Raw genomic sequence first — 115,343 nt, 5'->3', positions numbered from 1 at the left:
AACCGTTGAATCGGCGATCGCCATGGAGGCCTTGGTCCACCAGTACTTTGGCGGTGCCACCACCATCGGCGCCGTTGCCAACCGGATCACTGAACTGGTGTTGGCCAGCCAACCTGAACTGCTGGTTGAACAGCACGATATCGAGCCGGGGCGCTTGCTGCAGATGCTGGCGCTTGCCGCCCAAAGCACGGTGCTCAGTTCGTTGGAAGAGGAACACCCTAGCCAACGGTCGATGCTGATCCTGACCGTCGCCAACCACTTTGCTTGCAAGCAATACCACCCTGAACTGGAGCCGCCACTGCAAGCGCTGCAGCAACAGATCCAAACCCTGCATCAGCATTGGCAAAACCTGCTGACCCAGCGCCGCGCCAGTCAGCGCAATATGGGCCGCTAACCGCCACAGATGCCAGAAACCCAAACGCCCCAGTCGAGCCATGCTCGCTGGGGCGTTTTGCTATCTGCTGTTCAAGCTAGCTCAAGCGTCGGAGATCTTCCGATTGATGCTGGCGTACGCCATCTTGGTCAGATAGTCATTCAGCTGATGACTGGCGGCGATCGCTGCCGCTTTGTTGCCGGAAGCCACCTGACGCAGGTTTTGCGCATGCAGATGTGCCGCTTGCTGCAGATCGGCAACACCGTCTTTGTAGGCAAACCAAAAACGGCGCGACAAGCCCTGCAGTGGCGCCATCGCCAACTGCACAAATTCGTTGCCAGCCACTCGCACCAGATCGGTATGAATCTGCTTTAAACGCTCGGCGTAGGCACGCTCATCACCACGCTTGGCACAAGCTTCCAGTTCATCCGCCAGCTGCAACATATTGCGCTTTTCGCGTTCATCGGCACGTTCGGTGGCAAACCCAAGACACAACGCCTCAACTTCGCGGCGCACCTCTAAGATCTTCAGCTGGGTTTCCAACGCAATCACTGGGATCTGAATGCCGCGTCGCGGGTGGATCTCCACCATCCGCTCGTAGGACAAACGCTGCAACGCCTCACGCACTGGGGTGCGCCCCAAGCCGAGGTTTTCCGCCAACTGCTTCTCGCTGACCATCGATCCCGGCTTCAGCTCACGGAAGATGATCATCTGCTCCAGCACATCATAGGCCTGCTCAGATTTGTTGATGGATTCTTGGTTCACCATAGGGTGCCTCTTGCCAAACGGCGCCATAACGCCGGCCGATTAAATAAAACTGAAAATAGAGTACAAGTGTATATCAAACCACATCAACTGATATATCAGAATGCACACTTGTAAATAGATCATCCCAAACCTGACTGCTCAAAACTTCACCAAGCAATCTGTTCAGTCAGCTTAAATCTACCACATTATGAGTAAATAAAGATTCATATTATTGTTTTTAGTGACTTTTTTCATAAAACCGCAGCCACCAGTGAATTCAGTCGCAAACGGTCGAAATTGCGATCGTGATCGCAGCCACTAATCAACCACAGGAATACTATTAATACACATCTGATATATCAGCTTTCAAAGAGTGCAATGCAAAACTGGAAAATCGAATCCAAAACCGCTGAGCAAGGCCACCAGCTGCCTGTTTTAGCTCACGTTGATGTCCTGGTTGTCGGCGGCGGTTCCGCTGGCGTGGCTGCCGCGACCACCTGTGGCCGCCAAGGTCTGAAAACCATGCTGATCGAAAAGTACGGTTTCTGTGGTGGCGCTGCGGTAGCGGGTCTGTCCGGCACCATCTGCGGTCTATACACCGCCACCGACGAAGGCGAGCCACAGCAAGTGGTATTCGGCTTTGCCGAAGAGTTCCGTCAGGCGCTGCTACAGCGCGGCGGTCTGACCGAGCCACAGCGCTACGGTAAAACCTACACCGTGACCCACGATCCCCTGATGTGGCGTGAAGCCGCCGATGACTTCCTGCTGGAAGCCGGCGTTGAAGTGCTGTACCACACCGCGGTAACCGGCGTGGTAATGGACGGCGACAACTACCAAGGCGTAGTGCTGGAATCCAATGCCGGTCGCAGCGTGGTGATGGCCAAGCGCATCATCGACGCCTCTGGCGATGCCGCGGTAGTGGCTCGCGCCGGTGGCGAATACTTCTTTGGTGACAACGGCGTTATCCAAAACCCAACCATGTTCTTCCGCTTAGGCGGCGTCGACATGGACAAATACCTCGAGTTCTACGGCGAAGACACCATCTGTCCAACCAAAGTGACCGAGAAAATTCTGGAGCTGAACGCCAGCGGCGAATACCAACTGCCACGTCACAAGATCTGGATCTTCCCAACCACTCGTCCAAACGAACTGATGGTTAACGCCACCCGTTTGGCTGGCCAAGACGGCCGCGTACTGAACGTGATCGATCCAGTCGACTTCACCGAAGCGGAAGTGTTTGGTCGCAAGCAGGTACGTGAATACGCCCGCTTCCTAACCCACTTCGTACCAGGCTGTGAAAACGGCTATGTAGTTGATACCTCAGTTGAAGTTGGTATTCGCCAGACCCGTTCTATCGAAGGCGTTAGCAAGCTGAGCAACGATGACGTAGTCAACTGCCGCAAAGATGAAGACGGTATCTGCCGCAGCCCATGGCCGATCGAGCTGCACTCTGGCACCAAGCCAAAGCTGCACTGGCTGATGAACGATTGGTACGACGTGCCTTACAACACCCTGATCCCACGCATCGGCGACAACATCATCGTTGCTGGCCGCTGTTTGTCTGCCGAGCACGAAGCGCTGGCTTCCGCCCGCGTAACCGCACAGACCTTCGAATATGGCCACGCCGCTGGCGCCGCCTGTGTGTTGTCACTGAAACATGATAAGCCACTGCGCGAGCTGCAAGGCCGCGAAGTGCGCGCACAAATGAATCTGGGCGACAGCCGCCTGTAACCTTTTTTGCCAGTCGCACGGCGACTGGCGCTTTTGACAATAGCGAGATAATCCCATGCCTATTGAAAGCAAAATCAAACGCATTGAACTGTACGCGGTAGCCGACCGCCACGCTGATACCCTGCCTTGGGCTTACGACCAAGAGCCACTGGTACACACCAACAACATCGTTCGCATCATCACTGAAGATGGTCTGGAAGGCGTTGGCGCGACCATCAGCTACACCGAAAACGATTTCGATAAGTGCATCGTTGAAGCGATGCGCATCATCGCTCCAGGCATGATCGGCAAAAACGCGATCAACACCGGCGAAATCAACGCGTGGTTGGCGAACCGTTGTACTTGGGGCGGCCTGCCAGCCAAATCCCCATTCGACATCGCTTGTTGGGATATCAAAGGTAAGAAAGCGGGCATGCCGCTGTACCAGATGTTGGGCGGTTGCCGCGACAAGATGCTGTCTTACGCGTCCACCCCATTCTTCGAAACCGTGGAAGAGTACTTCCCGTTCATCGACGACTGTATCGACCACGGCTTCAAAGCGATCAAACTGCACTGCGCTTGCTTGTTCTCTCGCGACGTTGAGCTGGTGAAAGCTATTCAAGCTCGCTACGGCAACACCGGCATCGCCTTTATGCTGGACACCGCCCAGTACTACAACCAGCAAGAAGCGCTGAAGATGGCCAAGCTGCTGGAAGAGTACGAGTGGATGTGGTTCGAAGCGCCAGTATCAGACTACGACTTCAAGAGCTACAAGCGTCTGGTACGCGAGACCAACCTGGAGATCTCCAGCCACGGTAACTGCCTGCTGACTCTGCCAGAAGTGGCTTACGCGCTGTCCAACGAAATGTGGTCTGACGTACGTCAAGACGCCACCGTATGTGGCGGTATCACCCCACTGGTGAAGTGTTTTGCGCTGGCGGAAGCCCACGGTAAACCACTGGAAGTTCAGAGCTGGGGCTACACCTTGACTCAAGCGGCCAACCTGCACGTGGCACTGGCTCACAACAACGGCAAGTACTTCGAGCAAGCGTACCCATACGAGAACTTCGAGCTGGGCTCTAAGAACGTTATCCGCACCAACAAAGACGGCTTCGTAACCGTACCAGACGCTCCTGGTCTGGGTGTGGAGATGGATTGGGATGTGGTTCGTAAAGAATCGATCCTGACCTACATCATCGAGTAATCCCTAACTCCCTAAACCCTAGCGACGTCATTGCTCCCCTCAATGGCGTCGCCTCAGGAATTCCAACATGCAAAAATCCAAGCTAGGCAACTTCGATGTTGCTGCCGTAGCGATCTCCATGGTCATTGTGGCAGCCATTTCGATCTACTTTCTGACCGACACCGCCGCCGCCATCGCCTTGGCTGGCAAAGTGTTTACTCTGGTTGCAAGCAACCTAGGTACCCCTATTTTGTGGTTCGGTTTTGCGATGGTGCTCATCGCCGCGTTCTTCGTCTTCTCTAAATACGGCAGCATCCGTATGGGCAAAGAACAACCTGAATTCTCCACCTTCTCTTACGTTACCATGATGGCGCTGGCTGGCGTTGGCTCCGGTACCGTGTACTGGGCCTTCCTGGAGTGGTCTTACTACGTAAAGACCCCGCCATTCGCCATCGAAGCGGGCTCCACCTTGGCGTATGAGTGGGCGGTAACCTACTCCATGCACCACTGGGGTCTGACCGCGTGGGCACTGTACTGCATTACCGCTATTCCAGTGATGTACGCCTTCTACGTGCGTAAGAACACCACCCTGAAAATCAGTGACGTGGTGAAGACCATGATCGACAACCCAACCGTGGGTAAGTTCGTTGGTCGTACTATCGAAATCATCTACCCAATCGCCATCGTATTCGGCCTGATCATCGTACTGGCTCTGGGCGTGCCAATCGCTTCTGCGGCAATGGCGCAGCTGATCGGCGTAGCGGACTCGCTGACCCTGAAACTGGTTATGCTGGGCGTGGTTGCGGCGCTGCTGATCCTGAGCTCGTTTGTAGGTCTGGAAAAGGGCATGCGTAACATCTCCTCCTACGGTACCTACTTCATCGTGGCGCTGGTGGTGTACATCCTGGTATTTGGCCCTACCCAATTCATTCTGGAAAACACCAGTTCCTCTCTGGCGCTGTGGGCTTCTAACTTCGTCAAGATGAGCATCTACACCGACGCCATCGACAAAGCCGGCTTCCCACAAAACTGGACCGCCTACTTCTGGGCCTACTGGATGATCTTCATTCCAATGATGTGCATCTTCGTAACCAAGATGTCCAAAGGCCGTACCATCCGTGAAGTAGTGGTATGTATGCTGGGCGGCGGTACCGCTGGCGTAGCAACCCTGTTCGCGGTAGTGGGTTCTTTCATGATGAAGACCCAGTTGGATGACAAAGTTGACATCAGTGGCATGGTAGCTAACGGTCAGGCCAGCTCCTCTATCGTTGAAGCGCTGCAAACCCTGCCGTTCTCCTCAGCGATTCTGGTGGTGTTTATCATCTCCACCTTCCTGCTGCTAGTAACCACTTTGGACGGCTCGGTATTTACCGTAGCTTGTCAGACTCAAAAAGAACTGGATCGTGAAAACGGCCCATCCACCATGCTGAAAGTGTTCTGGTGTCTGGTGATCATCGCCATTCCTACCGTATTTATCGTGGTTGATGCGCCTGTAGGCTCTATGCAGTCTGCGATCCTGATCTTCGCTCTGCCGCTGATGCTGCTGTGCTCCTTCATGATCTACAAAACCCTACGCAATATGCGTGAGGACTACGGTCACATGACCGCTGCTGAGATTGAAGCCAAGTACCAGTTAGCACCAGCACAGACCGTTACTGCGGTAAGTGCAGAAAAAGCCGCATAACGACTTCGTTAAAGGGTTTGAAGTAATAAGTCGTCAGCAGCGATGAGTTAACGATCAATCCCTATGGTCTAGCAATGCCAGTCAGCAATGACTGGCATTTTTTTGTTTTGGCTATCAAAGGAGTAGACTGGACTGAACCAATTTGGGAAAGGATCTCACCATGAGCAGTTACACCCCACCTAAGGTTTGGGTACACGATGCCGCCAATGGCGGTAAATGGGCCCACATCAATCGTCCGGTTTCCGGTGCCACTCACGATAAAGCGCTGCCGGTTGGCAAACATCCGCTGCAGCTGTATTCGCTCGGCACGCCCAATGGCCAGAAGGTCACCATCATGCTGGAAGAGTTGCTGGCCTTGGGTCACAGCGGCGCAGAGTACGATGCCTTTCTGATCAACATCGGCGAAGGCGACCAGTTTGGTTCTGGCTTTGTCGGCATCAACCCCAACTCGAAAATTCCGGCGTTGGTGGATTACAGCGGCGGCAAACCGGTACCGGTATTCGAGTCGGCATCAATTCTGGTGTATCTGGCGGAAAAGTTTGGCGAACTGCTGCCTACCGAAGCGATCCCACGGGCGCAAGCCTTTAACTGGCTGTTCTGGGTTCACGGTGCTGCGCCCTACCTTGGCGGCGGCTTCGGTCATTTCTACGCCTACGCCCCAGAGAAGTTCGAGTACCCGATTAACCGCTTCACCATGGAAGTCAAACGCCAACTCGACGTACTGGATAAACGCTTAGCCCATAATCGCTTCTTAGCCGGTGAGCACTACAGCATTGCCGACATCGCCACTTGGCCATGGTATGGCAATCTGGTGCTGAACAACGCCTATGAAGCGGCGGAGTTTCTGCAGGTGGCGGACTATCAACACGTTATCCGCTGGGCCAAAGAGATTGCCGAGCGACCGGCGGTGCAGCGCGGCCGCATCGTCAACAAAGCGATGGGCGATGGTCCGAAGGTGCTAAACCGCCACAGCGCCAGCGACATCGACGAGGCGCTCGCCGAGAGTTAAGCCCGCTAGAAACTAGGGCGTGTTGACATTTGGTGTTCAGAATTTGGCCGAGGATAGCGGCTGTCAATCGAGGATTGCGATTGAAGACATAGTGGCTCTACGTCGAAATCGTATGACGAAAAGTGACAGCCGCTAGTCCGGCCCTGCAGGGCGCCCAATAGTGACGATTGAACAGTCAAACCGACTTGCCAAGTGCAATCTATCGTCTGGAACAGACATTAATGGGCGCAAAAATATACGGCAAAGGTCAACACGCCCTAATCAGCCCAGTCACTGACTGGGCTTGTTGGTTTCTGGGTAGCTTATGGCTAGCAATCCGCACTACAAACGGCACTGAGCCTGACCATCCGGCACCAGATAGCCACTGTCCGCCAGCAGCCTATCCGCCGCCATCACGTAGTTTAGAAAATCACAGGCCAACTGCGGATGCGCCGAGCGTTTCAACACAATCCCTTGCTGCTCAATCGGTTGATGCCATTCATTGGGCACCAACCAATATTCCGAACTGGGAACCTTGGCCGCTTTTAGATGCGACAGCGCTACCAGACCGGCACTGGCATTACCGCTTTGGACATACTGATAGGCTTGCAAAATATTGGCACCGCGCACCAGTGGTGGTGACTTTGGCAATTGCAGATGCGCCAGTGTCTGTTGTGCTGCTAAGCCGTAGGGTGCCAGCCGAGGATTGGCGATCGACAACCGTGGTTGCCAATCCCGCAACAGTTGCTCACTAGCGGCTTGGCCCGGACTCCAAAATGCCAAAATGCCGGTGGCGTAAGTGAGTCGGCTGCCCGCTAAGCCTTGACCGCCCTGCTCGAGCAACTGCGGTCGTTCGACATCCGCCGACAGGAACAGATCGTACGGCGCACCATGCAAAATCTGGGTATACAGGGCACCACTGCCCCCCGCCGAAACGGTCACTTCAATGCCGGTTTGCTGTTGATAATCGGCGGCAATCTGATCCAGCGCATGCTTAAAATTGGCCGCAACCGCGACGCGCAATTGCGCCGCCTGGGCTGAGCAAGCGGAGATCAATAACACAGCAGTCAGTGCCAAACGCGGCAATCTGTTCATCAACGGTACTCGAGAGAAGAGAGAAATTTCAGTGTAAAGCGCTTTAGCAAGTGGCACTAGCGCCGAGGTCGCAAAAGCAAACGCCCGCATCTGTGCTTAACTGGATCTGACAGCGACAAGATAAAGGCCACCACCATGACCGAATGTTACCCGGAACGCCGCGACCAACAACGGCGCTCATTGCAAGAGCGCCGCGACCAGGTTCGATTTGCCGATGATGTTGGCGATCGTCGCCGCCAAACCCGACGGCAGATCGACCGCCAACCGCAAGATCACCACCGCCAATCCAGCGACGACGATAATTAGGGTTTCGGCAACAAGCTATTGACCGAGGGCAGGTAAACCTTGGCTCGCAGTCCGCCCTCAGGGCGATTATCGAAGGCCAAGCGCCCACCCAAACCATCAACAATGCGGCTGATGATCGCCAGCCCTAAGCCGGAGCCGCTGCCACCGCGGGCTTTGTCACCTTGGGTGAAGGGTTCAAACAACTGCTCGAGCTGATCCGGCGCAATCCCCGGGCCATTGTCCTCGACCATAAACCAGTGCCAATCCTCACTGTGACCGCAGCTTAACCGGATCCAGCCATGGCCGTAGCGCTGGGCATTTTCCAGCAAATTCGATAGCACCCGCTTCACCGCCACCGGTGGTAGCAAAGTAGCGCGGCCATCGTCCAGTTGCAGCTCAATGGTGGCATCACGCAACTGCTCTTGCTGGGCGGTCTCTTGCAGCAGTTCCGCTAGGGCCAACGGCTGCAGATCTTCCAACTGATGACCGCGGATAAAGGCGATGAACTGATCGATGATGGCGTTCATGTCATCGATATCCTGCTCGATACCGGCTTTAAGGAACTCATCTTTGCTGTCCATCATCTCCGCCGCCAAGCGGATCCGCGTTAATGGTGTGCGCAGATCATGCGACACCCCCGCCAACAGCACCTGCCGATCCGATTCCAATTTGGCCATCGACCGCGACATGTGGTTAAAGGCGGCGGTCACCTCTTCCACCTCGACCGAACCGGCCAACGGCAACGGCTTCGGGAAGTACCCCCGCGACACCGACAGCGCCGCGGTTTGCAATCGCTTCAGCGGCGCCGCCTGACGGCTGGCAAACCACCAGCCACCGAACACCGACAGCACCAAAATCGCGCACAGATAGATGGTCAGCGGCGACAGTGACGCTTCATCAAAATCGGTCAGCGGAATACGCAGCCACAATTGCGGCGCCTGCGGTGGCTGCACCCACACCTGATAGATCCCGCCGGTGCTTAAGCGCACTTCCGCCGGACCACCAAGGTATTGGCTCATCTGTTCGGAAAACAGAGTGTAATGAGTGGCTTGATCAAGCCCCTGCTGACGCGCTTCGGCAACGGTGAAGGCCTCCATATAGAGATCCCGTTCCAGCCGCGCTTGCAACGCCTCTAAAGTGGTGAGGTGGTTGATGTCGAGTTGCAGATCGCGAAAGGCGAAATCCACTTGCCGGGCCATCAATTCAATGATCTGCTGGGTGGTTGGTTTCACCACAAACACCGTCAGCGACCAGTAAGAGAGGATCATGCTGATCAGCAACAAACAACCGATCAGCAATACCGTTTGCCCGAAGTTCGTTCGCGGCAGCCGAGTCCAACGCATTAAGGGGCAACGCCATCCGGCACAAACACGTAGCCTAAGCCCCACACGGTTTGGATATAACGCGGGTTGGAGGGATCGTCCTCAATCATCCGTCGCAAGCGCGATACCTGCACGTCGATGGAACGTTCCAAGGCACTGTAATCGCGGCCACGGGCTTGGTTCATCAGTTTGTCGCGGCTCATCGGCTCGCGGGGATTGCTCACCAGCACCTTCAACACCGCGAATTCGCCGGAGGTTAATGCCAACGGCTTACCGGCTTTGGTCATCTCGCGGGTGGCCAAATTCAACACGTGCTCACCAAAGCTGACAGTGGATTCGGTCAGTGACGGCGCCCCGGGTAATTCCTGCGGGCGACGGCGCAATACCGCATTGATCCGCGACAGCAGTTCCCGTGGGTTAAACGGTTTTGGCATGTAATCGTCGGCACCGAGATCGAGGCCATAGATGCGATCCGCTTCGTCACCTTTGGCGGTAAGCATAATGATCGCGATCTGATTGTTTTTCTCGCGCAGACGGCGACAAATCGACAAGCCATCTTCACCGGGCAACATCAGATCCAGTACCAGCAGATGGAAGTTTTCCCGCTCCAATAAGCGATCCATCTGATCGGCATTGGCGGCAGTGCGCACTTGGAAGTTCTGTTCGACCAGATAACGCTCGAGCAAGCCGCGCAGGCGCACATCGTCATCAACAACCAGTACTTTGGTGGTTTCCTGTTCCATGAAGGTACCTTAAATTTCTAGCTCATCCGTGATAGTACCGCGTTGGCAGAAAACGCCGCAGCGATAGGGTGTTGCAAACTGTTTCTAGGTTATTTTTTAGCTTACATTGCGATCAATCGGCAAACGGTTTGTAGCTGATGCGATTGATGTAATAGGTTTGTGCGCCCGCTGGGGTGCGCACAATCACTTCATCATCGACCTCTTTGCCCAGCATCGCCCGCGCCAACGGCGAATCGATGCTGATCTTGCCCACGCCGATCTCAAACTCATCGGGGCCAACCAGTTGATAATGTTTGATCTCACCGGCTTCTGATTCCAGCTCCAACCAGGCGCCAAAGTAGGCTTTGCCCGCTTGCCGCGGATCCGGTTCCACCACCCGCAACACTTCCATACGTTTGCTTAAGAAGCGCACCCGACGGTCGATTTCACGCAGCCGCTTTTTGCCGTAGATGTACTCAGCGTTCTCGCTGCGGTCACCGAGTGCCGCCGCGTCGGAGACCGCTTGGGTGACCCGTGGTCGCTCCTCTTTCCAGAGAAATTTCAGCTCGGCTTCCAGCTTGTTCCAGCCGTCTTTGGTGATCAGATTTGCCCGTGACACTTAAGGTTTTCTTCCGTTGTTGCAATGCCTGCGACTATAGCAACTGTGTTATTGTCGCTGCCAGTCACGCCATCGGCAAATCAACGCAAAAACGACAGATTATGAGCCAAGCTAACTCTCGCCTCAGCCAGCAGATCGCCCAAGAGCTGCAGGTAAAACCACAGCAGATCAGTGCCACCATCGAGCTTATCGACGGCGGCGCCACGGTGCCGTTTATCGCCCGTTACCGTAAAGAGGCCACCGGCGGCCTTGATGATGGCCAACTGCGAACGCTAGAGCAGCGTTTAAGCTACCTGCGCGAGCTCAATCAGCGCCGTGACACCATCCTCAGCGCCATCAGCGAGCAAGGCAAATTGACCGAATCGCTGCGCCGCGCCATCGACGCCGCCGACAGCAAAACCGCCTTAGAAGATCTCTATCTGCCGTTTAAATCGAAACGCCGCACCAAAGGTCAGTTGGCGATTGAAGCCGGTCTTGAACCGTTCGCTCTCAACCTGCTGCGCCAGCCGCAAGCTATGACTCAAGCGGCGCAACACACCCGCAAGGGTTACGACAGCGCGGCGGCGGTCTTGGATGGCTGTCAGGCGATTTTGATTGAGCACATCGGCAATGATCCGGCCAATGTCGCGGCGATGCGCGAGGCGCTGATTGAGGGCTGGATTGCCAGCAAAGCCGGCCGTGGCAAGGCCGATGAGCACAGCAAGTTTCGCGATTACTACGATCATCAAGAACGCTACAACAAAGTGCCTTCGCATCGAGCGTTGGCGATGCTGCGCGGCAAGAATCAAGGCGAGTTATCGCTAGCGTTGCGACTGGAAGCGGAAGCGGTGCCACGGGGCGAACTCAGCGCTGCCGAACGCCTGCTGGCGCGCTTAGCCAAGGTCAAAACCGACGGCGGTGATGCCGATCTGTGGCTGCTGAATGTGGTGCAGCAGTGCTGGAAAACCAAACTCGGTGCCAGTTTAGAAAACGAGCTGTTAAGCGCGTTGCAGCGCCGCGCCGACGACGCGGCAATCAAGGTGTTTGGAGACAACCTGAGTGACTTGCTGTTGGCGGCTCCGGCGGGCGCTAAGGCAACCTTGGCGATCGATCCGGGTCAGCGCACCGGCTGTAAACTGGCGGCGCTGGATGGCACCGGTAAGCTACTGGATACCGCCACCATCTACCCGCATGCGCCGCAAAAACAGTGGTCGCAGGCATTGGCCACCTTGGCTACCTTGGTCAAGCGCCATCAGATTGAGCTGATCGCCATCGGCAACGGCACCGCCAGCCGCGAAACCGATCAGCTGGTGGCCGAGCTGATCGCCGGTCTTGAACGCAAACCGGCCAAAGTCGTGGTCTCGGAAGCGGGTGCCTCGGTTTACAGCGCCTCGGAATTGGCCGCCAATGAGTTCCCGCAGTTGGATGTGAGCCTGCGTGGTGCGGTCTCCATCGGCCGCCGCCTGCAAGATCCATTGGCGGAATTGGTGAAGATCGAACCGAAAGCGATCGGCGTTGGCCAGTACCAGCACGACGTTAACCAAAGCCAACTAGCGCAGCGCTTGGATGCGGTGGTCGAGGATTGCGTAAACCACGTCGGCGTCGATCTTAACTCCGCTTCGGCGGCACTGCTTAGCCGCGTTGCTGGGTTAACCCCGACTTTGGCCAACAACATCGTCAGCTACCGCGACAGCAATGGCCGCTTCGATAAACGCAGCGAACTGAAAAAGGTGCCGCGACTGGGACCAAAAGCGTTTGAGCAGTGCGCCGGCTTTTTGCGGATCAGCGGCGGCAGCGATCCGCTCGATGGCTCAGGGGTGCATCCGGAAGCCTACGGCGTGGTCAAGCAGATGGCGGCGAAAACCGGCCTAACCGCCAAAGCACTGATCGGCAACGACAGCGTGCTGAATCAGTTACGCGCTAGCGATTTTGTCGATGACCGCTTCGGCCTACCAACGGTCACCGACATCATCAGCGAACTGCACAAGCCGGGGCGCGATCCCCGCGGCGAGTTCGCTTCGGCCAAATTTGCCGAGGGGGTAACCAGCCTGAATGATCTGGTTGAGGGGATGATGCTGGAAGGGGTGGTCACCAACGTCACCCACTTCGGCGCCTTTGTTGATATCGGCGTAAAGCAGGATGGCTTGGTGCATATCTCAGCGCTGGCGGATCACTTCGTTGACGACCCACGCAAACTGGTGAAAACCGGCCAAGTGGTTAAGGTGCGAGTGACTGAGGTCGACTTGCCGCGCAAACGGATTGCGCTGTCGATGAAAAGCGGCGACGACCAGCGTCGCCAGCAGGCTCGCCCTGCCGCCCCGCAACCAACAGTACGATCGCAATCGCGCTCACAGAGCCAGCCCGCCGCAGGCAACAACGCCTTCGCCGATGCTTTTGCTAAAGCGAAAAAACGTTAAGTCCAGCTAAGCAGTTGTCGAGCCGGTGGCGGCTCGACACGGCGCCGATAAGCGCGAGCGATGATCTGGCCGAAGGCTTGATACTGGGCGTCGGTCAGCGCCAACACCGAGCTGGCCTCGGTTTGCTCGCTGCCACGGCGACGACGACCGGGACGATCAATAGTGGGGTTGGCTTCCGCCAGCAGCGACTTTAGCGACTGCCGTTGACGGCCCTTGTTCCGCTGAGATTCTGGTTCGGACTGCGATTGTGACTGACGCGCTGAAGTGCCTTTACGCTGCACCTTATCGCTGTGCTGACGTTCTGGATCGATGCCGCGCTCGGCCTGACTTTTGGCTAACGCTTCTGGCGCAGGCATCGCCGGTCGCAGCTGCTGCTCACGGGCAGCGCTGTCGGTGGCGGGATTGCTGGTGGCAATCGGAACCTGCGGAAAGTTGGAAACCAGAAACATAAATGCCGAGAGGCCAATTAAACCCATTGAAAGAATTGGTTAAATTGTACCACCTGCGCAAATAACAAGCAGTCAGAAGTTGCCGATAGCGGTTATCGGCGTTTACCCAGCACTGGCATAAAAATCGGACAACACCTCCAGCACCAAATCAGGGTGAGAGATAAACGGCGCGTGACCGGCTGGGGCAAAGATGTGCGAGCGTGAGTGTGGCGCCAATCGATCCACCACACCGATACTGGCTTTGGGCACCAAAGCATCATTGCGGCCATAGAGTCGCATCCATGGCGGGGTTATTTGCGACAGCTGCGAGCGCAGATCGACCTGCGTTAGTATCGTCAGCCCCCCAGCTAAAGCGGTCGCATCGGCACTCGGTTGCGACAGCATCGCCTGTTTAAGCAGACGAATATCGGCGCGATTACTGGCCGATCCCATCCCCTGTAACGCCAAGAAAGCCGCAATGGTTTTGTCGCTGTCGTTGGCCAACTGCGCGGCAAAATTAGCTAACACCGCAGGGGTAATCCCCGGCCAATTATCAGCGGCCTGAAACGCCGGTGAGCTGGCGATGGTCACTAGTGATGCCACCCGCTGCGGCGCTTGCAGGCTCATCTGCAACGCTAACAATCCCCCCAACGACCAGCCCAGCAGATGGCAACGCGCTGGCAACTGCTGCCAAAGATGCGCCGCCATCAAACTTAAGTCCGTGGGATCACTAAGCGTCTTGGCGCCACCAAAACCCGGCAAATTGGGGGTAACCACGGCAAAGCCCAACGCTTGCAACTGCGGGGTAAGTTGCTGCCACACAGCGCAGTTCATCCCCCAGCCGTGCAACAGCACCAAGGTGGGCTTCAAATCAGTAACAGGGGCAATCGACATGGCAGCAGCTTCCCACACAAACACAATCAAACAACGACTTCTTGGGGTAATACAGCAGCTACGCCAAGGATTAGATGCCAGTCTACCGAACCGATGTTTGCTGTGTCAGCAGCCACTTGCTCAGCAGCGGGGGCTCTGTGCAATCTGCTTAGCCGATGGCGATCCGGGCCCATTGTGCCTGTGCTGCACCGCGCCGTTGCCAAGCCACAGCCAGCTATCGCGCTGCGGCAAGTGCCTATCGCGGCAACGTTGGCGACCACTACAGGTTGCCGTTCACTATCAATCGCCCGCCGGACAGTTGGTCGCGCAGATGAAGATCCAACAACGATTCGCCGCGCTAACGCCGCTGTGTCAGCAGTTAGCCAAGCGGATGCAAACCCAGCCATTGCCACAGGTGTTGGTTCCCATCCCGATGGATCATCAGCGCCTGCGCCAACGCGGCAGCAATCACGCGTTGCGGATCGCCTTGGAGCTAGGACGGCAACTGCAACTGTCAGTACGACCAGAGCTGCTGATTAAAGTCGGCCATAGCGACACCCAGCACCTACTCAGTGGTCGCGAACGGCGAGCCAATCTGAAACGCGGTTTTGTCGCCCCAGCCCAACCAGCACAAGCTGGCATCGGCTTGGTCGATGACATTGTTACCACCGGCACCACCCTGGCCGTTGCCGCCAGCACGCTGCAGCGCCAAGGGCATCGGGTTAGCCACTATCTGGCGCTGGCAACGGCGATGAACTGAGCCATCAAAAGCAGCAATCGAATTGATCGTTTAGCGGTCAATTCGTGATCCGGTTATCATCGCTGCCCTGTCCATCCACGCCCGAACAGGGTTATCATGGATATTATCCGAGTCGATTACTCAGGTTTAAGAGAGCCGATATGATCACCATTACCGAAGCCGCTCAGGCGCATTTCGTAAAACTGCTGGCGCAGCAGCCTGAAGGCACCCACATCCGGGTGTTCGTTATCAATCCAGGCACCCCACAAGCCGAGTGCGGTGTGTCGTACTGCCCACCAGATTCGGTGGAAGAGGACGATACCGAACTGGAGTTCAACGGCTTTAACACCATGATCGACAGCAAGAGCGCGCCGTTCTTGGAAGAAGCCTTTATCGATTACGTAACGGACCAGTTGGGCAGCCAGCTGACTCTAAAAGCGCCCAACGCCAAAATGCGCAAAGTGGCCGACGATGCGCCACTGAAAGAGCGTGTTGAGTACGTAATTCAAGCCCAAGTGAACCCACAACTGGCCGGCCACGGCGGCTACATCAGCCTGATGGAATTGACCGACGATGGCATCGCGGTAATCCAGTTTGGCGGCGGCTGTAATGGCTGTTCAATGGTTGATGTGACCCTGAAAGATGGCATTGAAAAGCAGTTGCTGGAAGAGTTTGCTGGCGAACTGACTGCAGTGAAAGACATCACTGAGCACCAAGCGGGCGAGCACTCTTACTACTGAGTTTCGCTTAAGTAAAAAGGCCGCAGAATGCGGCCTTTTTAGTGCGCGGGTGCAGGTCAAACCCACCGTTGTTGACGCTGGCGCAGCCAATAATGGCCACCAAGGCTAACACTGCGCAGCAGCGCAAAGCCGCAGAACGCCAACCACAGACCGTGGTTGCCCCAGCCTTGGGTTAGCCACCACAAGCCAAAGAATCCCAGTGCCGACAACAGCATGCTATCGCGCATTGGCCGCCCTTTGGCGGCGCCAATATAAACCCCGTCAAACAAGAAACAGGTAAACGCCACCAGCGGATAAGCCACCAGCCAAGGCAGGTAGGTTTGTGCATTGCTGCGGACGCTGTCGATACTGGTTAGCAGGGCAATAATCTCGCTGCCGAGTAACCAGAAAACCGCTGCTGCCAGCAACGCCGCCGCCGCCGACCACAGCATCCCCAACCATACCGCCAATCGCAGCTGACGCTGATCTTTGCGCCCCAGAGCCTGTCCCACCTGCGCTTCCGCCGCATAAGCAAAACCATCAAGGCCGTAGGCGATCAGCAAAGTGAAGTTCATCAATACCGAGTTGGCCGCCACCACTGCATCGCCCATCCGCGCCCCTTGCGCAGTGACAAACGCAATGCACAACTGCAAACAGAGCGAACGCAGGAAAATGTCGCGATTAAGCGCAATTAAGCGGCCAACGCCATCGAAATTAAGCCACTTAAGCTGACGGTATTGCGGTGGAACCTGTCGCCAACTGAGCCACAGCGCCAGCAGCAATGCGCTGTAATCGGCCACTACTGTTGCCGCCGCAGCGCCAGTCACGCCCCAACCCAGTCCCAGAACAAACCACAGATCGAAACCGATATTAAAGCTGTTGGTCAGGATCAGCAGCCACATTGCCGCTTTGGCTTGATGACGCCCCAACAAAAAGCCCAACAACACTAAGTTCATCAGCGCCGCCGGCGCGCCCCAGATCCGCATCGACGCGTATTCCATGGCGTAATGCTGCACCTCACTGCTGCCGCCAATAACCTGGATCGCCGCAGTTAACAGCGGCTGCTGCAACAGCACCAGTATTCCACCCAGTAGCAACGCCAAGCACAGCCCCTGAAACAGCACTGCCAACTGCTTGGGCCACGACTGCTCACCAAAGCCCTGGGCCACCAATCCAGTAGTCGCCATTCGCAGGAAACCAGCCAGCCACAGAATTAGGGTTATAATCATCGCCCCAACAGCGACACCGCCCAGATAATAAGCCTCGGTTAAGTGGCCGATAACCGCGGTGTCCACTAACCCCAGCATTGGGGTAGTAATGTTTGACAGAATCATCGGCAGCGCCAACGCCAAATTGCGTTGATGCACCGACCACTGCCGCAAGGAAGCCCCAAGGGCATCTAGCGTCATAACAACGGATTTCCCCAACAATGAAACAAAACGCTTTACGCTGGCTGCTGCCATTAACTCTATGTGCCAGTGGCAGCGCGCAGGCGGTGGTGATCTTACAGTATCACCACGTCAGTGATAGCACCCCGAAAAGCACCTCGGTCACCCCGGCACAGTTTACCGAACAGATGCACTATCTGCGGGACCAGCAATTTCAGGTGCTACCGCTCGAACAAGCGCTGACGGCAATTAAAGCGAAACAACCGCTGCCTCCCAAAAGCGTGGTGATCACCTTTGATGACGGTTATAACGACGTCGCTGAACACGCTCATCCGCTGCTAAAACAGTTGGGTTATCCCTATACGGTGTTTGTTGAATTGAACGCGGTTGAGCACGGCTATGGCGATGCCATGAACTGGCAGACGCTGCAGCAGTTGGCCAGCGAGGGCGCCACCATCGCCAACCATACTGCCGATCACAGCCATTTAATTCGCAAGACAGACGGTGAAACCAGCGAACAATGGCGGGCTCGGATTAAAGCCAATATCGAACAAACCGAAGCGGCCATCGTCGCCAATATTGGCCACAACCTGAAGGCCTTGGCCTACCCTTACGGCGAATTCAACGGCGAGTTACAGCAACTGTTGACGGAGATGGGTTACAGCGGCATCGGCCAACACAGCGGCGCTGCTGGCCCGTATTCTGATTTCACCGCCATTCCACGTTTCCCGGTAGCGGCGGCTTACGCCGATATGAGCAGTCTGAAACTCAAGCTCAACAGCCGCAATATGCCGGTTGCGGCACTGCAAGGTGCGGAATCGCAACTGACCGAAACCAATCCACCGCTGTTGACCGTGACCCTAGACGGCAACGATCTGCGCCGTGAACAGCTGATGTGTTACATCCAAGGCCAAGGCGCCAAAGCGCCAACGTGGATAGACGCCGATACCTTTACCATTCAAGCGGATAAGCCAATGCCAGTTGGCCGTTCTCGCTATAACTGCACCGCCCCAAGTCGCAGCAGCAACAACTACTACTGGTTCTCGCAGCCGTGGGTAAAGCTTAAAGGCTAGTTGGTAGTTGTTAATTGGTAGTTGGTAGTTGGTAGTTGGTAGTTGGTAGTTGGTAGTTGGTAGTTGGTAGTTGGTAGTTGGTAGTTGGTCAGCGTTTTGACCTAACGCTAGCCAACCACCAACTGCTTTTAGCTTTTAGCTTTTAGCTTTTAGCTTTTAGCTTTTAGCCACTCACTGAAAACTAACAACTGAGAACGGCCAACTAAAAACTAATCGAAACTTGATTAACTCTGGTAATCGACGATTTTCGGCAGCTCCCGCTCGATTTGCGCCATTGACACCGTGCGCAGTTGGCCAGGGCCGAGATCTTGCGGCCGGAATATCGCCTCTAACTGCCCTTGCGGGTTGATCAGCACAATATCAGCACTGTGATCGACCAGATAGTCGCCACCGGTTGGGCTATCGACCAACGCATACACCAAACCAAGGCTTTGGGTGAATGGATACAGTTGGCTGTGCTCGCCGGTCACCCCTTTAAAGCTCGGCTCAAAGTGATAGATGTACTCATCCAAACGGTCAGGGGTATCACGCACCGGATCCGCCGACAGCATCACCACCTGCAGGTTGTCCATCGCCAACTTAGGATACAGTCGTGCTAAATCCGCCATGGTGGTCGGACAAATATCAGGGCAAGAGGTGTAACCGATAAACAGCAAGGTCCATTTGCCTTGCAATTGCGCTTGGCCAAACGGCTCACGCAGCTGATCTTGCAAGGTAACCTCTACCAGCGGTCGCGGCTGTTTTAACCACAGTGCCTCAACGCTGGGCCGTTGTTGCCCTAAAACCGCAATACCGATCCCGGCCAACAGCGCTATCAACGCCGCCGATACCAGCAACAAAGTGCGTAAATTCATCCCGCTTACTCCCTTAAAAAAATCCATAAATATTATTGGTATAGTGATCCACCAACAGCAGTACAAACAGCGCCAACAGGTGCCAAATCGACAGTAAAAACAGCTTAATTGGTGGGTATTGCTGCGGTTGAAACTTCAGTTGCCAGGCGCGATAGATAAACCAAGCCCCCAATCCAGTCGCCCCAAGCAGATACAGTGCGCCACTCATTCCCACCAACACCGGCAGCAAACAGGCAATGGCATACAACAGGCTGTACAACAGGATCTGAGTTTTGGTGTAGTCGTCGCCATGAGTCACCGGCAGCATCGGCAAACCCACTTTGGCGTAATCGGCCTTACGAGCGATCGCCAGCGCCCAAAAGTGCGGTGGCGTCCAGGCAAAGATGATGATCACCAGCAGCAAACCGTGGCCGTGAAATTCGCCCGTCACCGCCGTCCAACCAAGCAGTGGTGGCATCGCCCCAGCCAAGCCGCCAATAACGATATTTTGCGGCGTTGCCCGCTTCAGATAACCGGTATACACCACCGCATAGCCAAACAGTGACGCCAAGGTTAACCAAGCGGTAAGCGGGTTAACCAAGCCATAGAGCAGCACAAATCCGGTGACCGCAAGGATCAGTGCAAACGCCAGTGCCGAAGTGGCGCTTACACTGCCTTTGGGTAGCGGTCGGTTATGAGTACGCGCCATCTGTGTGTCGATACGGCGATCCAGCAGATGGTTAATTGCCGCCGCCGCCCCGGCCATCAAGCCGATACCACTCAATCCGGCCACCATCGGCAGCAGTGGGATCCAGCCCGGTGATGCCAGTGCCATCCCGACCAAGGCGGTAACCAGCATCAGCGCCACCACTTTAGGCTTGGTCATCTCAAGGTAGTCGCGCCACGGCCACCCCTGCGTCAGAGCTATTGCTTTATCCATGCTGTCCTCCTTGCCAGATCCGAACATTGCTGGCGACCACCGTCAGCAGTAACAACAGCGCCACGCCGTTGTGAGCCACCGCCACCGCCAATGGCAAGCCGGCCACCACATTGGCGATACCAAGGCCAATTTGTAACAGCAGCACCGCTCCCATCAGATGGCCATAGCGACCAAGACCGCTGCGGGCTAACCGCCACCACAACAACATCAATACCGCAGCGGTCACCATCGCCCACAGTCGATGGCCGATATGGATGGTCATCCGCGCCGGGTGATCCAGTACCCCAAACTCGTAGGTTTTTGCCGGCGGTTGCAGCGGCGTAAAGGCGGTTTTCGGCGCCAGCTTAGCCACCCAGTCGCCTTCGCAAATCGGTAATTGAGTACAAGCCAGTGAGGCGTAATTGGCCGAGGTCCAACCGCCAAGGGCGATCTGGGCTAACAGCACCAACAGCGCGGCGGCCGCTAATGGTTTAAGTGAACGAGGTTGACGGTTGCCGGCGGTGTCCGTCAGCGCAGACTGCGGCTGGCGCAGATACCACAACAGCAACAGCGAGGCGATGCTAAACCCGCCTAGCAGATGCGCCATCACAATCACCGGCATCAGATTTAAGGTCACCGTCCACATCCCCAGTGCCCCTTGAAACAGCACCAAGCCCAGCAACAGATAAGGTAAACGGCTATGACCACCAGCGCGCCAATGCAAACCGGCAATGGCGACGATCATCAGCCCCAGCAGCGCCGCTACATAACGATGGATCATCTCTGCCCACGCTTTGGCGGCCTCCACCGGACGCTCTGGAAAGCGCGCTTCAGCGGTGCTGATTTGCGCATCGTTAGGCACCAGCAGATAGCCGTAACAGCCGGGCCAATCTGGGCACCCAAGGCCAGCGTCAGTCAAACGGGTGTATGCCCCTAAGGCGATAACCACTAAGGAAAACAGCAGTGCTGATAAGGTCAGTGTTCGCATCCTTCCCCCTAGCCTATCCGCGACAACTTCAACAATTTGCGCAGATCTTTAAGCATCGCTTGGGTCTGTCCCGGCGGATAACCCAACACCCATTGACCGAGCGGATCGACCACCACCAACGCGTACGGAGCCAGTGGCGCTTGCAATGGCGCCGCGATCACCGGCACCAACCGCTCTGGCAGCAGCATTGGTGCCGCACTGTAGACAATAGGAACCACCCGCCGCTGTTCACGGCCGAGGGCAATATGCGCTTGGCTAAGCTGTTGCAATTGCTGCTGGCAGTCGGCAGCGCAATTGCTGGGAGCGTAAGTGATGATCTGCCATTGCTCGGCAAAGGGGTTGGGCTGATTGATCTGTTGATAGCTGAGTTCGCTAAGCAGTCGCCCTTGATTGGTGCTACCACCTTGATACCAGCCAAATTGCAGTACCGCTGCCGCCAATAACACCGGCAGCAGAAATAACCCAAGCATCAGCATCAATGTGCGTTTCGCGGTCGATGAGGACATAGCTACTCCTTGTCGTTGCCCAGGCGCAATCGCGCTTGAGGCCAATCACCGATACCGCTGGTGAGATTGTTATCGTTATTCGGCTACGAACTAACCGTCGCTACCGCTGTCTTTTGTTTGCGCCACAACACCAGCACGATAATCAACAGTGCCAGCGCCAATGAGAACCACTGCAGGGCATAGGCGCGATGCTTGTCTGCTCCCATATTGAGCGGTTGCCATGGTTTAACAAATCCGAGTTGTTGCGGCTGCTCTAACCACAGTAGCGCCGCCACGATCGGCTGTTGCCAATGTTGCTGCAGTTGCTGCCAATTGAGCGCTTGCACGCGAGTAATCGCGGCCCCAGCTGGGGTAACTAGCGCCTCTGGCAGTAACTGATCCGCAAGGCGGTTGACCCCAGGTTGCAGCAGTCGCCCTTGCAGTTGGCTCACCTTTGGCAGTGGCGGCAACGATGGCAAACTCTGGCGGTTACCTCCGGTTTCGACAAAGCCGAGATCCACCAATAGCCACGGCTGACTTGGGCTGATCTCCACCGGCACCAGCCAGCGGTAACCAATGGCGCCTTGCCAAACTTGGTTGTCTAACAGCAGGCCATATTGGCTTAGCCAGCGACCGGTGATCTGCAAGCCATAGCCGCGCAGATCGCCGCTGGGCAACGGCCATTGCAGTTGCTGTGCCGCGCGCTGTTGGTACTGCTGCGCCAGTTGCTGTTTTTCCGCCGCGCGATCCAGTTGCCACCAGCCCAACTTGATCAACAGCACCAGAGTCGCCACAGTAACCACTACAGCAAGCCCCTTTTTGCCTAACACGGATATACCATGACGCTGATTTTAAAGACGCTGTTGCTACTTCTGTTGTTGTACATCTTGGTCAACCTCGCCTTAGCTGGCATTGCCATGATCCGTGGCGGTCGCAGCATGAGTCATTACCTTGGCCGCCGAGTTGGGGTGTCAGCACTGGTGCTACTGATCGTGCTGATTGCCGCTGCCTTGGGCTATCTACCGCTTAACCCAAGGCCCTATTAATCACTGCGGCTGTTACAGCACGTACACGAACACAAACAGACACAACCACACCACATCGACAAAGTGCCAGTACCAGCTTGATGCCTGAAAGCCGAAGTGGTTAGCGGGAGTAAAGTGCCCTTTAGCAACTCGGAAAAACATCACGATCAACATGATGGTGCCCAAGGTGACGTGCAGACCGTGGAATCCAGTGAGCAGGAAGAAGGTGTTGCCATAGATCCCTGAGCTCAGCATCAGCCCCATCTCCCGATAGGCGTGGATATACTCCTCAACCTGCAACGTTAAAAACGCCAACCCTAGTAAAATGGTGATCCCCAGCCAAATGGTCAGCGGCTTGCGTTTGTCTTGCTCCAAGCTGGTGTGGGCGACATGCAAGGTGATCGATGAGATCACCAAGATGATGGTGTTATACAGCGGCAAACCGCCCCAGCCCATCGCCTCGGTGGTGGTGCCGCCTGGGGTACTCACCAGCGGCCATACCGCTTCAAAAGTTGGCCACAACACCTCGTGGGTCATGGCGTTATTGCCCGCGCCACCAAGCCATGGCACCGCCAGCATTCGGGCGTAAAACAGCGCGCCAAAAAAGGCGAAGAAGAACATCACCTCCGAGAAGATAAACCACGCCATCCCTTGCTTAAATGAGCGATCCATCTGCGCCGAATAGAGCCCCGACATCGACTCATCAATGACATTGCGGAACCAACCAACCAGCATGTACAACAGCAGCGCGATCCCCGCCAACAGCAGGTAACCGCTATAACCACCGCCATCCGGTAGACTGGCGACATAGTTGCCGGCCCCGACGGCGATCATTCCCAGCGCCACCGCGCCGACTATCGGCCACGGGCTTTGCGCCGGCACATAATATCGTTCAACTTTTTGACTCATGTTTGCTCTCCTTGAGCTTGCGCCAAAGCGCCAACGCTAACCCTGTTCGGCGACCACATCAGTGATGTTGTAGAGGGTGTACGACAACGTCAGTGTTTGAATCTCTTCTGGCAGTTCCGGATCAACAAAGAACACCAATCCCATCTCGGCGGTTTCGCCCGCCGGTAACGGTTGATGGTTGAAACAGAAGCATTCAATTTTGGAAAAATAGAGCGCCCCTTGGCCGGGACTCACCGATGGGATGGCTTGGCCAATGGTGTCGTTGCCAGACAAATTGGTGGCGCGAAACGCCACCTGAGTGGTCTTGCCCGGGTGCACCTGCATCCGCTGCACCACCGGTTCAAATTGCCATGGCATGTCATTACGGATGTGGGTGACAAACTCGACCGTCACCAACCGCTGTTCGTCCACCACCGCCGAGGCGCTGACCGCTTCGCTGTTGGTTTTGCCGTTGATGCCGGTAATCTCGCAAAACACGTCATACAGCGGCACCAAGGCAAAGCCAAAGCCAAACATCCCCAGCACGATCAGCAACAGGGTTATCAACAGCTTCTGGTTGGCCGCCATCATTAACGCACCACCGGTGGCGTATCAAAGGTGTGCAACGGCGCGGGTGAGGGCACCGTCCATTCGAGCCCCTCGGCACCATCCCAGACCTTGGCTGGCGCTTCTTGACCACCACGGACGCACTTGATCACCAGAGCAAGGAAGATCAGTTGCGATAAGCCAAAGGCAAAGCCACCGATAGAAACCACTTGGTTGATGTCGGCAAACTGCAGCGCGTAGTCAGGGATCCGCCGTGGCATCCCCGCCAGCCCCAAAAAGTGCATTGGGAAGAACAGCACATTGACCGAAACCAACGAGCACCAGAAGTGCCACTTGGCTAGGGTTTCGCTGTACATATGACCGGTCCATTTCGGTAGCCAGTAATAGGCCGCCGCCATGATTGAGAACACCGCCCCCGTCACCAGCACATAGTGAAAGTGCGCCACCACAAAGTAGGTGTCGTGATACTGGAAATCGACTGGGGTTATCGCCAACATCAAGCCCGACAATCCGCCAATGGTGAACAGCACAATAAAAGCCAAGGCAAACATCATCGGCGCTTCAAAGCTGATGGCACCACGCCACATGGTGGCGACCCAGTTGAACACCTTGACCCCGGTCGGCACCGAGATCAGCATGGTGCAGTACATAAAGAACAGTTCAGCAGCGACCGGCATCCCGGTAGTGAACATGTGGTGCGCCCAAACGATAAAGGACAACCCAGCAATGGAAGCGGTGGCGTACACCATCGAGGCGTAACCAAACAGCGGTTTGCGGCTAAAAGCGGGCACAATCGCCGAGATAATGCCAAACGCCGGCAAGATCATGATGTACACCTCGGGGTGGCCGAAGAACCAGAAAATATGCTGGAACATCACCGGATCGCCGCCGCCCATGGCATCAAAAAAGCTGGTGCCGAAATACTTATCGGTCAACACCATGGTAACTACCCCAGCCAGCACCGGCATCACCGCAATCAACAAGAACGCGGTGATCAGCCAAGTCCAAACAAACAGCGGCAGCTTCATCCAAGTCATGCCCGGCGCACGCAAATTGACGATGGTTACGATGACGTTGATCGCGCCCATGATTGAACTGATCCCCATGATGTGGACCGAGAACACAAACAGCGCAGTGGAATCACCGCTGTAGGTGGTGGACAGCGGCGCGTAGAAGGTCCAACCAAAGGCGGGACCACCACCTTCCATAAACAGGCTGCCGAGCAACATCGCAAAGGCAAACGGTAGGATCCAAAAGCTCCAGTTGTTCATCCGTGGCAGCGCCATATCCGGGGCACCGATCATCAGCGGGATCATCCAGTTGGCCAAGCCGGTAAAGGCGGGCATTACCGCCCCGAATACCATGATCAAGCCATGCACCGTGGTCATCTGATTGAAGAAATGGGGATCAACCAACTGTAAACCGGGTTGGAACAGCTCAGCGCGAATGACCATCGCCATCGCCCCGCCCACCAAGAACATAATGAAACTGAACCACAAATAGAGGCTACCAATCTCTTTGTGGTTGGTAGTCAGCAGCCAGCGCATAATGCCGCTAGGCTGGGCATGGTGATGGTCGTCGTGGCTGTGCTCGCCAGCATCAGGGCCATCAACCAGCGGTTCCGCCAACTCCATCTTGGCGTCATTTACGACATCGCTCATTGCTGGCCTCCTTGCATCCATTGGTTCACTTCACTGGTTTGGATCACTTCTCCGGTGTTGTTGCTCCAAGCGTTGCGCTGGTAAGTCACCACTGCCGCCAACTCTTTTAAGGTCAACTGACTGCCAAAGGCCTGCATCGCGGTGCCGCTTTTGCCATTGACGACGATGTCGATATGGCTGCCGATGTCGCCAGTGGCGATGGCGCTGCCGCTGATGGCCGGGAATACACCAGCTAAGCCCATGCCATTGGGCTGGTGACAGGCGGCACAGCGGGCGATGTAGATCGACTCGCCAAGGGCCATCGATTCATCCATGGTTAACTGCTGCGCCAATGACGCCTGCTCCGCTGCCGCGGCGGCGTTGGCCGCTTGCTGCTGCTGTGCCAACCATTGGTCAAATTCCGCTTCCGGCAGCACTTCCACCACCACCGGCATGTAGCCGTGGTCTTTGCCACACAATTCGGCGCACTGGCCGCGGTAAGTGCCGGGATCATTTACTTTGGTCCAGGCTTCGTTGATAAATCCGGGGTTGGCGTCTTTTTTGACCGCAAAAGCCGGTACCCACCAGCTGTGGATCACGTCATCCGAGGTCATCAAAAAACGTACTTTACGGTTGGCCGGGATCACCAATGGTTTGTCCACCTCTAACAGGTAGTTGTCACCCTTGGCTTGTTGATTTTCGATCTGCGCTTTTGGGGTCGACAATAAGCTGAAAAATCCCACATCGTGACCGAAGTATTGGTAGTGCCATTTCCACTGCGAGCCGGTCACCAAGATGGTCAGATCGGCATCCGATGGGTCCTCCATCTCAATTAGGGTGCTGGTGGCAGGTACCGCCATGCCGATCAGAATCAGAAACGGGATCACCGTCCAGATAATTTCGACCTTGGTGCTTTCATGGAAATTCGCGGGGGTAACCCCTTTGGATTTGCGATGGTAGATCAGCGAATAGAGCATCACCCCAAACACCACCAACGCGATCACACAACAGATATAAAAGATGGTCATATGCAGGCCAAACACCTGCTGACTGATATCAGTAACGCCGGGGGTTAAATTCCACGGCGATTCAGCGGCGACAACCTTGCCACTGAACAAAGCGGCTAGGCCGCCGTACAGCGTTAACTTCACAACACTTCTCCCACGTTGACTGCAACGGTAAGAAGAAAGCTTGCACAGTAATGCTCGTCTCTATGTAAGCTCCCAAAACCCTAAAGGGCACGGGCATACGCGCTTACTTCATAGGCGCTTAAGCGCCATCGCTACGTAAATTCTGCCAGTACATCGACCGGTTTCTTTTAATCCCGTCCTAACCACGGTTTGCGATACAACTTGGACAGTTATTGTCCAAGCTAACGTTAGATGCAGACGGGATCAAGCCACCTTGCCTTGCTAAAAGTATGGTTCAGAAACCACTAAGGGAGATCCGAAGATCTCCCTTAGTGGTTATAAAAACATAAATTAATGCAGTGAGTTAGCGATAGCGCAGAGCCGTTGCGGATCACTGTGGAACACAAAGGCTGGGCAGTGGGCGCGTTTACTGATCAGCTGCAACCGGCGCTGATCACGCGCATCCAACTGCGGCAACCACGCCGCTACCGCTACGCTGGTGCCGGTGATTAAGCCCTGCTCTAACGCCATCAAGGCTTCCAATTCATCATTGCAACGCAGACGCAAAATTCGACTGCAATCGAATCCGGTCTGCTGCACCACCGCTTGCCAATCGCACTCTGGAGCATTGATCAGCAGTAGCCAACCCGACTGCTGCGCCTGTTGGCGTAACTGTGTGGCGATACTTAACAGGCCATTGCCACGTTGGCATTGGTGCTGAGTCACGCTTGGGCGGGCGGCAACCGCAGTTTGCCAAATACCAGGATGACGATGTTGCAGTGGCTGCGACGATTTCATTAGGCCCAATCTCCGTTGCGAACCACGCCCACAGCGAGACCTTCAATGGACAATGGCATTTCAGTTAAGTCGACCACGATCGGTTCATAGTCGCTGTTTTCCGCATGCAGATAGACCACGTTACCCTGCTGCTGAAAGCGTTTTACGGTCACTTCATCTTCACCAACCCGCGCAACTACCACTTGGCCATTACGCGCGGTATTGGTTTGATGCACCGCCAGCAGATCACCATCAAGGATGCCAATCTCTTTCATCGAATCGCCGCGGACACGCAACAGATAGTTGGCTTGCGGGCGAAACAGCATCGGATCCAGCTTGTAGTGTGATTCCACATGCTCTTGCGCCAAGATTGGCTCACCGGCAGCAACCCGCCCAATCAGTGGCAGTCCCAGCTCTTCCTCTTGCTGATCTTCAACCAAGATCCGAATGCCGCGGGAGGTGCCCGGCACAATCTCGATGTACTCTTTACGGGCCAACGCTTTCAGGTGCTCTTCGGCGGCGTTGGCGCTGCGAAACCCCAACCGCTGGGCAATCTCGGCCCGAGTTGGCGGCATGCCGGTTTGTTGCATGTGTTCGCGGATCAAATCAAACACTTGGGCTTGGCGCGGCGTCAACGGCTTCATCAGTAAATACCTGTTTATCTATACAGTGCAGATACTGTAATCATATACAGGTTGTTGATGATTTCAACAACCAACGGCAAATTTGTTGCTGGAATTTCAGATAAACCAAACAGATGTGCTCGGATGAGTTTCGCAAATCGAGTGTTCCGTTAGCTTCTATCGCACCAGTGCTGCCTGATGTTGCCAATGCGTGTACACTCTGCGCCAGTTAAGTAATTGCCGAGAAGCGCACGTGAGTAACTCCCTTCTACCGATGTGGCAGCGACCGATTAATGGCCTGCAACGTTTGCTGGTGCAAAGCCAACCGATCCCAGAGCGGCCGATCACCGAACTGGATCTGGATCTGTCCCGCCCCATCGTTTACGTCTTACCACAGGATGCCTTCTCGGATCGGCTGGCACTGCACCAGTGCTGCTTAAAGCTGGGTCTCCCAAGCCCATTTGAACCACTGCAATTGGGCGAACACACCATCAATCGCTGGGTCTCATTGGAGCCGGCGCAAAGTCTGTTTGGCCGTCGCAAGGGCAGCAGCTTTCAAAAGCCATTTGAACATCTGCTGAGCCTGCACAAAGCCGATCCACAACTGGATGTGCAAGTGGTGCCGGTCAGCCTGCTGTGGGGCCGAGATCCCGGCAAAGAGGAGAGCGTTAGCGCCACCATTTTGGCCGACGACAAACCCACTTGGCTGCGCAAATCGCTGATTATTGCGGTGGTCGGCCGCGATAACTTTATCCGCTTTTCTCGTGCCGTATCGATGCGCTACATGGCCGAGCAGCGTGGCAGTGACACCGATCTGGCCAACAAGCTGGCTCGGGTGGCACGAGTGCACTTTGGTCGCCAACGTACGGTAGCCACCGGCCCTAAATTGCCGGAGCGTAACGGCCTGTTACGCAGTTTGCTGCGCGAACCGGTGATCCAACAAGCGATTGCTGATGAAGCCAAAGCGAAAAACATCACCGAAGAGAAAGCGCGCCAAAACGCCCGCAAGATCCTCGATGAGATCGCCGCCGACTACTCCGAAAAACTGTTCCGCATCGGTGACCGAGTACTGACCTGGTTGTGGAACAAACTCTACAACGGCATCAACGTCCGCGGCGCCGAGCAAGTGCGCCAGTTGGCGCAAGATGGCCATGAGATCGTCTATGTACCTTGCCACCGCTCGCACATGGATTACCTGCTGCTGAGCTACGTGATCTATAAGCAAGGTCTGGTGGCGCCGCACATCGCCGCCGGGGTTAACCTGAATTTCTGGCCAGCCGGTCCAATCTTCCGCCGTGGTGGTGCGTTCTTTATTCGCCGCTCATTTAAGGGCAACAAGCTGTACTCCACCATCTTCCGCGAATACCTCGATCAGCTGTTTAAGCGTGGCTATTCGGTGGAATACTTCTGTGAGGGTGGCCGCTCCCGCACTGGTCGTCTGCTGCCACCGAAAACCGGGATGATCGCCATGACCGTCAACAGCGTGATGCGCGGTCTGGAACGGCCAGTGACCCTGGTGCCGGTATATCTTGGCTACGACCATGTGATGGAGGTGAACTCCTATCACAATGAGCTAAAAGGTAAGAAGAAAGAGAAAGAGAGCGCCTGGCAGGTGTTCTCCGCCATTCGCAAACTCAGCAACTATGGCCAAGGTTATGTGAACTTTGGCGAGCCGATCACCCTGCAGCAGTTTTTAAATCAACAGCAGCCGGACTGGCGCGCCCAAGTGGCCGCTGGCGACACCAAACACAGCTGGGTTACCCCTGCGGTTAACCAGTTAGCGAACCAGCTGATGTGTCACATCAACGATGCTGCCGCCGCCAGTGCCATGACCCTGACCGCCTCGATTCTGCTGGCCACCGAACACCATGCGATGGAGCGCAGCGCCCTAGAGCGCCAGCTCGACATCTATCTGGATCTGCTGCGGGCGGTGCCATACACCAGCCGCGCCACGGTACCAGAGGGCGATGGCAAAGCGGTGTTGCAACATGTGCTCGATCTGAACAAGTTTGAGCGCCAGCAAGGTGGCATGAGTGAGATCATCAGCCTGATCGAAGGTACTGCGGTCACCATGACCTATTACCGCAACAACAGCCAGCATCTGCTGGTGCTGCCAGCGCTGATCGCCAGCCTGCTGTTGCGTCAAGGCAAACAGAGCCGTGAGCAACTGAAACAGCAGATCCACAGCCTGTTCCCGCTGCTGCAAGCGGAACTGTTTATCGGCATGAACCACAGCGAGTTGGACAACTACCTTGATGGCATGATCAACGAGTTACTGCACCTGCAACTGCTGCTGGAAGACGCCAATGGCATCGACTGTCACCAGCAGCAACACGCCGCCTTGTTGAATCTGGCTAACCAAGTACAGGAAACCATCCAACGCTACGCCATCGTGCTGTCACGTCTGCAAAATGAGCCGGAGATCGAGCGCGGCACCTTAGAGCGTGAGAGCCAACAACTGGCCGAGCATATGTCTAAGCTGCATGGCATTAGCGCCCCAGAGTTCTTTGATAAGAGCCTGTTCAACACCTTAACCAACAAGTTCAAAGACTTGGGACTATTGGGTGAGGACGCCGATCGCGCCCAAGTCGAAGCGATGACGCAACTGGTGCTGTCGCTGGTGGCAGCGCCAGTGTATAACTCGATCATCGCCGTGCGCTAAACTTCACCGCATTCGCCGAGGAGCCAACTCTCGGTTACCACCATCCTGATAAGGCGGGCACAAGCTCGCCTTTACTTGTTATGACCAGCAATCACCCTTACCCCAATGCCGTATTGGCGCTGCGCCAACAGCGAATTGCGCTATCCACTCGACCATTTGCCGCCCGTGGCGCCACTGTTGAGCGCTGTCTGCGCTGCCAGATCGCCCGCAACTATTGCTGTTGTGCTTGGGCGCGACCGCAAACCAGTAACGTTCGTTTTTGCCTACTGATGCATCCGAAAGAGCCACTGAAACCGACCAATACCGGCCGCTTAATCGCCGAGATATTGCCGGACAGTGTCGCCTTTAGCTGGCATCGTACCGAGCCCGAACCGGCGCTGCTGGCATTGCTCAAAGATCCGCAATACCAACCGATGCTGGTATTCCCGGGGCAATACAGCGAACCGGAGCGGGTGCATGAAAAGGTACTGCAGAGCGAGGGTAAAACGCCGCTGTTGATCCTGCTGGATGCCACCTGGAAGCAAGCGCGCAAGATGTTTCAAAGCGACTATTTAACGGGTATTCCAGTGCTGTCTATCACCCCAGAAGCGCTTAGCCGTTATCGCCTGCGCAGCGCCGCTCACGAGCATCAGCTGGCGACCGCCGAAGTGGCGGCACAGGTGCTGGCCTTAGCCGGTGAGACCGACAACGCCAATGTACTGGATGCGTTTTTTCAGGTGTTCTCGCAGCGCTATTTTGCTGGCAAGATGAAAAAGCCCGCGGTCAGTGACAGCGAGCCATTTCAGTATCTCGAAAGCATTACTCTACCGCGCTGATCAACAGCACCATGCCATCGCTGCCATGGATTGTTACCGCCGTACCAGCGGCGATAGCCTGTTCGCTGCGCACCCGCCACAAGGTATCGCCCAGCTGTAAGCGACTGTCCCCTACTGGCAAGGGCTCAGCCAAGGTAATACGGCGGCCAACTAACTGCGCCGCCCGATCGTTTAATTGCGGCTGTTCGGTGCGTTGATTAAAACCACGAAAAAAACGCCAATAAGCCACGCTAAAGGCCACCGCGGCCACTGCAAATAGGATGAGTTGGCTGGCCCAACTCAACTCAGGCAACAGCCACAACAGCAATGCCATTAGCCCCGCCGCTAACGCGGCACCAAGGACGAAACCGCCAGCGCCGAGCGCCTCTAGCGCCAACAGCAGCAGCGCCAATACCAGCCAATGCCACGGCGCTAACATCCAAGCCTCAGTCATCGGTTATTCTCCTTGGCACTGTTTACCAATTCAGCGATGCCTGCGACTGAGCCAATCACATTGCTGGCCTCCAATGGCATCATAATCACCTTGCTGTTGGCGGCACTGCCGACGGTTTGTAGCGCTTCCACGTATTTTTGCGCCACGAAGTAGTTGATCGCGCGATTGTCGCCCTCGGCAATGGCTTTAGAAACCATGGCGGTAGCATTGGCTTCGGCTTCGGCCAATCGTTCCCGCGCTTCGGCAGCGCGCTTAGCGGCCTCTAATTCGCCTTCAGCTTTGAGGATCTCCGACTGTTTTTGCCCTTCCGCGACTTTAATTGCCGCCTCCCGTTCGCCTTCGGCTTCTAAGATCGCCGCCCGTTTCTCCCGTTCGGCTTTCATTTGCCGCGCCATCGCATCGACTAGGTCCGACGGCGGCGAGATATCGCGGATCTCGATACGGGTGACTTTGACCCCCCATGGATCGGTAGCTTCATCGACCTTAAGTAGCAATTCCGCGTTGATACGGTCGCGGTTCGACAGCATCTCATCCAGCTCCATCGAGCCGAGCACCGCCCGGATGTTGGTCATCACCAAGTTCTGCATCGCCAGCTCTAAGTTATTGACCTCATAAGATGCTTTCACCGCATCTTGAACTTGGTAAAAGCACACCGCATCGGTGGTGACCATAGCGTTATCCGATGAAATCACCTCTTGCGGCAAAATATCCAGCACTTGCTCCATCATATTTTGCTTACGGCCGATGTTATCCACAAAAGGGATGATCACCGTTAACCCCGGTTTTAGTACTCGGGTGAACTTACCAAAACGTTCGACAGTGAATTGAAATCCCTGAGGAACCATTTTTACGCCGGTGGCCACCAGCACAACTGCCAAAGCCACGACTGCCAAGGCTACTACGTCAATTCCAAGCATCGGTTACTCCCTTAATTTGACTCATCCATTGATTGACTTAATTACTTTTGGAGCTCGGCGGCACCGACCAAGCTGCTGCTTATTTGCACAACACTACAACCATCGTAACCGCTACTGGTCACAGCCTGTAATAACCTTTTCAACAAAGTTTTCCACAGCCTAAATTTAGCCTCGATGCCGACTGCAACAGCGGCTACAATGCCGGCTGTTATTCCTTAAAAGATGGTTTTATGACTCGTTTTCTTCCGCTTTTGCTGGTTTCTGCAGCGCTTCTTGGCGGCTGCGCCGAACAACAACAAGAACTAAAACAACTGGCCGACGACGCCAAAGCGTTGGCAGAGGATGCGCAATCGCTGGCGCAAGACGCCAGTGTTATCGCCAAAGATGCCTTAGAGCATGGTGGTGTCGATACTGAGCAACTGCTGGATGGCGCTAAACAAGCCGCCAACGACGCCTTGGATCAAGCCAAAGAGTTGGCCGAAGACGCCATCGATCAAGCGGGCGATAACGCCCAACAAGCGATCGACGACGCCGGCGAGCAGGCGCAAGAGCTGCTCGACCAAAACAGCATCTAATGCGCGGTTACTCAATCTAAGTTGAACAGCAGTTTGCGCTGCTGTTCGGTCAATTCATTGGCGGGTTTGGCGTCTTTCATCTGTTCGGTAATGGCGTACGCCCGCTGAACGGCTGGCCGCTGCTTTACTCGTTTAAGCCACGCCGCCATATTCGGAAATTGCTCAATATCCTGCCCTTGGCCGCGCCACAATTGCGCCCACGGGTGGCAAGCGAAGTCCACTATCGACAATTCCCCGCAGATAAACGCTTTGCCTTGTAGTTGCTGATCCAGCACCCGATAGAGCCGCGCGGTCTCTTTGATATAGCGCTGCTGGGCGTAGGTAATGGTTTCTGGGGCGTAATGATTGAAATGGTGGTTTTGCCCTGCCATCGGCCCAAGGCCGGCCATCTGCCAATGCAGCCACTGCAACACATAGGCACGAGCACGTGGCTGCTGCGGCAAGAACTGCCCCGCCTTATCAGCCAAATATTCCAAAATCGCCCCAGACTCAAACAAGGCCAACGGGCCGCCGCCATCAACCGGGGCATGGTCAATAATCGCCGGCATTCGGTTATTGGGCGAGATCGCCAAAAATTCCGGTTCAAACTGGGCACCGGCGCCGATATCTAGCGGTGTCAGCCGATAGTCCAACCCCGCCTCTTCCAAAAATAGGGTGATTTTATGGCCGTTTGGGGTTGGCCAATAGAACAGTTCAATCATCCAGTCGCCCTCGGGTGTTTTTCCTTAACCTAACAGCCACAAGCAAAAACGCCAGTTCAGGCGAGGAACTGGCGCGATAGCTGTGGCAAAGGTTAACTGAGCTGTTGTTGAGCGATTGGCAAAAATACTTCGTTAACTCGCAGTGGCATCCCGGCCAACTCAAAGGCTCGGCTGCGGCCCCACAGTGGCTGGTGCACCGGTTGCCGATGTTGACGGGCTAGCTGCGCCGCTCGGCTGTCGCTGGCAAACTGCCTAACCGTAAGCGCGCACGGGCGGATCTGTGGGTGACTGAACAGCACCTCCCCTAACGGCCGCGTCCCCAACAAAGTAAAATCAACCCCGCCGTGACTTAAGGTGGTCAGTGGGATCTCAGTGACGGCATACACCCAAGGGCGACCATCTAAGTGCAATAGCACCTCGCGCAACCACAACCGTTCACCGGCAGGCCACAACTCGGTCGACTCGGTCGCTGCTTGCTGCCATTGCCGCAGCAACTCCACTTCAAAGTGGTGGCAGCGTCGACGCAGGTGCTCGGTCAATGAATCACGATCACCAAGCCAGCGCTGAAAATGCGCCGATGGGCCTACCTCAAGGTCTAGCTCGGTCACCAACATAACGACTCCTCAAACTCCTTTTTCGGCACCAGTCTATCAAAACCGCAAGCGCAATCGTGACCAGTGCGACGCTTTTGCTAATATGCCCCAGATAACCTAATGGAATTAGAATCTTATGAAGCAACTGGGAATTTTGCTGTTGTTGCTGGCGTCCTATTCAAGCGCGGCCGCACAACCCGCTGAAGCCAACAGCAACATCGGCTATTACGGCCTCGAGCCGGAGATTGTCACCAATTACATCACCAACACCAACAACCTTGGTTTTATCCGAGTTGGCGTTGAGCTGATGCTGCACAACGCTGATGACATGGCATTGGTGGAGCAGCATCAACCGCTGATCCGTGCCCATCTGATTGAGATCTTGGGCCAGCAGCCAGCGGATTTAATTAAGTCACTGTCCGGGCGCGAAGAGATCCGCCGCCGCTGTTTCGAGCAGATCAGCCAAGCGCTGCAGCAAGAAACCGGCAAAGAACTGCTGATGAATCTGCTGTTTACCAAGTACCTGTACGACTGATCACGGTTAAGCGCGACGACTACACCATAGCCCTTGCAGCACTCCAACCAACAGGCCACCAAGGTGGGCGCCATTGGCCATATTGATACCAATGGCGTCACTCACCGCGGTAAAGCCGAGTAGCAACCACAGCAACAAAAATCCAACCAGCGGCTTAGCAATCGCCAATGGCGAATTCGGATCACGCCACCCGCGGATCCAGCAATAACCAACCAAGGCGTACACCACCCCAGATAAGCCACCAAAGCTTGGGCCGGTTAAATAGAACTGCGCCACATTAGGCAACGTGCCAGCCACCAATAGCAGCAGCAACAGCGTGCCCGCGCCATCATAACGTTCAATCTTGCCCCCCAGCTGCCACCACCACAGCAAGTTAAACACGATGTGAATGGCACTGAAATGGATCAGGCTTGGGGTAAAAATTCGCCACCACTGGCCATCGACACTAGCCAGCGACACCGGAAAGTGGGTCAAGCTAAAAATGGTTTCGGCAAAACCGAGATTCCAACCAGCCCAGATGGCAATACACAGCGCCATCACCGTTAGAGTAATTGGCCCAGCCTTGCTGGTAAGTTGCTGCAACATCCCGCTGCGGCCGTAGTCAAAGCCGATGCGGTTATCGCCACTGGTCCATGATGCGGCCAGATAGCGATCGTTTTCTGGATCATCGATAAAGCGCTGATATTGCTGCTGCGCCTGTTCAACCTCGGTATCCAAACACAGCAGCAGCCAGCCGGATTCGGTTTGTCGCTGCGCAATGCTAAGCCCAAGTCCGCGGGCATAATCGATCAGCGCCTGCCCCATCCGCGGGTTGTCGATCGGCCCAAGTACCACCCAAGTGGACGCCGAGTCTGCTTGGATCATTGGGCGATTAACCCCTGTTGCTTCGCCCAGCCATCATAGCCACCGTCGAGGCTAAAGACCTGCTCGAAGCCCTGCTCCACCAGATAAGCGGCGGCGTTTTGGCTGCTGATGCCGTGATAGCACACCACCACTAGCGGCAAATCGTACTCGCCCTCTAACAAGAAGCGGTCGACGTTACCGGCATGCAAATTAATCGCACCGGGGATCGATCCCAGCGCAAACACCTCGGGCTGACGAATATCGACAATTTGCAGATCATTATGCTGCTGTTGCAACTCGGCAAAGCTGGCCAGCGATAGGCATTGGTATTGGGTCATAGCACCTTCCTTTTTCGCCCCATTGTACGGACTCACCATCGTCAGCGCACAAAAAAGCGCCCTGATTTTTACTGTCAGGGCGCTTTAGGAAATCGATTAACGCGGTTTCAAAGCCAGTGGCCAAAACGCGCTAAGTCATCACCGAGAAGCGACTCTCGGCCGCTTACCCGCACTTAATCCCAGTTGAGGATCACTTTACCGGATTGACCCGAAGCCATGGCATCGAAGCCTTGCTGGAACTCATCAATGTGGAACTGATGGGTGATGATTGGGCTCAAATCCAAACCGGATTGCAGCAAGCTGGCCATCTTGTACCAAGTTTCAAACATCTCGCGGCCATAGATCCCTTTGATCACCAAACCTTTGAAGATCACTTGGTTCCAATCGACGCCCATCTCACCTGGAGGAATGCCGAGCATGGCGATCTTGCCGCCGTGGTTCATGGTCGCCAACATGGAGCTAAAGGCCGATGGCACGCCGGACATCTCTAGACCGACATCGAAGCCTTCGGTCATGCCCAGTTCGGCCATCACATCTTCCAGCTTCTCGTTCATCACGTTAACGGTGCGAGTCGCGCCCATCTGCTTAGCCAGATCCAAGCGGTACTCGTTAACATCGGTGATCACTACGTGGCGAGCGCCAACATGTTTACACACGGCTGCCGCCATAATGCCAATCGGGCCAGCGCCGGTGATCAGCACATCTTCACCAACCAGATCAAAGCTCAGCGCGGTGTGCACGGCGTTGCCGAATGGATCAAAGATCGACGCCAGCTCATCAGAGATGTCATCTGGGATCTTAAAGGCGTTGAAGGCGGGGATAACCAAGTATTCGGCAAAACAGCCCTGACGGTTAACGCCCACGCCAATAGTGTTGCGGCACAGGTGAGTGCGACCGCCACGACAGTTACGGCAGTGACCGCAGGTGATATGGCCTTCGCCGGAAACCCGATCGCCGACGTTGAAACCACGAACCTCTTGGCCCATCGCCACCACTTCACCAACGTATTCGTGGCCAACCACCATTGGCACAGGGATGGTCTTCTGTGACCACTGATCCCAGTGATAGATGTGCATGTCGGTGCCACAGATGGCGGTTTTGCGGATCTTGATCAGCAGATCGTTGTGACCCACTTCAGGCATCGGTACATCGACCTGCCAAATGCCTGGTTCAGCGTGTAATTTGGATAATGCTTTCATGGCGCGCTCTTAGATAATTTCCAGCTCTTTACCGATGCGGATAAAGGCTTCAATAGCGTGATCCAGTTGTTCGGAGGTGTGCGCCGCCGACATCTGAGTACGAATACGGGCTTGACCCTGAGGTACCACTGGGAAAGAGAAACCTATCACGTAGATCCCTTCCGCCAGCAGGCGGTCGGCAAACTGGGAGGCCAACGCGGCATCGCCAATCATCACCGGGATAATAGCGTGATCGGCACCGGCCAGAGTAAAACCAGCGGCGCTCATTTCACGACGGAAACGCTCGGCGTTGTGCCACAACTGAGCACGCAACTCATCGCCTTCGGCCATCATCTCGATCACTCGAATCGAGGCACTGACAATCGCCGGCGCCAAAGAGTTAGAGAACAGGTATGGACGGGAGCGCTGACGCAGCCAATCGATCACCTCTTTCTTGCCGGAGGTAAAGCCACCAGACGCGCCGCCTAGGGCTTTGCCTAACGTACCGGTGATGATGTCCACCCGATCCATCACCCCGCAATGTTCGTGAGTACCACGACCGCCAGCGCCAACAAAGCCAACTGCATGGGAATCATCGACCATCACCAAGGCATCGTACTTATCGGCCAAGTCGCAGATCGCTTCGAGGTTAGCGATCACGCCATCCATCGAGAACACCCCGTCGGTGGCGATCAAGATATGGCGAGCACCGGCTTCACGAGCTTGCTGCAGACAGTTTTCCAACTCCGCCATGTCGTTGTTGGCGTAGCGGAAACGCTTGGCTTTACACAGGCGCACCCCATCGATGATGGAAGCGTGGTTGAGCGCATCAGAGATAATCGCGTCGTTGGCGTCCAGCAGGGTTTCAAACAGACCGGCGTTAGCGTCAAAGCAAGAGGAGTACAGAATGGTGTCTTCCATACCTAGGAACTCAGACAGCTTGTGCTCCAACACTTTGTGGTTGTCTTGAGTACCGCAGATAAAGCGTACCGATGCCATGCCAAAACCGTGGCTATCGAGACCGTTATGAGCCGCTTTTAGCAGCTCTGGATGGTTAGCAAGGCCAAGGTAGTTGTTGGCACAGAAGTTCACCACTTGGGCACCACTGGCAACTGCAATGGCAGGCTGCTGCGCGGTGGTGATCACTCGTTCTTGTTTGTAGAGGCCATCCGCTTTGACCTGCTGAATTTGGTCACGGATCTGCTGATAGAAGGCTGAGGTCGACATCGGTTTCCTTGGCGTCGCAGAGTATCTGAAAAATCGCATGATACTCTGCCCTTGCAGGCTTTGCAGCCATCAAACAACGCCGACCAGTCTGGGGCTGTAAAAGAGGCTAGTTACGCTGACTGCAGACCGTCACTTGGTTCATTCGCTAAGGCTTGGTAGTGACTGACCAGTCGTTCAAATTCTGGCTTAAACTGCGGCGTGATGTAGCCATGAAAGATCGCCAACAGCTGAATAACCCCTTGATAGATCATCGATTCAGAGATCGGCTTATCCAAATTCTGGGTATATAGGTGACTGATCCAAAAGGTCACCACCATCTTCATCCCCTCGGCCAATGGTCGCATCATGGTTGGATCGACCTGCACCGAGCCGTTATCAACCAGCCGTTGCATATTAGCGATGGCCGCTTCCAGTACCTGCTGGTGCGCCACCAGATAGCGCTGATGCAGTTCCGGATCCCTCGCCAAGATGTCCGACAAGCTGGCGTACACAAAACGAAACTGCCACATCCCCTGAAACATCCGATCAAGGTAATCCTGCATTAGGTTGTTTTCGTCCAATTGGTCACCGTAGGACTCGGCGACGTAATGCTCATACTCAGCAAAGATGGCGCGAATGATCTGCTCTTTATTGCGAAAGTAGTAGTACAGGTTGCCGGGACTGATCCCCAAGTGGGCGGCAATGTGATTGGTGGTGATGGCGCGCTCGCCGTGCAGGTTAAACAGCTCGCGACTGGCGGCAATGATCCGGTCTTTGGTCTTCATCGTGCGTTCCTTAAGAGCCCTGACCAAGCTCACACCAAGAGAAAAGATGGCCGCTAGAGTAGCACCACCACGGTGCAGTGACTAGCGACGGCCAAGTCAGCAAGGAACACAGAACACTGGCAAAGAGTTTAACCTTTACAACAAATTAACTTCAAAATACGGGGATAAAGACAATGCTAGAACAACTACTCTAACTGGCATCATATCCTGCTGAATTTAATCCCATTCAACGCTATCCACAGCGCCAATCGGCGATGCTGGTATCAACCTATTGGAGAACGGCGTATCATCGGCGAGTTATGGTTTTCGACACAATCAGGTAGTCGCTATGAAAGTTTTGGTCACCGGTGCCGCCGGCTTTATTGGTAATTTCGTCGCCGAGCGCTTATTGGAACAAGGCCACCAGGTGGTCGGTTTGGATAACCTAAATGACTACTATCAAGTCAGCCTGAAGCAGGATCGGTTAAAGCGGTTACAACACTTTGAACAATTCCAGTTTGTACAGATCGATTTGGCCGACCGAGTCGCGATGGCCGCCTTATTTGCCGACCATCAATTTAACCGCGTAGTGCACTTGGCTGCTCAAGCGGGGGTGCGCTATTCCATCGACAACCCAATGGCCTACAACGATTCTAACCTCACTGGGATGATGACCATTCTGGAAGGCTGTCGCCAAAACCAAGTCGAACACTTGGTGTACGCCAGTTCCTCATCCGTATATGGCATGAACAAAAAGGTGCCATTTGCTGAAGCGGACCGTGTCGATCACCCAGTCAGCCTGTATGCCGCCACCAAAAAAGCCAATGAATTGATGGCTCACAGTTACAGTCACCTGTACAACATGCCGGTAACTGGGCTGCGCTTTTTCACCGTCTATGGCCCTTGGGGACGACCAGATATGGCGGCGTTTAAGTTCGCTAAGAAGATCTTGGCCGGCGAAGCGATCGACGTCTATAACTACGGCGATTTGAGCCGTGACTTCACCTACATCGACGACATTGTCGAAGGGGTGCTGCGTACCTTAGATAACGTCCCGACTGGCACTAATGGCAACGCCAAGTATGACGCTGAAGCAACGACGCCGTACGCGCTGTACAACATTGGTAATCACCAGCCGGTGAAGCTGCTGGAATTCATTCAGACGCTTGAAGAGGCACTGGGGGTGAAAGCCAAGCTGAATATGATGCCAATGCAGCCTGGTGACGTGTACACCACTTACGCCGATACCGAGCAGTTGCAACAAGCGGTTGGCTTTGAACCAAATACCAGCCTAAAACAGGGCCTGACAGAGTTTGCCAACTGGTACCGTAACTACCACCAAATCTAAACACCGATGAATCGCATTAGTTACAGCGCTCTGCTGCTGTTATTGACGCCACTGCTGTTGGTGTATTTGGGCTTTCGGGCGCTCAAAAGCGCCGATTACCGCGGCCGCATCGGTGAACGGTTTGGCTTGGGGCTACCTAAGATCCAGCGCCCTATCGTGGTGCACTGCGCATCGATGGGGGAAACCTTGGCGGCACTGCCGCTTATTCGCGCCCTGCAGCAACGCTACCCCCAGCTGCCAGTGCTGGTTACCACCACTACGCCGACCGGTTCAGCGCAGGTAAAACAGCAATTGGGTGACAGCGTTTACCACTGCTATCTGCCTATTGATCTGAGTGGCGTGATGCGACGCTTTTTGCAGCGATTACAACCGAGCGCGGTGATCCTGATGGAAACCGAACTGTGGCCAAATTTGGTGCACCATTGTTATCGGCAACAGATCCCGGTGATTTTAGCCAACGCGCGATTATCGCAGCGCTCGGCCAAGGGATACGCTCGCGTTGGCGGTTTAGTAACGCCAATGCTAAAGCAGTTAAGCGCGGTGGCCGTGCAACACAATCAAGATGGTGCCCGCTTCGTCAGCCTTGGTTTGCCGGCCGGAAAACTAACTGAGTGCGGCAGTCTCAAGTTTGATCTGAAACTCAGCGACCACGATCGCCAGCAAGCCCGCGAATTTGCTTTCACGCTGTGGGGGGAGCGACCAGTGTGGGTTGCCGGCTCGGTTCATCCCGGCGAATTTGCTGCGCTATTTAGCGCGCATCAACAGTTGCTAAAGCAACAAGCTGATGCGCTACTGGTGTTAGTACCTCGCCACCCAGAACAGTTTGAAGCCGCTTTTGCGGCCGCCTGCGACCACGGTTTCGACTGCCAGCGGCGCAGCAGCGGCGCAGCGGTCGATGGCCAAACTCAGGTTCTGATTGGCGACACCATGGGCGAACTTAAACGGCTGTTTGGCGGTGCTACACTGGCTTATGTCGGCGGCAGTTTGATTGAACGCGGCGGCCACAACCCATTAGAACCGGCCGCCTTCGGTAAACCGGTGCTGATGGGGCCACACTATTTTAATTTTCAGCAAATTGGCGATGCCCTTAAGGCACAACAGGTACTGGAAGTTATCCATAGCAACGACGAGTTAGCGCAAGCACTGCAGCAACTGCTGTTTGAACCAAAACGGCGCCAGCAAATTGCTGACGCCGCGTTAGAGTTCGTCGGTAACAACCAAGGGGCGACCGAACGCCAATTGGCGGTGATCGCCGCTAGCCTTGATAGCCGCGCATAAGCGCCTGCCAATCTGACTCTTGCCATTGCAGCCCTGCCACTCGCAGGGCTTCTTTTTGCAGTGAACGCTGTAACCGCGCCAAGTTGGCCTGCTGCCACTTCGCTTCAGGCTTACGGATCCGACCTTGATCAAAGTCGATCAGATAGAACTGCTGCTCATCCAGCAAAATATTGCGGGCATTCAGATCTGCGTGATACACCCCGGCTTGATGGAACTGCGCCAACACTTGCCCTAATTGCTGCCAGCGCGCCGGAGTTAATGGTGCGTGGCTTAGCGCTTTGACCAGATCAACACAGCCATCCAGGCGCTTAGTAATTAAATCGGCGCGGTAACTGAAGCCGTGGCGTTCCAATCGTGCCGCTACCGGCAAGCAAGCAGGCAGCCCCAACTGCTGAATCTGTTCTAGCAGCTTAAGCTCTTTATATGCTCGGGTATTTTCTAAGCCGGACCACAGATAGACATCCTCGATCACCTTGCCCGGTAGACCACCACGATAGTAGTGGCGCAGCACATAAGCCTGATGATCAATCGCTAAAAACATCGCGGGATTGCGGCCACTGGCATCGGAGTTTCCGGTAATACGACCGTTTCGTTTCAACCAATCCCGATCAAACCAGTCCAAAGTTGCGCTACTGCCTTCGGCAAGTAGCAACGTAAATGCGCCATGTTCTGAGTGTTGCATCGAGATCCCAAACGGCAGAAAACAAAAAAGTGCCGCCATTGTGGCGGCAGCAGATCAACAGGTCAAACCAGAGGCAAAGTTAACGGCCGATCAAATTCGACTTAACGCGGCGAACCCACTTACGGAAGTTGGACACCTTGCTGTCTTGCGCATAACGGCCTTTCTCTGCGTGACGGATAAACAGCACATTCGGCACATCAATTGCCACCCCTTGGGTGCCAAGCAGCCAACGAAACGCCCGATCCTCATGACACTTGGCCCAATTCGCCACCGGTTGCTGATATACCTTTAAGTTCTCGCAATAGCCGCAGGCTCGCGCCACATCGCCATGAGTGATCTGAGCAGGCCCCGTAGCACGAGTCAACTTACGCACCGAGAATCGATCTAAATCCAACTGCATCAATCGCGGCTGCTGTTTCGCTGCAACGATTAACGGATCATCTTTCGGCAGCAGATCGGTAGCCAGCATCTGTTGCGGATAAACCAGATAATCCTGACGACCAACAAGTTGTTGCGCTAGCGCATCAAGCGCGCCTTCATGGAACACCACATCGCAATCGGTAAACCAGATCCAATCCGCTTTGGTCGCTTTGGCGGCAAGATTGCGACCGATTGCTCGACGAAACAGTTGTTCTTTCGGCAGCGGAATAAAATTCCATTGCACATTAGGCACTTGTTGCGAACGGAAGAAGTCCAACACCCGCATGGTGTCTGCGTCCTCTTCCGAGTAAAATACCGTCATCACAACCTTGAGTTGCTGTGGTGGGAAGTTAACCAAAGAACTGAGTTGATACAGTTGGAATTCAGAATATTTCCAGCAATGGCTTACCAGCTCCAAGGTCAGTCCCGCTTGCGCCGGCTTGAGGCAGGAGCTATCAGGCAAGGCCTGGTTAAACCAACAGCCGGGAATGACGCCAGACGCAGCCCAGCGAAAGCTACGCTCTGTGACATTCAACCACATATTTAAAAGAAACTTAACTGCCATTACATTCGAGACTCTTAGATGACTAGACTTAGGTAACAATCGGTATTATAGAGAAGTTCATCAACAAAATGATATGTTAATGCGCCTGTTGCCCATCTAGCCCTTCAACTAACTATGTTGGACTAATATTTTGCACCTTTATATTTGTACTACGCCCAGACATCTTCTATTTGCACTGCTGCGCAGTCTCCGACATCCGCAGGTTACTAGTCGTGTATTATTTTTCTCCCGAGAGTTTGAAAGCGATCAGGAACGTTGGCAAACCAATGTATTACCAAATCACATTCAATTCTCTCTTGTACCTCTCAAGTCATTTAAACACGGATTGTTTAAGTCCCCTCGCGGACTTAAACTGTTACTAGATAACCGATTTAACCATGTAGCCTCAGAGGCACAAAATAATTTTTTACTTAGATACTTAGCAAAGTATGACCATAATCCTGAATTAGTTTCAGGACGGAATCTAGGACTCTTTGTTTTCAATGATCGTAATCCAGTTTCGAGATTATTTATTCAGTTAGTGGAAACTTATAACTGCATTGAAGATGGCGAAGGAAATTATATTAATCACCAATTGTCTCGGTGTAAAAGATTTTTGAGAAAACTAAATAAAAAACCGACAGATCGAGTTTTTTCCGAAAATCCTAGATGTAAATCTAATTTAGTTATATTTCCAGAAAAAGTACCGCTACGAGTAAAATCAAAAACTTTTCCTATTGATTTTCTCGATGCTGGTAAAAATAAGGGGTTATTACTTTCTTTCTTTAAATTAACGCAAGCTATTACGACCGGTAAACAAAGTATCATTTTGCTTACCCAACCTTTCCGCCCTCAGGATCTCAGCAAAAAACTCCGCATAGAACTGTATCAAAAGATGGCTGAAGAGATGTATAAACAGGGTTTTCATGTCATTCTTAAGCCACATCCTAGGGATCATCTTAAAGACTATGAATCAGTTCCTCGTGAACTAACACTAGATCACAAAATGCCGATGGAAATAATTCTTTTGGGCAGCGAATCAAAACCGCTTTTATTCTCTATTTGTTCTTCGACAGGAATCGGCTTTGAGGAGTACTGTACTACATTAAAGCTCATCGAAAATGATTTTTTTGGAGCCATTGAAAGATGGAGCAATGACCAGGATAAATGGATTAATGCTTTTAAAGAAACTCTAAAAAGCAAGAAGCCTGCTCACCATTAAAATAGCCCCCTTTGATTTAAGGGGGCTATTAAATTACATTGATATGATTTATTTGAGCATATTTAAACTCAGTGGAGTGCCTCGCGCAACATCGACTTTGAGAACTCTACCAATTACGGACTCATAATGTTTTGGCGCTAACCCAAATCCCGGCCGAATGCTCTTTACGTTGTCTGCGGTAATCGCTTCACCGGCTTGAATGTCTGCCACCACGTACAGAGAGCGGCGGAATTTGGCATTGCCACGCTCGCTGGCCGTGCGTTGATAATTCACCTGCCCCAGCGCTTTCCAAGCGGTATGGGTACTGTCACACAGATGCTGCAGCTCGGCCGGTTCCAGCGAGAAGCTGTCATCCGGGCCGCCCCCATTGCGATCCAAGGTCACGTGCTTTTCAATCAGCGCCGCACCCAGCGCCACGGCGGCGATGGCGGTGGTGTTGTCAATGGTGTGATCGGACAGCCCAGCAACCACGTCAAAACGCGCAGCCAGATCCGGAATAGTGGAGAGGTTGTACTCCGACGCAGGCGCCGGGTAGCCGCTCACGCATTGCAGCAGGATCAGTTCCTGACAACCCGCTTCTCGGGCCGCGGTAACCGCTTCGGCAATCTCTTCCTGATTAGCCATGCCGGTGGAGATGATCAATGGCTTGCCGGTTTTGGCAACGTACTTGATCAGTGGAATATCCACCGCTTCAAAAGAGGCGATCTTGTAAGCCGGTGCATCCAACTGTTCCAGCAGATCGACCGCGGAAAAATCAAACGGCGAACTGAAGATGGTGATCCCCAGCTCCTTGGCCTTGGCAAACAGCGGTTGATGCCACTCCCACGGCATCTGCGCCCATTGATACAGCTGATGCAGGTTACGGCCATCCCATAAGCCACCGTGGATCTGAAAATCCTCGCTATCGCAATCAATGGTGATGGTATCCGCGCTATAGGTCTGCAGTTTGATGGCATCGGCGCCGGCGCGCTTAGCCGCTTCCATAATCTCAAACGCGCGGTTGATGTCACCGTTATGGTTGGCTGACAGCTCCGCAATGATGTACGGCTTGTGTCCGGGGCCAATGGCGCGACCGGCAATATGAACGGTTTTCACTCAATCAATTCCTGCGGTAAAAGTTGATACTGCTGCGGGCTAATCGGCTGATAACCCAGCCGCTGAAATAGCCCGTGGGAAGCGGCGTTGCCGGCCAACACGGTTGCCAATAAGTGACACTCCGGGTACAGACGGCGCAACAGCTTCAAGCCCGCTTGGGCAATCCCAAGCCGATAGTGGTTCGGCGACACCAACACCGAGATCTCATGCTGATCGGTGCCGGCAACGGGATCCAAACGCAACATCCCGACCGGCTCATCGTCCAGGGTCATAAACGCCAGCAGCGCATCCGAAGCTAACAGTTTTTGCTGGTACCAATGCTGGTGTTGTTGCCATAACGGCGGCTCAGGATGACGCGCAAAACGTCGGGTTGGCGGGGCACATTGCCAATCGAATAGGGTTTTGCAGTCGGCGGCCGTGCCGAAGCGGATCTGCAAGGCTCGACCATCTCGCAGCGGCTCCGACAGCAGTGCCATCAGGACCCGCTTTACCCCTAAGCCATCGGTGATTGCCACGGCGGCGGACTGCATTTCATGGCGCTGTTGCAAGGTTGCCTCGATGGCGCGTTTCAAGGCCTTCGGCTCGGCCAGAGCGTCAATCGCCAATGGGGCAATGGCGCCGCACTGCGCCAAATTAGCCAACACCTGACGCTGATTGTCTGCCAGACACAGGGTTAAGGTCGGCAGGCCCAGCACGCAGCGCTCCCAACTTGTAGTGCCGGCCGCACCGATGGCCAGATCCGCCGCCACCATCAACTCCGCCATTCGCGACGTCGCCACATGCAGCTGAACCGACAGCGGCAAGCGCTCAACTAAACCGGCCAGCTCCGTCACATGGGGATTGCTGGCGCCGATCACCAGATCAACGGCCAGCTGTTGCGGCCGAAAAGCCTCAGCCAAACTGCGTAACACCGTGGCGCTGTGGTTTTCGGGATCGGCCCCACCAAGGGTGAGCAGCAGTCGCGGGATTGCTAGCGGCTGCTGACGACGAGCCAGCGCCTGACTTCGCAGCTGGGCGAACTCCGGCCGCAGCAAGGCGTATTCGGCGCCCGCCAGCACCTGGGCATCGGATCGGCGCAAGCAATGACGGTAGTCCTCCGCCTGACGCCCAAAGGTCTGATCGAGCACCCAGTCTGCATCAAGCGGGCGATCCGCCAAATCGTCCAGCACCAGTATGCGGCGACAACGACGCCGCAACAGCTGCTGCCAGCGCGCATCCAAGCCGTAATGATCGACCACCAGCAGTTCGACCGCTGCAATGCCGAGCTCGTCGACCACCGCCAACGTCTGCTGCGCATCTTGCTGCCAACTGGCCCCCAGCCACTGTTGGTAAGGCTGACGCTCAGACGCCAACAACGACACCTCAGATGGAGGCAACAACGTCAGTTCAAAACCGTTGGCGGTGATCAACGCGCCCAAGTGGCCAGCGTGTTCACGGCAAACGAAATGACAGCGTAAACCGGTGCCACGGAGGGATTGCGCCAGCGTCAAACAACGATATACGTGGCCGCACCCCATCTGGGTAGAGGCATCAACTCGGAACAGCGCGACCGCCATCAGCCGTCTCGCTCCAACATCAGCGCAAACAAGCGCTCAGCTCGATCCCAGTCTTCCGGGGTATCGATATCCTGAACCCGATGGCGCGGGAGCAGCACTAACCGAGAAGTCGGCCCAAACACCGCCTCTCTCCGCTGCCACGCCGGTGCACGGCCCCAGTAGAACTGACCGGCATCGTGAAACGCCTCCTGCAGATCCTGAGAACGAGTCAGCAGATGCTCCGGCTGGAACATTGCGACTCGGCCATCCTCATCCATTTTCAGGGCCCGCTGGATCGGAAATGGAAAGCTGGTGGCGCTAAAAGCGTACTGACAGTCACTGTCCTGCATAACGGTCAAACCGCGCTGCAGATCGCTCGCCTGCACAAACGGCGCGGTGGCGTACAAGCAACACACCAGCGACGGCGCTTGCCCTTGCTCGGTGCACCAGTTGACCGCATGTCGGATCACATCCACGGTGGTGGCGTAATCATCCGACAGCTCCGGCGGCCGCAGAAACGGTACCTCGGCGCCGTGTTGACGGGCGATCTCTGCGATCTCGGCATCATCGGTGCTGACGATGATCCGCTCAAAGCAGCCCGACTGGCGAGCGGCTTCAATCGACCAAGCGATCATCGGTTTGCCGTGAAATGGCTTGATGTTTTTGCGAGGAATGCGCTTGCTGCCGCCTCGGGCCGGAATGACTGCCAGACGCATCTTAGGCTCCCAGAACATCACGCAGCGTAGACACCACGGTATCCTGTTGCGCTTCGGTCAGGGCATGGAACATCGGCAGCGAGATCGCCTCAGCGTAGTACGCCTCCGACTGTGGGAAATCCCCATCGTTAAAACCCATGGCCCGGTAGTAAGGCTGAGTGTGCACCGGAATGTAATGCAGGTTTACGCCGATGCCACGCTCTCGCAGCTGGGCAAACACCTCACCATGACTGAGCGAGATGGCATCCAGTTGCAGCCGGATCACATACAGGTGCAGGCCGGAGTAGCTATCTGGGTGCTGATATGGGGTGATCACCGGCAGATCCGCCAGCAACGCATCATAACGCGCCGCCAATGCATGCCGAGCGCTGATAAAGTCGTTCAAACGGCTCATCTGGCTTACGCCCAGTGCCGCTTGCAGCTCGGTCATCCGGTAGTTGTAGCCCAGTTCAATCTGCTGATAGTACCAAGGGCCGTGGGATGGCTCGGTCATCTGCGCTTCATCACGGGTAATGCCGTGGCTGCGATACAGCGCCATCTTGCTGGCCAGGGTGTCGTCATTGGTCAGGGCCGCGCCACCTTCGGCGGTGGTGACGATCTTAACCGGATGGAAGCTGAAGATGGTGATGTCGCTGTAGCGACCATTACCAATCGGCTCACCTTGATAACGGCCACCAATGGCGTGGGACGCGTCTTCGATCACTTTAACCCCGTAGCGTTGGCACAGGGCATGGATCGCCACCATATCGCAGGGCTGACCACACAGATGAACCGCCACAAGGATCTTTGGCAGACGCCCCGCCTGCTCGGCCTCAGCCAGCTTGGTCGCCAACGCCTCAGGACACAGGTTGTAGGTGCGCGGATCGATATCGACAAAGTCGACCTGAGCCCCACAGTACAGCCCACAGTTGGCCGAAGCGACGAAGGTGACAGGGGTAGTCCAGAGCCAATCGCCCACTCCCAGATCCAACGCCATACAGGCAATGTGCAGCGCGGAAGTGGCGCTGTTCACCGCCAAGGCGTGTTTGGCTCCGGTAAAGTCGGTTAAGGTGCGTTCGAACGCCGGCACCTGTGGACCCTGAGTCAAAAAGTCAGATTGCAGCACCGACACCACTGCATCGATGTCGGCCTGAGTGATCTCTTGCTTGCCGTAGGGGATCACGGTCGCCTCACACTTCAAAGTTTGGATCAACGTGCTCTCTGATCAGAGCGCGCAGACTGTCGACGGTTTCCCACTCGGTGTTGGTGCCAGAGTTGTACTTAAAGCCGAACGGCACTTTGGTCGCCTTGTGGTGGTCTAGGTATTCCTGCTCGGTGTAGCAGTAAGATACCGACGGCAAAATAGCGTAATGGGGACCCAGATCAATGGTATTGAGGGAATCGGTATCGGTGATCATCTCTTCATGCAGCTTCTCGCCCGGACGAATGCCCACCACCGGCGTCTCAGCCTCAGGTGCCACCGCCGTGGCCACATCCGTGATGCGGTAGGACGGGATCTTAGGAATGAAGATCTCACCACCTAGATGGTTGCCCAGGGCAAACATCACCAAATTCACCCCATCTTGCAAAGAGATGTTAAAGCGAGTCATCTCTTCGTGGGTGATCGGCAGTACGCCATCAGCGCGCTTGCTTAAGAAGAATGGGATCACCGAACCGCGAGAGCCCATTACGTTGCCGTAACGCACTACCGAGAATCGGATCTCCTTGGAGCCTTTGATGTTATTGGCGGCGGTGAACAACTTATCGGAAGCCAACTTGGTGGCACCGTACAAGTTGATCGGCGCACAAGCCTTATCGGTAGAGAGTGCCACTACGTCTTGCACGCCACACTGCAGCGCCGCGCGAATCACGTTTTCGGCGCCATCAATGTTGGTGCGAATGCATTCGGTCGGGTTGTATTCTGCAGTATCCACCTGCTTGATGGCGGCCGCATGGATTATAACATCCACTCCTTCGCAAGCTTCAATCATACGCTCGCGGTCACGCACATCACCGATAAAAAAGCGCAGCATCGGATACTCTTTGGCCGGGTATTGCTGCCTCAGTTCAAACTGCTTCAGCTCATCACGGGAAAAGATGATGATCTTCTTAACTTGCGGGTAGCGCTCAAGAATGGTTTTTATAAACTGCTTGCCAAAGGAACCAGTTCCTCCAGTGATAAGCACAGTCTTTTGGGATAACACAGTAAACTCAACCTTAAATGATAACAGTTAGTCGGAGGCTGCCGGTGCAGTCGCTCGATATGTCTAGAAGACTAGTTTACTAAAGATCCATAGCGTAAAACACTAAGGATATATAGAGACGCTCTCTGTGTAGAGTCACGGCACATGCTGCCTCTACAATAAGCATCCAGTACACTGTAACTCAAAGCCAAATTAGCTACTAAATTGAATGACCACAAAAGCAATATACCCTGGCACTTTTGACCCCATCACCAACGGGCACTTAGATCTTATCCAACGAGCCTCAAAGTTAGTCGATCAGTTGATTGTTGCGGTCGCATTTAATCCCAGCAAGCAGCCAATGTTCTCCTTGGAAGAGCGCGTAGCGATGATTGAGCAAGCGTGCACACAGGTGCAGAACGTTTTGGTGGTGGGATTTACAGGACTGCTGGTTGATCTTGCGAAAAAACATCAGGCTCAAGTGCTCATACGTGGCGTGCGCACCAACATGGACTTTGAGTATGAACTGCAGTTGGCCAACATGAATCGTGCGCTTTCGCCCGAACTAGAAACCATTTTTCTAACCCCTAGCGAAAACAACAGCTTTATCTCATCAAGCATCATCAAAGATGTTGCCCGGCATCATGGCTCCATTAGCAATTTTGTACCACCAGTTGTAGCCGCTGCGGTTACCGCCAAGCTCAGTACCGACCAATAACAATGCTAACGTTGGCAACGCCCACAGAACACGGTGGCGCGTTGTCCTAGCTTGATCTCAGACAAAGTACCACCACAGTTGTGACACAGTTGCCCGCCACGTCCGTAGACATTGAGGTGCTGGACGAAATAGCCTGGCTTACCGTCCGCATTAGTAAAGTCTTTCAAGGTGGTACCGCCTTGGGTTATGGCTGTCGCCAATACCTTTTTGACTTCGGCAACTAATACCTCAAGCCGGGCTTTACTGATGCTGCCAGCGGCACGCTTAGGACTGATCCCAGCCGCAAATAGCGCTTCATTAGCGTAGATGTTACCAACGCCAACGACGACGCTATTGTCCATCAATGCCAGCTTGATTGCCTTGGTTTTGCCGAGTAACTGTGACTTTAAGTAGTCAGCATTAAAATCATCCGTCAGCGGCTCTGGACCGAGCTTCTGAAGCAGTGGCTGCGCATCGATAGGCAACGGCCACCAGATCGCAGCACCAAAGCGTCTGGGGTCGTTTAAACGCAGCACCGCACCACCGCCCATTACTAAGTCGAGATGGTCGTGCTTTTGTGGTTCTGGCGGTGAATTTAACACCCGTAAACTGCCCGACATGCCTAGGTGCAGAATCAAAGTACCAGCTTGGCTATCGAGCAGCAGGTATTTGGCTCGGCGACGAACGCTGGTGATTACCTGACCTTCTAGATGTTTAATGGTCGGATCAATCGGCCAACGTAACTGCCAGTGCCTGACAACCACTTGCTTAACGACTTGCCCCTCAAGATGTGGGGCGATCCCCATTCGGGTCACTTCAACTTCGGGTAACTCTGGCATTACTGCACTCCTGATGGGATAAGTTCGCTCACCGGCTGATTGACCAACCGCCACCACTGCGGTTGACCATGCAATTTGATCAGACCATCGGCAGGGTACAACAGCGTCGTCTGCGCTTCAGCAAAGCCTTGCAGATAGAGATCAACCGCCACCGGCCGTAATGGCACTGGCTCTGGCGTGGCTACCGGCAACAATTGCGCCGATTGCCAAGCTTGCAATACCCCAGCCAGTTGCGGCGACGCTAATGGCGGCGTGCTATGCCACTGACTGCCTTGCAACTCGATGACCACATTAGCAAACACCAACGCCATCAGCGGTGTCTCCGGTAACAGCGGCAGACTGTGCGGCTGCTGCGTCAAGCGTTTGCTGCTTAGCAGTAAAATGCCAAAGAACGCGACCAGCAGGATCAACATGTTGTTGTGACGACGGCGCTGACGACTCATAACCCTAGCCAAACGAAAGTAACTGACGGCAGTGTACTGCGCCGCCTAAATCCCAGCCATAAAAAAACCCGACCATAAGGTCGGGTTTTTTCAGATGCAAAATCAATTACTTGATCTTAGCTTCTTTGTACAGAACGTGCTTGCGGATGGTTGGATCAAACTTTTTGATCTCAAACTTCTCTGGCATTTCACGCTTGTTTTTGTCGGTGGTGTAGAAGTGACCGGTGCCAGCAGAGGAAACCAGACGGATCTTCTCACGAATACCTTTCTTAGCCATCGTTTAACTCCTTAAAACTTTTCGCCACGGGCACGCAGTTCGTTCAGAACTACTTCGATGCCTTTTTTGTCGATGATGCGCATGCCTTTAGCGGACAGACGCAGCTTAACGAAACGCTTTTCGCCTTCAACCCAGAAACGGTGGGTTTGCAGGTTAGGCAGGAAACGACGCTTGGTAGCGTTGTTTGCGTGGGAACGGTTGTTCCCGGTTACTGGGCGCTTGCCAGTAACTTGACATACTTTAGACATTTCAGTCTCCAAATCTTAGCTCGAGCATCATTGTGCCTCGTATGGCCGTCGCCCGAGGACACACGAAGGGCGCATTTTATACAAGATTGGTAGGCAAAGATCAAGCCACCCGCGACTGCGGTCGCAAGTTCATAACCAACCTCGCTCAGCGAATGAGCAACTTTGACCGCTGCCCACCACTAAATGATCCAATACCGGCACATCGATAAGCGCTAACGCTTGTTGAATATGATCGGTGATCTGCCGATCAGCGCGACTGGGTTCAGCCACTCCAGAGGGGTGATTATGAGCCAAGATCACAGCTGCGGCGTTTGCCGCCAAGGTCGCTTTCACCACCTCGCGTGGGTGCACCGTAGCGGCATTGATAGTCCCAAGAGACAGCGTCTCCAACGTAATTACGCGGTGTTGGCTGTCTAACAAAAGCAGTAAAAACCGTTCTTGCTCAAGACCTTGCAATTGGATTTGCAGGTAATCTCGAACCGCTTGAGGAGAGCTCAAAGCTGACTCGCGGGCTACCTCGCAGGCTAGATTGCGTCTGGCCAGTTCCAATGTGGCCTGCAATTGTACGTATTTCGCTTGGCCAAGGCCACGATATGCGCAAAATTGCTGCATAGAAGCATTCAACAATTGTGACAAACCGCCAAACTCTTGCAGTAGATCACGAGATAATGCGACTGCCGAACGGCCTTTTACCCCAGTTCGGAGGAAAATTGCCAACAGTTCAGCGTCACTCAGTGCCGCCGCACCATACTCTAACAGCCGTTCTCGGGGACGTTCTTGGGCTGGCCACTGACTGATGCTCATCGCAAATCCTCTGGCTGGATATCGAGGGTCGTTAGCGCTGTGATAAGGTAGCGCCCTAATAACTGCACAAACGCAAAATCGCCCTTTATGAGCCAAGCCAAGCCAAAGATCTTGTTAGGCGTTAGCGGCGGCATCGCCGCTTACAAAGCCCCTATTCTGGTTCGCCGTCTGCGCGACCAAGGTGCCGAAGTCAGAGTTATCCTCACCAAAGGAGCACAGGCCTTCGTTACCGAAATGTCGCTGCAAGCGGTTTCTGGTTACCCCGTGGTACACGATGTCCTCGATCCCGCTACAGAGAACGCCACCGGTCATATCGATCTGGCACGCTGGGCCGATCAAGTGATCATCGCCCCCGCCAGCGCCAACTTGATTGCCCGCTTGGCTAATGGCATGGCGGATGACCTACTGACCACCTGCGTACTTGCCACCACCGCGCCAGTGATGGTCTGCCCGGCCATGAATATGGTGATGTACCAACACCCAGCCACCCAAGCCAATCTGCAAATTCTGGCGCAGCGTGGGGTCGAACTGTACGGCCCCGCCAGCGGCGACCAAGCCTGCGGTGACGTTGGCCCTGGCCGGATGCCAGAACCGGAACAGATTGCCGCCCATTGGGCGCAATCGCAGACGCCACAGCTACTGGCCGGTAAAAAACTGCTGCTGACCGCGGGCCCGACTCGCGAAGCACTGGATCCGGTGCGCTATATCTCTAACCACAGCTCCGGCAAGATGGGCTTTGCGATTGCCGAGCAAGCGGTGCGAATGGGCGCAGAAGTCACCTTGGTGAGTGGCCCAGTGAACCTGCCTACGCCAGCCGGTGTTAACCGCGTTGATGTGGAATCAGCCGAACAGATGCTGGCAGCGGTAATGGCACGCATTGATCAGCAACAGATCTTTATCGGTTGCGCCGCGGTCGCCGATTACCGTGCTGCCAACGTTGCCGAGCACAAAATCAAAAAACAAAACCAAGCCAGTGATGAGCTGACCATCCAATTGGTCCGCAACCCAGACATTCTGGCAACCGTTGCTAGTCACACTAAGCGCCCTTTTACCGTTGGCTTTGCCGCTGAAACCAACGATGTCGAACAATATGCGCTGGATAAACTGAAGCGCAAAAAGCTCGATCTTATCGCCGCTAACGATGTTTCCAAGGCTGGCCAAGGCTTCAATGCCGATAGCAACGCCTTAACCCTGTTCTGGCTTGATGGCCAGCAGCATCTTGGTCACAGCACCAAAGCCGACCAAGCACAACAACTACTAACCACCATTGCAAAGCGATTGCCTGCCGATGAAAACTCCAATTGAACTGAAGATCCTTGATCCCCGCCTCGGCACCGAATGGCCGTTACCCGCTTACGCCACCCCAGGTTCTGCTGGGATGGATCTGCGCGCTATGCTGGATGCGCCACTGACCCTACAACCGGGTCAAACCGAACTGATCCCAACCGGTATGGCAATCAACATCGCCAATCCAGCGCTGGCAGCCACTATCCTGCCGCGCTCTGGTTTAGGTCATAAACACGGCATCGTGCTGGGCAACTTGGTGGGCTTAATCGACTCTGACTATCAAGGCCAACTCTTTGTTTCATGCTGGAACCGCAGTGAGCAAGCATTTACTATGGAGCCAGGCGAGCGCATCGCTCAGCTGATGTTTGTACCGGTGGTACAAGCGCAATTTACCCTAGTGGAAGAGTTTGCTGCGTCCGAGCGCGGCGAAGGTGGTTTTGGCCACTCCGGCACCAAGTAACACAGAGTCATCCATGGCTACCGAAAAGAAGAAAAACCGTCGCGAGCACATCCTTGAGTGCCTCGCGAAGATGCTAGAGACCTCTCCAGGTCGCCGCATCACTACCGCTGCCCTAGCCGCCGAAGTTGGCGTATCAGAAGCAGCGCTGTACCGTCACTACCCGTCGAAAGCGCGGATGTTTGAAGGCCTGATCGAGTTTATCGAGGATTCACTGCTGTCGCGGATCAACCTGATCCTCACCGAAGAGCGTGACACCATGACTCGGGTCCAGCTGATCCTGCAACTGCTGCTGACCTTTGCTGAGCGTAACCCAGGCATCACCCGCATTTTGACCGGCGACGCGCTGGTGAACGAGCAGGAGCGTCTACGTGACCGCATTCACCTGCTGTTCAACAAGATCCAAACTCAGCTGAAGCAAACCCTGCGGGAGAAATCTCTGCGCGAAGGCCAAGGCTTCTATCTGGAAGAGACCATGCTGGCTAACCTGCTGCTGGCGTGGGCCGAAGGCCGCATCGCCCAGTTCGTACGCAGCGACTTTAAAGATCTGCCAACCGCCAACTTCTCTGAGCAGTGGGCTTTCATCCACAGCCAACTGCTAAAGAGCTAAGCTCGCTGACAGATACAACAAGGGCGCTCAATTGAGCGCCCTTTTGCTAGAACCGAAGTTGATAGCTATCAGTGATTAGTAGGCTGGTACAGTTGCACCCGCTCCAACTGATAACTAACAGCTAAAAACTGGCTTTTAAGCGTCGGAGAAAGCGCCTCAATCAAGGCATTCAACGCAGCTAGTAGTGGCTCTACCAGTAAGTTGAATAACGCCGAGTGAGGCGATTTAACTCAGCTTAAGCGATGCCGTACTGCTCGCGGTAGGCCTTAACAGACGCCAGCTCTTGCTCGCGGCCTGGCTGAGTCGCTAGGTAGCTGATCAAGTCATTCAGGGTGATGATCGAAACCACCTGACAGCCAAAGTCGCGCTCTACTTCTTGAATCGCCGACAGTTCGCCTTGGCCCTTCTCCTGACGGTCCAGTGCAATCAATACGCCCGCCAATTCGGCGTTGTTGGCTTGGATAATCTCCATCGATTCACGGATCGCGGTACCGGCGGTGATCACATCATCCACCAGCATCACTTTGCCGGTCAGCTCAGAACCCACCAAGTTGCCACCTTCACCGTGGTCTTTGGCTTCTTTGCGGTTAAAGCAGTATGGCAGGTCGCGATCGTGTTGATCCGCCAGCGCCACAGCGGTGGTGGTGGCGATTGGAATGCCCTTGTAGGCTGGGCCAAACAGCAGATCGAAATCGATGCCGGAATCCATCAGCGCTGCCGCATAGAAACGACCCAGCTTGGCCAGATCGCTACCACGGTTAAACAAACCAGCATTAAAGAAGTACGGGCTGGTACGGCCGGATTTCAGAGTGAACTCGCCAAAGCGCAGCACGTTACGTTCTAGAGCAAACTCAATAAATTGTTGTTGATAAGCCTTCATGGTCACTCCTGTAGGGATTGTTGTAATTAATTGGATGTCGAAAAAAAGCGGCGCTAACTGCCGTTAGTGCCGCTTCTTAAAAATTGTCGATTACTGTTGGTTGTAAGCGGCCTTCTGCGCCGCAATCAACTGTTCGATACCCTCTTTTGCCAGAGCCATCATCGCGTTCATCTCTTCAAAGCTGAACGGCTCGCCCTCGGCAGTGCCCTGCACCTCGATAAAGCGACCGTCTTCCGCCATCACCACATTCATGTCGGTTTCAGCGCGGGAATCTTCGCGGTAATCCAGATCGCACAGCGGTTGGCCATCAACGATGCCGACCGATACCGCGGCAATCTGCTGCTTCAGCGGCGATACCTTGATCCAGCCTTTGGCTTTCATGGCATCGATGGCATCCATCAGCGCCACACAAGCGCCAGTGATGGAAGCGGTGCGGGTGCCGCCGTCGGCTTGAATCACATCACAATCGATGGTGATGGTGTATTCGCCCAGAGCTTTCAAGTCCACCGCAGTACGTAAGCTGCGACCAATCAGACGCTGGATCTCTTGGGTGCGGCCAGATTGCTTACCGCGCGCCGCTTCACGGTCGTTACGGCTGTGGGTTGCCCGTGGCAACATGCCGTATTCGGCGGTGATCCAACCTTGGCCCTTGCCACGCAAAAAGCGCGGCACGCCCTCTTCTACGGTGGCAGTACAGATCACCTTGGTATTACCGAATGCGATCAGTACCGAGCCTTCCGCGTGGGCGGTAAAGTTACGGGTGATGGTGACTGGGCGTGCTTGTGCCGCGGTTCTGCCGTTTGAACGCATAAGAAGTGACCTGCTTGGGGAAATTTGCCGGGCATTATATATGAAAAACGGCGCCAGATGACGCCGTAATCCAATGTTTATCGCCCTAGAACTGCGGTTTTCGACCAGCCCCCGCCAGTTTCCGACTTACCCGTTTTAACGGCGCAAAATCGCTGGCAATCACCGCGCCACTATTGTCATCACCACTGAGCACGCTAGTCCAAATGACATCGCCACTGGCACCGTCAATCAGCGCCGCTTCGATGCGTTCGCCACTTTGCGCGCTAGGCGTCTTAACGTCGCCACTGGATAACAATCCTAATGCCAATGGCGGCTGCGGATCGCCCTGCATTTGCCAACCGTGATAGCGCAGCAATAGCAGCGCATCCGCATCACACTCATTGGCCACCTGCGCCGCCTGAAAACCGACCGATTCACTAAAACCGGCAGCAGTGGTTGCGCTCACCACCTTATCGTTGTGCAATCGGTGCGAGATCTGCTGATAACTGGCCTTGAGCCAGGCCAGCCCTTGGCTAAAAGCGCTCTGCTGCTGATCAGCTTCAATCACCAATGGCGTTACGCCCTGCCGTTCCAGCTGCGTCACCGCCTCCAGCACTAACTGCTGCCGCAAATGTTGCTGTTGGCCTTCAAGCGGCAATGGATCGCTGTTGGCAAAACGTTGTTCAACCAGCACTTCCGGAGGCAAGATCGCCACCCGCTGCAGCCCCGCTAAATGTTGCTGATGTTGTTCATGCCAAAGCACATTGCTGCTGCAGCCGTTAAGTAGCACTATCGCCACTAGCCAAATTCGGCCGATCATACCTTCGCTCCCTGATATCTATCACACTGACTTCCTGCCAGTAACGCGCAAACAATAGCCTTTTCAACTTAGCTAACCTTGGCAATTGCATCAAACTGTTAACATCAAAATCCACACAATTAGCCAGACCGTGGTGTGCTACCACCCAGGCCAGCGGCGCTATATACTGCCAAGCAATTACGCTATCGAGATTCAATCCATGATCCATTCCATGACCGCCTACGGCCGCGGCGAACTGAAAGCTGAGTGGGGTACTGCCGCTTGGGAGATCCGCTCCGTTAACCAACGTTATCTGGAAACCTACCTGCGTCTGCCAGAACAGCTGCGCGGCCTAGAGCCGGTGCTGCGGGAACGTCTGCGTCAACGTCTGACTCGCGGCAAAGTGGAAGTGTCGCTGCGTTTTGAACTGGCACAGCAAAGCAGCACTCTGCAGATGAACGAAGCCTTTGCCCAGCAACTGGTGGATAAAGCCAACCAACTGCACAGCATGGCGGGCATCGGCCAAATCCAGCTGGTGGATCTGCTGAAATGGCCAGGGGTACTGGAAAGCGCCGAACAGGATATGGATCAGGTCAGCAAAGATCTGCTGGCCAAGTTCAACGAGGTTATTGATGAGTTCTTGGCGGCTCGTGGTCGTGAAGGCGACGCCTTGGAAGGCATGATCCAGCAGCGTCTGGATGCAATCACCGAACAAGCGGCCTTTGTTCGCGGCCGGATGCCAGAGGTAATGGCGTGGCAGCGTCAGCGTCTGACCGACAAACTGAGCGAGTTTAAAGACAGCTTAGATCCAGCTCGCATCGAGCAAGAGATGATCCTGCTGGCGCAAAAACAAGATGTTGCCGAAGAGTTGGACCGCTTGGATGCCCACGTCGCTGAGACCAAGAAAGTCCTGAAAAAAGGTGGCGCTTGTGGTCGCCGTTTAGACTTCATGATGCAGGAATTTAACCGTGAGGCGAACACACTGGCCTCAAAATCAATCAATGCCGACATCACCGCTGCAGCGGTGGAACTGAAAGTGCTGATTGAGCAGATGCGCGAACAGATCCAAAACATCGAATAAGGTTTTGCGCCGTTCGGCATAGTTCATAACCACATGAAAGCCATCGATTTTTCGATGGCTTTTGTTTGTCAGCGTTCGCCAATTGTTGCTAAAGTTCAGATGAATGTTGTGACTAAACTTGTGACTAAAACCTCTAGTCCAAAAAATCACAGCAAAAAAATGGATTTTAGTCACAAAAAGTAGGCTAACTACATGAATGACAAACAAATAAAGGCGCTTTTGCGTTCTGGAGTGCTAGGCAGAAAGCGCATATCGAATGGCCTCTACTTACGAGTCCAAACCGCCAACTCCGCCAGCTGGGAATATCGCTACACCATCAACGGCAAATCACGAGCTATGACATTAGCCGGGGGCAACTACCCCACCTTGTCGTTAGCCGATGCCCAAGCCCAAGTCGCCCTACTTCGGCAACAGGTAAAGCAAGGCATCGACCCAATGGCAGAACGCCAACGCACGCAACAGACGCAGATTAAAATCGTCGATGACCTGTTTGATGATTGGCATCTCACGCTAGTAAAGCGGCTCAAATACCCCAACATTCCGAAACGGATCTATACCAGCGAAATCAAGCCATCCATCGGCAAACTGGCTATTAGCCGAGTTAATGCTAGGGACATTCGCGGCATTATTGAGGCCGTGACCGCCAGCGGTCGTCCTGCGGTCGCCAATGACACCTTGATGTATTGCAAGCAGCTGTTTAACCATGCCTGCAAATTAGATTTAGCCCCGCATAACCCTGCCAGCGCCTTTCGGGTTGGTGATGCTGGCGGTATCGAAAAAAGCCGTGACCGCGCCCTATCTATTGCGGAACTAAAAGCCGTATTTGCTGTGCTGCACGACAATCTCACCATCTTCACCCGCCAAAATTATTTGGCGCTAGCCCTGCTGCTCACCTTAGGCGTGCGTAAAGGCGAACTGATTGCCGCACAATGGCAAGAGTTTGATTTTGATAAGCAGCTTTGGGATCTACCAACCGAGCGCAGCAAAACCGGTATTGGCATGGTGATCCCACTGCCAAAGCCAGTAATCGCTTGGCTGCAAGAACTCAAAGTCATGAGCTGTGGCTCGCCTTATCTGTTCCCTTCACGGCGACTCAGCAAGCGCCGTCAATACATCTCCGACGACACCCTTAATCATGCCCTAGCCAAAATGTTTGGCTTAAAAGTCGCCAGCAACGGTGCTCAATACAACAACTTGCTCGGTGAAGCTGACATTAAGCATTTCACCGTCCATGACCTACGCCGAACTTGCCGAAGCTTGTTGGCGGAGTTGGGCGTGAATGGCCACGTTGCTGAACGCTGCTTAAACCACAAACTTAAAGGCGTAGAAGGGATCTACGACCGCCACGATTACCTAACAGAGCGCCGCGAAGCCCTCGATAAATTAGCCACCGTAATCGCTCCCATCGTCAACCAAGAACCAACCGTGATTGCCCTTCCCAACAAGACCATAAAACGAGCTTAACCATGCGAATTTGGACGAAAGAAGAAGCCGCGTTATTACGCCATGATCTAGAAAATATGTTGTTTCCTGAAATGGTGCCGGACTTGATCCACTCACTGGGCTGCACGCTGCCAGAGGACGACAGCAATATGCTTAACCAACTGGCCAAAGCAGAATTTCGAGGATTCAAAGTACTGGAGCTGCTGTCTTCTAGCTGCAACACCGTTCAGGCAAAAAGCGACCACCCAGAAGAGCTCGACTTCATTCAGCAGCATTTAAGTCAGCTCAAAGCACAGATAACCGATTTATCACAAGGCCCAATAACCCGCGCCCAAATTAGCGAGCTTATCGAATTGACGTTTTGGGCTGGCTACCATGCCGGTGCTCATGACACCCGGACGATATTGCAGCGGCATCACCACAACGGCTTTCAACAATCGACCATTCATAGTCGAGCGGCAGGCCGCAGCAGCGCTGAACGCTATCATGCCGTTGATACGCTTATCACTAGCATTGCCAGCTACATTCAAGCTCGGCAGGATTCAATCGGCAAAATCACCCGAAAGCGCTTAACTGCGGCAATCCATGAATTGCTGCAAGAGTTTGCAGCAATCAACGACCACAAACAGCTCCCTGCCTTACAGCAGTACCTCAATCGATGCCCATCCTACGACACCATTGAAAAGCGCTTAAAGGCACACCAGTGGCAACCCAGCATAGAGGGCAAACCTGTAAGCCTAGATAAAATAAAACAAGAAATTAGCGCAGCATTCAGCCATGAGACCATCAGGTCGCTTCTAATAAAAACAATAGCTTAGGAGCTAAAAACCATACCTCAACACGGTTGTGCCGATTCTCAGTGCACGCTGGACCAGACAAATTAGCGCCGAACAACACAGAACGGGGGCAAGTGCTCCCGTTATCTATCGGAGCTAGTATGAAATCAAAGTCATCCACCTTCATTGATCGGCTAGTGCGTGAGCCAGAGCGTAAACAGATCACCTCCATCAGCCGCACCACAGCATGGGAGCTGGAACGTAAAAACCTGTTCCCGAAGCGCCGCAAGCTGCATGCAAACAGTGATGCCGTTGCATGGTTACTGTCGGAACTCATCGACTGGGTACAGTCCCGTGAACTCGCCGCACCGGAGCAGACCCAATGACTGGGCACACCATTAACCTCATCTTGACCCGCAAAGAGCTGCTGCAACACTTGCCGTTTAGCTCGTCCACTTTGAGCCGCAAAATCAAACAGGGCACCTTCCCAACGCCGATTAACGACTTCGATGAGCTGGGCAAAAAATACTGGAGCCATCACGAGGTACAGCAGTGGCTTAAGTACCGATAACCAGCCGCATTAAGCACAAGCCACAACGGCATTAACCCAGCAGGACTCACGTCCTGCTTTTTTTGCACCACCGTTGACACGATTTGAACTGACATGACCCGAACCGATCACCATTTATCGCTAAAAAAACGGCCATCTAATAGCGATGTAAGTCGCCAGCTATCTGGGTTTAAGGCCAGCGATAGTGCGGCCAGTCTCAGCGGTAATTATTAAGATAAATGCCGAGCAAAGATCGATGACCACAAACCCATTCGTCATTCACGATCATTATGTGCAGCCGTGGGTACATCAAGGGCTGAGCTTTCCCATTTACGGCCAAGGCAACCCCCTAAGCCAACAGCATAAACGGATGCTCAAGCGGTTGCTGGCGGTGATCAATCATGCGTTAACCCAATACAGCAAAGTGTTTGTGGTTCGGGTCGAAGTCGCTCCCCATGTTTTCAGCGCCGACAACACCGAATTTAGCGACTGCCTTAAACAACAGGTTACGCTGTTACAACAGCAATACGGCTGTTCCGTCTATTACGCTTGGGTCAGGGAACATGGCCAAGGCACAAAGCATCATTACCACCTAGCGCTACTGCTTAGCGGCCATAAAATCCAGTGCGCTCACAGCTTAATCGAGCAAATCAGGGAAATACCTGCCGCCAAGTTTGCCCATTTTCATCTACCAGAGTGCTGCTACTACCAACTGCACAGAGGAAACGCCCAAGACTTTATGGCGGCGTTCTATCGCTTAAGCTATCTCGCCAAAAGCGACACCAAGATCAAAGCGCAAACCAGCACCAACAACTTTGGCTGCAATGTCCCTGTCAGCGCTGAAAAACTGCCACTCACATTTAATGTGACCGATTGCCCCGCGCCGCCAGCAACAACGCCACTCGCGGCACCAGCACCTGCGCCACTTAAGCAAACCCACTGCGCCATCGACTTCTTGCGAATGAAAATAGCCATTGGCAGTCAGTGGGGAGCGAAGCCTCAGTACGCCTACGTGTTTGTCGGGATGATGGCCGAATCTCAGCGCCTGTTTGCCAGTGCCCAAGACAACAATCAGCTAAACGGCTGGTTAGCAGGCCAGCAGCAACTATTCCGCCAGCAACAAGGCTACCCACGGCATATTCATCACCGCCGTTTCAGCCCAACAGGCGCACCGGAATATCAGTGGCTATTAGAAAACTGGCAACTGCAACCGCACTATCGTCGCAAGCAAAGTGACGATCCATTGATGAAGAAACTCGCCCACATCACCAAGCCACTACAACAGCATCTTAAACAACTGTGTTTTACCAGCATGGTGGAGCTGCAACGGGCACTGGATGATTTAACGGCGCAGCACAACAGCAGCGTTATCGCCCATAATACACGCCAGCAACGCTTTGCGTTGATCGAACAGCCATACCTAATGCGCCGCCATCACTTCAATGCGTCAGGCCGCCAGCCAACCATTCACCACATCAAAACCGTTAAGGTCGGCATAGATAGCCACGTTTGCGTGCAACAACACCTGTATTCAGTGCCTGCCCAATACCGAAAGCGAGCGTTGCTGGCGGTGGTGTACGACAACCGCATCGAGATTTATGACGAACAGCAACTGGTCTGCCGTCATCAGCGCCGCTCAGGGTATGGCTATAACACCGATGAAAAACACCTCGTAACCATTACCCGACAGCAGCGGAAGCGCCTACAGCAACGCTTTATAAAACAAGCAACTGGCTTCCACAAAACCGCCAGCCGCATTACCCGCCTGCTGGCGGAGAGTCTCGTACCCGAACAGACTTACCGAACAATCCAGCGCTTATTGGCAAGAGCAAAAGCGAAGGCGACAACATCATGATGGCCATCAAAGCGATCAAGCGATACTTGGCTGCGTGTATTGCAATGAGTTAACACGCTGCAGCGTATAACCTAGTTTTATACGCTATAGCGTGTTATTTTGCTTTCATACTCTACAGCGTATAGCCAACATGAAAATTACCACCGCAAAGCAACTCGCCAGTTACCTGCAAGACTGCCGCCAGCAGCAAAGCGCTTCACAAGCTCACCTTGCTAAAAAAGTGGGCGTGCGCCAAGGCACCATTTCCAACTTCGAACAGAATCCCAACAGCACCAAATTAGAGACACTGTTCAAATTGTTATCGGCACTGGAGCTTGAACTAGAGGTGCAGCCACGTAATACCAATGCAGGCGCAAGCCAAGAAGCCAATTCTAGCAACTCACAATGGGATCAGGAGTGGTAATGGCGACGTTAAAGGTCTTCATGAATGGCATCCGAGTTGGTACGTTCCTCAAAAGCAGCACGGGGGCGCACAGCTTTCACTATGAACCATCATGGCTATCGCGACCGGGTAGCCGCCCGATTTCGCTGTCGATGCCGCTACGCCATCGCCGCTATCAAGGCGATACGGCTTACAACTTTTTTGACAACCTGCTACCGGACTCACCCGAAGTCCGCCAGCGTATCGTTGCACGCCATCAAGCCAGTTCAACGCAACCGTTCGATTTATTGGCTAAGATCGGCCAAGACAGCGTCGGCGCTCTCCAGCTTGTGCCAGAAAATGCAGCGCCGGGCGAAGTACAACGCCTCGAATACCAACCGCTGGATGAAACCACCCTAGAGCAAGTGTTAACAGGGTATCGATCCAATATCCCACTCGGGATGCTGGCGGAGTTTGACGACTTTCGGATCTCCGTCGCCGGTGTGCAGGAAAAAACCGCCCTACTAAAACTCGATTATCAATGGTGCTTGCCCCATGACGCAACGCCCACCAGCCATATCATTAAGTTACCCATCGGCCGGATTGTTACCCACTCCCACACGCTGGATCTGTCTGACAGCGTCGAAAACGAATACCTCTGCCTGCTGATTGCCCGAGAATACGGCTTACCCGTACCGGACTGCGAAATCATTCAAGCCGGAAACATCAAAGCATTAGCCATTGAACGGTTTGATCGTCGCTATAGCGCCGACGGCAGCTGGCTTATGCGCTTGCCGCAAGAAGATCTCTGCCAAACCTTAAACGTACCGTCAGCGGGCAAATACGAAAACCAAGGCGGGCCGGGCATCAAAGCCATTATGGAGGTGCTGCAAGGGTCAATCACGCCAGAACAAGACCGCAAAACCTTTATGCAGGCACAGGTACTGTTTTGGCTGCTGGCGGCCACTGATGGTCACGCTAAGAACTTCTCGTTATTTATCCAACCTGAAGGCCGATACCAGCTAACCCCACTGTATGACATTCTCTCGGTCTATCCGCTTATGGGCGGCAATGGGCTGAACAAGCGCGACGCCAAGCTGGCTATGGGATTAGCCGCCAGCAACGGCAAGAAATACGCCATTGAACAGATTTTCCCGCGCCACTTTTTAGCCACCGCCAAAGCCGTTGGCTTTAGCCAGCAAACCATGGCTGAGATATTAGCGGAGTTTGCTGAAGCAACACCGCAGGTTATTAAAAGCGTGCAGGCACAACTGGCTAAAGGATTCCCACAGCGGGTATCACAGAGCATTCTACAAGGGCTTGAACATCGAGCGCGCCGGTTAACACCGTAGCAGTATTTGCCTCCCTTATTACCGGAAATCATTGACGTTGCAGTAAGGCAACAAGCGAGTGAATCTCACGAGCATAGACTGACTATGTGATTGGGGTTCATGAGCGCCGTTAACGCGGCTGCAGCTTCAAGGATGATGGGTATATCAAGCCAGCCCGAGTGTCGCTTCCGATGTGATCCCACCTCAGGAAGAATGAAATGAACTATGGCAAAATCACCACATTTTGTACTGCGCGACATGCTCTGCTTTGCGCACACTATCGAATTGGAAATCGCTTCTAATGTTTGAAACAACCTTCAAGAACATCGATGACATCCTGCACAAAGATGCAGGCTGTTCCAGCGAACTGGACTACACCGAACAGACCTCATGGATGCTCTTTTTAAAGTATCTGGATGACTTGGAGTATCAGCGTGCCCAAGAAGCGGAGATGATGGGGGAGGAGTACACCTACATCATCGATAAGTATCACCGTTGGAGTGAGTGGGCGGCACCAAAAGACGCTAACGGCAACTTCGACCACAACAATGCTCTGACCGGCAACGACTTAATGGAATATGTGGATGGTGAGCTATTCCCCTATCTCAAAGGCTTTAAAGCCCGTGCCGCCAACCCCAATACCATCCAATACAAAATTGGCGAGATCTTCGGTGAGATCAAAAACAAGATCCAAAGCGGTTACTCACTGCGGGACTGTCTGGAAAAGGTGGACGAGCTTCGCTTCCGTTCGCAGGAAGAAAAACACGAACTGTCGCACCTGTATGAAACCAAGATCAAAAACATGGGCAACGCCGGACGTAACGGCGGTGAGTACTACACCCCGCGTCCGTTGATCCGCGCCATGATTGATGTAATGCAGCCAAAAATTGGCGAAACCATCTACGACGGCGCAGCAGGCTCAGCGGGCTTTTTGTGTGAAGCCTACGACTACTTGCGTCAGGGCGGGGCTGAAAAGAAGTCGCTTTCTACTAGCGAGCTAAAAATCCTGCAAGAAAAGACCTTCTACGCCAAAGAGAAGAAGTCCCTCGCTTACGTCATCGCCATCATGAACATGATCCTGCATGGCATTGAAGCGCCTAATGTGCTGCACACCAACACCTTGGCGGAAAACCTGCTCGATATTCAGCCGGGCAATCAGCATGACGTGATCCTCGCTAACCCGCCGTTTGGTGGCAAAGAGCGCAAAGAGGTGCAGCAGAACTTCCCCATTAAAACCGGTGAAACTGCCTTCCTGTTTTTGCAGCACTTTATCAAAACCCTTAAGCCCGGTGGCCGCGGTGCTGTGGTGATCAAGAACACCTTCCTGTCCAATACCGATAATGCCGCCGTTGCCCTACGCAAAGAGCTGCTGCAAAGCTGCAACCTGCATACAGTACTGGATTGCCCCGCCAAAACCTTCTTGGGCGCTGGGGTAAAAACCGTGGTGCTGTTTTTCACCAAGGGCGAGCCTACCAAGAATGTCTGGTTCTATCAGCTTGATCCCGGCCGCAGCCTCGGTAAGACCAACCCGCTCAATGACAATGACTTGAAAGAGTTTGTCACGCTGCAAAAGGCAGCCATGAGCGATCCAAAGAGTGCTGACTCCGAAAAATCATGGTCGCTGCAGGTTGCAGATCTTGATGCCAACACTTGGGATCTGTCGGTGAAAAATCCGAATGTGAAAGATGAGATCGCAGTGCGTACACCCGCGGAGATCATCGAAGAAATCATCGCGTTGGATAAAGAGAGTGAAGCGATTCTGACCAGAATTCAGGAGTTGTTGTGATGGCGTGGGAGAACAAAAAGCTTGGCGATGTTTGCCGTTTTATTAACGGCCGTGCATATAAAAAGTCAGAAATGCTGTCAGAAGGACCTTACCCATTATTAAGAGTTGGTAACTTCTTTACTAATCGTAGCTGGTATTACTCGGATCTAGAGTTAGATGCTGATAAATACTGCGATACTGGAGACTTACTTTATGCATGGTCTGCTTCTTTTGGTCCAAGAATTTGGGATGGCGGAAAGGTAATCTACCATTACCATATCTGGAAGATAGAGCCTAATGAATGTGCTGTAGATAAACACTACTTATATTACCTACTTGACTGGGATAAGGAAAAAATCAAGGAAGAACAAGGGGCTGGCACTACCATGGTGCATGTAACAAAAGGCTCTATGGAAAAGCGCATCCTTCCTTTCGCACCACTTAAAGAACAAAAACGCATCGTCGCGATTCTGGATCAAGCCTTTACCGAGATAGAGCAAGCCCGCGCTCTTGCCGAAAAAAACCTCAACAATGCCCGCAAGTTGTTTGAAAGCTACCTGCAGCAGGTTTTCTGTCAGCGTGGTGAAGGGTGGGTTGAAGAGAACTTTGGTGCATGTTTCAAGCTAAAAAGTGGTGTCAACTTGACGAGCAAGCAGATGATACCTGGTGATTACCCTGTTTATGGTGGTAATGAAATGGCTGGTATGCACAACGACTTTAATTTGTCTGGCGATAACGTAATTATTGGAAGGGTTGGAGCTTTATGCGGAAAGGCTCGAAATATAACAACTGACATTTGGTTAACGGATAATGCGTTCAAGGTTGTTGATTATCAATTTGATTTTGATAACCGGTTTTTAACGTACCTTCTTAACTATAAGAACCTTCGGGGACTGGCGCGCCAAGCGGCTCAGCCGGTTATTTCAAACTCTTCATTGAACGGGTTGAAATTGCAATTCCCATTAGAAATTGAAAGCCAGAAGAATATTGGAGAATGTCTCGAGTCGCTATCAAAAGAAGTTGAAGCTCTTAGTTCCCTCTATACAAAAAAGCTCAATTTTCTAAATGAACTCAAAAAATCCATCCTACAACATGCCTTCTCTGGCCAACTGACGAATAAGGAAACTGCCTAATGAGTCACGCAAGGACGCGCAATGAAGCCGATACTCGCGCGGAACTGATCGATCCCAAGCTAAAGGCTGACGGCTGGGGCGTTACCGAGGGCAGCTTCATCCGCCGTGAGGAGATCTGCCCCGGCATCATCTTAACCGGTGGCAAACGCGGCCCGACGGTGACGAGTGATTATGTGCTGATCTATCGAGGCCGTAAGCTGGCGGCCGTAGAGGCCAAGCGCGAAGGACTGAGCTATAGCGAAGGGGTACGGCAAGCCAAGGATTACGCCAAACGGCTGCAATGCCGTTTGGCCTATGCCACCAATGGCCATGAGATCTACCAGATTGATATGGAAACAGGAGAGGAGTTGCTGGTTGATGACTACCTCTCCCCTGACGCATTGTGGGCGCTGACTTTTGAGAAAAAGGACAAGGACGCGCCAGACTTCAAGGCTATCTGGCGCGAGCGGTTTAGTAGCATTCCGTTTAAGACGAAGGGCGATTGGCAACCCCGTTATTATCAGGAAAATGCCATCAACAACGCCCTAGAGGCGATAGCCGCAGGCAAGCAACGCATCTTGTTGACCTTGGCAACCGGCACCGGCAAAACCTGCATCGCCTTTCAAACCGCGTGGAAGCTATTCCAAAGCCGCTGGAGTTTAAGCACCCAAACAGCGCCGGATGCTTCCTCTCGTCGCCCACGGATTTTATTCCTAGCTGATCGCAATGTGTTGGCCAACCAAGCATTTAATGATTTTGGCGCTTTTGGCGATGACGCCATCGTCCGCATTGAGCCCGGATCCATCAAGAAGCATGGCGGTGTGCCCAAGAACGCCAGCGTGTTCTTTACCATCTTTCAAACCTTTATGAGTGGCAAAGATGAAGCGGGCAATGATGCACCGTACTTTGGTGATTATCCGGCAGATTTTTTCGACTTTATCGTGATTGATGAGTGTCACCGTGGTGGCGCGAACGACGAAAGCAGCTGGCGGGATATCCTTAATTACTTTAGCCCTGCCGTGCAGTTGGGGTTGACCGCAACCCCAAAACGTACTGAGAACGCTAACACTTACGGTTACTTTGGCGATCCTGTGTATAGCTATACCCTCAAAGAGGGGATCGATGACGGCTTTCTTACACCGTTTAAGGTATACCCGATTGTCGGCACCATGGATGAGTATGTATATACCCCAGGTGATGGGGTGGTCGTACAAGGCGACCCCGAGCCCGGCAAGCTCTACAAAGAGGGGGACTTTAACCGCATCATCACCATCCCAGCCCGCGAACAGAAGCGAGTGCATTATTGGATGGATCGCTTTAATCCCCAGCAGAAAACCATTGTATTTTGCGCTACCCAAGAGCACGCCGGTATGGTGCGCGACTTCATCAATCAATACGCCGTTCAAAAGGGCTGGACGACCTATAGCAGCTATTGTGTGCGGGTGACGGCCAATGATGGCACAGCAGGCGAGAACGACCTCAAGACCTTCTCGGATAACGAGAAAAACATCCCAACCATCTTGACCACATCGCGCAAGCTTTCTACCGGCGTAGATGCCCGTAACGTGCGTAATATCGTGCTGATGCGCCCCTGCAATAACATGATTGAGTTTAAGCAGATCATCGGTCGCGGTACGCGGGTGTACGAAGGCAAAGAGTTTTTCACCATCTACGATTTCGTCAAAGCGCACCATAACTTTGCTGATCCCGAGTGGGACGGCGAACCTCTCCCTCCCGAGCCCTGCGAAGCCTGTGGTGAGAGCCCTTGCGTCTGCATTAAACAACCCTGTCCGGAGTGTGGCTTTCACCCCTGCGTTTGCCCCAAGCCCTCTTGCCCAGAGTGTGGTCAGCAGCCGTGCATCTGCGGGCCTAAGCCTTGCGGGATCTGTGGTGAGTCCCCTTGCATTTGTGAATCAACGCCTCGGCCGGAGAAGATCACCATCAAGCTCAGTGATGGCAAGGCGCGACAGATCCAGCATATCTCTTCGGTGATGTATTGGGGGCCGGATGGCAAGCCGATCACCGCCAAAGAGTTTGTTGAGCGACTGTTTAAAGATCTGCCTCGTTTCTTTGCTAATGAAGACCAACTGCGGGAGATTTGGGGTGATCCCGATACCCGTGAACAACTGCGCCAGAGTCTGGCTGAGGCGGGCTACGATGACGAAAAGCTCAATAGCATCAAAGAGCTTATCGATGCCGAAGATAGCGACGTATACGATGTCTTAGCTTTCGTTGCTTTCGCCTCTGAGCCGCATACACGCCGTGAGCGCGCCGAGCAGGCTAAACCACGAATTTCCAGCGCTTTCGCTGATGCCAAACAGCAGGAATTCATTGAGTTTGTGCTGGAAAAGTATGTGCAGGACGGCGTTAACGAACTGTCAAAGAGTAAGATACGCAGTATGGTGGAACTGAAGTACAACACCATCAGCGACGCGGCTGAGGTGCTTGGTTGTGCACCGGCGATAATCGGCCAGACGTTTACAGGGTTCCAGAAGTACTTATATCAAGGGAATAGTCAGAGCTAGGCCATTCCTTGTAAGTTTCAGATGGCTAATCTGTGGTCACGAGAGACTTTGGATAGGGCTCAATTACAGCCGCCCCCTTGGCACCTGTCGAACGGCCACCGTGTAACTTACAACGGCCGTTACGCAGGCTGCCATAGCGCTTACAGGGCTCACCACTGCGCGTCTTAGCACCACAGCATGGTAGTAGGCTTAAATCGAATCGCTTCATCATCTTCACCATCTATTTAAGTAAGGGAGCAGGCTCGCAATTGGCCAGTCGCTCTCTCTTGGTTAACAACGGTGCTCACTATATTAATCACGATTTCAGCAAGCGAAGTTAGGCCGCTTTTACGGATTACCGCTACTCCCTTTTTTAAACGGCTACACATCCGCCAGCAGCGAAATCTCTCGGCGTAACCACCCTTTCGATGCACGGCGATAGCATCGCTCATGCCACATTAGCGTGGATCCAGATGAGTGGATCCACGCTGGATCTAAGGAGTGGATCCACCAAGTGCGATGCAGCTGGATCCAATATCTGGGCCTTCGGTTCATGGGGTTAAGAGGTGGATCCACGTTAAAGCCGTTTTTAGCCGCGCCCAATTTTTCTAAAACACAGTACGGTTAACATTTTTGTAACTGTTATAACGGCGCATCATGGCCCGTTATTACTTCTCACAAGCCTTCAGCTCGTTGGCAGTCATCGCTAAATCCAACCGCCAGTACAGCCTAACCAAGTTGTGACTAAAGCTGTGACTAAGAAACAGAAATCGGCAAAAAGAACAAAGCTAATCTATTGATTAAAAAGATAAACCCACTCGCCACTCAACATTCAAATCCAAAACATCGAATAATCATAGGGTTAACCTAGAATCCTTAGACAAAAAGCCATCGATGTCGATGGCTTTTTTGCATTTACTCACTAGCGATTTCACTTGCAGCCTACCAACGCCCCCGCCTCAGATATCGATTGCCAACCCCCAGCCTACGCATAAAAATCCGCGCCAATCGCCATTGATGCCATGCATCAACCTTCAGCCACCGCCTGTGGCTCAAGCCGGCGTTCGATTTTTACCACAACAATCGCTGTCCCTATGAACACCAATCAACCAATCAATATTGATGAAAAAATCTCGATTGCCCGCTCGCTGTCCCTTGGCGCTCAGCACGTGCTGGCAATGGATCTCTATATCGTACCAATCATTCTGGCCAGCCTGTTGTCGTTAACCGTGGCCGATACCTCGTCACTGATCCAGATGACGTTTGTGGTCGCCGGCCTTGCCACCATTATCCAATCCGGACTATTGCTGCGCCTACCGGTGATGCAAGGGCCATCCTACATTCCTATTGGTGCTATCGCCGCCATTGGTAAAACCCTGGGTATGGGGGCGGTATATGGTGCCCTGATCCCCGTGGCGATCATCGTCGCTTTGCTGGGTAAACCGCTTAATCTATTCAGTAAGGTAGTGCGCAAACTGGTGCCGCCAATTGTCGGTGGCACGGTGATCATCGTGGTTGGGATCTCGCTGCTACCCGTCGCCTTTAGCAGCATCTACAGTGGTGAGCAGGCCAGCCAAAACGTGATTGTGGCGCTGATCAGCATCGCCGCCCTGTGCGCCTTTATCCTGCTGGGTTGTCTTAACAGCAAACTGCATTGGCTGCGGTTAACTTCGGTAATGGGCGCCATTGTCCTTGGCACCATCGCTGCATCCTTCTACGGTATGACCGACTTCTCTTCGGTAGCTCAGGCGGCGTGGTTTGAACTGCCAACCCTGCTGCCGTTTGGCGAGCTGGTGTTCGATCCGATTGCCATCCTCACCATGCTGTTTATCTCGATGATCGTTCTGGTGGAAACCACCGGTACCTGGTGTGCGGTTAGCGCGGTAACCCAAGTGCCACTGGAAGATGAACGCCTAAACCGCGGCGCTACCGGTGAAGCGGTTGGCCATGCGATTTGCTCACTGCTGGGCGGCAGCCCAGTGACCGGTTACTCCACCAACGCCGGCATTATTGCGGTAACTGGGGTTGCTTCTCGACGCGCCATCATTGCCGGCGGCGCCATCCTGCTGCTGTTGGGCCTGATGCCAAAACTGACCAGCCTGATCGCCTCCATCCCACAGCCGGTGATCCTGGGGATCTTCACCGTGATCTGTGTGGTGATTGCGATGAACGGTTTCCGAGTGATCCAAAACGTACAACTGACCGAGCGCAATATGCTGGTGGTCGGCCTGCCAATCATGCTGGCATTGGGCGCGGTGCTGATGCCAAGCGAGCTGAAATACGGTCTGCCTGAATTTTTAGGCTATCTGGTTAACTCCGGCATCGCCATCGGCGCACTGGCGGCAGTGATCCTCAATTTTATCCTGCCACACGATAAGGCGGCGCAATGATCAACCTAGCCCATCTGAATCTCGACCAAATCCGCTTGGCAATTCGCGGTGATGCCTTTCACTGCCCCAGCGCTAATGACTTCCAGTTTCAGCCTAATCTGCTGATCTTGGTTGATGAGCATGGCGACATCGCCGCCTGCGTCAGCGACCAAGATCCGGCGCAAGCCGCACTGGTGGAAGCATTGAGTCAACAAGGCAAGTTGCAACAACTGCAAGCTGGCCAATACCTGCTGCCGGGTCTGGTGGATCTGCACTGCCACGCACCGCAGTGGCCACAAGCCGGTAAAGGCTTGGATCTGCCGCTGTACGACTGGCTACAGAACTACACCTTCCCGCTGGAAAACCGTTACCAAAGCAACGAGTTCGCTCAGCCGGTCTATCAGGACGTGAGCCGTACCCTGCTGGCCAACGGCACCACCAGCGCGGTCTACTTTGCGTCCATTCACCGTCAGTCTACCGAGGTGCTGGCGCAGACCTGTCTGCAACTCGGCCAGCGCGCCTACGTTGGCAAAGTGAATATGGACAACGCCGAACAGTGTCCAGAGTTCTATCGCGAAGCCGACACCGACGCAGCGATTGCCGATACCGAAGCGTTTATTCAGAACGTGCAGAGTCTGGCCGGCAATCAACACGGCTTGGTGCGCCCAGTGGTAACCCCACGCTTTGTCCCAAGCTGCACCCCAATGATGCTGAGCAAACTGGGGGCCTTGGTGCAAAAGTACGATGTCCACATGCAGACCCATTGCTCTGAAAGCGACTGGGCACGGGATTACGCGCTGCAACACTTTGGCTGCAGCGATGTGCAGATCTACAGCGATGCAGGGCTGCTTAACAACAAGTCGGTACTGGCTCACTCAATCTTCCTGACCGAGCAAGATATCGCCCAGATCAAGCAGGTGGGTGCCGGTATCGCCCACTGCCCCCTGTCGAACATGTACTTTGCTAACGCGGCGATGCAAACCCGCGAACTGCTCGACAGTGGCGTGCAGATCGGCCTTGGCAGTGACATCGCCGGGGCGCCATCACCGTCGATTTTCCGCGCTGCTTTTGATGCGGTAAGCCACTCTCGGGTGCGGGAAGAGGGGGTCGATGTCCATCTGCCGGCCAACCAGCGCGGCAGCGCCAACGCTCGCATCAACTTTGTTGAAGCGTTTTGGATGGCCACCGCCGGTGGCGGCCAGGTGCTTGATAGTGCCGTTGGTCAATTCCAGCCGCGCTACCACTTCGATGCCATCGTGGTTGAAGCCAGCCCGTTTATCGGCAATCTGCGGATCTGGCCAGAGTTCGATTCACCACGAGACATTCTGGAGAAGATCGTCTGTTTGGCGCAAAAAGAGAACGTCAAGCAGGTCTGGATACAGGGGCAACAGCGACTGTAACCGAAGATTGTCATCCTGACTTTTTGCGCTCGGTATTCACTGCGGATCCCGAGCGTAATTGTCTTAAAAATTAGACAAAAATCTTCCATCAATTGCGCGTTGCTGAGTTAGAATCCCCGCCCGCCGTTACCCTAGCGGCACTCGTCTAGGCCAAGCGCAGCAACCACGCTGCCATGTTGTTTGAGCACCCCATGAAGAAACACCTAATTGCGGCATCCTTGGCGATGCTAATGATGCCAGCGGCCACCCTTGCTGCCCCTAATTTGGCCGTCAGCGCCGTTAATGGCTTGGCACAAAACATCACCCCAGAACACAAACAGATGGCGCTGGAATTTCTTCAGCAGCAGCTGTCTGAGCACTGGCAGCCAACCGCCAAAGGCCTGACCGAAGCGCAAGAGCAGCGTCAACGCGCCACTACCTTGCCAGAAAAAGCGTTCTTCGGTGACACCAAACAAGACGCCTACGACGAGATCAACAGCCTCTACAAAAACCTGTTCCAAGACATGTTGGATGAGGATATCCAGAGCTACCGCAACAAGCTGCAAAAGCACGATGCCGAGATCGCGCAGTACTCCGCTGAAATCGCCGATATGAAAGCCAATTTGGCGTTCGTGTTCGAACAGCAAGAGATCGATCAAGTGCGCACCAATGTGAAGCGCAAAGAGCAGCAACTGTACAGTGCCGAACAGCAGCGCAACGCGGTGCTGCAAGGGGTGTCCGAGCAGTTGGGTCTGCACGGCGTATTCCTGAGCAACAAAGAGATTGAAGCGCTGCTTAGCCGGGTTAACAGCGACGATATGATGGCGGCGATGACCGTGTTCCCAATCATGCGTGAGATGGTTAGCCAGCTGGCGGTGGCCTCGCAAAACGCCAGCGGCAACCTGCAAGTGGCCAAGCGCTACTACGGCCTGTTCTCGGAACTGATCGCGCTGCAGCTGTACATCTACGATCAGTTTGAAGATCGTCTGACCTACAACTACATCCCGAAACTGGAGCGGATGCGCTTTGAATCCGAGCGTTTGGTTCGTGAAACTAAACAGCTGCTGGCCAACGCCACCCCAGATGTGAAGCCAATCTACGAAGCCAACATCAAATCGCAGCTGATCAACCTCAAAGCGGTGGATCTGTACAGCAAGGTACTGAAAAAAGACCGCGAGCGTTTCAACAAGTCGAAGCTGCTGGTGCAAAACAAGAAGCAGGCCGCCGACAACACCTTGGCAACCGTCAGCAACAGCCAGTCCATCGGCATGCTGATCAAAGATTCAACCGCGATGTTTGATAGCGTGATCGCCCTCAGCACCCCAGAGATCATCGTCTTTGATAACAGCGCCCTGGAAGCTGAGTTTGCTCAGCTAACCCTGCGTCTGCAAGCGGAGTAAATAGCATGTGGCGTACTCTCCTAGCCATGCTAGCGGTAGCCTCGCTTTCTGGCTGTGCCTCATCGGCGATGAAAGCTCACGAGCAGATGGCCGAGCAAGCGGAAACCTCCTGCGCGCTGTTAGAAGCGCAGCCACAGTGTGGCAGTGCACCGGTTAACCGCGCGGTAAAACCGAAAGGCGCTGAACGGGTCCAAGATAAGTCGATCAATCCGTGTCATTGGCAGCTAAAAAGCAAAATGGCTAAAGCACTGCAAGACGACTTGGAATTCGCCAAGATGGGCATCGATAACTACAACAACGTTAACGAACGCCAACGCCATTTCGAACGCGACTGGAAGCAAGCGGCAACCAAAGCCTGCGGTCCGTTCAAACAAGATATGGTGCTCAATCAAAGCCAACCGTGGCGCCAGTACCGCAGCGATCTGAAGTCATTTAATCAGCAACAGCAACGCTATCAACAGTGCGCCAGCGAACGTCAGCGCCTGCAACAAGCGTGCGATGCCGATAGCCAGCAAGCGGCGCAACTGGGTGAACAGGTATCGACCGTCGACAAAGTGATCTATTACAGCACCATGGTGCCGGTCTATATCATTGCCGTGCCGTTTGTGATCCTGCACGCCATCGTCAAATAGCGGGTTCACTGCGCAATCTTACTAGCCTCGCTTCACGCGGGGCTTTTTGTTGTCTTACGCTCGCGCTATGGTCGGGCTATCGCGTTTAACTAATTATCCCTTATGGACTTTTCTCCTCTTATGACGGCCGCTGCCGAAATCGGCCTGCTGCTGACACTGGCAAGCGCCGTCAGCGTTGCCGCCACCGTGCTGTGGCAACGACCGCAGCGCCGCCGATTGCAGCAGCTGCAACAACAGCAACTGCTGGATCAGCAACAGTTGCAACGGTTGCAACCGCTGGAATCACGCAGCACCTTACAGCAGCAACAACTGGCCGAACTGCAGGCGCAACTGGCAGCGGCCCACAGCAACCGGCAACTGCTGCAACAGCAACTGCGGGACAAAGAGCATCGACTGGAGCAGCAATCCCACGAACTGCTGGCACTGGCCACCGAACGCCAAGAGTTAGCCACCACCCTCAGTGAAAAGCAGCAGCACTTCCAGCAGCAACTGCAGCTGCTGGAACACAACAAAGCGCAGTTGGCGAATCAATTTGAGCAGTTGGCGGCGGAGATCTTAGAGCGCAAAGGTCAAGCCTTTAACGCCATGAACAAAGAGGCGATGAGCCACATCCTGACCCCGATCCACGCCGAACTGAAAGGCTTTAAGGACAAGGTCGAAACCATCCATAACCAAGAGACCGAGCAGCGCACCAAGCTGCGCACCGAACTGGAAAACCTGCAAAAGCTTAACCAAGCGATCACCGCGCAAGCCGACAAGCTGACCACCGCACTGCAAGGCCAGAAAAAGGTCCAAGGTAACTGGGGCGAGCTGATGCTGGAAAACGTGCTGGATAACGCCGGCCTGCGCCTTGGTAAGGACTACCAGCGTGAGGTCAGCTTTACTACCGAAGAGGGGCGCTTACGGCCGGATGCCATCGTCTATCTGCCGCAGGGCAAGCATCTGGTGGTGGACGCCAAAACCTCACTGAACGCTTACACCCGTTTTGTGAATGCCGACGATGAGCTAGAACGCGCAACTGCGCTTAAACAGCATGCGGCGGCAGTGCAAGATCGCATCAATGAATTGGCCAGCAAGCGCTACAGCAAATTACCGGGGCTCAATTCACCAGAAGTGGTGATCATGTTCATCCCGGTAGAATCCGCCTACGTGGAGGCCCTGAAAGCCGACGACACCTTGTTTCAGCGGGCATTGGAACAACACATTCTGGTGGCAACCCCAACCACCTTGCTGACCAGCCTCAATATCGTTCGTCAGCTGTGGCGCTTAGAAGATCAGAGCAAACACAGCGCCGAGTTGGCCAATCGTGCCGAGAAGTTTTACAGCAAGTTGAACGCCTTTTTGGTCAGCATGGAACAGGTTGGCAAACAGCTCGACAGCGCCAGAATCAGCTACGACAAAGCGCTGGGGCAGCTCTACAGCGGCCGCGGCAACCTGATCAAGCAAGCTTCCGAATTCAAAGAATTAGGGGTGGCGGTGCAGAAGGAACTCTCCCCCGCCTTGGTCGACAAAGCCAATCTCGAACTGGAACATCTGCCGGAATTGCCGAGTCACAGCAACGTCAGTCAGTAGCGCAATTGCAACAACGCCGAACGACAGCATCGTTCGGCGTTGTTATTAGGAGGTGTTGACGCTTAAGCGCGGCGGCCTTGGTAAGCGGCCAGCATCCACACCTCTTTCTCTTGCTGCGACACGTAATCGCTCAACAGCGCGGCGGTGCCTTCATCGCCCAAATCACCGGCTGCGGCCATCAATTGGCGCTGTTGCTGCAGCAGCAACTGATAGGCAGCCAGGATCTTATCGATCGCCAGAGTGCCGTCGGCAAGGTTTTTAGCCTCTTCAATTTGGCTGATCGCCAGATAATCGCTGAACGCATGCAGCGGTTCGCCGCCCAAAGTCAGGATCCGTTCGGCCAACTCATCCACTTTGATCAGCATCGCATCGTAGATCTCTTCAAACTTGGCGTGCAGCTCAAAGAAGTTGCTGCCACGCACGTTCCAGTGAAAACCACGCACGTTCATATACAGCACTTGGTAGTTTGCCAACAGCTGATTTAAGCCGGCTGCCAGTTGCTGTGCCCCTTGTTGTTCCAAGCCAATCAAGTTAGTCGCCATGGTGATTCTCCGCTTAAGTTTTGATGACAGCACAGAGTGTAGAACCAACAAGGATCCGATGATAACGCAACAATTGAATCGCAATAATCGATTTAAAATGAGTTTTGATATGACTAATGCGATTGCGACACAACAGGCTTAGCATTGAGCTAATTTGCGATGGACAAAAAAATACCAGCCTGCACGCTGGTATTTTTAAACGGAGATGATGATGAATGAAGAAACTCAACAACCAGCTAATCTGCCAATTGGCTTGTCGTTGTTGCTTCGACAACTTCAATGTAACCCAGATCAAAGCGAACACAAAATCATCTATGTGAATCACAGTTATCGGAAAAATCAGCGCACATAAATTCGACTGGCATTCAGGCGCCAGTCAACGGTTAGCCACTCACTTAACGTGGCAAGTGCAGCAATAGTTGGTCATCGGGTTGGCTCATGATAAAGTTGCGCGCTTTAATTTTATCCGGCGCTGGCAAGGTCACCTTGGCGGCGCGGTTCAGTTTTAGCCTGGCCTACACTTAGGCCAACAACGTCAGGAACGGATCATGGCACGCCGTGGCAACTTGTTTATCGTCGCCGCCCCCAGTGGCGCCGGCAAATCGTCGCTGATCAGCGCACTTTTGCAGGATAAACCTGCGGACATGCAGGTGTCGGTGTCTTCGACCACCCGCGCCCCGCGCCCAGGTGAGCAAGACGGAGTCCACTACCACTTTCTGTCGGTAGAGCAGTTCAAAGCGCAAATCGAGCAGGGCCACTTTTTTGAATACGCCGAAGTATTCGGCAACTTCTATGGCACCTCGAAACTGACCATCGAACAAACCCTCGCTAACGGCATCGACGTTTTCCTCGATATCGATTGGCAGGGCGCCCGTCAGGTAAAACAGCAGCTGAGCGATGCCGTGGGGATCTTTATCCTGCCGCCATCGAAAGCGGAATTGGAACGTCGCCTAACCGGCCGCGGCCAAGACAGCCAAGAGGTGATCGCCGGTCGCATGGCCGAAGCGGTGGCAGAGATGTCCCACTTTGACGAGTTTGACTACGTCATCGTCAATCAGCAGTTTGATACTGCCCTGACCGAACTGAAGGCCATTGTCCAAAGCCAACGTAACCGTCTGGCTAGGCAGGCAGAAGCGCACAGTGATATGCTTGCAGAGTTATTGTCGCGATAACGCTTTTTAAGTACACTTTTGCGTCATTTTTTTAATCGTTTAGACACAGGAGTTCCTCGTAATGGCACGGGTTACTGTAGAAGACGCCGTAAACCAAATCGGCAACCGTTTTGACCTAATCCTGGTTGCAGCGCGCCGCGCCCGCCAGTTGTCCGTTCAGGGCAAAGAAGCACTGGTGGAAGAGGAAAACGACAAGTCCACCGTTATCGCTCTGCGCGAAATCGAACTGGGCCTGATCACCTCCAGCACTCTGGACGAACAAGAGCGTCAAGCTGAGCGCGAAAAAGAAGCCGCTGAGCTGGCTGCAGTAGCTGCCATCGCTGAAGGTCGCACTCTGTAATTGCTCGGTAACAGCCTGCCATTGGCAGGCTGTTACGTTTCCTCAGGAGGTCGCTGTTGTACCTGTTTGAAAGCCTAAAAGAGCTGGCCGCCAGTTATCTCGAACCGCAACAGGTTGAACAGCTAACACTGGCCTACATCACTGCCCGTGATGCCCACGACGGTCAGATGCGCTCCAGTGGCGATCCCTATATTACTCACCCAGTTGCGGTTGCCCGTATACTGGGTGAGATGCGTTTGGACCACGAAACGTTGATGGCAGCACTGCTGCACGACGTGATCGAAGACACCCCCACCACCAAAGCCGACTTGGCCACCCTGTTTGGCGACACCGTTGCTGAACTGGTCGAAGGCGTATCCAAACTGGATAAGCTGAAGTTCCGCGACCGCGAAGAAGCGCAGGCCGAAAACTTCCGCAAAATGGTGATGGCGATGGTCAAGGATATCCGCGTTATCCTGATCAAACTGGCCGACCGCACTCATAACATGCGCACCTTGGGCTCGCTACGTCCCGACAAGATGCGCCGCATTGCCCGCGAAACTTTGGAAATCTACGTGCCACTGGCTAACCGCCTTGGCATCCACAACGTTAAAAACGAACTGGAAGACTTAGGTTTCCGCGCCCTGCACCCGATGCGTTATCGCGTGCTGAAAGAGGTGGTGTTTGCCGCCCGTGGCAATCGCAAAGAGCTGATGAACAGCATCGAAGCCGCCATCCAAGGCCGCCTCGAAGATTCCGCTATTAAGGCCACCGTCTACGGCCGCGAAAAGAACCTGTTCTCCATCTACAAAAAGATGGTCAGCAAAGAACTGCAGTTCCAAGACGTGATGGACATCTACGCGTTTCGGATCACCGTCGATGATATCGATACCTGCTATCGCGTCCTCGGTGCTATGCATAACCTCTACAAGCCCCGTCACGGCCGCTTTAAAGACTACATCGCGATCCCTAAAGCCAACGGTTATCAAAGCCTGCACACCTCGCTGTATGGCCCACATCAGGTACCGGTAGAGATCCAAATTCGCACCGAAGAGATGGATCAGATGGCGGATCGCGGCGTCGCCGCCCACTGGCTGTACAAAAACCAAGAAGATGGCGCCACCGCCGCCCAGATCCGGGTGCGCAAATGGATGCAGACCCTGATGGAGCTGCAGCAAAGTGCCGGTAACTCATTTGAATTTATCGAAAGCGTCAAAAACGACATGTTCCCGGACGAGATCTACGTCTTCAGCCCGAAAGGGCGAATCCTGGAACTGCCAGCCGGTGCCACGGCGGTCGACTTTGCCTACGCTGTCCACACCGACATCGGCAACGAATGCGTTGGTGCGCGAGTAAACCGTCAGGCCTACCCATTGTCAAAAGCGTTGGAATCGGGCCAAACCGTCGAAATCATCACCGCCCCAGGGGCACGGCCGAACGCCGCTTGGCTCAACTTCGCGGTCACCGGCAAGGCTCGCGCCAAGATCCGTCATGTGCTGAAAAACGTCGCCCAGACCGAATCGGTCACCTTGGGCCGCCGCTTGCTCAACCATGCCTTGGGCGATCTGCGCTTGGATGATATCGATGCCGATAAGCTGCAACAGGTGATCGACGCCTCCAACTACGACAGTTTGGAGCAACTGCTGTCGGCCATCGGCCTTGGCAATGTCATGAGCCTAGTGGTCGCCCAGCGCCTACGCGGTGAAGCAGAAATCGTTGCCAGCAGTCGCGACAAGATGCCGATCAAAGGCGCCGAAGGGATGCTGGTTACCTTTGCCAAATGCTGTCGTCCGATTGAAGGCGATGACGTAGTGGCTCATGTTAGCCCCGGTAAAGGGCTGGTGGTTCACATCGACACCTGCCGTAACATCGCTAAACAACTGGAAAGTGAACCAGAGAAATTCCTAACGGTAGAGTGGACCGACGACGTCGATGCCGAATACCTTACTGAACTGCGAATTGAACTGGTGAACCACACCGGTGCGCTGGCCAAGTTGACCACCGTCATTGCTGAAGCCAACGCCAATATCCATAACATCTACACCGAAGATCGCGATGGCCGTACCTACGTGATTACCATGACCCTGACGGTCAGTGACCGAGTCCATTTGGCCAACGTACTGCGCAAGATCCGGGTGATGGATGACGTTATTAAGGCCTCTCGCGGCCGCAACTAACTTGAGGGAAACAACAATGGCAGAAAAGATCATTATCGCCACCGACAACGCCCCAGCGGCAATTGGCACCTACTCTCAGGCAGTAAAAGTGGGCGATACCGTATACCTGTCTGGTCAAATCCCGCTGGATCCAAAAACCATGGAGAAAGCCGGTGAAGACTTCGACAGCCAAGTAGTACAGGTATTTGAGAACCTAAAAGCGGTCTGTGAAGCCGCCGGTGGTTCCATCCAAGATATCGTAAAACTGAACATCTACATGCTGGATCTGGCCAACTTCGCCAAAGTAAACGAAGTGATGGCGCAATACTTCCAGCAGCCATACCCAGCTCGTGCAGCGATTGGCGTTAAGCAACTGCCAAAAGATGTGCTGGTCGAGATGGACGGCGTGATGGTGCTGTAATACTGGTTTAAATTGCCTCACTCGGCGTTATTCAACTTACTGGTAGAGCCACTAGCAGTAAGTTGAATGCCTTGATTGAGGCAATTTACCCTTGCGTATTAACGATGGGAGCTGCGGCTCCCATTGTCATATCAAGTCGATGACCAACATCAATCGCCAGCGCTGTTATCTCGGCGATAATCGGTCAAACGACATCCAGACAATGGATTGAATAACCCCCAAGTGGCAAAGGATAAGCCATGACCCCAGAACGCCTCGCTCGCATCAATGCGATGCTGGATAACCGCCAAATCGATTTAACCGTCTGTTTGGAAAATATCCACAAACCCCACAACCTCTCTGCAGTGATCCGCACCGCCGACGCGGTCGGCATCAGCGATGTTCACGCCATTTGGGCCGAAGATGGCTACCAGCGGATCTCCAACCACAAAGCCTCGGGTTCCGGTCAATGGGTTGATCTGCACAGTCACCACAGCACCGACGCCGCCGTGGCGCATTTTCGCGGCCAAGGGATGCAGGTGGTGGTCACCAACTTAAGCACCGATGCCTGTGATTTTCGCGACATCGATTATACCCAACCAACGGTGCTACTGATGGGCAATGAACGCGATGGCATCAGCGATCGCGCCCTCGCTCTGGCCGATAAACAGATCCAAGTGCCGATGGTCGGGATGGTGCAATCGCTGAATGTATCCGTGGCGGCGGCGCTGATCTTGTATGAAGCTCAGCGCCAACGGCAACAAGCCGGCTTGTATGGCACCCGCACCATCGATGACGCCCGCGCCCAACGGATCCTGTTCGAGGGCGGCCACCCAATCTTCACCAAATTGTGCCGCCGTAAAAAACTGCCCTACCCGCGCATCGATGCCGATGGCCAAATCGAGGCACCGGAATCCTGGTGGCAAGCAATGCAGTTGCGTTCGGTCAGCTGAAGATTATTGTTCTGTATCATCCACCACCGCATTAGCTGTACAAAACATCACCAATCGTTCGCCTTTTATATTGAAAAACGCTAGTAATAACAGAGTGGTAGTCATGCGCGTTGAAGTCAGTTGCCACTGGTTCGACCGGTTTTAACTGCCTATCTAGCCGGAAGCTAGGGGATACTTCTAACAAAAAAGGAACGATAACAATGTCTAACCAACCGTTGCTGCCACTGCAGCATCTCGCCCATTGGGCCGAACAACAACCACAAAAAGTGTGGCTACGACAGCCACGCGAGCGCCAGCTACACGATATCAACTGGGCTGAAGCGTACGACCAAGTAAAGCGGCTGGCTGGGGCACTGCAACAGTTGGGGCTGGTTGCCGGCGATAAGGTCGCCATCCTGTCAAAGAACTGTGCCGAATGGTTTCTGACCGATCTGGCGCTGCAAGCTGGCGGTTTTATCAGTGTGCCGATCTACCCTACCGCCAGCGCCGAAACCGTGCGTTACGTGCTTAATCACTCCGGTGCCAAGGCGATCTTCTTAGGCAAGCTTGACGATCCACAAGCGCTTGCCAGTGCGGTACCAGAAAATCTGCTGCGCTTCGATATGAACCATCCAACGCTGCAATGTCAGTACAGCTGGTCACAGCTGCTGCAGATGGCCGAGCCCATTGAGCTGGAGATCCCGCTGCCAGACGACTTGATGAGCATCATCTATACCTCTGGCAGTACCGGTAATCCCAAAGGTGCGATGCTTAAGTACGGTGCCTATGCCTTTGCCGTCGACATCATGCTCCAAGAACTGCAAGCCACCCCAGAAGATCGGGTGATCAGCTACCTGCCACTGGCGCACATCACCGAGCGCAGCTACATCGAGGGCACTGCCACCGCCTGTGGTGGTACCGTCTACTTTGTTGAAAACCTACAAACCTTCGTCGACGACGTTAAGGTGTGCCAACCGACGCTGTTCCTATCGGTACCGCGCCTGTGGACCTTGTTCCGCGCCCAAGTCATCGAGAAGATCGGCTCCGCCTCCAAGCTGGATCTGCTGTTGAAACTGCCGATCATCAAAGGCATTGTCGCCAAAAAGATCCGTGACGGTCTGGGCTTAAACCACGCCCGAATGCTCGGCTGTGGCTCTGCGCCTGTGGCACCGGCGCTGCTGCGCTGGTATCAAACCGTTGGCATGAATATCTCCGAAGCCTGGGGGATGACCGAAACCGCCGCGCTCGGCACCATTGGTATTCCGTTTCGCAGCGACAAGATCGGCAGCGTTGGCCGCGCGCCGATGAACTGCGAGCTAAAACTGGGCGACAACAACGAACTGCTGTTTAAAAGCCCGGCGCTGTTTAGCGGCTACTACCAAAACGACGCCGCCACCGCCGAAGTGTTCGATGAAGATGGCTTCTTCCGCACCGGCGATCAGGGCCACATCGATGCCGATGGCTACATGACCATCACCGGCCGCATCAAAGACAACTTTAAAACCGCTAAAGGCAAGTTCGTCGCTCCAGTGCCAATTGAAGCCAAGTTGGCGCAAAATCCGCTGATTGAATTGTCTTGCGTGATTGGCTCCGGCCAGCCTTACCCGGTGGCCCTGCTGCAATTAACCGAAAGCGCGCAAATGATGGATCGCGCTGAAGTCGAAACCGCACTGAAAGAGACCATCAGCCAGATCAATACCTTGATGGAAAGTCACGCCACCTTAGGCGGCGCCCTGCTAACCAAAGAACCGTGGACGGTAGAGAACGACGTATTGACCCCAACGTTGAAGATCAAACGTCATGTGCTTGAGGAGCGCTTTAACGAGATGATCGGCGACATTCGTAAAGAACAGATCATCTGGCAGTGATATTCCTCATTAGGACGATTCGCTAACAGCGTTGGCCTTCGCCGCCGGCAGTGATAACATCTGGATAAATAAACAGTATCTATGAGTCCGATGTGAACAGCTGCGGCGGCGATGTACTTCGTGAATTACCAGTAACCTCCCTCAAAGGGGTGGGCGATAAATTAGCCGAAAAACTGGCACGACTTGGGATCAGCACCGTCCAAGATCTGCTGTTGCATTTGCCGCTGCGTTACGAAGATCGCACCCGCCTGTGGCCAGTGGCCGCAGTGTTGCCCGGCCAACACGCCACCGTCGAAGGCGAAGTGGTCGAAGCCAGCATCAGCTATGGCCGCAAGCGAATGCTGACGGTCAAACTGGTAGAGGACAGTGGCACCATCACTCTGCGCTTCTTCAACTTTGCCACCGCTCAGAAAGATGGCTTTAAAGTCGGTGCACGCGTGCGCGCCTTTGGCGAGATCCGCGCCGGCATGCGCAGCGCCGAGATCATCCATCCGGAATACCATATCCTCGGCGACAGCACCCACCCGCTGCTGGAAGACGCGCTAACGCCGATCTACCCTAGCACCGAAGGTTTAAAGCAAGCGGGACTGCGCAAACTCAGCGAGGAAGCGCTGAAACTGCTGCAATATCATCAATTGCCAGAGCTGCTACCGGAAGGGTTATACCCACACCAGATCTCGCTAACCGAGGCCATCCGCTACGTCCATCGCCCCGATCCCGACGCCGATCAGCAACTGCTGCTGGATGGCCAACATCCAGCCCAGCAACGCTTAGTGTTGGAGGAGTTGCTGGCCCAGAACCTGTCGATGCTGCAATTGCGCCAGCAAACCGGCGGCACCCAAGCGTGGCCATTGACCATCAATACCGAGCTGGAACAACGCTTCTTAAGCCAACTGCCGTTTACCCCCACCGGCGCCCAGCAACGGGTGATCAAAGAGATCCGCGCCGATTTAGCGCAAGCCGAGCCGATGATGCGCTTGGTGCAAGGAGATGTGGGCTCCGGTAAAACCCTAGTGGCCGCCCTCGCCGCCCTAACTGCCATCGGCCAAGGCCAGCAAGTGGCGCTGATGGCGCCAACCGAAATCCTCGCCGAACAACACGCCATCGCCTTTGGTAACTGGCTCAAGCCCCTCGGCATTGAAGTGGCATGGCTGGCCGGTAAGCTCAAAGGCAAAGCCCGCGAGGCCACCTTGGCCGCCATTGCCGATGGCAGCGCCCAGATGGTGGTCGGCACTCACGCCATCTTCCAAGCGCAGGTGCAGTTTGCTCACCTAACTTTAGCGATCGTCGACGAACAACATCGCTTTGGGGTTCATCAGCGGTTAGAGCTGCGCGAAAAAGGCCACAAGGATGGTCGCTACCCGCACCAGTTAATCATGACCGCCACGCCGATCCCGCGCACCTTGGCGATGACCGCCTACGCCGATCTGGATGTTTCGGTTATCGATGAACTGCCACCGGGACGGACGCCAATTACCACCGTTGCCATCGGCGATAATCGTCGTGATGAAGTGATCGAACGGGTTCGCCAAGCCTGCGTTGAAGGTCGACAGGCCTACTGGGTATGCACCTTGATCGACGAATCGGAAGTGCTGCAGTGCCAAGCGGCGGAAGACACTGCCACTGAGCTAACCGAGCGCTTGCCCGAGCTAAAAATCGGTTTGGTCCATGGCCGCATGAAAGCCGATGACAAACAGCAGGTGATGCAGCGCTTTAAAGCGGGCGAACTGCATCTATTGGTGGCAACCACGGTGATTGAGGTCGGCGTCGATGTGCCCAACTCCAGCTTGATGATCATCGAAAACCCCGAGCGTCTTGGCCTCGCCCAGTTGCATCAGCTGCGTGGCCGGGTTGGTCGTGGCAGCGTCGCCAGCCACTGCGTATTGCTGTACCACGCGCCGCTATCAAAAACCGCCCAAGCGCGCTTGGGCGTACTTCGACAAAGCAACGACGGCTTTTTGATTGCTCAACGCGACTTGGAAATTCGCGGTCCCGGCGAAGTTTTGGGCACCCGCCAAACCGGTTTGGCCGAGATGAAAATCGCCGATCTGGTACGCGATGCCGCATTAATCCCGCAGGTACAGCGGTTAGCAGCGCACCTAATGAGCCATCACCGCGAACGGGTGCCGGCAATTATTGAACGTTGGCTGGCAGGAAGAGAGATCTACTCCCAAGCTTGATCGGGATCGAGTACGGCAGCGATTCTGCTAGACACCATGGCTCAGAAAGCCACAATCAACAGATTCAGAATTAAGGGAATATTACCCGATGAATGAACACAACAGCAGCCAAGACGGCAAGCTCAATCCGCTGCTTGTCGGCGCAGTGACAGTCGCCATCGTCGGCTGTGCTGGGGCGTGGTACTGGCTTAGTGATAGCACCAGCGAACCCTCCCGCCCAGAACCGATCGCGCCGGTGGTGATCCCAGAACCAACGCTGCCGATTGAGCCATTGCCGGTAGAGCCGGTGGTCGAGCCAGAGCCACAACCCGCGCCAGCCGCCAAACCGCAACCCGAACCGGCAGTGGTTGAACCGACGCCCGCACCAGAGCCACAGCCGCAACCCATCAAGCTGCCGAGCTTGGACGACTCTGACGACTTCAGTTTAAGCCTCCTGGCTGACATCGCCGATGGCATGCAGATCGACAGTGCGTTGCGACAGGACAATCTGCTGCGCCGCACCGCGGTATTTGTCGATAACCTAACGGCGGGCGAGCTGATGCGCAGCCAAGGGCCACTGCTGCCACAAACCGAAAGCTTCACAGTGCTGGAGTTAAATAACGCCATCTATCTGGACCCAGAGGGCTACCGTCGCTTTGATAAAATGGCAGATTTTCTCTATCGCCTTGATGAGGCCCAGCTCAGCACGGCTTATCTGACCATCGAACCACTGCTGGATAGCGCCTATCAAGAGCTCGGCTATCCACAAGGGCAGTTCCGTAACACCCTGTTTAACGCCATCGATACCCTGTTGGCGGCGCCAGAATACGACCAACCACTGGCACTGAAGAGCTACAGCGTGAACTACACCTTTGCCGACGACGACATCGAAGCGCTTAGCGATGCCCATAAGACACTGATCCGCATGGGTCCTAGCAATACCCGCAAGATCAAGTCGCTGCTTACTCGCTTCAAAAGCGCATTGAATGAATAGACCCGAATAGTTGTCAGTTGTCAGTTGTCAGTTGTCAGTTGTCAGTTGTCAGTTGTCAGTCATTAGTTAACAGCAGGTCGCAGTAAACCAAAAGGGTAGCTCCGTGAGCTACCCTTTTGCGTTTACTGATAACTGACAAATCACTGCTAATAGCTGGCAATGATTAGCAATTAGCTCTTGAGATTAAACGTCACTGGGCCATCGTTGGTCAGGGACACCTGCATATCAGCGCCGAACCGACCGGTTTCTACGATCATGCCTTGGCTACGGCAGTACTCAACAAAGCGCTGGTACATCACTTCCGCCTCGCTTGGGTGGGCCGCGCAGGAGAAACTCGGGCGCAGGCCTTTTTCAGTATCCGCCGCCAGCGTGAATTGGCTGACCACCAACAAACTGCCACCGGCTTGCTGGACGTTCAGATTCATCTTGCCGTCAGCGTCGCTGAAGATCCGATACTTGATCACCTTATCCGCCAGCTTCTTCAGCTTGGCGTCGTCGTCGTCACGCTCAACCCCCAGCAGCACCAGCAGACCAGTACCAATTTGGCCGGTCACTTCCTCAGCCACTTCCACCTTGGCTTGGCGCACTCGTTGGATCAACGCAATCATGGTTCTCTCACCCCACCACTAAAAACGCTCATCTTGGCGAAGATGAGCGTTTTCAACAAGGGCGATTAAGCACTTTCCAGCGCTGGATCGTCAGGCTCTCGCGGACACACAAAGTATTCCGGCAGGGCCGCCGTCACCGTCGCCCCAAACAACACAATCAACCACGACAGGTAAACCCAGACAAACAGAATCGGGATCACCGCTAAGGCGCCATAGATCGCCTCGTAGGATGGAAAGCTAGTGACATACCAGGCAAAGCCCTTCTTGGACGCTTCAAACAGCAACGCCGCCACCATCGCCCCAAACACCGCATGCCACAAGCGCACACGGGTGTTGGGCACCAGCAGATACAGCAGCGCAAAGGCGCTGATCGACAGCAAGAACGGCAACCGCGCAATCAAAAAGGTGTACAGCCCAGAAACATTGGGATCGTCAAACAGCTTCAGGGAGGTCACATAGGTGGTCGCGGCTATGCTCGCGCCAATCAGCACTGGCCCTAAGGTCAAAATCATCCAGTACAGTGAAAAGGAAAAGACCCAACGGCGGTGATTTTCAATCTCAAAGATCCGATTCAGCGCCTTATCGATGTTGCTGATCAGCAACAGCGCAATCACCGCCAACGACAAGATCCCCACCGCGGTCATCTTCGAGGCGTTATCAATAAACTGCCCCATATACTGCTGGATCACCCCGCCGGCTGCAGGAATAAAGTTTTCAAAAACAAAGGATTCCAGCTTAGCTCGGGTGCCAGCAAAGCCAGGGAACGCCGAGAAGATCGACAGCGCCACCGACAGCAACGGTACGATGCTTAACAACGTCACGTAGGCCAAATGGCCGGCGGTGATCTGCAGCCCATGGTTGTGACAACGCTTCACCAGAAACGGCACAAAACCCGGCAACTGCCGCCACGGCATCGCCACCATCACCGTGCGGATCCGTGCACCTAAGTCCATAATCTACTCCTGATAATCGCTCTGGCGCAGTGTATAACAATCAGGCACCATAGCGGCATTACCCTGAATTCCATAAGGAAATTAAACTGATGGCTGAACAAGGTTCTGCCGGCAATGTGATTGCCGCCCTGGCTAGCGTATTTTTCCCAGGTCTTGGGCAACTGATCCAAGGTCGGATCCTGCCGGCGTTTTTATTCTTTATCTTTCTCGTCACAGGCTATGCCATCGGTCCGTGGTTGTTGTTCATTCCGTACGTTATCGTGCTGCCTGTGCACCTGTGGTGCATCATCGACGCCGCCAAATTTAAGCCTTAAGAGGAACACGCCATGCGTTATCTGATTTTAGCCTTTACCCTGCTACTCAGCGGCTGCCAAAGCGCCTACTACGCCGCCGCCGAGCAAGTCGGCTACCATAAGCGCGAAATCTTGGTTGACCGTGTCGAAGACACTCAAGAAAGCCAACAGGAAGCGCAGCAGCAATTTTCCTCCGCACTGGAACAGTTGAAAACTCTGGTGAGTTTTGATGGTGGCGATCTGGAAGCGGTGTACGACCAAGTTAAGGGCAAGTACGACGATTCCAAAGCCGCTGCCGATTCGGTCAGCAGCCACATCGACGCCGTGGATGACGTTGCCAACGCGATGTTCGATGAATGGCAGGATGAAATTGGCCAATATCAATCCGCCAATCTCCGCCGCAGCAGCGAACAGCAACTGCGAGACACTAAGCGCCGCTACGCCGACATGCTTAGCGCCATGCGCCGCGCCGAAGACAAAATGGAACCGGTACTGCGCCGTTTGAAAGACAACGAGCTGTTCCTTAAGCACAACCTCAATGCCTCGGCGATCAGCGCCATCGGCAACGAATTCAGCTCGCTGCAGGTCGAAATCAATCGCCTGATCAAAGAGATGAACAGCGCCATCGCCGAATCCGACCAGTTTATTGCTACCCTCAAGTAAGCGGGTTGATACCATCAAGAGGCGCCAATCGGCGCCTTTTTAGTTGGGCAACGCTATGGTTGTCGGTAAACTGCGCCGCCTAATGGCAGCCATTAAGTGATCATCATGGAAAAACGTCTTAATAAATTCATCAGTGAATCGGGCTTTTGCTCCCGCCGTGAAGCGGACAAATTGATCGAGCAAAACCGCGTTACCATCAATGGTCGCCTGCCAGAGCTGGGCACCAAGGTTGGTGCGGGCGATAAAGTGGCGGTCGATGGCCGGGTGATCAAAGCCAGTGCCAGCGATAAAGCCGATCGGATCTACATCGCTTACCACAAGCCGGTAGGGATCACCTGCACCACCGAACGCGATGTCCAAGGCAACATCATCGACGCCATCGGCCACAAGCAGCGGATCTTCCCGATTGGCCGTTTGGATAAACCCTCTGAAGGGCTGATCTTCCTGACCTCCGATGGCGACATCGTGAACAAGATCCTGCGCGCCGAAAACGCCCACGACAAAGAGTACATCGTCACCGTAGATAAGCCGGTGAGTGAGCGCTTTATCGAACGAATGAGCCGCGGCGTGCCAATTTTGGGCACCGTCACCAAACCGTGCCGCTGCGAAGTGATCAGCAAGTTCACCTTTAAGATCATTCTGACCCAAGGGCTGAACCGTCAGATCCGCCGGATGTGTGAATACCTTGATTACAACGTGGTGACCCTGAAACGCACCCGGATTATGAACGTGTCGCTGGATGGCTTACGTCCAGGCGCATGGCGCAACCTGACCGAGCAAGAGATGGCCGAAATCAACCGCGCCGTGCAAGGTTCCAGCAAAACCGCCGCCAATACCGCCCAGCCGAAAGCGGATTACCACTCGCCAAAACGGATTAAACCAGAAGGCGATAAACCCCGCTCCGGCAACCCTCGCCGCCCATCCGGCCAAGGTGAAGGCCGCGGGGTACTGGACAACCCGCGCTACGGTCGTAACGAGCAAGGCGGTCAAGGGCGTCCAAGCAACAGCGGCCGCAGCCAAAAGCCACAAGGCAGCAAGGTGTACGTGAATCCCAATGCACCGAAAGCGGGCAACGACAAGCCAAAACGTTCAGGCAACACCTTAAGCTTGAAGCGTAAGTAAGCCAATGCACCACAATGGGCAGTCCACCGGACTGCCCATTTTTTATGACCGCAAAAACAACAAAGGCACCCGTGGGTGCCTTTTTAATCCAGTGATTGGCAGCTAATTACCAACCACGGCTATTTCGCCAAGAATCTTACTTCTTAGAATCACGAGAAGCGCGCTTACGCTCGTTCTCGGTCAACAGCTTCTTACGGATACGGATGTTTTCTGGGGTTACTTCCACCAGTTCATCGTTGTCGATGAATTCCAGTGCTTGTTCCAGAGTCATCTTGATTGGCGGAGTCAGAACCTGCGCATCGTCAGTACCAGAGGCACGTACGTTGGTCAGCTGCTTGCCTTTCAGGGCGTTAACGGTCAGGTCGTTGTCGCGGCTGTGGATACCGATAACCATGCCTTCGTACACTTCGGTACCGTGGCCAACCATCAGACGACCACGCTCTTGCAGGTTGAACAGCGCGTTGGTCAGTGCTTTACCGGTAGCGTTGGCGATCAGTACGCCGTTGTTACGCTGGCCGATAACGCCGCCTTTGTGCGGGCCGTACTGCAGGAAGGTGTGGTACATCAGACCAGAACCAGAGGTCAGAGTCATGAACTCAGTCTGGAAGCCGATCAGACCACGTGCTGGCATGATAAAGTCCATACGGATACGGCCTTTGCCGTCTGGCGCCATGTCGGTCAGTTCCGCTTTACGCAGACCCATCTTCTCCATGATAGAGCCCTGGTGAGCTTCTTCCACGTCGATGGTTACGGTCTCGTACGGCTCTTGCAGCTCGCCATCGATGGTGCGCATGATTACTTCAGGACGGGATACCGCCAGCTCGAAGCCTTCACGACGCATGTTTTCGATCAGGATGCCCAGGTGCAGTTCACCACGGCCAGAAACTTTGAACTGATCTGGGTTTTCGGTTTCTTCAACGCGCAGTGCTACGTTGTGAACCAGTTCCTTCTGCAGACGCTCCAGAATGTTACGGGAGGTCACAAACTTACCTTCCTGACCACAGAAAGGCGAGGTGTTCACCTGGAAGGTCATGGTCACGGTAGGCTCGTCCACAGACAGTGGTGGCAGCGCTTCTACTTCAGATGGACAGCAGATGGTGTCAGAGATCTTCAGATCACCCAGACCAGAAATCGCGATGATGTCGCCCGCTTGCGCTTCTGCAACATCGTGACGCTCCAGACCCATGTAGCCCAGAACCTGACCTACTTTGCCGTTACGGATGTGACCGTCAGCGCAGTGGATGGTTACCTGTTGGCCCACTTTTACTTTACCGCGAGATACACGGCCAACGCCGATTACGCCCACGTAAGAGTTGTAGTCCAGCTGAGAAACCTGCATCTGGAACGCACCCTCTGGATCACCAGCAGGGGCAGCAACTTCGTCAACGATGGTCTGGAACAGTGCGGTCATGTCAGGAGCAGACTCGCCCTCTTCGGTAGACGCCCAACCGTTCAGTGCGGAAGCGTAAACTACTTTGAAGTCCAGCTGTTCGTCGGTCGCACCCAGGTTGTCGAACAGGTCAAATACCTGATCCATTACCCAGTCAGGACGAGCGCCAGGCTTGTCGATCTTGTTGATAACCACGATTGGCTTCAGACCCTGAGCAAACGCTTTCTGGGTTACGAAGCGAGTCTGTGGCATTGGGCCTTCTTGGGCATCAACCAGCAGCAGTACGGAGTCAACCATGGACAGAACGCGCTCTACTTCACCACCGAAGTCGGCGTGTCCTGGGGTGTCCACGATGTTGATGCGGTAGTCGTTCCACTTAATGGCGGTGTTTTTCGCCAGAATGGTAATACCACGCTCTTTTTCAATGTCGTTGGAATCCATTACACGCTCGTCTAGGTCAACGCGCGCGTCCAGGGTGCCAGATTGGGAAAGCAGTTTATCAACCAGGGTAGTTTTACCGTGGTCAACGTGAGCGATGATCGCCACGTTACGCAAATTTTCGATGCTCAAAGTCAGTCTCCGGGCAAAGGGGTAATAAGGGCATGGCTCTAGTCTAGGCCATCCCCAAAAGACAACCCCTTTGAGGGGGTAATAGAATTTCGCCGACAGGCGATAAGGCGCAAACGTGAGGCCTGCGCCATTTTGGCGGGCAAGTGTAAAGGAATGATGGTTAAACTGCGACAATTAAGCGGCAATTTTTGATTAAAAAGCAATCAGTCATGGTGATAAACTGGCGCCGCTGCAGATTGATGCAGTAACGCCTTGAGATCCAAGGCTTAGGATGAGCCACGCAATTGCACCAAGTTGGTGCAACAGGCAAACTCCTGCGCACCAAGTTGGTGCCATCGCGTCCATCAGAAACGCACCAACTAAAGCAAGGCTGTTTTAGATCAATAACTTAGAAAGTTGGCACAGTAATCGCTATAACCGTGCCAACACTCTGGTTTATCGAAATTTTATGCCATTGGAGGCAGTTAGGATGTCCGTCGAAAACGTTTTTAAACTCATCGAAGAAAATGAAGTGAAGTTTGTAGACATGCGCTTTACCGATACCAAAGGTAAAGAGCAGCACGTTTCCATCCCAGTTAACCAAATCGACGCCGACTTCTTCGAAGACGGTAAGATGTTTGACGGTTCCTCCATCCAAGGTTGGAAGGGCATCAACGAATCCGACATGATCCTGATGCCAGACCCTGCCACTGCGGTTATGGACCCATTTACCGATGAGTCTACCCTGAACATCCGCTGTGACATCATCGAGCCAGCCACCATGGAAGGTTACGATCGCGATCCGCGTTCTATCGCCAAGCGCGCCAAGGCGTACATGCAGTCCACCGGCATCGCTGACGACTGTTTCTTTGGTCCAGAGCCAGAGTTCTTCCTGTTTGACGACGTTAAGTACAAGACCGACATGTCCGGTTCTATGTACAAAATCGACGCTGAAGAAGCGGCTTGGAACTCTGACAAAGAGTACGAAGGCGGCAACAAAGGCCACCGTCCAGGCGTGAAAGGCGGCTACTTCCCAGTATCCCCAGTGGATTCTGCCCAAGACATCCGTTCTGCCATGTGTCTGGTACTGGAAGAGATGGGCCAAGTAGTTGAAGCCCATCACCACGAAGTGGCCACCGCAGGTCAGAACGAGATCGCCTGCCGCTTTAACTCCATCGTCGAAAAAGCCGACGAGATCCAGGTAATGAAGTACGTGATCCACAACGTGGCCCACGTTTACGGCAAGACCGCCACCTTTATGCCTAAACCAATCGTTGGCGACAACGGCTCTGGCATGCACTGTCACCAGTCTCTGGCAAAGGATGGCGAAAACCTGTTTGCTGGCGACAAATACGGCGGCCTGTCTGAAATGGCGCTGTACTACATTGGCGGCATCATCAAGCACGCTCGTGCTCTGAACGCGCTGACCAACCCATCCACCAACTCTTACAAGCGTCTGGTACCACACTTCGAAGCTCCGGTAATGCTGGCCTACTCTGCCCGTAACCGTTCCGCTTCTATCCGTATTCCAGTGATCCCAAGCCCGAAAGGTCGCCGCATTGAAGTGCGCTTCCCAGATCCAACTGCCAACCCATACCTGGCGTTCTCCGCCATGCTGATGGCCGGTCTGGACGGTATCCAGAACAAGATCCACCCAGGCGAAGCGATGGACAAAGACCTGTACGATCTGCCAGCAGAAGAAGCGGCCGAGATCCCAACCGTGGCTACCAGCTTGGACAACGCACTGGATTGCCTGGACGCCGACCGCGCGTTCTTGACCGCCGGTGGCGTGTTCTCTGACGACTTCATCGATTCCTACATCGAACTGAAGCGCGCTGAAGCCGCTCGAGTGAACATGACCACTCACCCGCTGGAATTTGAGATGTACTACAGCTGCTAAGCTTTGCCGCTTACAACCCGCAGGGGCTGGCCAAAAATAACAATAACAAGGCCAACTTTAGCCACTGCGGGGGTTTGAGAGTCGCGTCCGCTGTCAGCCAACTTACTTAATCCAGCAACGGGTCAATAAGAGCCCGAGTCTGAATTAAATTAAGGACAGCCAACAAGAATAATTCGTAGGACCGCTCACCCAACTACCCTAACCCACTCAGTTTGAGTGGGTTTTTTTTCGCCTGTCAAAGCCCTACACTCTGTACATATTTTCTGCATCGGATGCCTTCATGAAACTATTACCGCTGCTGTTGTTGCTGTGGGTCAGCGCCAGTCACGCCGAGATCTATCGTTGGGTCGATAAAGACGGCAAGGTGCATTACAGCGACCGCCCTGACACCTCGGTCAAATCGGAAAAAGTGGTTCCCAAAAGCTCCAGTACCATCGAGATGGCAAGCCCAACGCCATCACCACGCCGCTCTGGCAACACCGAAGCCGAAGAGCGCTATCAACTGCAGATCGCCAGCCCTGCGGCTGATGCCACCATCCGCGACAACAACGGCCAACTGCAGGTGGCGATTGCGGTCACTCCTGAACTCGCCAGCTTCCACCGCTTGCAACTGCTGGTGGATGGCAAAGTGCTGCGCACCCTTGGCGGCGGCGGTAATTTTGCTATCGACGATATCCAACGCGGCGAGCATCAACTGCAAGTCAAAGTGGTTGATAAAAACGGCAAAGTCCTTGCATCTAGTCCAAATAGAACCTTCTTTATGCACCGCCATTCTGCGCTGTTTCCACGGCCAGCTCCGCCCAATGGCGGGGTAATGCCTATCAGCCAATAAAACCATTGCACCAAATCGGTGCAATCACTAAGGTGGTGCAACATTACCGTGCAGTTAGGACATCACCATGGCGATCACAGGCCCCATTGCCGACCACCTAGCCACCGCGATACTGGTACTCGATGCCAGTCGTCAGGTGGCCTATGCCAACAGCGCTGCTGAGCAACTGCTGGGGCTGGGTCATCGGCGTCTGCTCGGTTGCACCCTGGCCGAGCTGTATCAGCATCTGTCTGCCGACGCGCACACCCTTAACAGCGCCCTCAGTAGCAACCAAGGGCAAACCCTGTATGCGCTGTCATTAGCCACCTTAGATGGCCAACACCACACCATCGATCTGACCGTCAGCCCACTGCCGGATGACTGCCGAGTGATTGAAGCCCGAGCCATCGATCAGCAGCAGCGGATCAGCCAAGAGCTACAACAATATGCCCAACACCACGCCGCCCAATTATTGGTGCGCGGCTTAGCCCATGAGATCAAAAACCCCCTTGGCGGTTTGCGCGGCGCGGCCCAACTGCTGCAGATGGAACTGGAAGACAGTGAACTGACCGAATTCACCCAGATCATCATCGAGCAATCCGACCGCTTGCGGGCCTTGGTCGATCGCTTGTTGGGGCCACAATATCCGGGCAAACGCGCCACCACCAACGTCCATCGGTTGCTGGAATCCTGCGCCCAGTTATGTCAGCTGGAAAGTCACAACGGCATTCAGATTGAGCGCGATTACGATCCGTCGATCCCCGACTTTACGCTGGACACCGATCAGCTCGAACAAGCGCTGCTGAACATCTGCCGCAATGGCTGTCAGGCGATGCAACAACAGGGCAAGCTAACCCTAAAAACCCGCACCCACGGCAGCATGACCATTAACGGTCAACGCCACCGCCGAGTGATGACCATCAGCATCATCGACGATGGCCCCGGGATCGCCGCCGAGGTACGCGATACGCTGTTCTACCCGATGGTCACCAACAAAGCCGATGGCAGCGGCTTAGGCTTGTCGATCGCCCAAAACATCGTCGCCCAGCATCAAGGTCGGATCGACGTTGACAGTTGGCCGGGTCATACCGAATTTATTATCTATCTGCCCCTTAACCTGCAATCGGAGGCACCTGCTGCATGAGCGAACAAGTTTGGATTTTGGATGACGACAGCTCCATTCGCTGGGTGTTAGAACGCGCCCTAAAACGCGCCGCCATCAGCAGCGCCAGCTTTGCCGCCGCCGATTCACTGGCCGAAGCCTTGCTGACCGATCAGCCGCAGGTGATCATCTCGGATATTCGGATGCCGGGCACCGATGGCCTCACCCTGCTGCAGCGGATCAAGCAAACCCAGCCGGATCTGCCGGTGATCATCATGACCGCCCACTCGGATCTGGACAGCGCCGTCGGCGCTTACCAAGCAGGGGCGTTTGAATACCTGCCGAAGCCATTTGATATTGATGAAGCGTTGGCGCTGATCCGCCGCGCCATCGAGCACAGCATCGCCAAGCAGCCAAAAAAACGCCAAACCCCGGCGAAACTGCCAGAGATCATCGGTGAAGCGCCGGCGATGCAAGAGGTGTTTCGCGCCATCGGTCGGTTGGCACGTTCGAGCATTAGCGTGTTGATCAACGGCGAGTCCGGCACCGGTAAAGAGCTGGTCGCCAGCGCTCTACACAAGCACAGCCCGCGGGCAGAGCACCCGTTTATCGCCCTGAATATGGCCGCCATCCCCAAAGAGCTGATCGAATCCGAGCTGTTTGGCCACGAGAAAGGCGCCTTTACCGGCGCCGGTGGCCAGCGCACTGGCCGCTTTGAACAAGCCAACGGCGGCACCCTGTTTCTGGATGAAATTGGCGATATGCCGCTGGAGGTGCAAACGCGACTGCTGCGGGTGCTCGCCGACGGCCAGTTCTACCGCGTTGGCGGCCATTCGCCGGTTAAGGTGGATGTGCGGATCGTCGCCGCCACCCACCAAAATCTGGAAGCGCGAGTCAAAGCCGGCGAGTTTCGCGAAGACCTATTCCATCGCCTTAACGTGATTCGGATTAAGCTGCCGCCGCTGTGCGAGCGCAATGAAGACATTCCAGCGCTAACCCACCACTTCCTGCGCAGCGCTGCCAAGGAACTTGGCGGCGAGCCCAAACGCGTCAGCGACGAAGCGATGCAGATCCTACAGCGCTTTAGTTGGCCCGGTAACGTTCGGCAACTGGAGAACGCCTGTCGCTGGATGACGGTGATGGCTTCTGGGCAAGAGATCCTGCGACAAGATCTGCCGCCAGAGATCGTTACCGCCCCAGGTGGCGGCATCGGTGACGACAATCCCGATTGGACCCGTGAACTGGCCAACTGGATGGAGCAAACCCTCGCCAATGGCGACAACAACCTGCTCAAGCAAGCACTGCCGGCCTTTGAACGCACCATGCTGCAGGTGGCACTGCGCCACAGTGGCGGCCATAAGCAAGACGCCGCCAAGTTACTCGGTTGGGGACGCAACACCCTAACCCGGAAACTGAAAGAACTGGATCTAAATGCATAACTAAGCAAAAGCTTGAATATTGGCGATACCCCATTGGCGGCGGTTTAAATTTGCCACCAATGGGGTATGCCGGTTCGATTTGCGAACCAGTCGCATTGACTGATCGCGGTTGCTATCGACTTCGGGTCAAATTGACTCAAGCGCGCCAAGCAGACCGCAACCAAATCGCTACTAATTAGGTAGTGACACTTTTTTCTCACCGTAACACCAATCAGGCGACAGCCACCGCAATAAAAACCGGCAACAGCGACCAAACTGTCTCACTCATATTGCGGTCGTCTATGACAAAATTTCCCGTTATTCACCGATAACAGAAAAAGATGACGGCAACATGAGAGCGACAATTAGCGCTTGTTGATCCTGATCACCTTTGTCACTTCTTTACCGCTAGCCCCCCGCAAACACCGACCTCGATCACATTTCAGCTCCGACCAGCATGGACAATGGCATTAATGCTCAGCAACAGCGTGAGCTTTAAAGCGGCTATTTATGCAATTAAAGGCATAAATAATCAAAACAACGTCAGGTATCCCTGGGAGATCCGATGAAATCCAATACCCCTGCTCGCGATCGTCGTGACCTGCTGAAAATGCTGGTTGCTGCCCCAATCGCGGCTACTGCTGTCGCAGCAGTTGCAACGCCAGCGCTGGCCTCTGAAGGCAAAGCGGCTGAAGCCGACACCAACTACCGCGAAACCGACCACGTTCGTCGCTACTACGCGTCCCTACGTGGCCTATAACGGAGCATCTGTTAAATGAAATTGACTCGTAACACCACTGCGGTGCAAGCGGAAGGCCTGGGCCTGAACCGCCGTCAGTTTTTGAAAAACGCTGGTGTAACCACCGGTGGTATCGCTGCGGCATCCATGCTGGGCACTGGCATGATGCGTAAAGCAGAAGCGGCCACCGTGCAAGTGGATCCAAACGCACCAACTGAAATCAAGCGCACCATCTGTTCTGGCTGTGCGGTAGGCTGTGGTCTATACGCTGAAGTTCAGAACGGCGTATGGACTGGACAAGAGCCGGCCTTCGACCATCCCTTCAACCGTGGCGGCCACTGTGCAAAAGGTGCCGGCCTACGTGAGCATGGCCACTCTATCAAGCGCATCAAATACCCAATGAAGCTGGAAGGCGGTAAGTGGAAGAAACTGAGCTGGGATGACGCGATCAACCAGGTTGGCGATCTGATGCTGAAGATCCGCGAAGAGTCTGGTCCAGATTCCGTGTACTTCATGGGTTCCGCTAAGTTCTCCAACGAAGGTTGCTACATGTACCGTAAATTTGCGGCCATGTGGGGTACCAACAACGTTGACCACTCTGCGCGTATCTGTCACTCCACCACGGTAGCCGGTGTAGCCAACACCTGGGGTTACGGTGCGATGACCAACTCCTTCAACGACGTGCGTCACGCTAAGGCGATCTTCTTCATCGGTGCTAACCCGGCTGAAGCTCACCCAGTAGCGATGCAGCACATCCTGACTGCTAAAGAGCGCGGCGCGAAACTGATCTGTATCGATCCACGTTTCTCCCGCACTGCGGCGCACTCTGACCACCACGTAGCGATCCGTTCCGGTACCGACATTCCATTTATGTACGGCATGCTGAACGTGATCTTCGAAAACGGCTGGCAAGACCAAGCGTTTATCGATTCCCGCGCGTGGGGCATGGAAGACATCAAGAAAGAAGCTGCTCACTGGACTCTGGCCGAAGCCGCTCGCGTTTGTGAAGTGTCTGAAGAAGACATCTACACCGCCGCTAAGATGATGCACGAAAACCGTCCAGGCACCGTGATCTGGTGTATGGGTGGTACTCAGCACACCGTTGGTAACGCCAACACCCGTGCTTACTCCATCCTGCAGCTGGCGCTGGGCAACATGGGTAAATCTGGTGGCGGTACCAACATTTTCCGTGGCCACGATAACGTACAGGCAGCAACCGACTTGGGTCTGCTGTTCGACACCCTGCCAGGCTACTACGGTCTGACTACCGGTGCGTGGAAGCACTGGTGTAACGTTTGGGATCTGGACACCAACTGGGTTAACGGCCGTTTCGACCAAGGTGAATACCTGGGTAAGAAGCCACAAACCACTCCTGGTATGCCATGTTCCCGTTGGTACGACGGCGTTCTGGAAGACAAGAAGAACCTGACTCAGCGCGACAACATCCGCATGAGCTTCTTCTGGGGTCAGTCCATCAACACCGGTACCCGTCAGCGTGACCAGCGTGAAGCGTTGGACAAGATGGACGCCATCGTAGTTGTCGATCCATACCCAACCATCGCCGGTGTACTGCACCGTCGTAAAGACAACGTGTTCCTGCTGCCAGCTTGTACTCAGTTTGAAGCAACCGGTTCCGTGTCTAACTCCGGCCGTTCTATCCAGTGGCGTGAGCAAGTGGTTCAGCCGCTGTTCGAATCCAAGAACGATCTGGAAATCATGTACATGCTGGCTAAGAAGCTGGGCTTCGAAAAGCAGTACACCAAGCGCATCAAAGTGAACGGCACCATGCCAGTGGTGGAAGACGTAACCCGCGAAATCAACCGCGGTATGTGGACCATCGGTATGACCGGTCAGTCACCAGAGCGTCTGAAAGCACACACCATGAACTGGGGTCAGTTCTCCCACGAGAACCTGCAAGCGCAAGGTTCCATGTTCAAGGGCGAAACCTACGGTCTGCCTTGGCCATGTTGGGGTACCCCAGAGCAGAAGCACCCAGGTACTCACATCCTGTACGACACCTCTAAGCACGTGCTGCAAGGTGGCGGTAACTTCCGTGCTCGTTACGGCGTTGAACACAACGGCGAAAACCTGCTTGCGGAAGGCACCTTCTCCAAAGGTTCTGAGCTTGAAGACGGTTACCCAGAATTCACCGCCGACATGCTGAAGCAGTTGGGCTGGTGGGACGACCTGACCGCAGAAGAGAAAGTGTCTGCTGAAGGCGCTAACTGGAAGACCGACCTGTCCGGCGGCATCGTACGCGTAGCCATGAAGCACGGCTGTATCGCGTTCGGTAACGCGAAGGCACGTTGTAAGGTTTGGGAATTCCCAGATCCAATGCCAGTTCACCGTGAGCCGCTGTACACCTCTCGTCGCGATCTGATCGCCGAGTACCCAACCTACAACGATATGCGTGTACACCGTCTGCCGACCCTGTACAAGTCTATCCAAGACAAGGTTATCAGCGACAACCTGGATAAGAAGTACCCACTGATCATGACCTCTGGTCGTCTGGTGGAATACGAAGGTGGTGGTGAGGAATCTCGTTCCAACCCATGGCTGGCAGAACTGCAACAAGAGATGTTTGTTGAGATCAACCCAGCCGATGCGGCGGATCGTGGCCTGCGTGATGGCGACACCGTATGGCTGGAAGGCGCTGAAGGCGGCCGCATCAAGATCAAAGCCATGGTTACCCCACGCGTTAAGCCTGGCACCACTTGGATGCCATACCACTTCGCTGGCGTAATGGAAGGCGTGGATCTGGTGTACCCAGAGTCTGGCGGCATCAGCAGCAAGCCTTACACCGTTGGTGAATCCGCCAACACCGCGTTGACCTACGGTTACGACCCAGTAACTCAGATGCAAGAGACCAAAGCGTCCCTGTGTCAGATCGAGAAAGCGTAAGGATAAGTCACAATGGCAACAATGAAATTTATGTGCGATTCCAAGCGCTGCATCGAGTGCAACGGTTGTGTCGTAGCGTGTAAAAACGAAAACAGCTCCGCTCTAGAGTGGGGCATCCAGCGTCGTCGCGTGGTAACCATCAACGACGGTGAACCAGGTGAGCGCTCCATCTCTGTTGCGTGTATGCACTGTGATGACGCGCCATGTATGGCGGTATGTCCTGCTAACGTGTTCACCAAAACCGAAGACGGTATCGTGCTGCACGATAAAGAGCGTTGCATCGGTTGTGGTTACTGCCTGTACGCTTGCCCATTCGGCGCCCCACAGTTCCCTAAAAAGTCTGTGTTCGGTTCCAAAGGCAAGATGGACAAGTGCACCTTCTGTGCTGGCGGTCCAAACACCGAAGCGGGCTCTGTTGAAGAGAAAGCGCAATACGGTGCAAACCGTATCGCCGAAGGCAAACTGCCAATGTGCGCCGAGCTGTGCTCTACCAAAGCACTGCTGGCCGGTGACGCAGGCATGGTGTCTGACATCTTCCGTGATCGCGTTGTGGCCCGTGGCCACAAAAACGCCGGTTGGGATAAGTAAGTCCTGAATGCTCGGTCCCGCTTGCGGGACCGAGTTACTGGTTTGGAGTAACAATCCATGAAACTGCTGAAGCCTTTACTGGCTGTGATGGCACTGGTGTTTTCCACCTGGGCTATCGCCGGCAACGTGCCAGCGGCCTCCGGCAATGAAGCCGAAGTCGTCTGGCAAGCCCTGAAAGAGGGCGCTCAGGTGCGCACCACTGGTACTGCACCTTTTGCTGATCAAGCGATCAACAGCTACGACATGCGTACCCTGGACTGGCGTAATGACTACCTGTCTTACGGCATGTTCGCGGCGCTGTTTGGCATGATCGGTGCGTTCATTGTGTTTATCGCAGTGAACGGCATCTCTAAGCTGTCTGACGGCTACTCTGGCAAGCTGGTGTACCGCTGGAGCAAGTTCGACCTGTTTATCCACTGGCTGGGCGCAATCCCATGTCTGCTGCTGATCATCACTGGTCTGACTCTGCTGTCTGGCAAAATCATCATCGAGCCACTGCTGGGTACTGCGGTATTCGCACCGATGGCCTCTTTGGCAAAACCGATCCACGACTACATGGCGATCCCGTTCATGCTGGGTTGGTTGCTGATGAGCGTTAAGTGGGCGAAGAACCAGATCCCTGAGAAGTGCGATCTGGGCTGGATCCTGGTCGTTGGTGGTTACATCAACTTCGGTCCTTTCAAAGGCAAGCACCCGCACGCGGGCTTTGCCAACGCCGGTGAAAAGATGTGGTTCTGGACCTTCGCTTTCGGTGGCGCAGTAGTCAGTGCCACTGGTGTGATCCTGCTGTTCCCTGATCTGGTAGAGCCAAGCCGCACCCTGAGCATGCTGGCACTGGTTATCCACGGTGCTATCGCTATCGTGCTGACCATGTTCTCAGTAATCCACATCTTCATGGCTACCATCATGTCTGAAGGTGGTATGGAGTGTATGGTTTCCGGCTACTGTGACGAAAACTGGGCAATCCAGCACCACGATCTGTGGTACGACGAGATCAAAGCCAAAGGCGAACTGAAATACAAAGACTAATTTCAGTCTGACTTTCATCGCTAAAGCCCCAACTTCGGTTGGGGCTTTTTTGTTGGTCGATTTTTAGTGACGTCGATCACAAAGCCGTGTTTTTACTAAAAAGCCAACCACTTAAGGGTAAATTTTGCACAGGATTACCCAGAGCACCCCGTAACAACCTGCCAAAGCGCTCAGCTTTTCTCTAAACCAGACAAAATGTTCATTTTCACCGGGCGCTTACCGCACTTGCACCCCGATTTGACCCACTTTTGTGACACTACCCACAAATAAGTAGTGATCAGCGCCACATTTTCACCTGTGGATTTAAGTGATCCTTGCGCGGCAAGGTGCCGCCACCTCTTGGCAGCACCGCTAACGCGAAGAGTGAACATGAGCAAACAACCACTTCTGGCTCGTCGCCAGTTCCTAGCGCAGCTGGCCAAAGGCACTGCAGCAGGCGCTGTGGCCGTAGCCATCGCCCCAGCAGCACAAGCACAAACGGCCGCGACCCCTGCGGTTGCCGCCAAAGGCTACCAAGAGTCCGAGCACATCCGTCGCTACTACGCGACCCTGCGCGGTCAATAACTCAAGGATCCCAACATGAAATTGACTAAAACCAGCACCTTGGTGCCTGCGACAGGCCTAGGCCTGAACCGCCGTCAGTTTTTGAAAAACGCTGGTGTAACCACCGGTGGTATTGCGGCGGCATCAATGCTGGGTACCGGCATGATCCGCAAAGCAGAAGCGGCAACCGCCCAGGTTGACCCAAACACCCCAACCGAAATCAAGCGCACCATTTGTTCCGGCTGTGCGGTAGGTTGTGGCCTCTATGCTGAAGTACAAAATGGCGTGTGGACCGGCCAAGAGCCAGCGTTCGATCACCCAATCAACCGTGGCGGCCACTGTGCAAAAGGTGCCGGCCTACGTGAGCATGGTCACTCCATCAAGCGCATCAAATACCCGATGAAGCTGGAAGGCGGTAAGTGGAAGAAACTGAGCTGGGATGACGCCATCAACCAAGTTGGCGATCTGATGCTGCAGATCCGCGAAGAGTCTGGCCCAGATTCCATCTACTTTATGGGCAGCGCCAAGTTCTCTAACGAAGGCTGTTACCTGTACCGTAAGTTTGCGGCGATGTGGGGCACCAACAACATCGACCACTCTGCCCGTATCTGTCACTCCACCACCGTGGCTGGCGTAGCCAACACCTGGGGTTACGGCGCGATGACCAACTCAATGAACGACATGCGCAATGCCAAAGCGATGTTCTTCATTGGTTCCAACCCAGCCGAAGCGCACCCAGTGGCGATGCAGCACGTTCTGACCGCCAAAGAGCGTGGCGCCAAGATGATCGTGATTGACCCACGTTTCTCGCGCACTGCCGCGCACGCGGATCACCACGTCGGCATTCGTCCAGGTACTGACATTCCGTTTATCTACGGCATGCTGAACGTAATCTTTGAAAACGGCTGGCAAGACCAAACCTTCATCGATTCCCGCGTTTGGGGCATGGACGACATCCGCCAAGAAGCCGCTAAATGGCCACTGGCTGAAGCCGCTCGCGTCTGTGAAGTGTCTGAAGAGGACATCTACACCGCCGCCAAACTGATGCATGAAAACCGTCCGGGCACCGTAGTTTGGTGTATGGGTGGTACTCAGCACACCGTTGGTAACGCCAACACCCGCGCTTACTGTCTGCTGCAATTGGCACTGGGCAACATGGGCGTATCTGGTGGTGGTACCAACATTCTGCGTGGCCACGACAACGTTCAGGGCGCCACCGACTTGGGTCTGCTGTTCGACACCCTGCCTGGCTACTACGGCCTGACTACCGGTGCTTGGAACCACTGGGCGCACGTCTGGGATCTGGACATCAACTGGGTCAACAGCCGCTTCGACCAAGGTGAATACCTAGGTAAGAAACCGCAGACCACTCCGGGCATGCCATGTTCCCGTTGGTACGACGGTGTTCTGGAAGACAAGAGCAACCTGACTCAGCGCGACAACATCCGCATGAGCTTCTTCTGGGGCCAGTCCATCAACACCGGTACCCGTAGCCGCGATCAACGCGAAGCACTGGATAAGATGGACGCCATTGTGGTGGTTGATCCATACCCAACCATCGCTGCGGTACTGTCTCACCGTAAAGACAACGTCTTCATTCTGCCGGCCTGTACTCAGTTTGAAGCGGAAGGCTCACTGTCTAACACCAACCGCTCCCAGCAGTGGCGTCAACAGGTGGTTCAGCCGTTGTTCGAATCCAAGAACGACCTGGAGATCATGTACCTGCTGGCTAAGAAGCTGGGCTTTGCCGAGCAACTGACCAAGCGCATTAAGGTGGTTAACAACCTGCCTGTAGCCGAAGACATCACCCGCGAAATCAACCGCGGCATGTGGACCATCGGCATGACCGGTCAGTCGCCAGAGCGTCTGAAAGCGCACACCATGAACTGGGGCAAATTCTCCAACGACGATCTGTCTGCCATCGGCAGCGAGTTCGCTGGTGAAACCTACGGTCTGCCTTGGCCATGTTGGGGTACCCCAGAGCAGAAGCACCCAGGTACTCACATCCTGTACGACACCTCCAAGCACGTACTGAACGGTGGCGGTAACTTCCGTGCCCGTTACGGCGTTGAACACAACGGTGAAAACCTGCTGGCGGAAGGCACCTTCTCCAAAGGTTCCGAGCTTGAAGACGGTTACCCAGAATTCACCGCTGACATGCTCAAGCAGCTGGGTTGGTGGGACGAGCTGACTGCCGACGAGAAAGCGTCTGCCGAAGGCAAAAACTGGAAGACTGATATCTCCGGCGGCATCGTGCGCGTGGCGATGAAGCACGGTTGTATCCCATTTGGTAACGCCAAAGCCCGTTGTAAGGTGTGGACCTTCCCAGATCCAATGCCGGTACACCGCGAGCCGATCTACACCCCGCGTCGTGATCTGATCAAGCAGTACCCAACCTACAACGACATGCGCGTTCACCGTCTGCCGACTCTGTACAAGACGCTGCAGGACAAAGTGATCAGCGACAACCTCGATAAGAAGTACCCACTGGCGGTGACTTCCGGTCGTCTGGTTGAGTACGAAGGTGGTGGTGAGGAATCTCGTTCCAACCCATGGCTGGCAGAACTGCAGCAAGAGATGTTCGTTGAGATCAACCCAGCAGACGCCGCTGATCGCGATATCCGCGATGGCGACACCGTATGGCTGGAAGGCGCTGAAGGCGGCCGCATCAAGATCAAAGCACTGGTAACCCCACGGGTTAAACCAGGCGTGACTTGGATGCCGTTCCACTTCGCCGGCGTAATGGAAGGCGTGGATCTAGTGTACCCAGAGTCCGGCGGCATCAGCAGCAAGCCTTACACCGTTGGTGAATCTTGTAACACCGCCCTGACCTACGGTTACGACCCAGTTACCCAGATGCAAGAGACCAAAGCGTCCCTGTGTCAGATCGTTAAAGCCTAAGGAGAACGCCCATGGCAACGATGAAATTTATGTGCGACTCCAAGCGCTGCATCGAGTGCAACGGTTGTGTCGTAGCGTGTAAAAACGAAAACGATTCCGCTCTGGAATGGGGCATTCAGCGTCGTCGCGTCATCACCCTGAACGACGGCCAGCCAGGCGAGCGTTCCATCTCTGTTGCGTGTATGCACTGTGATGACGCCCCATGTATGGCGGTGTGTCCTGCTAACGTGTTTAGCAAGACCGAAGATGGCATCGTTCAGCACGACAAAGAGCGCTGCATCGGTTGCGGTTACTGCTTGTACGCCTGCCCATTTGGCGCACCGCAATTCCCGAAAAAATCGGCGTTCGGCTCCAAAGGCAAGATGGACAAGTGCACCTTCTGTGCTGGCGGTCCAAACACCGAAGCGGGCTCAGCAGAAGAGAAAGCGATGTACGGTGCGAACCGTATCGCCGAAGGCAAGCTGCCAATGTGCGCCGAGCTGTGCTCGACCAAAGCACTGCTGGCTGGCGACGCCGGCATGGTATCCGACATCTTCCGTGAGCGTGTTGTAGCCCGTGGCCACAACAACGCCGGTTGGGATAAGTGAGATATCAATCTTATTAATTAGCTGATCGCTATTGCTGGTTTAAACCGCCCCACTCTGCGTTGTTCAACTTACTGTTAGAACCCACTAGCAGCTGCGTTGAACGCCTTGATTGGGACGGTTTCTCCTACGCACTAGTCGCTCTTTAATTTAATGCGATTGATATAGTTGAGCTCAAGGACGTTGTCTTTGGGCTCCTATGTTTCGGAGACAATCTCTATGAAACTGCTAAAACCGTTACTGGCGGTCGCGGCACTGCTGCTGGCCGGTTTCGCCGTCGCCGGCAACGTGCCTGCGGCCTCTGGCAACGAATCTGAAGTGGTGTGGCAAGCACTGCAACAGGGCGAAATCGGTCGTACCACCGGTACCGCGCCATTCGCCGCCCAAGCGATCAACAGCTACGATCTGCGTGTGATGGACTGGCGTAACGACTACCTGTCTTACGGCATTTTCGCAGCATTGTTCGGTATGATCGGCGCTTTTATCGTATTTATCGCGGTAAATGGCATCTCTAAGCTGTCCCACGGCTACTCCGGTAAACTGGTGTACCGTTGGAGCAAGTTCGATCTGTTCATCCACTGGCTGGGCGCTATCCCATGCCTGCTACTGATCGTTACCGGTCTGACTCTGCTGTCCGGCAAGATCATCATCGAGCCGCTGCTGGGCACCGCCGTATTTGCGCCGATGGCGGCACTGGCCAAGCCAATCCACGATTACATGGCGCTGCCATTTATCGCTGGTTGGTTGCTGATGAGCATCAAGTGGGCCAAAAACCAGATCCCAGCCAAGCACGACATCGACTGGTTTATGGTGGTCGGTGGCTACATCAACTTTGGCCCGTTCAAAGGCAAGCACCCGCACGCGGGCTTTGCCAACGCCGGTGAAAAGATGTGGTTCTGGACCTTCGCTCTGGGCGGCGCAGTGATCAGTGCCACCGGGGTGATCCTGCTGTTCCCTGAGCTGATCGAGCCAAGCCGCACCCTAAGCTTACTGGCCCTGATTGCCCACGGCGCCATCGCCATCGTCCTAACCGCCTTTGCGGTGGTCCATATCTTTATGGCCACCATCATGTCCGAAGGCGGCATGGAGTGCATGATCTCCGGCTACTGTGACGAAAACTGGGCCATCCAGCACCACGATCTGTGGTACGACGAAATCAAAGCCAAAGGCGAACTGAAGTACCGCGATTAAGCCGCGAGTACCGCAGACTGACACGGTGATCTTTGCTCACCCAAGCCCCAACCCCGGTTGGGGCTTTTTCGTATCTAGCTCCCCTAAGATCCAGTCGCTATCAGGGTAAACCACCGATAGTTGGCGTTATTAACAATGTATCAATTCACCCAATTGAAAGCCGATTGCTATGGTGGCTTAGCAAAATAACGCTTTCGACTCAGTAGCTTGCAGTAGGGTCGCGGTGAAAGTGGCAGTACCCCTTACTTGTCTAGGATGGATACATAATGAAACTAAAACCGATCGCAGCTGCCGTCAGTCTGTTGGCCTTATCGCCTGCCCTTGCTGTCGCCAATGACGACGTTGAACGCATTGAAGTTACCGGCTCACACATCAAACGTACCGATATGGAAGGGCCATCACCCATTCTGGCGATCAGCGAAGAGGACATTCGCAACGCCGGCGCCCAAGATGTCTCCGAACTACTAGCAAAACTGCCGGTCTCTGGCGCTGGCACCTTTTCAACCCAAGGTAACGATTCCGATGACACCGGCAACGGCGGCAGCGCCATCTCGCTGCGGGGCCTCGGTGCCGATTCCACTTTGGTGTTACTCAATGGTCGGCGGATCTCGGTCTCAGCCTTTGCCAAAGAGATCGACACCGCCTTTGTCGACATCAACTCAATCCCACTGGCCGCCATTGCTCGAGTGGAAATTCTCAAAGATGGGGCCTCGGCCACTTACGGTTCAGATGCCATCGCTGGGGTGGTCAACATCATCCTGAAAAAGGACTTTGAAGGCTTTGAAGTAACCGCCAGCATCGGCGACACCAGTGAAGGTGGCGGTCAAGAGACTACCGCGGCCATGCTGTGGGGCACCCAAGGCGATAACAGCCATACCACCGTGGTGCTGGACTACTTCCAGCGTGATGAGACCCTGTATGCCGATCGCGACTACAGCAAAAGTGCCAACCAAAGCGGTCGTGGCGGCATCGATTTCCGCTCATCCGCCGGTAACCCAGGCTCTTACAGCACCTTTAGCCGCGATGAAGATGGCGCCATTGTCTCCGATGGTAACTGGACCCCAGATCCCAACTGCCCCGCCGATCTAACCGTTGGCCCCTTCTGCCGCTACGACTACGCCCCGTTTATGACCCAAACCCCAGAAACCGAGCGGGTTGGCTTGATGGTGATGCAGCAGTACCACATCAACGAACAGGTGGAAGCGTTCGCCGAGCTGACCTACCAGCATAACAACACCTTGGTACGCGGTGCCGCCAGCCCATCGTTTGGTGAATTCACTATGGCAGCCGACAACCCGTTATTTGTCAGTGGCGCTGCCACCAACCCCTTCCCCGGTGAAGATATCACCATGCGCCGCCGCCTGACCGAAACCCTAGGCCGCGTCAAAGAGGTAGAAACCGATAACGCGCGGATGGTGTTGGGCCTTAAAGGCGACGTATTTGATTGGGATTGGCAGCTGGCTTACACCTACAGCCGCAGCCGTTCCAACGAGTACGGTACTCGTGGCTTTGTCTGGACCCCAGCGCTGCAAGCCGCCATCGACAGCGGTGAATTCAACCCGTTTAGCACCACCAATTCCGCCGAAGTACTGGATCAGGTGACGGTGAATACCAGTCGCGATGGCAAATCCACCACCAAAGCCTTTGACGGCAAGATCAGCGGCGAACTGTTCGACTACGGCCTCGGTACCGCCGCGTTAGCCGTTGGCTTCGAATACCGCGAAGAGAGTCTGGCAGACAACCCCGATGAGCTGTTCCTACGGGGGGAGATCTTCGGCACCGAAGCCACGCAAGCCAGCGGCGCGCGCGATCAAACCTCGCTGTTTGCGGAATTGGCACTGCCATTAGGCGATACCTTTGAAGCCCAGTTGGCGCTGCGGCATGAGGACTATTCCGACTTTGGCACCAATACCAGCCCGAAAATCGCGCTGCGCTGGGCACCTATCGACACTCTGGCGCTGCGCGCCAGCTGGGGTGAAGCGTTCCGTGCGCCATCGCTGGTGCAGTTGGGTTTAGGTTCAACCCAAGAATCGCCCGGATTGGTGGATAACACTCGTTGTCCGCTAACCGGCGAGGAGTTTGATTGCAGTGCCCAAGAGCGCACGGTGATCTTCTCCGGTAACCCGGATCTGCAGCCGGAAGAGTCAACCTCTTACAACATTGGCGCGATTTGGGAAGTCACCGACGCGTGGTCACTGTCAGTGGATTACTGGAACTACGATCAAGACAACTTGATCACCTCCGATACCCAAAAGCTATTGGATGACAATGGCACCAACCCCGCGATCGTCAAACGAGAGCCAACCGTCAACGGCGTCCCGGGGCAGATCATCGAAATCTACGATAGCTTTATCAACCTTGGCGGCCAGCAAACCGACGGCATCGACTTCGATACCGCCTACCTATTGAAAACCAACGGTGCTGGTGACTTTAACTTCAGTTACAACCTGACGTACGTCCTTAGCTTCGATGAGATCGGCGCCGATGGCAGCCGTAAAGACCTTAACGGCGAATACCAACATCCCGATGTGCGTTGGACTGCCGCGGTCGATTGGCAGCTAGACAGCTATGCCGCCGCGGCACGGATTAACTACATTGGCGAGGTTAACGACGATGTCGATGCTGGCGCTACCGGTACCATTGATTCGATGACCACCTTGGATCTCAACGCCAGCTACCTGCTGAACCACTGGCGCTTTACTGTTGGTGCCAACAACGTCTTGGACGAAGAACCGCCATTCTCTGCGGCCACCTTTATGGGCTACGACACCAAGACCTATTCGGCACAGGGACGCTTCGTCTACGCCGAAGTGGCCTACCGTTTCTAAAGCATTGGGCTAAATTAAGCGGAGCTTCGGCTCCGCTTTTTACTGCCATCGCCATCCCTACAACCGGCACCAGAGCTGAACAAAAAAACAACCGCAGTTGCCACCGTGATCGCACTTTTGCCAATCCATTACTAAAGCGGTGGCCAAGGAGTGATCCACGCCATGTTTTGCGCAGGACGAACCCCCTAAGCTAGTACCCCTTTTGAAGTACCCGCTCACCCTTTGGGAGCACAGAGAGCCGCACCATGTCCATTGCCGAACGCGCCATCAATAACGCCGCCATCAACAAGGCCGCCGAGATCACCACCCCTAACTGGATGTTGCGGGGCATGGAGTCGCTGATGAAGCACTACACCAAGCGTCACCTGTGCATGGACACGCGCGCCTGTGACACCATCCCAGCACCACGGGAAGGTCACAACTACACCCTGTACATCCACGTACCGTTCTGCCACACCCTGTGCAGCTTCTGTACCTTCCATCGCTTCTTGTTTAAGGAAGATAAGGCGCGCGCCTACTTCAAAGCACTGCGGCAAGAGATGCACATGGCCAAAGCGCTGGGTTACGACTTCCACGAGTTGTACGTTGGCGGCGGCACCACCACCGTCTTGGTGGATGAGCTGGCACGCACCATCGAGCTGGCTAAAACCCTGTTCCCATCGATCAAACAGGTTTCTTGTGAATCGGATCCGCTGCACCTGACCTCCGGCGAGTTCACCCAGCTGCACGGTCTGGTGGATCGCCTGTCTGTCGGGGTTCAGAGCTTCGACCGCGATATCCTGATCAAAACCGACCGTCTGGCCAAATTTGGCGAGCCGGAAGTGGTGTTTGAGAAGCTGGCCCGCGCCAAAGAAAACTTCCCAATTCTGAACTGCGACATGATCTTCGGTTTCGAAGGTCAAACCGCGGAAGTGTTGGCCAACGACATCGCCACCCTGAAGAAGTTAGGCCCACGCCAGATCACCACCTACCCATTGATGGTATCGGATCTGACCAAACGCCACGCCGCCACCAAAGGGGTAACCAAGGCGCAGCTGGCTAACCAAAACCAAGACATCCGCCGTGATTACGAGCTGATCTTGAACGAACTGCGTGGCGACTACGAACAGTTAACCTCTTGGTCATTCGGTAAGAGTTCCGAAGAGGCGTTCGACGAGTACGTGGTTAACTGCGACGATTACTTGGGTCTGGGCTCTGGGTCGTTCTCATTCCTGCACGATCAACTGTATGTGAACAGCTTCTCGCTGCGTCGCTACCAAGAGAAAATTGCCAACGGCAAGATGGGCGTTGAGGCCACCAAGGCTTACTCCAAACACGCCACCCTGCAATACCGCTTCCTACTAAGCGTATTCGGCGGCCGTTTGGACAAGCAGTACTTTAAGAACAAGTACGACAGCAACGTTTACACCGCGCTGACCAAAGAGATGGCATTTATGCACGCCATCGGTGGTTTCGAGCCAGCCAAAGACAACAGCGAGGTGCTGCAAGCCACCCCGAACGGCTTGATGATGGGCTTGATGATGATGAAGAACTTCTACACCGGCATGGATAACGTTCGAGCAGAATTACGCAAACCACTGAAAGCGGAAGATATGTAAAACCAAACTGTTGTCAGTTGTCAGTTGTCAGTTGTCAGTTGTCAGTTGT

The 115,343-nt window shown here is 54.4% G+C and carries 110 protein-coding genes and 1 pseudogene (1 of these 111 running past the window's edge); 63 read left to right on the top strand and 48 right to left on the bottom strand.

Annotation, left to right across the window (positions count from 1 at the left end):
• On the top strand, window positions 1-394 hold the 3' portion of the coding sequence (locus G506_RS0108415; protein WP_028116481.1) for a hypothetical protein. The gene continues 65 nt to the left of window position 1, outside the view; the window shows 394 of its 459 coding nt (coding positions 66-459); its start codon lies beyond the left edge, outside the window; it ends in the stop codon at window positions 392-394.
• 81 nt (window positions 395-475) lie between these two features.
• Here the strand turns inward: G506_RS0108415 and G506_RS0108410 are convergent, their stop codons facing one another.
• Window positions 476-1,141: a GntR family transcriptional regulator gene (locus G506_RS0108410; protein ID WP_028116480.1), complete on the bottom strand. Its 666-nt coding sequence runs from the start codon at window positions 1,139-1,141 to the stop codon at window positions 476-478.
• A gap of 357 nt (window positions 1,142-1,498) precedes the next feature.
• Here G506_RS0108410 and G506_RS0108405 point away from each other — a divergent pair, with 357 nt between their 5' ends.
• The 4 genes from G506_RS0108405 to yghU all read left to right on the top strand — a co-directional run bounded on the left by G506_RS0108405 (window position 1,499) and on the right by yghU (window position 6,706).
• Window positions 1,499-2,851, top strand: coding sequence for an FAD-dependent oxidoreductase (locus G506_RS0108405; protein ID WP_028116479.1), 1,353 nt, complete (start codon window positions 1,499-1,501; stop codon window positions 2,849-2,851).
• Between the two features lie 55 nt (window positions 2,852-2,906).
• Window positions 2,907-4,034, top strand: a complete 1,128-nt coding sequence (locus tag G506_RS0108400) for a mandelate racemase/muconate lactonizing enzyme family protein (protein WP_028116478.1) — start codon at window positions 2,907-2,909, stop codon at window positions 4,032-4,034.
• A gap of 67 nt (window positions 4,035-4,101) precedes the next feature.
• The gene (locus tag G506_RS0108395; protein ID WP_028116477.1) at window positions 4,102-5,697 is read left to right on the top strand and encodes a BCCT family transporter; all 1,596 of its coding nucleotides are present in this window, start codon (window positions 4,102-4,104) and stop codon (window positions 5,695-5,697) included.
• A 160-nt stretch (window positions 5,698-5,857) separates the two neighbouring features.
• Entirely contained in the window at window positions 5,858-6,706 is an 849-nt protein-coding gene (gene yghU / locus G506_RS0108390) for a glutathione-dependent disulfide-bond oxidoreductase (protein ID WP_035387165.1), read from the top strand.
• A gap of 321 nt (window positions 6,707-7,027) precedes the next feature.
• Here the strand turns inward: yghU and modA are convergent, their stop codons facing one another.
• On the bottom strand, window positions 7,028-7,780 hold the full coding sequence (gene modA, locus G506_RS0108385) for a molybdate ABC transporter substrate-binding protein (RefSeq protein WP_028116475.1): 753 nt from the start codon (window positions 7,778-7,780) through the stop codon (window positions 7,028-7,030).
• A 135-nt stretch (window positions 7,781-7,915) separates the two neighbouring features.
• Here modA and G506_RS20915 point away from each other — a divergent pair, with 135 nt between their 5' ends.
• Window positions 7,916-8,086, top strand: coding sequence for a hypothetical protein (locus G506_RS20915; protein ID WP_156904848.1), 171 nt, complete (start codon window positions 7,916-7,918; stop codon window positions 8,084-8,086).
• Here the strand turns inward: G506_RS20915 and envZ are convergent.
• The 3 genes from envZ to greB form a co-directional block, all read right to left on the bottom strand.
• Window positions 8,083-9,408 (bottom strand): two-component system sensor histidine kinase EnvZ, encoded by a 1,326-nt coding sequence (envZ, locus tag G506_RS0108375; protein ID WP_028116474.1) that lies wholly within the window; start codon window positions 9,406-9,408, stop codon window positions 8,083-8,085. The genes G506_RS20915 and envZ overlap by 4 nt on opposite strands.
• A complete protein-coding gene (ompR, locus tag G506_RS0108370; protein WP_028116473.1) occupies window positions 9,408-10,130 on the bottom strand; it encodes an osmolarity response regulator transcription factor OmpR in 723 nt (240 codons plus the stop codon). Before ompR ends, envZ begins: the two co-directional genes overlap by 1 nt.
• A 112-nt stretch (window positions 10,131-10,242) precedes the next feature.
• On the bottom strand, window positions 10,243-10,728 hold the full coding sequence (gene greB / locus G506_RS0108365) for a transcription elongation factor GreB (protein ID WP_028116472.1): 486 nt from the start codon (window positions 10,726-10,728) through the stop codon (window positions 10,243-10,245).
• Between the two features lie 101 nt (window positions 10,729-10,829).
• On the opposite strand from greB, the gene G506_RS0108360 reads away from it, so the two are divergent.
• Complete coding sequence (locus G506_RS0108360; RefSeq protein ID WP_028116471.1) at window positions 10,830-13,124, top strand: Tex family protein; 2,295 nt, start codon at window positions 10,830-10,832, stop codon at window positions 13,122-13,124.
• On the opposite strand, the gene G506_RS20430 is transcribed toward G506_RS0108360, so the two are convergent.
• Window positions 13,121-13,573 (bottom strand): hypothetical protein, encoded by a 453-nt coding sequence (locus tag G506_RS20430; protein WP_156904847.1) that lies wholly within the window; start codon window positions 13,571-13,573, stop codon window positions 13,121-13,123. The two genes, G506_RS0108360 and G506_RS20430, sit on opposite strands and share 4 nt — an antisense overlap.
• A gap of 102 nt (window positions 13,574-13,675) precedes the next feature.
• Window positions 13,676-14,446, bottom strand: coding sequence for a pimeloyl-ACP methyl ester esterase BioH (bioH, locus tag G506_RS0108350; RefSeq protein WP_028116469.1), 771 nt, complete (start codon window positions 14,444-14,446; stop codon window positions 13,676-13,678).
• Between bioH and G506_RS19250 the strand changes: the two genes are divergently transcribed.
• Together G506_RS19250 and nfuA are read left to right on the top strand one after the other, a co-directional pair.
• Window positions 14,445-15,185: a ComF family protein gene (locus tag G506_RS19250; protein ID WP_156904846.1), complete on the top strand. Its 741-nt coding sequence runs from the start codon at window positions 14,445-14,447 to the stop codon at window positions 15,183-15,185. The genes bioH and G506_RS19250 overlap by 2 nt on opposite strands.
• Window positions 15,186-15,325: 140 nt before the next feature.
• Complete coding sequence (nfuA, locus tag G506_RS0108340; RefSeq protein WP_028116468.1) at window positions 15,326-15,904, top strand: Fe-S biogenesis protein NfuA; 579 nt, start codon at window positions 15,326-15,328, stop codon at window positions 15,902-15,904.
• Window positions 15,905-15,960: 56 nt separating this feature from the next.
• On the opposite strand, the gene G506_RS0108335 is transcribed toward nfuA, so the two are convergent.
• The gene (locus tag G506_RS0108335; protein ID WP_051202001.1) at window positions 15,961-17,292 is read right to left on the bottom strand and encodes an MATE family efflux transporter; all 1,332 of its coding nucleotides are present in this window, start codon (window positions 17,290-17,292) and stop codon (window positions 15,961-15,963) included.
• 20 nt (window positions 17,293-17,312) lie between these two features.
• On the opposite strand from G506_RS0108335, the gene G506_RS0108330 reads away from it, so the two are divergent.
• Complete coding sequence (locus tag G506_RS0108330) at window positions 17,313-18,344, top strand: polysaccharide deacetylase family protein (protein ID WP_028116466.1); 1,032 nt, start codon at window positions 17,313-17,315, stop codon at window positions 18,342-18,344.
• A gap of 224 nt (window positions 18,345-18,568) precedes the next feature.
• On the opposite strand, the gene G506_RS0108325 is transcribed toward G506_RS0108330, so the two are convergent.
• The 5 genes from G506_RS0108325 to G506_RS0108305 all read right to left on the bottom strand — a co-directional run bounded on the left by G506_RS0108325 (window position 18,569) and on the right by G506_RS0108305 (window position 22,399).
• Complete coding sequence (locus G506_RS0108325) at window positions 18,569-19,198, bottom strand: SCO family protein (protein WP_028116465.1); 630 nt, start codon at window positions 19,196-19,198, stop codon at window positions 18,569-18,571.
• 13 nt (window positions 19,199-19,211) lie between these two features.
• A complete protein-coding gene (gene cyoE, locus G506_RS0108320) occupies window positions 19,212-20,117 on the bottom strand; it encodes a heme o synthase (RefSeq protein WP_028116464.1) in 906 nt (301 codons plus the stop codon).
• Window positions 20,110-21,084: a COX15/CtaA family protein gene (locus tag G506_RS0108315; protein WP_028116463.1), complete on the bottom strand. Its 975-nt coding sequence runs from the start codon at window positions 21,082-21,084 to the stop codon at window positions 20,110-20,112. Before G506_RS0108315 ends, cyoE begins: the two co-directional genes overlap by 8 nt.
• Window positions 21,085-21,092: 8 nt before the next feature.
• Complete coding sequence (locus tag G506_RS0108310; RefSeq protein WP_028116462.1) at window positions 21,093-21,590, bottom strand: hypothetical protein; 498 nt, start codon at window positions 21,588-21,590, stop codon at window positions 21,093-21,095.
• Between the two features lie 83 nt (window positions 21,591-21,673).
• Window positions 21,674-22,399: an SURF1 family protein gene (locus tag G506_RS0108305; RefSeq protein WP_169628086.1), complete on the bottom strand. Its 726-nt coding sequence runs from the start codon at window positions 22,397-22,399 to the stop codon at window positions 21,674-21,676.
• Window positions 22,400-22,408: 9 nt separating this feature from the next.
• On the opposite strand from G506_RS0108305, the gene G506_RS0108300 reads away from it, so the two are divergent.
• Complete coding sequence (locus G506_RS0108300; protein ID WP_028116460.1) at window positions 22,409-22,615, top strand: DUF2909 family protein; 207 nt, start codon at window positions 22,409-22,411, stop codon at window positions 22,613-22,615.
• A gap of 12 nt (window positions 22,616-22,627) precedes the next feature.
• Here the strand turns inward: G506_RS0108300 and G506_RS0108295 are convergent, their stop codons facing one another.
• The 6 genes and pseudogenes from G506_RS0108295 to lexA form a co-directional block, all read right to left on the bottom strand.
• On the bottom strand, window positions 22,628-23,503 hold the full coding sequence (locus G506_RS0108295; protein ID WP_028116459.1) for a cytochrome c oxidase subunit 3: 876 nt from the start codon (window positions 23,501-23,503) through the stop codon (window positions 22,628-22,630).
• A gap of 36 nt (window positions 23,504-23,539) precedes the next feature.
• Window positions 23,540-24,073: a cytochrome c oxidase assembly protein gene (locus G506_RS0108290; RefSeq protein WP_420806079.1), complete on the bottom strand. Its 534-nt coding sequence runs from the start codon at window positions 24,071-24,073 to the stop codon at window positions 23,540-23,542.
• A complete protein-coding gene (gene ctaD / locus G506_RS0108285; protein WP_051202009.1) occupies window positions 24,073-25,683 on the bottom strand; it encodes a cytochrome c oxidase subunit I in 1,611 nt (536 codons plus the stop codon). The genes G506_RS0108290 and ctaD overlap by 1 nt, the downstream gene beginning before the upstream one ends.
• A 35-nt stretch (window positions 25,684-25,718) precedes the next feature.
• A pseudogene (gene coxB / locus G506_RS0108280) lies at window positions 25,719-26,840 on the bottom strand (cytochrome c oxidase subunit II); the annotation flags it as partial.
• Between the two features lie 330 nt (window positions 26,841-27,170).
• Window positions 27,171-27,617 carry a SulA-like leucine-rich domain-containing protein gene (locus tag G506_RS20425; protein WP_051201998.1) on the bottom strand — a complete coding sequence of 149 codons (447 nt, stop codon included), beginning with the start codon at window positions 27,615-27,617 and terminating at the stop codon, window positions 27,171-27,173.
• Entirely contained in the window at window positions 27,617-28,240 is a 624-nt protein-coding gene (lexA, locus tag G506_RS0108270) for a transcriptional repressor LexA (RefSeq protein ID WP_028116455.1), read from the bottom strand. Before lexA ends, G506_RS20425 begins: the two co-directional genes overlap by 1 nt.
• 253 nt (window positions 28,241-28,493) lie before the next feature.
• Here lexA and plsB point away from each other — a divergent pair, with 253 nt between their 5' ends.
• Window positions 28,494-30,881: a glycerol-3-phosphate 1-O-acyltransferase PlsB gene (gene plsB / locus G506_RS0108265; RefSeq protein ID WP_035387164.1), complete on the top strand. Its 2,388-nt coding sequence runs from the start codon at window positions 28,494-28,496 to the stop codon at window positions 30,879-30,881.
• 80 nt (window positions 30,882-30,961) lie between these two features.
• Entirely contained in the window at window positions 30,962-31,696 is a 735-nt protein-coding gene (locus tag G506_RS0108260; protein WP_028116453.1) for a tRNA-uridine aminocarboxypropyltransferase, read from the top strand.
• Here the strand turns inward: G506_RS0108260 and G506_RS0108255 are convergent.
• Together G506_RS0108255 and G506_RS0108250 are read right to left on the bottom strand one after the other, a co-directional pair.
• On the bottom strand, window positions 31,680-32,129 hold the full coding sequence (locus G506_RS0108255) for an NfeD family protein (RefSeq protein WP_028116452.1): 450 nt from the start codon (window positions 32,127-32,129) through the stop codon (window positions 31,680-31,682). The two genes, G506_RS0108260 and G506_RS0108255, sit on opposite strands and share 17 nt — an antisense overlap.
• Entirely contained in the window at window positions 32,126-33,046 is a 921-nt protein-coding gene (locus G506_RS0108250; RefSeq protein ID WP_028116451.1) for an SPFH domain-containing protein, read from the bottom strand. Before G506_RS0108250 ends, G506_RS0108255 begins: the two co-directional genes overlap by 4 nt.
• A gap of 230 nt (window positions 33,047-33,276) precedes the next feature.
• Here G506_RS0108250 and G506_RS19240 point away from each other — a divergent pair, with 230 nt between their 5' ends.
• Complete coding sequence (locus G506_RS19240; protein WP_035387163.1) at window positions 33,277-33,621, top strand: hypothetical protein; 345 nt, start codon at window positions 33,277-33,279, stop codon at window positions 33,619-33,621.
• A gap of 11 nt (window positions 33,622-33,632) precedes the next feature.
• Here G506_RS19240 and G506_RS0108240 read toward each other — a convergent pair whose 3' ends face one another.
• Both G506_RS0108240 and G506_RS19235 read right to left on the bottom strand, forming a co-directional pair.
• Window positions 33,633-34,322: a glutathione S-transferase N-terminal domain-containing protein gene (locus G506_RS0108240; RefSeq protein WP_028116450.1), complete on the bottom strand. Its 690-nt coding sequence runs from the start codon at window positions 34,320-34,322 to the stop codon at window positions 33,633-33,635.
• Window positions 34,323-34,414: 92 nt separating this feature from the next.
• Window positions 34,415-34,936 (bottom strand): chorismate--pyruvate lyase family protein, encoded by a 522-nt coding sequence (locus G506_RS19235; RefSeq protein ID WP_051201997.1) that lies wholly within the window; start codon window positions 34,934-34,936, stop codon window positions 34,415-34,417.
• Between the two features lie 115 nt (window positions 34,937-35,051).
• Here G506_RS19235 and G506_RS0108230 point away from each other — a divergent pair, with 115 nt between their 5' ends.
• The gene (locus tag G506_RS0108230) at window positions 35,052-35,450 is read left to right on the top strand and encodes a flagellar basal body-associated protein FliL (RefSeq protein WP_028116449.1); all 399 of its coding nucleotides are present in this window, start codon (window positions 35,052-35,054) and stop codon (window positions 35,448-35,450) included.
• A gap of 6 nt (window positions 35,451-35,456) precedes the next feature.
• Here G506_RS0108230 and glpG read toward each other — a convergent pair whose 3' ends face one another.
• The 5 genes from glpG to G506_RS0108205 all read right to left on the bottom strand — a co-directional run bounded on the left by glpG (window position 35,457) and on the right by G506_RS0108205 (window position 39,800).
• Window positions 35,457-36,314 (bottom strand): rhomboid family intramembrane serine protease GlpG, encoded by an 858-nt coding sequence (gene glpG, locus G506_RS0108225; protein WP_035387162.1) that lies wholly within the window; start codon window positions 36,312-36,314, stop codon window positions 35,457-35,459.
• On the bottom strand, window positions 36,311-36,631 hold the full coding sequence (gene glpE / locus G506_RS0108220) for a thiosulfate sulfurtransferase GlpE (RefSeq protein WP_028116447.1): 321 nt from the start codon (window positions 36,629-36,631) through the stop codon (window positions 36,311-36,313). The genes glpG and glpE overlap by 4 nt, the downstream gene beginning before the upstream one ends.
• Window positions 36,632-36,804: 173 nt before the next feature.
• Complete coding sequence (tdh, locus tag G506_RS0108215; protein WP_028116446.1) at window positions 36,805-37,830, bottom strand: L-threonine 3-dehydrogenase; 1,026 nt, start codon at window positions 37,828-37,830, stop codon at window positions 36,805-36,807.
• Between the two features lie 9 nt (window positions 37,831-37,839).
• Window positions 37,840-39,036: a glycine C-acetyltransferase gene (locus tag G506_RS0108210; RefSeq protein WP_028116445.1), complete on the bottom strand. Its 1,197-nt coding sequence runs from the start codon at window positions 39,034-39,036 to the stop codon at window positions 37,840-37,842.
• A gap of 110 nt (window positions 39,037-39,146) precedes the next feature.
• Window positions 39,147-39,800 carry a TetR/AcrR family transcriptional regulator gene (locus G506_RS0108205; RefSeq protein ID WP_028116444.1) on the bottom strand — a complete coding sequence of 218 codons (654 nt, stop codon included), beginning with the start codon at window positions 39,798-39,800 and terminating at the stop codon, window positions 39,147-39,149.
• A 328-nt stretch (window positions 39,801-40,128) separates the two neighbouring features.
• Here G506_RS0108205 and G506_RS0108200 point away from each other — a divergent pair, with 328 nt between their 5' ends.
• Window positions 40,129-41,127, top strand: a complete 999-nt coding sequence (locus G506_RS0108200) for an NAD-dependent epimerase (RefSeq protein WP_028116443.1) — start codon at window positions 40,129-40,131, stop codon at window positions 41,125-41,127.
• Window positions 41,128-41,133: 6 nt separating this feature from the next.
• On the top strand, window positions 41,134-42,405 hold the full coding sequence (waaA, locus tag G506_RS0108195) for a lipid IV(A) 3-deoxy-D-manno-octulosonic acid transferase (RefSeq protein ID WP_028116442.1): 1,272 nt from the start codon (window positions 41,134-41,136) through the stop codon (window positions 42,403-42,405).
• On the opposite strand, the gene G506_RS0108190 is transcribed toward waaA, so the two are convergent.
• Together G506_RS0108190 and G506_RS0108185 are read right to left on the bottom strand one after the other, a co-directional pair.
• On the bottom strand, window positions 42,383-43,087 hold the full coding sequence (locus tag G506_RS0108190; RefSeq protein ID WP_035387177.1) for a 3-deoxy-D-manno-octulosonic acid kinase: 705 nt from the start codon (window positions 43,085-43,087) through the stop codon (window positions 42,383-42,385). The genes waaA and G506_RS0108190 overlap by 23 nt on opposite strands.
• 79 nt (window positions 43,088-43,166) lie before the next feature.
• On the bottom strand, window positions 43,167-43,970 hold the full coding sequence (locus G506_RS0108185; protein WP_240473403.1) for a glycosyltransferase family 2 protein: 804 nt from the start codon (window positions 43,968-43,970) through the stop codon (window positions 43,167-43,169).
• 232 nt (window positions 43,971-44,202) lie between these two features.
• On the opposite strand from G506_RS0108185, the gene G506_RS20695 reads away from it, so the two are divergent.
• A complete protein-coding gene (locus G506_RS20695) occupies window positions 44,203-45,273 on the top strand; it encodes a glycosyltransferase family 52 (RefSeq protein WP_169628085.1) in 1,071 nt (356 codons plus the stop codon).
• Between the two features lie 48 nt (window positions 45,274-45,321).
• On the opposite strand, the gene pseI is transcribed toward G506_RS20695, so the two are convergent.
• From pseI to pseB, 5 genes are read right to left on the bottom strand one after another with little or no spacing between them, the layout of a single operon-like run.
• The gene (gene pseI / locus G506_RS0108175; protein WP_028116438.1) at window positions 45,322-46,368 is read right to left on the bottom strand and encodes a pseudaminic acid synthase; all 1,047 of its coding nucleotides are present in this window, start codon (window positions 46,366-46,368) and stop codon (window positions 45,322-45,324) included.
• A complete protein-coding gene (gene pseG / locus G506_RS19225) occupies window positions 46,365-47,924 on the bottom strand; it encodes a UDP-2,4-diacetamido-2,4,6-trideoxy-beta-L-altropyranose hydrolase (RefSeq protein ID WP_051201994.1) in 1,560 nt (519 codons plus the stop codon). Before pseG ends, pseI begins: the two co-directional genes overlap by 4 nt.
• Window positions 47,924-48,619: a pseudaminic acid cytidylyltransferase gene (gene pseF, locus G506_RS0108165; RefSeq protein ID WP_028116437.1), complete on the bottom strand. Its 696-nt coding sequence runs from the start codon at window positions 48,617-48,619 to the stop codon at window positions 47,924-47,926. Before pseF ends, pseG begins: the two co-directional genes overlap by 1 nt.
• Before the next feature lies 1 nt (window position 48,620).
• A complete protein-coding gene (gene pseC / locus G506_RS0108160) occupies window positions 48,621-49,781 on the bottom strand; it encodes a UDP-4-amino-4,6-dideoxy-N-acetyl-beta-L-altrosamine transaminase (RefSeq protein ID WP_028116436.1) in 1,161 nt (386 codons plus the stop codon).
• 7 nt (window positions 49,782-49,788) lie between these two features.
• Entirely contained in the window at window positions 49,789-50,802 is a 1,014-nt protein-coding gene (pseB, locus tag G506_RS0108155) for a UDP-N-acetylglucosamine 4,6-dehydratase (inverting) (protein WP_028116435.1), read from the bottom strand.
• 208 nt (window positions 50,803-51,010) lie between these two features.
• Here pseB and coaD point away from each other — a divergent pair, with 208 nt between their 5' ends.
• Entirely contained in the window at window positions 51,011-51,499 is a 489-nt protein-coding gene (gene coaD / locus G506_RS0108150) for a pantetheine-phosphate adenylyltransferase (protein ID WP_028116434.1), read from the top strand.
• A gap of 5 nt (window positions 51,500-51,504) precedes the next feature.
• Here coaD and mutM read toward each other — a convergent pair whose 3' ends face one another.
• The 5 genes from mutM to radC all read right to left on the bottom strand — a co-directional run bounded on the left by mutM (window position 51,505) and on the right by radC (window position 54,089).
• Window positions 51,505-52,317 (bottom strand): bifunctional DNA-formamidopyrimidine glycosylase/DNA-(apurinic or apyrimidinic site) lyase, encoded by an 813-nt coding sequence (mutM, locus tag G506_RS0108145; protein ID WP_028116433.1) that lies wholly within the window; start codon window positions 52,315-52,317, stop codon window positions 51,505-51,507.
• Window positions 52,317-52,760, bottom strand: a complete 444-nt coding sequence (locus G506_RS0108140; RefSeq protein WP_028116432.1) for a hypothetical protein — start codon at window positions 52,758-52,760, stop codon at window positions 52,317-52,319. Before G506_RS0108140 ends, mutM begins: the two co-directional genes overlap by 1 nt.
• A 106-nt stretch (window positions 52,761-52,866) precedes the next feature.
• Window positions 52,867-53,037 carry a 50S ribosomal protein L33 gene (gene rpmG / locus G506_RS0108135; RefSeq protein WP_028116431.1) on the bottom strand — a complete coding sequence of 57 codons (171 nt, stop codon included), beginning with the start codon at window positions 53,035-53,037 and terminating at the stop codon, window positions 52,867-52,869.
• A gap of 11 nt (window positions 53,038-53,048) precedes the next feature.
• Window positions 53,049-53,285, bottom strand: a complete 237-nt coding sequence (gene rpmB, locus G506_RS0108130; protein ID WP_028116430.1) for a 50S ribosomal protein L28 — start codon at window positions 53,283-53,285, stop codon at window positions 53,049-53,051.
• A 129-nt stretch (window positions 53,286-53,414) separates the two neighbouring features.
• Window positions 53,415-54,089, bottom strand: coding sequence for a RadC family protein (gene radC / locus G506_RS0108125; RefSeq protein ID WP_028116429.1), 675 nt, complete (start codon window positions 54,087-54,089; stop codon window positions 53,415-53,417).
• Between the two features lie 87 nt (window positions 54,090-54,176).
• Here radC and coaBC point away from each other — a divergent pair, with 87 nt between their 5' ends.
• From coaBC to slmA, 3 genes are read left to right on the top strand one after another with little or no spacing between them, the layout of a single operon-like run.
• The gene (gene coaBC, locus G506_RS0108120; RefSeq protein ID WP_028116428.1) at window positions 54,177-55,394 is read left to right on the top strand and encodes a bifunctional phosphopantothenoylcysteine decarboxylase/phosphopantothenate--cysteine ligase CoaBC; all 1,218 of its coding nucleotides are present in this window, start codon (window positions 54,177-54,179) and stop codon (window positions 55,392-55,394) included.
• The gene (gene dut / locus G506_RS0108115) at window positions 55,378-55,836 is read left to right on the top strand and encodes a dUTP diphosphatase (protein ID WP_028116427.1); all 459 of its coding nucleotides are present in this window, start codon (window positions 55,378-55,380) and stop codon (window positions 55,834-55,836) included. The genes coaBC and dut overlap by 17 nt, the downstream gene beginning before the upstream one ends.
• 13 nt (window positions 55,837-55,849) lie before the next feature.
• Complete coding sequence (gene slmA, locus G506_RS0108110) at window positions 55,850-56,443, top strand: nucleoid occlusion factor SlmA (RefSeq protein ID WP_028116426.1); 594 nt, start codon at window positions 55,850-55,852, stop codon at window positions 56,441-56,443.
• Window positions 56,444-56,678: 235 nt separating this feature from the next.
• On the opposite strand, the gene pyrE is transcribed toward slmA, so the two are convergent.
• The 3 genes from pyrE to G506_RS0108095 form a co-directional block, all read right to left on the bottom strand.
• Window positions 56,679-57,323, bottom strand: coding sequence for an orotate phosphoribosyltransferase (gene pyrE, locus G506_RS0108105; protein WP_028116425.1), 645 nt, complete (start codon window positions 57,321-57,323; stop codon window positions 56,679-56,681).
• 90 nt (window positions 57,324-57,413) lie between these two features.
• Complete coding sequence (gene rph, locus G506_RS0108100) at window positions 57,414-58,133, bottom strand: ribonuclease PH (RefSeq protein ID WP_028116424.1); 720 nt, start codon at window positions 58,131-58,133, stop codon at window positions 57,414-57,416.
• Window positions 58,134-58,218: 85 nt separating this feature from the next.
• The gene (locus tag G506_RS0108095; protein ID WP_028116423.1) at window positions 58,219-58,932 is read right to left on the bottom strand and encodes a hypothetical protein; all 714 of its coding nucleotides are present in this window, start codon (window positions 58,930-58,932) and stop codon (window positions 58,219-58,221) included.
• A 199-nt stretch (window positions 58,933-59,131) separates the two neighbouring features.
• On the opposite strand from G506_RS0108095, the gene G506_RS0108090 reads away from it, so the two are divergent.
• From G506_RS0108090 to hsdR, 11 genes are all read left to right on the top strand, one after another.
• Entirely contained in the window at window positions 59,132-59,992 is an 861-nt protein-coding gene (locus G506_RS0108090) for a YicC/YloC family endoribonuclease (RefSeq protein ID WP_028116422.1), read from the top strand.
• 192 nt (window positions 59,993-60,184) lie between these two features.
• Complete coding sequence (locus G506_RS0108080; protein WP_028116421.1) at window positions 60,185-61,456, top strand: tyrosine-type recombinase/integrase; 1,272 nt, start codon at window positions 60,185-60,187, stop codon at window positions 61,454-61,456.
• A gap of 2 nt (window positions 61,457-61,458) precedes the next feature.
• Window positions 61,459-62,253, top strand: coding sequence for a hypothetical protein (locus G506_RS0108075; RefSeq protein WP_035387160.1), 795 nt, complete (start codon window positions 61,459-61,461; stop codon window positions 62,251-62,253).
• A 119-nt stretch (window positions 62,254-62,372) separates the two neighbouring features.
• On the top strand, window positions 62,373-62,597 hold the full coding sequence (locus G506_RS0108070; protein ID WP_028116419.1) for a helix-turn-helix transcriptional regulator: 225 nt from the start codon (window positions 62,373-62,375) through the stop codon (window positions 62,595-62,597).
• On the top strand, window positions 62,594-62,782 hold the full coding sequence (locus G506_RS0108065; protein ID WP_028116418.1) for a helix-turn-helix transcriptional regulator: 189 nt from the start codon (window positions 62,594-62,596) through the stop codon (window positions 62,780-62,782). The genes G506_RS0108070 and G506_RS0108065 overlap by 4 nt, the downstream gene beginning before the upstream one ends.
• A gap of 235 nt (window positions 62,783-63,017) precedes the next feature.
• Window positions 63,018-64,616 carry a YagK/YfjJ domain-containing protein gene (locus G506_RS0108055; protein ID WP_028116417.1) on the top strand — a complete coding sequence of 533 codons (1,599 nt, stop codon included), beginning with the start codon at window positions 63,018-63,020 and terminating at the stop codon, window positions 64,614-64,616.
• Window positions 64,617-64,746: 130 nt separating this feature from the next.
• Entirely contained in the window at window positions 64,747-65,019 is a 273-nt protein-coding gene (gene hipB / locus G506_RS0108050) for a type II toxin-antitoxin system antitoxin HipB (RefSeq protein ID WP_028116416.1), read from the top strand.
• Window positions 65,019-66,329, top strand: coding sequence for a type II toxin-antitoxin system HipA family toxin (locus tag G506_RS0108045; protein WP_028116415.1), 1,311 nt, complete (start codon window positions 65,019-65,021; stop codon window positions 66,327-66,329). Before hipB ends, G506_RS0108045 begins: the two co-directional genes overlap by 1 nt.
• A gap of 280 nt (window positions 66,330-66,609) precedes the next feature.
• Window positions 66,610-68,094, top strand: a complete 1,485-nt coding sequence (locus G506_RS0108040) for a class I SAM-dependent DNA methyltransferase (protein WP_028116414.1) — start codon at window positions 66,610-66,612, stop codon at window positions 68,092-68,094.
• Window positions 68,094-69,206, top strand: coding sequence for a restriction endonuclease subunit S (locus G506_RS20690; protein WP_084631258.1), 1,113 nt, complete (start codon window positions 68,094-68,096; stop codon window positions 69,204-69,206). The genes G506_RS0108040 and G506_RS20690 overlap by 1 nt, the downstream gene beginning before the upstream one ends.
• Window positions 69,206-71,710, top strand: coding sequence for an EcoAI/FtnUII family type I restriction enzme subunit R (gene hsdR / locus G506_RS0108030; protein ID WP_028116413.1), 2,505 nt, complete (start codon window positions 69,206-69,208; stop codon window positions 71,708-71,710). Before G506_RS20690 ends, hsdR begins: the two co-directional genes overlap by 1 nt.
• Window positions 71,711-71,735: 25 nt before the next feature.
• Here hsdR and G506_RS21250 read toward each other — a convergent pair whose 3' ends face one another.
• Window positions 71,736-71,918, bottom strand: a complete 183-nt coding sequence (locus G506_RS21250; RefSeq protein ID WP_084631267.1) for an HGGxSTG domain-containing protein — start codon at window positions 71,916-71,918, stop codon at window positions 71,736-71,738.
• Window positions 71,919-72,783: 865 nt separating this feature from the next.
• Between G506_RS21250 and G506_RS0108020 the strand changes: the two genes are divergently transcribed.
• The 5 genes from G506_RS0108020 to G506_RS19215 all read left to right on the top strand — a co-directional run bounded on the left by G506_RS0108020 (window position 72,784) and on the right by G506_RS19215 (window position 79,041).
• Window positions 72,784-74,079 (top strand): solute carrier family 23 protein, encoded by a 1,296-nt coding sequence (locus G506_RS0108020; RefSeq protein WP_028116412.1) that lies wholly within the window; start codon window positions 72,784-72,786, stop codon window positions 74,077-74,079.
• Window positions 74,076-75,458, top strand: a complete 1,383-nt coding sequence (gene guaD / locus G506_RS0108015) for a guanine deaminase (RefSeq protein ID WP_028116411.1) — start codon at window positions 74,076-74,078, stop codon at window positions 75,456-75,458. The genes G506_RS0108020 and guaD overlap by 4 nt, the downstream gene beginning before the upstream one ends.
• 191 nt (window positions 75,459-75,649) lie before the next feature.
• Window positions 75,650-76,837: a hypothetical protein gene (locus G506_RS0108010; protein ID WP_028116410.1), complete on the top strand. Its 1,188-nt coding sequence runs from the start codon at window positions 75,650-75,652 to the stop codon at window positions 76,835-76,837.
• Between the two features lie 5 nt (window positions 76,838-76,842).
• A complete protein-coding gene (locus tag G506_RS0108005) occupies window positions 76,843-77,469 on the top strand; it encodes a hypothetical protein (RefSeq protein ID WP_156904845.1) in 627 nt (208 codons plus the stop codon).
• Window positions 77,470-77,589: 120 nt separating this feature from the next.
• Complete coding sequence (locus G506_RS19215) at window positions 77,590-79,041, top strand: DNA recombination protein RmuC (protein WP_156904844.1); 1,452 nt, start codon at window positions 77,590-77,592, stop codon at window positions 79,039-79,041.
• A gap of 62 nt (window positions 79,042-79,103) precedes the next feature.
• On the opposite strand, the gene G506_RS0107995 is transcribed toward G506_RS19215, so the two are convergent.
• Entirely contained in the window at window positions 79,104-79,583 is a 480-nt protein-coding gene (locus G506_RS0107995; protein ID WP_028116408.1) for a Dps family protein, read from the bottom strand.
• Between the two features lie 548 nt (window positions 79,584-80,131).
• Between G506_RS0107995 and gmk the strand changes: the two genes are divergently transcribed.
• The 8 genes from gmk to G506_RS0107940 all read left to right on the top strand — a co-directional run bounded on the left by gmk (window position 80,132) and on the right by G506_RS0107940 (window position 89,583).
• Window positions 80,132-80,755, top strand: coding sequence for a guanylate kinase (gmk, locus tag G506_RS0107975; RefSeq protein WP_028116407.1), 624 nt, complete (start codon window positions 80,132-80,134; stop codon window positions 80,753-80,755).
• A 61-nt stretch (window positions 80,756-80,816) separates the two neighbouring features.
• The gene (gene rpoZ, locus G506_RS0107970) at window positions 80,817-81,095 is read left to right on the top strand and encodes a DNA-directed RNA polymerase subunit omega (protein WP_028116406.1); all 279 of its coding nucleotides are present in this window, start codon (window positions 80,817-80,819) and stop codon (window positions 81,093-81,095) included.
• A gap of 56 nt (window positions 81,096-81,151) precedes the next feature.
• Window positions 81,152-83,251 (top strand): bifunctional GTP diphosphokinase/guanosine-3',5'-bis pyrophosphate 3'-pyrophosphohydrolase, encoded by a 2,100-nt coding sequence (gene spoT / locus G506_RS0107965; protein WP_028116405.1) that lies wholly within the window; start codon window positions 81,152-81,154, stop codon window positions 83,249-83,251.
• A gap of 16 nt (window positions 83,252-83,267) precedes the next feature.
• The gene (locus G506_RS0107960) at window positions 83,268-83,651 is read left to right on the top strand and encodes a RidA family protein (RefSeq protein WP_028116404.1); all 384 of its coding nucleotides are present in this window, start codon (window positions 83,268-83,270) and stop codon (window positions 83,649-83,651) included.
• Between the two features lie 239 nt (window positions 83,652-83,890).
• Complete coding sequence (trmH, locus tag G506_RS0107955) at window positions 83,891-84,583, top strand: tRNA (guanosine(18)-2'-O)-methyltransferase TrmH (protein WP_028116403.1); 693 nt, start codon at window positions 83,891-83,893, stop codon at window positions 84,581-84,583.
• Window positions 84,584-84,783: 200 nt separating this feature from the next.
• Window positions 84,784-86,430 (top strand): AMP-binding protein, encoded by a 1,647-nt coding sequence (locus G506_RS0107950; RefSeq protein WP_028116402.1) that lies wholly within the window; start codon window positions 84,784-84,786, stop codon window positions 86,428-86,430.
• Window positions 86,431-86,522: 92 nt separating this feature from the next.
• Window positions 86,523-88,610: an ATP-dependent DNA helicase RecG gene (recG, locus tag G506_RS0107945; protein ID WP_028116401.1), complete on the top strand. Its 2,088-nt coding sequence runs from the start codon at window positions 86,523-86,525 to the stop codon at window positions 88,608-88,610.
• Between the two features lie 88 nt (window positions 88,611-88,698).
• The gene (locus G506_RS0107940) at window positions 88,699-89,583 is read left to right on the top strand and encodes a DUF3014 domain-containing protein (RefSeq protein WP_028116400.1); all 885 of its coding nucleotides are present in this window, start codon (window positions 88,699-88,701) and stop codon (window positions 89,581-89,583) included.
• 170 nt (window positions 89,584-89,753) lie between these two features.
• On the opposite strand, the gene dtd is transcribed toward G506_RS0107940, so the two are convergent.
• Window positions 89,754-90,191, bottom strand: a complete 438-nt coding sequence (dtd, locus tag G506_RS0107935) for a D-aminoacyl-tRNA deacylase (RefSeq protein ID WP_028116399.1) — start codon at window positions 90,189-90,191, stop codon at window positions 89,754-89,756.
• A 65-nt stretch (window positions 90,192-90,256) separates the two neighbouring features.
• Window positions 90,257-91,144: a virulence factor BrkB family protein gene (locus G506_RS19210; RefSeq protein WP_051201992.1), complete on the bottom strand. Its 888-nt coding sequence runs from the start codon at window positions 91,142-91,144 to the stop codon at window positions 90,257-90,259.
• Between the two features lie 89 nt (window positions 91,145-91,233).
• Here G506_RS19210 and G506_RS0107925 point away from each other — a divergent pair, with 89 nt between their 5' ends.
• From G506_RS0107925 to rluF, 3 genes are all read left to right on the top strand, one after another.
• The gene (locus G506_RS0107925; protein ID WP_028116398.1) at window positions 91,234-91,458 is read left to right on the top strand and encodes a hypothetical protein; all 225 of its coding nucleotides are present in this window, start codon (window positions 91,234-91,236) and stop codon (window positions 91,456-91,458) included.
• Between the two features lie 12 nt (window positions 91,459-91,470).
• Entirely contained in the window at window positions 91,471-92,100 is a 630-nt protein-coding gene (locus G506_RS0107920; RefSeq protein WP_028116397.1) for a DUF2959 domain-containing protein, read from the top strand.
• Window positions 92,101-92,205: 105 nt separating this feature from the next.
• Window positions 92,206-93,222 carry a 23S rRNA pseudouridine(2604) synthase RluF gene (gene rluF / locus G506_RS0107915; protein WP_028116396.1) on the top strand — a complete coding sequence of 339 codons (1,017 nt, stop codon included), beginning with the start codon at window positions 92,206-92,208 and terminating at the stop codon, window positions 93,220-93,222.
• Between the two features lie 136 nt (window positions 93,223-93,358).
• Here rluF and typA read toward each other — a convergent pair whose 3' ends face one another.
• Window positions 93,359-95,182, bottom strand: coding sequence for a translational GTPase TypA (gene typA, locus G506_RS0107910; protein WP_028116395.1), 1,824 nt, complete (start codon window positions 95,180-95,182; stop codon window positions 93,359-93,361).
• Between the two features lie 469 nt (window positions 95,183-95,651).
• Between typA and glnA the strand changes: the two genes are divergently transcribed.
• From glnA to G506_RS0107835, 14 genes are all read left to right on the top strand, one after another.
• Entirely contained in the window at window positions 95,652-97,061 is a 1,410-nt protein-coding gene (glnA, locus tag G506_RS0107905; RefSeq protein ID WP_028116394.1) for a glutamate--ammonia ligase, read from the top strand.
• Window positions 97,062-97,341: 280 nt separating this feature from the next.
• The gene (locus G506_RS19205) at window positions 97,342-97,893 is read left to right on the top strand and encodes a DUF4124 domain-containing protein (RefSeq protein WP_051201991.1); all 552 of its coding nucleotides are present in this window, start codon (window positions 97,342-97,344) and stop codon (window positions 97,891-97,893) included.
• 67 nt (window positions 97,894-97,960) lie between these two features.
• Window positions 97,961-99,016 carry a nitrogen regulation protein NR(II) gene (glnL, locus tag G506_RS0107895; RefSeq protein WP_028116393.1) on the top strand — a complete coding sequence of 352 codons (1,056 nt, stop codon included), beginning with the start codon at window positions 97,961-97,963 and terminating at the stop codon, window positions 99,014-99,016.
• Entirely contained in the window at window positions 99,013-100,413 is a 1,401-nt protein-coding gene (gene glnG / locus G506_RS0107890; protein WP_028116392.1) for a nitrogen regulation protein NR(I), read from the top strand. The genes glnL and glnG overlap by 4 nt, the downstream gene beginning before the upstream one ends.
• A gap of 544 nt (window positions 100,414-100,957) precedes the next feature.
• Window positions 100,958-101,152: a hypothetical protein gene (locus G506_RS0107885; protein WP_028116391.1), complete on the top strand. Its 195-nt coding sequence runs from the start codon at window positions 100,958-100,960 to the stop codon at window positions 101,150-101,152.
• A gap of 15 nt (window positions 101,153-101,167) precedes the next feature.
• Complete coding sequence (locus tag G506_RS0107880; RefSeq protein ID WP_028116390.1) at window positions 101,168-104,032, top strand: formate dehydrogenase subunit alpha; 2,865 nt, start codon at window positions 101,168-101,170, stop codon at window positions 104,030-104,032.
• 12 nt (window positions 104,033-104,044) lie between these two features.
• On the top strand, window positions 104,045-104,620 hold the full coding sequence (gene fdh3B / locus G506_RS0107875; RefSeq protein ID WP_028116389.1) for a formate dehydrogenase FDH3 subunit beta: 576 nt from the start codon (window positions 104,045-104,047) through the stop codon (window positions 104,618-104,620).
• A gap of 57 nt (window positions 104,621-104,677) precedes the next feature.
• Window positions 104,678-105,649 (top strand): formate dehydrogenase subunit gamma, encoded by a 972-nt coding sequence (locus G506_RS0107870; RefSeq protein ID WP_028116388.1) that lies wholly within the window; start codon window positions 104,678-104,680, stop codon window positions 105,647-105,649.
• Between the two features lie 369 nt (window positions 105,650-106,018).
• Window positions 106,019-106,213, top strand: coding sequence for a hypothetical protein (locus G506_RS0107860; protein WP_028116386.1), 195 nt, complete (start codon window positions 106,019-106,021; stop codon window positions 106,211-106,213).
• A gap of 15 nt (window positions 106,214-106,228) precedes the next feature.
• Window positions 106,229-109,093: a formate dehydrogenase subunit alpha gene (locus G506_RS0107855; protein ID WP_028116385.1), complete on the top strand. Its 2,865-nt coding sequence runs from the start codon at window positions 106,229-106,231 to the stop codon at window positions 109,091-109,093.
• Between the two features lie 11 nt (window positions 109,094-109,104).
• On the top strand, window positions 109,105-109,680 hold the full coding sequence (gene fdh3B, locus G506_RS0107850; protein WP_028116384.1) for a formate dehydrogenase FDH3 subunit beta: 576 nt from the start codon (window positions 109,105-109,107) through the stop codon (window positions 109,678-109,680).
• A gap of 216 nt (window positions 109,681-109,896) precedes the next feature.
• Window positions 109,897-110,868 (top strand): formate dehydrogenase subunit gamma, encoded by a 972-nt coding sequence (locus tag G506_RS0107845; protein WP_028116383.1) that lies wholly within the window; start codon window positions 109,897-109,899, stop codon window positions 110,866-110,868.
• Between the two features lie 266 nt (window positions 110,869-111,134).
• Window positions 111,135-113,696, top strand: a complete 2,562-nt coding sequence (locus G506_RS0107840) for a TonB-dependent receptor (protein WP_028116382.1) — start codon at window positions 111,135-111,137, stop codon at window positions 113,694-113,696.
• Between the two features lie 245 nt (window positions 113,697-113,941).
• A complete protein-coding gene (locus G506_RS0107835) occupies window positions 113,942-115,294 on the top strand; it encodes a coproporphyrinogen III oxidase family protein (RefSeq protein ID WP_028116381.1) in 1,353 nt (450 codons plus the stop codon).
• Window positions 115,295-115,343 lie beyond the last annotated feature (49 nt).

The sequence above is a fragment of the Ferrimonas senticii DSM 18821 genome (assembly GCF_000422665.1).
In the GTDB taxonomy this organism is placed as follows: domain Bacteria; phylum Pseudomonadota; class Gammaproteobacteria; order Enterobacterales; family Shewanellaceae; genus Ferrimonas; species Ferrimonas senticii.
The sequence above is the reverse complement of the archived record's forward strand: the minus strand, read 5'-3'. Positions and strand labels throughout refer to the sequence as shown.

Coding starts and splice junctions, on each gene's coding strand:
- G506_RS0108410 (WP_028116480.1), bottom strand. CDS start 1,141: ATGGTGAACCAAGAATCCATCAACAAATCTGAGCAGGCCTATGATGTG.
- G506_RS0108405 (WP_028116479.1), top strand. CDS start 1,499: ATGCAAAACTGGAAAATCGAATCCAAAACCGCTGAGCAAGGCCACCAG.
- G506_RS0108400 (WP_028116478.1), top strand. CDS start 2,907: ATGCCTATTGAAAGCAAAATCAAACGCATTGAACTGTACGCGGTAGCC.
- G506_RS0108395 (WP_028116477.1), top strand. CDS start 4,102: ATGCAAAAATCCAAGCTAGGCAACTTCGATGTTGCTGCCGTAGCGATC.
- yghU (WP_035387165.1), top strand. CDS start 5,858: ATGAGCAGTTACACCCCACCTAAGGTTTGGGTACACGATGCCGCCAAT.
- modA (WP_028116475.1), bottom strand. CDS start 7,780: ATGAACAGATTGCCGCGTTTGGCACTGACTGCTGTGTTATTGATCTCC.
- G506_RS20915 (WP_156904848.1), top strand. CDS start 7,916: ATGACCGAATGTTACCCGGAACGCCGCGACCAACAACGGCGCTCATTG.
- envZ (WP_028116474.1), bottom strand. CDS start 9,408: ATGCGTTGGACTCGGCTGCCGCGAACGAACTTCGGGCAAACGGTATTG.
- ompR (WP_028116473.1), bottom strand. CDS start 10,130: ATGGAACAGGAAACCACCAAAGTACTGGTTGTTGATGACGATGTGCGC.
- G506_RS0108360 (WP_028116471.1), top strand. CDS start 10,830: ATGAGCCAAGCTAACTCTCGCCTCAGCCAGCAGATCGCCCAAGAGCTG.
- G506_RS20430 (WP_156904847.1), bottom strand. CDS start 13,573: ATGTTTCTGGTTTCCAACTTTCCGCAGGTTCCGATTGCCACCAGCAAT.
- G506_RS19250 (WP_156904846.1), top strand. CDS start 14,445: ATGGCAGCAGCTTCCCACACAAACACAATCAAACAACGACTTCTTGGG.
- bioH (WP_028116469.1), bottom strand. CDS start 14,446: ATGTCGATTGCCCCTGTTACTGATTTGAAGCCCACCTTGGTGCTGTTG.
- nfuA (WP_028116468.1), top strand. CDS start 15,326: ATGATCACCATTACCGAAGCCGCTCAGGCGCATTTCGTAAAACTGCTG.
- G506_RS0108335 (WP_051202001.1), bottom strand. CDS start 17,292: ATGACGCTAGATGCCCTTGGGGCTTCCTTGCGGCAGTGGTCGGTGCAT.
- G506_RS0108330 (WP_028116466.1), top strand. CDS start 17,313: ATGAAACAAAACGCTTTACGCTGGCTGCTGCCATTAACTCTATGTGCC.
- G506_RS0108325 (WP_028116465.1), bottom strand. CDS start 19,198: ATGAATTTACGCACTTTGTTGCTGGTATCGGCGGCGTTGATAGCGCTG.
- cyoE (WP_028116464.1), bottom strand. CDS start 20,117: ATGGATAAAGCAATAGCTCTGACGCAGGGGTGGCCGTGGCGCGACTAC.
- G506_RS0108315 (WP_028116463.1), bottom strand. CDS start 21,084: ATGCGAACACTGACCTTATCAGCACTGCTGTTTTCCTTAGTGGTTATC.
- G506_RS0108310 (WP_028116462.1), bottom strand. CDS start 21,590: ATGTCCTCATCGACCGCGAAACGCACATTGATGCTGATGCTTGGGTTA.
- G506_RS0108300 (WP_028116460.1), top strand. CDS start 22,409: ATGACGCTGATTTTAAAGACGCTGTTGCTACTTCTGTTGTTGTACATC.
- G506_RS0108295 (WP_028116459.1), bottom strand. CDS start 23,503: ATGAGTCAAAAAGTTGAACGATATTATGTGCCGGCGCAAAGCCCGTGG.
- G506_RS0108290 (WP_420806079.1), bottom strand. CDS start 24,073: ATGATGGCGGCCAACCAGAAGCTGTTGATAACCCTGTTGCTGATCGTG.
- ctaD (WP_051202009.1), bottom strand. CDS start 25,683: ATGGAGTTGGCGGAACCGCTGGTTGATGGCCCTGATGCTGGCGAGCAC.
- G506_RS20425 (WP_051201998.1), bottom strand. CDS start 27,617: ATGAAATCGTCGCAGCCACTGCAACATCGTCATCCTGGTATTTGGCAA.
- lexA (WP_028116455.1), bottom strand. CDS start 28,240: ATGAAGCCGTTGACGCCGCGCCAAGCCCAAGTGTTTGATTTGATCCGC.
- plsB (WP_035387164.1), top strand. CDS start 28,494: ATGTGGCAGCGACCGATTAATGGCCTGCAACGTTTGCTGGTGCAAAGC.
- G506_RS0108260 (WP_028116453.1), top strand. CDS start 30,962: ATGACCAGCAATCACCCTTACCCCAATGCCGTATTGGCGCTGCGCCAA.
- G506_RS0108255 (WP_028116452.1), bottom strand. CDS start 32,129: ATGACTGAGGCTTGGATGTTAGCGCCGTGGCATTGGCTGGTATTGGCG.
- G506_RS0108250 (WP_028116451.1), bottom strand. CDS start 33,046: ATGCTTGGAATTGACGTAGTAGCCTTGGCAGTCGTGGCTTTGGCAGTT.
- G506_RS19240 (WP_035387163.1), top strand. CDS start 33,277: ATGACTCGTTTTCTTCCGCTTTTGCTGGTTTCTGCAGCGCTTCTTGGC.
- G506_RS0108240 (WP_028116450.1), bottom strand. CDS start 34,322: ATGATTGAACTGTTCTATTGGCCAACCCCAAACGGCCATAAAATCACC.
- G506_RS19235 (WP_051201997.1), bottom strand. CDS start 34,936: ATGTTGGTGACCGAGCTAGACCTTGAGGTAGGCCCATCGGCGCATTTT.
- G506_RS0108230 (WP_028116449.1), top strand. CDS start 35,052: ATGAAGCAACTGGGAATTTTGCTGTTGTTGCTGGCGTCCTATTCAAGC.
- glpG (WP_035387162.1), bottom strand. CDS start 36,314: ATGATCCAAGCAGACTCGGCGTCCACTTGGGTGGTACTTGGGCCGATC.
- glpE (WP_028116447.1), bottom strand. CDS start 36,631: ATGACCCAATACCAATGCCTATCGCTGGCCAGCTTTGCCGAGTTGCAA.
- tdh (WP_028116446.1), bottom strand. CDS start 37,830: ATGAAAGCATTATCCAAATTACACGCTGAACCAGGCATTTGGCAGGTC.
- G506_RS0108210 (WP_028116445.1), bottom strand. CDS start 39,036: ATGTCGACCTCAGCCTTCTATCAGCAGATCCGTGACCAAATTCAGCAG.
- G506_RS0108205 (WP_028116444.1), bottom strand. CDS start 39,800: ATGAAGACCAAAGACCGGATCATTGCCGCCAGTCGCGAGCTGTTTAAC.
- G506_RS0108200 (WP_028116443.1), top strand. CDS start 40,129: ATGAAAGTTTTGGTCACCGGTGCCGCCGGCTTTATTGGTAATTTCGTC.
- waaA (WP_028116442.1), top strand. CDS start 41,134: ATGAATCGCATTAGTTACAGCGCTCTGCTGCTGTTATTGACGCCACTG.
- G506_RS0108190 (WP_035387177.1), bottom strand. CDS start 43,087: ATGCAACACTCAGAACATGGCGCATTTACGTTGCTACTTGCCGAAGGC.
- pseG (WP_051201994.1), bottom strand. CDS start 47,924: ATGGCGGTCGCGCTGTTCCGAGTTGATGCCTCTACCCAGATGGGGTGC.
- pseF (WP_028116437.1), bottom strand. CDS start 48,619: ATGCGTCTGGCAGTCATTCCGGCCCGAGGCGGCAGCAAGCGCATTCCT.
- coaD (WP_028116434.1), top strand. CDS start 51,011: ATGACCACAAAAGCAATATACCCTGGCACTTTTGACCCCATCACCAAC.
- mutM (WP_028116433.1), bottom strand. CDS start 52,317: ATGCCAGAGTTACCCGAAGTTGAAGTGACCCGAATGGGGATCGCCCCA.
- G506_RS0108140 (WP_028116432.1), bottom strand. CDS start 52,760: ATGAGTCGTCAGCGCCGTCGTCACAACAACATGTTGATCCTGCTGGTC.
- rpmG (WP_028116431.1), bottom strand. CDS start 53,037: ATGGCTAAGAAAGGTATTCGTGAGAAGATCCGTCTGGTTTCCTCTGCT.
- rpmB (WP_028116430.1), bottom strand. CDS start 53,285: ATGTCTAAAGTATGTCAAGTTACTGGCAAGCGCCCAGTAACCGGGAAC.
- radC (WP_028116429.1), bottom strand. CDS start 54,089: ATGAGCATCAGTCAGTGGCCAGCCCAAGAACGTCCCCGAGAACGGCTG.
- coaBC (WP_028116428.1), top strand. CDS start 54,177: ATGAGCCAAGCCAAGCCAAAGATCTTGTTAGGCGTTAGCGGCGGCATC.
- dut (WP_028116427.1), top strand. CDS start 55,378: ATGAAAACTCCAATTGAACTGAAGATCCTTGATCCCCGCCTCGGCACC.
- slmA (WP_028116426.1), top strand. CDS start 55,850: ATGGCTACCGAAAAGAAGAAAAACCGTCGCGAGCACATCCTTGAGTGC.
- pyrE (WP_028116425.1), bottom strand. CDS start 57,323: ATGAAGGCTTATCAACAACAATTTATTGAGTTTGCTCTAGAACGTAAC.
- rph (WP_028116424.1), bottom strand. CDS start 58,133: ATGCGTTCAAACGGCAGAACCGCGGCACAAGCACGCCCAGTCACCATC.
- G506_RS0108095 (WP_028116423.1), bottom strand. CDS start 58,932: ATGATCGGCCGAATTTGGCTAGTGGCGATAGTGCTACTTAACGGCTGC.
- G506_RS0108090 (WP_028116422.1), top strand. CDS start 59,132: ATGATCCATTCCATGACCGCCTACGGCCGCGGCGAACTGAAAGCTGAG.
- G506_RS0108080 (WP_028116421.1), top strand. CDS start 60,185: ATGAATGACAAACAAATAAAGGCGCTTTTGCGTTCTGGAGTGCTAGGC.
- G506_RS0108075 (WP_035387160.1), top strand. CDS start 61,459: ATGCGAATTTGGACGAAAGAAGAAGCCGCGTTATTACGCCATGATCTA.
- G506_RS0108070 (WP_028116419.1), top strand. CDS start 62,373: ATGAAATCAAAGTCATCCACCTTCATTGATCGGCTAGTGCGTGAGCCA.
- G506_RS0108065 (WP_028116418.1), top strand. CDS start 62,594: ATGACTGGGCACACCATTAACCTCATCTTGACCCGCAAAGAGCTGCTG.
- G506_RS0108055 (WP_028116417.1), top strand. CDS start 63,018: ATGACCACAAACCCATTCGTCATTCACGATCATTATGTGCAGCCGTGG.
- hipB (WP_028116416.1), top strand. CDS start 64,747: ATGAAAATTACCACCGCAAAGCAACTCGCCAGTTACCTGCAAGACTGC.
- G506_RS0108045 (WP_028116415.1), top strand. CDS start 65,019: ATGGCGACGTTAAAGGTCTTCATGAATGGCATCCGAGTTGGTACGTTC.
- G506_RS0108040 (WP_028116414.1), top strand. CDS start 66,610: ATGTTTGAAACAACCTTCAAGAACATCGATGACATCCTGCACAAAGAT.
- G506_RS20690 (WP_084631258.1), top strand. CDS start 68,094: ATGGCGTGGGAGAACAAAAAGCTTGGCGATGTTTGCCGTTTTATTAAC.
- hsdR (WP_028116413.1), top strand. CDS start 69,206: ATGAGTCACGCAAGGACGCGCAATGAAGCCGATACTCGCGCGGAACTG.
- G506_RS21250 (WP_084631267.1), bottom strand. CDS start 71,918: ATGAAGCGATTCGATTTAAGCCTACTACCATGCTGTGGTGCTAAGACG.
- G506_RS0108020 (WP_028116412.1), top strand. CDS start 72,784: ATGAACACCAATCAACCAATCAATATTGATGAAAAAATCTCGATTGCC.
- guaD (WP_028116411.1), top strand. CDS start 74,076: ATGATCAACCTAGCCCATCTGAATCTCGACCAAATCCGCTTGGCAATT.
- G506_RS0108010 (WP_028116410.1), top strand. CDS start 75,650: ATGAAGAAACACCTAATTGCGGCATCCTTGGCGATGCTAATGATGCCA.
- G506_RS0108005 (WP_156904845.1), top strand. CDS start 76,843: ATGTGGCGTACTCTCCTAGCCATGCTAGCGGTAGCCTCGCTTTCTGGC.
- G506_RS19215 (WP_156904844.1), top strand. CDS start 77,590: ATGACGGCCGCTGCCGAAATCGGCCTGCTGCTGACACTGGCAAGCGCC.
- G506_RS0107995 (WP_028116408.1), bottom strand. CDS start 79,583: ATGGCGACTAACTTGATTGGCTTGGAACAACAAGGGGCACAGCAACTG.
- gmk (WP_028116407.1), top strand. CDS start 80,132: ATGGCACGCCGTGGCAACTTGTTTATCGTCGCCGCCCCCAGTGGCGCC.
- rpoZ (WP_028116406.1), top strand. CDS start 80,817: ATGGCACGGGTTACTGTAGAAGACGCCGTAAACCAAATCGGCAACCGT.
- G506_RS0107960 (WP_028116404.1), top strand. CDS start 83,268: ATGGCAGAAAAGATCATTATCGCCACCGACAACGCCCCAGCGGCAATT.
- trmH (WP_028116403.1), top strand. CDS start 83,891: ATGACCCCAGAACGCCTCGCTCGCATCAATGCGATGCTGGATAACCGC.
- G506_RS0107950 (WP_028116402.1), top strand. CDS start 84,784: ATGTCTAACCAACCGTTGCTGCCACTGCAGCATCTCGCCCATTGGGCC.
- G506_RS0107940 (WP_028116400.1), top strand. CDS start 88,699: ATGAATGAACACAACAGCAGCCAAGACGGCAAGCTCAATCCGCTGCTT.
- dtd (WP_028116399.1), bottom strand. CDS start 90,191: ATGATTGCGTTGATCCAACGAGTGCGCCAAGCCAAGGTGGAAGTGGCT.
- G506_RS19210 (WP_051201992.1), bottom strand. CDS start 91,144: ATGGACTTAGGTGCACGGATCCGCACGGTGATGGTGGCGATGCCGTGG.
- G506_RS0107925 (WP_028116398.1), top strand. CDS start 91,234: ATGGCTGAACAAGGTTCTGCCGGCAATGTGATTGCCGCCCTGGCTAGC.
- G506_RS0107920 (WP_028116397.1), top strand. CDS start 91,471: ATGCGTTATCTGATTTTAGCCTTTACCCTGCTACTCAGCGGCTGCCAA.
- rluF (WP_028116396.1), top strand. CDS start 92,206: ATGGAAAAACGTCTTAATAAATTCATCAGTGAATCGGGCTTTTGCTCC.
- glnA (WP_028116394.1), top strand. CDS start 95,652: ATGTCCGTCGAAAACGTTTTTAAACTCATCGAAGAAAATGAAGTGAAG.
- G506_RS19205 (WP_051201991.1), top strand. CDS start 97,342: ATGAAACTATTACCGCTGCTGTTGTTGCTGTGGGTCAGCGCCAGTCAC.
- glnL (WP_028116393.1), top strand. CDS start 97,961: ATGGCGATCACAGGCCCCATTGCCGACCACCTAGCCACCGCGATACTG.
- glnG (WP_028116392.1), top strand. CDS start 99,013: ATGAGCGAACAAGTTTGGATTTTGGATGACGACAGCTCCATTCGCTGG.
- G506_RS0107885 (WP_028116391.1), top strand. CDS start 100,958: ATGAAATCCAATACCCCTGCTCGCGATCGTCGTGACCTGCTGAAAATG.
- G506_RS0107880 (WP_028116390.1), top strand. CDS start 101,168: ATGAAATTGACTCGTAACACCACTGCGGTGCAAGCGGAAGGCCTGGGC.
- fdh3B (WP_028116389.1), top strand. CDS start 104,045: ATGGCAACAATGAAATTTATGTGCGATTCCAAGCGCTGCATCGAGTGC.
- G506_RS0107870 (WP_028116388.1), top strand. CDS start 104,678: ATGAAACTGCTGAAGCCTTTACTGGCTGTGATGGCACTGGTGTTTTCC.
- G506_RS0107860 (WP_028116386.1), top strand. CDS start 106,019: ATGAGCAAACAACCACTTCTGGCTCGTCGCCAGTTCCTAGCGCAGCTG.
- G506_RS0107855 (WP_028116385.1), top strand. CDS start 106,229: ATGAAATTGACTAAAACCAGCACCTTGGTGCCTGCGACAGGCCTAGGC.
- fdh3B (WP_028116384.1), top strand. CDS start 109,105: ATGGCAACGATGAAATTTATGTGCGACTCCAAGCGCTGCATCGAGTGC.
- G506_RS0107845 (WP_028116383.1), top strand. CDS start 109,897: ATGAAACTGCTAAAACCGTTACTGGCGGTCGCGGCACTGCTGCTGGCC.
- G506_RS0107840 (WP_028116382.1), top strand. CDS start 111,135: ATGAAACTAAAACCGATCGCAGCTGCCGTCAGTCTGTTGGCCTTATCG.
- G506_RS0107835 (WP_028116381.1), top strand. CDS start 113,942: ATGTCCATTGCCGAACGCGCCATCAATAACGCCGCCATCAACAAGGCC.